This window comes from Streptomyces sp. NPDC030798 (assembly GCF_055572275.1).
Window position 1 is genome coordinate 1 of record NZ_JBVIDR010000012.1, and the last position, 112,833, is coordinate 112,833.

The window sequence follows — 112,833 nt, forward strand, 5'->3', positions numbered from 1 at the left end:
TGTTGAGTTCTCAAGGAACGGACGCTTCCTTCGTACTCACCCTCTCGGGCTTTCCTCCGGGCGCTTCCCTTCGGTGTTTCCGACTCTATCAGATCTTTTCTCGATCCGATTTCCTCGGTGCTTTCCAGGCTTCCGCTCTCGCGGTTTCCTTTCCGGCGGTTCCGACTTTATCAGAAGTTCTTGGCCGGTCTGACCAGCCACTCATTTCTGAGTAATCGGGGGACGCTTCTCCAAATCGCATGTGCGACTTCTTTGGAAGCAACGTAGATTCTAACGATCGACCCGAACCTGTCCAGCTCCGGGCAACTGTTTGAATCTACCTCCCCACCCGGGCCGTGTCAACCGGTCTGGCGGGGCGAAGAGGACAGTAGCAGCTCACGGGCCTCCGATGCACATCAGGCGGCCGTGGGAGCGGCGGAACTGCGCTCGGCCGGCGTGACGTCGCCCGTCTCCCCGGCGCGTACCGCGCGGCCGCCGAGGACGAAGACGTACGCCAGGAACGCGAGCTCGACCGTCACGCCGATGCCGATGCGGGCCCAGGTGGGCAGGCCGGAGGGGGTCACGAAGCCTTCGATGGCACCGGAGACGAACAGGACCAGCGCGAGGCCGATCGCCATGCCGACGGCGGCTCGTCCCTCCTCGGCGAGGGCGGCGCGGCGGGTGTGGGGGCCCGGGTCGATGACCGTCCAGCCGAGGCGGAGGCCGGTACCGGCGGCGACGAAGACCGCGGTCAGTTCCAGCAGTCCGTGCGGGAGGACCAGACCCAGGAAGGTGTCGAGGCGCCCGGCGGAGGACATGAGGCCGAGCCCCACGCCCAGGTTCAGCATGTTCTCGAAGAGGATCCAGAGGACGGGCAGGCCCAGGAACACGCCCAGGACCAGGCACATCGCGGCGGCCTGGGCGTTGTTGGTCCACACCTGGGCTGCGAAGGCGGCCGCCGGGTGGCTCGAGTAGTAGGTCTCGTACTCGCCGCCGGGACGGGTCAGGTCGCGCAGCCGGCCGGGGGCCGCGATGGTCGACTGCACTTCCGGGTGGGTGCCTATCCACCAGCCCAGGAGGATCGCGAGGGCGGTGGAGATGAGCGCGGTGGGGACCCACCAGTGCCGCGCGCGGTAGACGGCGGCGGGGAAGCCCTGTCCGAGGAAGCGCGTGACGTCGCGCCATGAGGCGCGTCGGGTGCCGGTGACGGCACTGCGCGCGCGTGCCACGAGTTGGCTGAGCCGGCCCGTCAGCTGCGGGTCCGGAGCGCTGGACTGGATGAGCGACAGATGGGTCGCGGTGCGCTGGTAGAGCGCGACGAGTTCGTCGGCCTCGGCGCCGTTGAGGCGGCGCCGACGGCGCAGCAGCGCGTCGAGGCGGTCCCACTCGGCTCGGTGGGCGGAGACGAAGACGTCCAGGTCCATCGGGTCTGCCTGCTCCTCGGCTGGTCGTCCACTGCTCGTCGTGGATGCTCGTGATGCTGTCAGCTTGTCCTACTGCGGCGCGGCGCGCCCTCAGCTTGGCAGACTTGCGGTTCTCGGGGCAGACCAGGGGAAGGACGGCGGGCGTGAGTGAGCTGGTGACCGGTGAGGCGGTGGCGCTCGAACTGCGGCCCGCCAAGCTGCCGAGCAGGGCGTTGGCCATCCTGCTCGACTTGATCGTGGCTGTGGTCGTGTACATCGGCGTGAGCGTCGTGCTGGCCGCGTCGACCTCCTCCCTGGACGACGCCGCCCAGGTCGCGCTGTCGATCGCCACCTTCCTGCTGGTGCTCGTCGGCGGGCCGGTGGCGGTGGAGACGCTCAGCCAGGGCCGCTCGCTGGGGAAGCTGGCGTTCGGGCTTCGGGTGGTGCGGGACGACGGCGGGCCCATCCGGTTCCGGCACGCGCTGGTGCGGGGGGCGATCGGTGTGGTCGAGATCCTGATGACGTTCGGGGTGGTCGCCTGCATCGCCTCGCTCGTGTCGGCGCGGGGGCGGCGGCTCGGAGACGTCTTCGCGGGCACGCTGGTCGTGCGCGAGCGGGTTCCGGCCGGACGGACCGGTCTGGTGCCTCCGCCGCCGCCGTGGCTGGCCGGTCAGTTCGCCGCGCTGGACCTGTCGGCCGTGTCGGACGGGCTGTGGCTCGCCGTCCGGCAGTACCTGACGCGGATGCAGCAGCTCGATCCGCAGGTGTCCTGGGACATGGCGCAGCGGCTCGCGGCCGACGTCGCGGGTCGTACGGGGGCTTCGGTGCCGCACGGGATGCACCCGGCCGCCTTCCTGGCGGCGGTGGTTCACGAGCGGCAGTCGCGGGAGGCGCGGCAGGCGTTCGGAGGCGGGGGTCCCGTCGCGGCGGGCCATGCACCTTCCGGCTTCGCGCCCGGGCCGCACAACCCTGTTCCGTCTGCCTGGTCCCCGGCACAGCCCCAGTCGCAGTTCCGGCCTCAGCCCGAGCCGCAGCCGCTGCCGCAGCCGCAGGCTCAGCCGGAGGCGCGACCGCCGTACGGTCCTCCGGCCGTCGGCTCCGGACCGGACTCCGGCTCCGACTCCGGCTCGGGAGCCCGCTCCACGGGGTTCGCGCCGCCGGCCTAGGCCCGGTCGTGCCGGTGTCTCGTCCGGTTCTGCTCGTCTCTGTCGTCCCGTCCGGTCAGTCGAAGGCCGACGGCGGTGACTGAAGGTCCTCCAGCTCGATCCCGGGCGCTGCAAGGACCACGTCTCCGGCGATGTGCACGGTGTGCCGCTCCCCTGTGTCCAGGGCTGTGACCTGGTATTCGTCCACGGTCAGGGGGCCGTTGTCAGTGGCGTGTGCTTCGCTGTTCACCAAGGCCCAGGACTGGTCCACGGTGCGGGGGGCGAGGACCGGGTCCGTGAAGGCGACGAGGCGCACGCGGGTCGCGGCGTGGGAGGGGGTGAGGCGCAGGAGACGAGCGGTGGCGACGAGGAACGCGGGGGACGTGCCGGTGAAGGCGTGGGCGCGCACATTGCCTTCGGTGGCATCGGTGCCGGTGGGGTCGGTGCGGACCCAGGTGACGCCGTCGAGGGCGGCGCCGCGCACCTGCCAGCCTCCCGCGTGCAGTTCGAGCCGGATGGGGCGGCCGAGGTCGTCCAGGGCGAGGTCGACCGAGCCGCGGTGGTCGCCCGCGGGGGTGGTCAGCTGGGACACGTAGCGCCAGCCGGACGGGCCGGGGGCGCACTGGAAGTGTTCTTCTGCGAGGGGGGTGTGATCGTGCGGATCGTGGAGCGAATAGCGGCCGCGGGGCATGGGGGTCCTGGGTTCTGACGGGCTGAGGTCCGGCCAGGGCTGCCGGGTCCGGCCCGTGCTGCTGGTCCGGCCAACGGGGCAGGCCCCCGGCACGGGGGTGCGGGGGCCTGTCTCGGAGAGGCTGCGGACCGGTCGCCGGGCGGGCGCGTCGGTGCACCGGCGTGCTCGCCCGGCGGATGGGGCACGGGCTACGGCCTCAGGGGCTCAGTAGCGGTAGTGGTCCGACTTGTAGGGGCCCTCGACGTCCACGCCGATGTACGCGGCCTGCTCGGGGCGGAGCTTGGTGAGCTTCACGCCGAGCGCGTCCAGGTGGAGGCGGGCGACCTTCTCGTCGAGGTGCTTGGGCAGCACGTAGACGCCGGTCGGGTACTCGTCGGGCTTGGTGAACAGCTCGATCTGGGCCAGGGTCTGGTCCGCGAAGGAGTTGGACATCACGAACGACGGGTGGCCGGTGGCGTTGCCCAGGTTCAGCAGGCGGCCCTCGGACAGCACGATGATCTTCTTGCCGTCCGGGAAGGTCCAGGTGTGGACCTGCGGCTTGACCTCGTCCTTGACGATGCCGGGGACCTTGGCGAGGCCGGCCATGTCGATCTCGTTGTCGAAGTGGCCGATGTTGCCGACGATCGCCTGGTGCTTCATCTTCGCCATGTCCGAGGCAAGGATGATGTCCTTGTTGCCCGTGGTGGTGACGAAGATGTCGGCGGTCTCGACGACCTCGTCCAGGGTGGTGACCTGGTAGCCGTCCATCGCCGCCTGCAGGGCGCAGATCGGGTCGATCTCGGTGATGATCACGCGGGCGCCCTGGCCGCGCAGGGACTCGGCGCAGCCCTTGCCCACGTCGCCGTAGCCGCAGACGACGGCGGTCTTGCCGCCGATCAGGACGTCGGTGGCGCGGTTGATGCCGTCGACCAGGGAGTGGCGGCAGCCGTACTTGTTGTCGAACTTCGACTTGGTGACGGAGTCGTTGACGTTGATCGCCGGGAAGAGGAGGACGCCGTCGCGCTGCATCTCGTACAGGCGGTGGACGCCGGTGGTGGTCTCCTCGGTGACGCCGCGGATCTCGGAGGCCAGCTGGGTCCACTTCTGGGGGTTCTCGCCCAGGGTGCGGTGCAGCAGCTGGAGGATGACGCGGTGCTCGTCGGACTCGGCGGTCTCCAGGCCGGGGACCTTGCCGTCCTTCTCGTACTCGACGCCCTTGTGGACGAGGAGGGTGGCGTCGCCGCCGTCGTCGAGGATCATGTTGGGGCCGCCGGTGGGGCTGTCCGGCCAGGTCAGCGCCTGCTCGGTGCACCACCAGTACTCCTCCAGAGTCTCGCCCTTCCAGGCGAAGACCGGGATGCCCTGCGGGTTGTCGGGCGTGCCGTTCGGGCCGACGGCGATGGCGGCGGCCGCGTGGTCCTGGGTGGAGAAGATGTTGCAGGAGGCCCAGCGGACGCGCGCGCCCAGGGCGACCAGGGTCTCGATGAGGACGGCGGTCTGCACGGTCATGTGCAGGGAGCCGGTGATGCGGGCGCCGGCGAGGGGCTGGGCGTCGGCGTACTCCTTGCGGATCGCCATCAGGCCCGGCATCTCGTGCTCGGCGAGGGTGATCTCCTTGCGGCCGAAGTCGGCCAGGGAGAGGTCGGCGACCTTGAAGTCCTGTCGGTTGTCGACAGTCGTCATGCGGGCTGCTCCTCGGGTTGGGTCGAGGTGGGTACGGCTGGTCTGCGCGGCGGCGGGCACAGGGGTGCCCGAAGAGGACACAGGCATGCCCACGTACGCGCAGCGCAGTCCGTCGGAGGCCCTCTCTCCCTCGGTGGTCCGCTTCGGGACCGCCCGACCGCCATCAGCAGCGACGTCTGGCTCCGTCCCAAGCTACACCGGAGGGCCGGGCGGCCCCCAGTCCGCCCGCGAACAGTTCACGTCGATCAGGTGACCCGGGCCCGTCCTGGCGCGGTGGCGCTCAGTGGCCGGCGGCGTGCGGCGTGGGGCCGCCGGGGGTGGCCTCGGGGTCGGGGCCCTTGGCGGCCTCGGCCTCGCTGTAGATGTCCGGTTCGAGGTAGATGACCCGGGCGATGGGGACGGCGGCGCGGATACGGGCCTCGGCCGCGTCGATGGCGTTCGCCACCTCGGTGGCCGTGTCGTCGTGCCGGACGGCGATCTTGGCGGCGATGAGCAGTTCCTCCGGGCCGAGGTGGAGGGTGCGCATGTGGATGACGCGCGTGACCGTGGCGCCGTCGACGATGGCGGCCTCGATCTTCTGGACGTCCTCCAGGCCCGCGGCCTCGCCCAGCAGCAGCGACTTGGTCTCGGCGGCCAGGACGAGGGCGATCAGGACGAGGAGGACGCCGATGCAGATGGTGCCGATGCCGTCCCACACGGCGTTGCCGGTGAGCAGGGTGAGGCCGACGCCGCCGAGGGCGAGGACCAGACCGATGAGCGCGCCGAAGTCCTCCAGCAGGACGACGGGCAGCTCGGGCGCCTTGGCCCGGCGGATGAACTGCGCCCAGGACAGCTTGCCGCGCAGTTCGTTGGACTCCTTTATGGCCGTGCGGAAGGAGAAGCCCTCGGCGACGATCGCGAAGACGAGGACCGCCACCGGCACGTACCAGTGCTCCAGATCGTGCGGGTGGAGGATCTTCTCGTAGCCCTCGTAGATGGCGAACATGCCGCCGATGGAGAACAGGACGATCGAGACGAGGAAGGCGTAGATGAACCGCTCGCGGCCGTACCCGAAGGGGTGCTGCGGGGTCGCCTCGCGCTGGGCCTTCTTGCCGCCGACCAGCAGCAGGAACTGGTTGCCGGAGTCGGCGAGCGAGTGGACGCCCTCGGCGAGCATCGAGGAGGAGCCGCTGAACGCGAACGCCACGAACTTCGATGCCGCGATCGCGAGGTTGGCGCCGAGTGCCGCCACGATCGCCCTGGTACCGCCTGACGCGCTCATGTCTCCGCGTTGTCCCTTCGCCCTCGTACGCCTACGCCGTCCAGGCGTGTGCCCGTCTTTGCCCGTGCTTTGCCGGTGGGCCATTCTTGCAGCCCGCCGGACGGCGGCGCGTCAGGTGTCCACAGCCCTGGTCATACGATCACAGTGGCCCGGAAGACGGTGCCCGCGCCCGACACCTCGGCCTTCTCGCCCGCCGGGACGAAGACGGACTGCCCGGGGGCGAGTTGGTGTTCGCCGGCCCGGACGGCACCGGCCGTGCAGAGCAGGATCTGCGGGGTGTCCAGGGTGAGGTCGTGGGTGGCGCCGCCCTCGGGGAGGACGTACCGGGACAGCCGGAACTCGTCGATCGGGGTCTCGTAGACCTCCTCGCCGTCCGGCGAGGCCTCGGGGCGCAGGACACCCGGGTCGCGGGCCTCGAAGCGGACGACGCGCAGGAGCTCGGGGACGTCCACGTGCTTGGGCGTCAGACCGCAGCGCAGCACGTTGTCGGAGTTGGCCATGATCTCGACGCCCAGGCCGCTGAGGTAGGCGTGCGGGATGCCGGCTCCGAGGAAGAGGGCCTCCCCGGGCTGCAGGCGGACGTGGTTGAGCAGCATGGCCGCGATGACGCCGGGGTCGCCCGGGTAGTGGTGGGCGAGTCCGGCGTACGGGGCGTAGTCGCCGCCGAGACGGACGCAGGCGGCGGTGGCCTCGGCGACGGTGCGCGCCATGTCCTCGGGGTCGGCGCTGAGCACGGCCGTGAGGACCTCGCGCAGGGCCGCGTCCTCGGGGTGGGCGTGCAGCAGGTCGACGTAGGGCTTGAGGGAGTCGACACCGAGACCGGCGAGCAGGTCGGCCGCCCGGACGGGGTCCCGGAAGCCGCACAGGCCGTCGAACTCGGTGAGCGCGCAGATCAGTTCCGGCTTGTGGTTGGCGTCCTTGTAGTTGCGGTGCGGGGCGTCGACGGGGATGCCGCGGCGCTCCTCGTCGGCGTACCCCTCCCGGGCCTGCTCCAGGTTCGGGTGGACCTGGAGGGAGAGCGGGGCGCCGGCAGCGAGGATCTTGAGCAGGAACGGCAGACGCGGGCCGAACTTCGCCACCGTCTTCGCGCCCAGTTCCCGCTCGGGCCCGGCGTCGATGACCTCGACGAGCGTCCCGCGCGCGGTGCGCGAGGGAGCGCCGGGATGCGCGCCCATCCACATCTCGGCCTGCGGTTCTCCGGTGGGCTCCACGCCGAGCAGGTGCGGGATGGCGGTGGGGGAACCCCAGGCGTAGGGGCGGACGGTGTTGTCGAGGCGGTCCATGTCTCTTCTCTGTCTCCGTACGTACGCTGCTCGGCCGGCGCCGTTGCCGGTTCGGGTGCCGGTGCGGGCGCCGGGCCTCGCCGGGGCGCCCGGGGGCGGGGTCGAGTGCGGCGCCCGGTCACCCCGGGGCGGGGCCCTGTGCGGCGCCCGGAGCAAGATCAGGCGCTGGAAGCGAGCGCCAGGTAAACGGCGGCGAAATCCGTGACGGCGATCAGTTCCGCGAGGGTCTCCAGTTCGCCGCCCTCGTCCGGTTCGAGCTCGCTGACCGGTGTGTCGTGGCTGAGGGCCACGTCACGGGCGGCGGGGGCGGCGCTGAGGCTGCTGATCGGGCGGTCGCGCAGCAGCACCACGCGCGCGTGCAGAGCGGGCGGCTCCTCCACGCGGTCGCGGAAGAAGTCCTCGGGGTCGGCGCTGGCCGCGAGCGGGCCGGCGAGCAGGGCGCTGTGCGCGGCGAGTGCCTCGGGCAGTTCGGCGACCAGGGCGGGGCGGCCGGCGAGCTCGGCGAGGGCGGCGGCGAAGCGGCGCCCCGCGGGACCGGCGGAGACGCCCTCCGTCCACACCACGGGGAGTGCGTCGGCGAGTTCCGCCGCGAGGGTCTTGGCCGGGTTGCTGTACGTCGCGATGGCCGGCCCGCAGCGTTCGGCGATGCCGTCCAGACGGTCGGCGACCTTCTCCAGGGCCTCCGGCGAAGCGTTCACCAGGCCGATGCGGTCCAGCAGCGCCAGCAGCGGGGTGAGCAGCGCCCAGAAGACGCCCGGGGAGGACGCGGCGAGGGGTTCCTCCTGGTCGTACGGCGCCGTCGCCATCGGTACGAACAGTCCGTGCGCGGCGGCGAGCGCGTCCGCGAGCGGGGTGCGGGGCGGGGCCACGGCGACGACCGAGCAGCCGCGGCGGTAGGCCTGTTCGGCGAGCAGGGAGAGGCTGGGCTCGGTGCCGTCCGGGGTGGCGATCAGGAGCAGGTCCACGGAGCCTGCCCAGCCCGGGAGCTCCCAGCGCAGGGCGCCGGCGGCCGGGGCCACGCCGGTGGGTGCCAGCCGGATGACGGGGCTGCCGGGGCCGGCCAGGGTGCCGATGAGGTCGGCGGTGTGGGTGGCGGCGGCGCCGGGGCCCGCGATGAGGACCGAGCGGGGGCGGCCGTCGGGCTTGAGGTCGCCGACGCCGGCCTCGGCGGCGTGCCGGACGGCGGTGCGGACGCGGGCGCCGGCTTCGGCGGCGCCGCGCAGCAGGCCTCGGCGGTCGGCCTCGGCGAGGCCCTCCGGGGTGTCGAGCAGCGATTCGTCGAGCATGGGCGGCAGCCTCCGATCGCCGGGGGTCCTTGGTGGGTGCCTCGTCGGGACGAGGTGCGGCGCGTCGTTACGCCGGGCGGCGGGCCTCGTCGATGAGCAGGACCGGGATGCCGTCGCGGACCGGGTAGGCCAGGCCGCAGTCCTGGGAGGTGCAGATCAGCTCGGCGTCCTGCTCCTTGAGGGGGGCGTGGCAGGCCGGGCAGGCGAGGATCTCCAGGAGGCCGGCTTCGAGCGGCATGGGGTGTCCCTTCGGGCGGGTGCGGGCTTGTGCTGGTCAGCGTACCGCTGGGGTGGGCGGGGAGGCTCGGTCAGCCGTCGCGGGCGCGAGGGCCGGGCCGGGTGGGTGCCGGCCCACCAGGGGGCTCTCTGCCCCCGGGCAGGCCGGGTCCTCGCGTCAGGCCCGGATGATGGCCAGGGCCTCGTCGCGGATCTTGGTCATCGTGGCTTCGTCCTTCGCCTCCGCGTTCAGGCGCAGCAGCGGTTCGGTGTTGGACGGGCGCACGTTGAACCACCAGTCGGCGGCCGCGACCGTGAGGCCGTCGAGTTCGTCCAGGGTGATGCCGGGGCGGCCCTCGTAGGCGGCACGGATGGCGGCGAGGCGGGCGCTCTGGTCGGTGACGGTGGAGTTGATCTCGCCCGAGCCCGCGTAGCGGTCGTACTGGGCCACGAGGGCGGACAGGGGGCCCTCCTGGCCGCCGAGCGCGGCGAGGACGTGCAGGGCGGCCAGCATGCCCGTGTCGGCGTTCCAGAAGTCCTTGAAGTAGTAGTGGGCCGAGTGCTCGCCGCCGAAGATCGCGCCGGAGCTGGCCATCTCGGCCTTGATGAAGGAGTGGCCGACCCGGGTGCGGACCGGGGTGCCGCCGTTCTCCTTCACCACCTCGGGGACGGTGCGGGACGTGATCAGGTTGTGGATGACCGTGCCCTTTCCGCCGTTGCGGGCCAGCTCGCGGGTGGCGACCAGGGCGGTGATCGCGGAGGGGGAGACCGGGTCGCCGTTCTCGTCCACGACGAAGCAGCGGTCGGCGTCGCCGTCGAAGGCGATGCCCAGGTCGGCGCCCTCCGCCGGAACCCGCTTCTGCAGGTCCACGATGTTGGCCGGGTCCAGCGGGTTGGCCTCGTGGTTCGGGAAGGTGCCGTCCAGTTCGAAGTACATCGGGACGAGGGTCAGGGGCAGGCCGGCGAAGACCGTGGGGACCGTGTGGCCGCCCATGCCGTTGCCGGCGTCGACCACGACCTTCAGGGGGCGGATGGAGCTCAGGTCGACGAGGGAGCGGAGGTGCGCCGCGTACTCCTCCAACGTGTCGCGTGTGCTGAGGGTTCCCGGGGTGGCGGCCGGTTCCGGGGCGCCCTCGGCCAGCCGGCGCTCGACCAGTTCGCGGATCTGCGCGAGACCGGTGTCCTGGCCGACGGGGGCGGCGCCCGCGCGGCACATCTTGATGCCGTTGTACTGGGCCGGGTTGTGGGAGGCCGTGAACATCGCGCCGGGCAGGTTCAGGGCGCCCGAGGCGTAGTAGAGCTGGTCCGTGGAGCACAGCCCGATCTCGGTGACGTCCACGCCGCGCTCGGCCGCTCCGCGCGCGAAGGCGCGGGACAGGGCGGGGGACGAGGGGCGCATGTCGTGGCCGACGACGATCGCCGCCGCACCCGTCACCTCGGCGAAGGCGGCACCGAAGAGGCCGGCCAGTGTCTCGTCCCACTGGTCCGGGACCACTCCGCGTACGTCGTACGCCTTCACGATCTGCGACAGATCAGCCACGGCCAACCCTCCTGAAAGTCCTATGGGTGCCCACAAACTACCCGTCAGGGGTAAGGGGCGGGTGTGCGGACACCAGGTGGACGCCCGGGCGTGCCCCGGGGAGGCGGGTGACGGGCTGCTGGGGGGGCGCTCGGTCGTCCCGCGGTCGGCGGTCGGGCGCGCTCAGTTGTCCGGGGAGCGCAGGACGCGCAGGTGGCCGCGGCGGGCGACCTCCATGGGGTCCGCGGTGCGGCTTCCGCCGCCTGCCTCGGCCGCGCGCTCCTGGGGGCGGGCCGCCTCGCGCACGGCGTTGGCAAGCGCTTCAAGATCGTCTCCGCTGGGCCGCGCGGGGGCGGAGCCGTCGAGGAGGCGGACGACCTCCCAGCCGCGCGGGGCGGTGAGGCGCTCGGAGTGCTCGGCGCACAGGTCGTAGCAGTGGGGTTCGGCGTAGGTGGCGAGCGGGCCGAGGACCGCGGTCGAGTCGGCGTAGACGTACGTCAGCGTCGCGACGGCGGGTCGGCCGCAGGCGGTGCGCGAACAGCGACGTACAGGGCTCACGACGTTGGACGGTACCGCACTCTTGAGCGGGCCGCGACGACTCTGCCCCAGGTCACTCCACCGTGTCGTGCTGTGAAACGCCCCACATGGCCTTCTGGACAGGGGCTGTTGACCTGCGTGTACGGGTCTCGGCCCGGGGTGCGGCAGGACTGCGTCCGGTCATGAGTCGGTACAAATAACGTCAATTGCCTTGAGTTCGACGGTCTCGGAGGGTTACGGAAACGAGCCACACCTTGGCTGGAACGGTCACGTTGCGACAGGGGGCGGCGGGGGGTGACTGCCGCGTGGGGCCGGGCGGGCGGGGCGTGCGGGGACTAGGCTTCACCGGTGATGGACAACCGTGTACCGCCCCGTACCGCCGGCCCCGGGCCCCGTCGCCGTGATCGTCACGGGCGGGGCATGCGGGGGCCGATCGCGCCGCCCCAGGTGCCGTTGGCGGCCAGCCGTGCCGAGGTGTTCGCGGACCTGGTGCAGGACTCCGTGGAGCGGCTCGAGCGGCGCTGGCCGCAACTGGCCGAGGTCGACTTCCTGGTGCTCGAGGTGCCTCGGCTGGAGGGGCGGGGGGTGGAGGCCTGGAGCGACGACGCCGTGCCGTTGGGCGGGATCATTCCTGCGCGGGAGGGGCGGCGGGCTCGGGTGGTGGTGTACCGGCGGCCGGTGGAGATCCGGACCAAGGGGCGGGACGAGAGGGCTGCGCTGGTGCACGAGGTCGTGGTGGAGCAGGTGGCGGAGTTGTTGGGGCTGACGCCGGAGACCGTGGACCCTCGGTACGGGGAGGACTGAGGGCGTTTCCGCGGCTTGCGCCGCCGTTCGCTTGCCCGCGCTCTCCGGTTGCCGCTGCGCCCACCCGTGCCACCCCCGGCGGCACGACTGCCCGCGGCTACGTACCGGCGGGTGGCGCGGGCGGCGTGGGTCACTGCTGGAGTACGGACAGGTCCTGGGTTGCCCGGGGGACCGAGATCAGGGATCTGTCGTTCGGGAGGGTCTGAATGGTGAAGCCCGGGACGCCCTGTTCGGTGGCCGACAGGGTGCGGCTGGCGTAGACGGGGCCTCCGGAGAGGGTTTCCACTGTCAGGGCGTACGTGCCCTTCGCGCCCGAGGGGGGCTGGATGCTCTGCGTGGTGCCCGACTTGACGGTGTAGGTCTTCGAGACCGCGGCCCCGCCTTCACTGCCTGCCGAGGCGGTGACCTTGACCCTGGCGGTGGCGGTGGGGGCCGTCAGGGAGAGGGTCGTCGTCCTGCCGCTGTTGTCGGCCGACGTCGCGCGTGGGCCGACGGGCGACGTGGCGGGGATGAAGGCCGTCTCCTGCTTGCTGCCCTTGCCGCGGACCACCCGCAGGGCGGCCACCACCGGCACCGACTGGTCGGTGGGGGTCAGGACCAGGGAGCCCGCCTCGCCGCGGGTGACATTGCCCAGGTCGGCCGAGGTGGTCATGCCGGACTTGACGTGCAGCGTCTCGTTGCCGGCCGGGGTGATCAGACCGTCGGGCGAGGCCAGGCGTACCTTCAGGTCCGCGTCGGCGTCACCGGGCGTGAAGGCGATCAGGCGGACGTCGGTGGCGTCCTTGGGGATGCCGGGCAGGACGAGACCGGGCGCCGGGTCGGTGGCCGCGGCAAGCCAGTCGCCGCCCGCCTTGTCGTCCAGTGCCTGCACGGCCGCTCCGACCCGGCCACTGCGCACGCTGACGTGCACGGTGAGGTCGCTCTGCCGCTCGTCGGTGAGGGTGGAGAGCAGGATCGGCTCGCTCGCGCGCGGCGGGATCGTGAAGCCGTCCGCCACTGATGACTTGATCGCACCGCCCTTGCCGTACAGCTCGAGGTCGACGACCGCCGCGGAGTCGTCGGGGTTGGTCAGGTGCACGTAGTCGGTGCGATTGGCGGCGGTGCTGGCGCCCGGGAACCAGAACTCGGTGTCGGGGGCCGTGCAGTTGACGCCCTGCAGGCCGCGGCCGGTGCCCGCGACGACCTCGGTGGTCTCCTGGACGGTCCAGCCGGGGGCGAACCTCCCGTCGGCGGTGCCGACCAGCGCGGGCGTGTCCGCGCCGGAGGTGTCGCCGGTGGCCGGGGTGCCGGGCTCCTTCGGGGTGAGGACCGGTTTGCCGGCCTTCTTCTTGGCGCCCTTGCCCCCCTTCTTGGCGCCGCCGGTGTCGCCCGACGCCTGTTCGGTGGCCGCACGGAGTTCGGCCTTGCCGCCACTCGCCGCGCCCTTGGTGACCGGCGTGAACGAGGTGAAGGAGGTGTCGGCGATGTCGGAGATGCTGGGCGCGGGGCACAGCAGGCTGGTGCGCTCCACGGGCAGCTCGGCGGCGGCCCCGGCGGGCCCCGCGCCGGAGGCGGAGGGGGTGTCGAGCGCGGCGAACGCGGTGACGGCGGCCAGCGCGGTCGTGCCGGCGATCAGGGACAGGGTGGTGCGGTTCACTGCTGGCTCCCGTCGGGGCGCTCGCTGCCGGGGCCGTAGGGCTGCTGGGCCGGGTCGTAGCCCTGCGGGTAGGCCGTCGGGTCGTAGGGCATCTGCTCGGCCGTGCCGCCGTAGCCGTAGGGGTCGTACGGGGCGCTCTGGTACGGGTCGCCCTGGTACGCCTGCTGGTCGTAGCCGGCCGCCCGGTACTGGTCCTGGTATTGGTCCTGGTACGCGTGCTGCTGCTGGTCGGTGGCGTAGCCGGCGTAGTCGGTGCCCTGGTGGGCGGCGGCGTCCCACTCGCCGTACTGCTGCTGCGGGACGGCGGCCGGGGTCTGCTCGGGCATCGGCGGTACGCCGGGCTCCTCCGGGGCGGCCGGTTCCTCGGCCTGGGCACGCAGGCGGCGGGCGCGGCGGCCCTCGCCTGCGGTGGCCTGGGCGGGCAGTGGCTGCTCCTCGGGAAGGTCGTCGTCGATGTCCCGGCGGCGGCCGGGCAGGGCGAGGACGACGAGGACGACCGCGAGCGCGCCCTGGGCCCACAGCCAGGCGGTGTGGGCGAGCGGCGCCTCGTAGGTGACGTCCAGCCGGCCGCCCTCGGCGGGCAGTCGGAAGCCCTGGGCCCAGCCGTCGACCGTGGTGCGGGTGAGCAGCCTGCCGTTGAGGCTGGCGGTCCAGCCGTCGGAGGCGGTGTCGGCCAGCCGCAGGACGCGGCTGCCGGAGCCGGACGGGACGGTGGTGTGGATCTCCACCGGCCCTGCGGCGACGGGCACGGCGGTGCCGGAGCCGCCCGCGGGCACGAGGGTGGCGCGGGAGACCTGCTGGTCGACGCGCCACAGGGCGCTGCCGTTCTGCTGGCTGAGCCGGCTCAGGCCGGGGGTGGCGTCCAGGACGCGGGTGATCTCGCGGGGCGCGCCCTTGTGGACGAGGACGTAGCGCACCGCGAAGCCGCCGAGCTGGCCGGCCTGGTCGGCGCCGGAGCCGGCGACGAGGTTGGCGACGACCTTGTCGAGCCGTGCGTTCGCGCCGTCGGCGGCGGCGAGTTCGGCGTCTCCCATGCGGGCGCCGGAGCCGCGGACGAGGCTGTAGCGCACGCGCGCGGTGGAGTCGCTGTCGAGGATCAGGGTGCGGGCCCGGTCGGGGGTGGTGGCGTCCTCCGCGACGAACGCGGGCACCTGCGCGGGGTCGCGGCGCTCCAGCGGGCCGTCGGCGCCGCCGATCATCCAGCCCGCGGCGACGAGCAGCGGGCCGGCGGCCGAGGCGAAGGCGAGCAGGGCGGCGACGGGCTGGCGCCAGCCGAAGCTCTGCTCGGCCACGCGGGCGCGTGCGCCGTCGGCGCCGAGCGCGGCGGCGGCCAGCAGGGCGATGCCGTAGACGAGGGTGGCCGGTCCGGCCCAGGTGGAGTGGTTGGACAGGACGGCGAAGACCAGGCCGGTCAGGGCGATCGCCCAGGCGGTCCGGATGGCCCGCTGCCGCTCGGAGCGCAGGAGGGCGGCCAGGGCGGCGAGGACGATGCCGATGAGCATCAGACCGTGCACGGTGCCGGGGCCACCGGGGCTCGCCCCGAGCAGATCGGTCGCGGAGGCGGAGGAGGCGCCGTAGTCCAGGCCGGCCTCCTTGAAGAAGCCGGTCGGGAGCAGGGTCAGCGACCAGGGGGCGAGGATCAGCAGCGGGGTGCCGAGCTGGGCGAGGAAGCGCAGTCCCTGGGCGACGAGGTCCCCGCGCCGCAGGACCAGCACGCCGAGGCCGAGGATCAGCGCGAGGGGCCAGACGATCGGCGTGAACGCGGTGGTGATGGTGAGCAGCAGGGCGTAGGCCCAGGTGGCGCGCCAACTGCCGGGAGCGCCGGAGCGGTTGGCCAGGCCGCCGGCCGCGATGCCCGCGCGCGCGATGAGCGGCAGCAGCACGGCGAGGACGGCGGTGCCGAGGCGGCCGCCGGCCAGGGCGCCGGTGGCGGCGGGCAGGAAGGCGTAGGCGATGGCCGCCCAGGCACGCAGCAGCCGGGAGGTGACGAGCGGCCGGGAGGCGAAGTAGGCGGTGAGGCCGGCCAGCGGGACGGAGCAGACCAGCAGGACGGTGACCGCGAGCCCGGTGGAGCCGAACAGGAGCGAGGCAAGGGTCGCCACGACGGCGAGGTAGGGCGGTGCGGAGGGGGTGCCGCCGGCGCCGACGGGGTGCCAGGCGGCCCCGTAGGCCGACCAGAGGTCGCCGGCGCCGGGCGGGGCCGGGAGCAGTGCGCCGCCGGCGAGGGCGCCGCCGCCGAGCAGGGCGCGGCAGGCGACGAGGGAGATCACGAGCAAAGCCAGGAAGAGCACCGGTCCGGGTTTGCGGGCGATCCGCTTGAGCCGGGCGAACTGCTCGATCTCCAGGTAGTCGGCGTCGTCGCCGCCGGGTCCGGACTCCACGGCGCCGCCGTGCCGGCCGGCCGAGGTGGTGTCGCTGTCGGAGCCGCCGGAGAAGTTGCCCGCGACCTGTTCCACGGTGGCGCGGACGGTCGCGCCGGGCGGCGGGAAGAGCCGGCGCAGTTCGGCCTTGTCGATCTGCGAGGGGCCGCGGCGGCGCCGTCCGGCGAGGATGCGCTCGGGCCGCAGCAGGGTGCCGAGCAGGCCTCGGATCTCGTCGACGGCCTGTCCGGGGACCTTGCCGACGAGGTAGGCGACGGTCCTCAGGAGCGTGCCGAGGACGAGCCGCAGCAGGATCCAGGGGAGCGCGCCGGCCCGGGTGTTGACCAGGAGGGTGTAGACGGCGCCCGCCTTGTCGACCTTGTGCGGGGATGCGGCGGTGCGGCCCACGCAGTCGACGGTGCGGCGCTCGCGGGCGGCCGCCTCGGCGTGCCGTACGACCGCCTCGGGGGCGACGAGGACGCGGTGGCCGGCCCGGTGGGCGCGCCAGCACAGGTCGACGTCGTCGCGCATCAGGGGCAGCCGGCGGTCGAATCCGCCGAGCTGTTCGAAGACGTCGCGGCGGATCAGCATGCCGGCGGAGGAGACGGACAGCACCGTGCGGACGTGGTCGTGCTGGCCCTGGTCCTGCTCGCGGCGGTCCAGGCCGGTCCAGCGGCGGCCGGAGTTGGCGATGGAGACGCCGACCTCGAGCAGCTGCCTGCGGTCGTACCAGCCGCGCAGTTTGGGGCCGACGACGGCCACGTCGTCCCGGCCGAGCTCGAGTTCGTTGTCGACGACCCGCAGCAGCTGGGCGAGGGCGTCGGGTTCGGGGGCGCAGTCGTCGTGCAGCAGCCAGAGCCACTGGATGGGCTCGCCGTACGGCAGTTCGGGCATGTCGTAGGCGTCGTCGCGCCAGCTGCGGGTGACCGGGTCCCAGCCGCTGGGACGCCTGAGGTACGGCAGCTCGTCGGGGGTGAGCACGGGCGCGGTGCGGGCCGCCTCCTCGACGGCCTGGCCGAAGCCGGTGCGCCGGGCCAGGTGCAGCACCCGGTCGTCGCCGAGGGCCTCGGTGATCAGCTCGGCGGAGCTGTCCGCGCTGCCGGTGTCGGCCGCCACCGCGTACTGGACGGGCCGCTCCTGGCCGAGCAGCCCGGCGAGCGCGTCGGGGAGCCAGCGGGCGCCGTCGTGGGAGACGAGGACCGCGGTCACCACATGGCGCGGGAACTCAGGGAGGACAGCTCCGTCTTGGGCTGCCGTATGGCTGTGCACGGACATCGAGGTACGGGCCCCGGTTCGATGGACTGCGGTGGACGCCTGTGCCTCCTCGCGCGGCGAGGGGACAGCGGGGCGTCTCGGACGAGCGACCACACTATCGGCTGACCACCACGACGGCCCGCCGCCTGTGGACAACCCACTGGCGACGGGCCGTTTGCACGGTATGCCCGGAAGTTCCTCAGACGGCGGCCTTCTTCAGCCGGCGGCGCTCACGCTCGGACAGGCCGCCCCAGATGCCGAAGCGCTCGTCGTTGGCGAGGGCGTACTCGAGGCACTCGGAGCGCACCTCGCACGCGAGGCAGACCTTCTTCGCCTCTCTGGTGGAGCCGCCCTTCTCGGGGAAGAAGGACTCGGGGTCGGTCTGGGCGCACAGCGCGCGCTCCTGCCAGCCGAGTTCCTCGTCCGCGTCGTCGACCAGCAGTTGCTGCACCAGCTCGGTCATGTGCGCCCCTCGTCTGTCTTTCACGTCCCCGTGCGTAGCCGTTACCGATTTCGGCTGAACGACACGAGTGAAATTACAAGTGTGCTGCTCCGGGCGAGTCAAGCCGAGATCTGCTATTGAGCCCGTTATTCACTCTGCGGAACCAAGGCCGTGCGGAAAGTGTTCAAATCGCCATAACCCAGACACGCAGACGAGGCCCGGGAAGGGCCGTCGGACCCCGTACAGGTCTCTGTACGAAGAGAGACGCCCCGGCGTTCGATCGCGTTCCGCGCGGTTTGAGCCGCTCGGATGTGCCCCATGTGTCCCGACACCCCCGTGAGCAAACCTTTCACCCGGGAGAGGAACCGGAAGAGGTGAAACATGTCCCACATACCGGGCGTCGAGTTGACACTGCGGGTGTGAACCGGTGTCCTAGGGGGCATGCTCGCGAACTTGGCACCCACCTCGACCCGCACCGCCGGGTCCCACGGTGCTGCCCGGTCTCGCTGTAGCTGTTGTTGCTGTTCCGGCTGTTGAGCCTTCTCCCGCTCCAGCCGGCGCCGAGCCTTCCTCCACGACTCGGCCGTTCCCTCCTTCGCAGAACCGCTCCCCCGACACGGGCCCCACTCTTCCGCTGAGGAACCTCCGCACCCATGAACAGCGACAACGACCTCCAGATCGCCGGCGACATCCTCGAAGTGCCGCACCTGCTGCAGCCGCCGCGCGAGCACCCGGCCACCGTGGCCGAGTTCGTGGGCCTCGCCCGCGCCATCGCCGCCGACCGCTCCCAGTGGGCCCATCTGGTCCGCTACGACGCCACCACCCGCTGGTACCACCGGCTGCGCACCGGACCGGGCTACGAGGTGTGGCTGCTGTCCTGGGTGCCGGGGCAGGGCAGCGGGCTGCACGACCACGGCCGCTCCTCCGGTGTCCTCACCGTCCTGGAGGGCACCCTGACCGAGCGCACCGAGCGCGGCACGCGCGCGATGGCGGCGGGAGCGCAGCGGGTGTTCGCCCCGGGGTACGTCCACGAGGTGGTCAACGACGCGCTGGAGCCGGCGGTCAGCCTGCACGTGTACTACCCGGGTCTGACCGAGATGCCCATGCACACCGCACCGCACTGCGAGGGGCGCACCGAGCTGCGCCGGATCACCGCCTGAGGGGCCCGGCCGGGCCACGTCCGGTGCCGGGCTGACGCGTTGTCGCACCCGCCTGCAAGACTTGGCGCATGCGCATTGTGGTTCTGGCAGGCGGCATCGGTGGTGCCCGGTTCCTGCGCGGTCTGAAGCGGGCCGTGCCGGACGCGGACGTCACAGTGATCGGCAACACCGGCGACGACATCCACCTCTTCGGGCTGAAGGTCTGCCCGGACCTCGACACGGTGATGTACACGCTGGGCGGCGGCATCAACGAGGAGCAGGGCTGGGGGCGGACCGACGAGACCTTCCACCTCAAGGAGGAACTGGCGGCCTACGGGGTCGGCCCGGAGTGGTTCGGGCTGGGCGACCGGGACTTCGCCACGCACATCGTGCGGACGCAGATGCTGGGCGCCGGCTATCCGCTGAGCGCGGTCACCGAGGCGCTGTGCGACCGCTGGAAGCCGGGCGTGAAGCTGATCCCGATGACCGACGACCGCGTGGAGACCCACGTGGCCGTCGAGATCGACGGCGAGCGCAAGGCGGTCCATTTCCAGGAGTACTGGGTGCGGCTGCGCGCCTCCGTGCCCGCCCAGGCCGTGGTCCCGGTCGGGGCCGAGCAGGCCAAGCCCGCGCCCGGTGTCCTGGAGGCCATCGCCGAGGCGGACGTCATCCTCTTCCCGCCGTCCAACCCGGTCGTCTCCATCGGCACGATCCTGGCCGTGCCCGGCGTCCGGGAGGCGATCGCGGAAGCCGGCGTGCCGGTGGTGGGCCTGTCCCCCATCGTCGGGGACGCGCCCGTGCGCGGGATGGCCGACAAGGTGCTCGCCGCCGTCGGTGTGGAGTCCACGGCCGCCGCGGTCGCCGAGCACTACGGCTCGGGGCTGCTGGACGGCTGGCTGGTCGACACCGTCGACGCGGGCGCGGTCGAGCGGGTCGAGGCGGACGGCATCCGCTGCCGGGCCGTACCGCTGATGATGACCGACGTCGACGCCACCGCGCAGATGGCGCGGGAGGCGCTGGCCCTGGCCGAGGAGGTGCGGGGAGCGTGAACGCGGCAGCCTCCCCCGGGGTGCCGGACCCGCGGCCCGAGTACCGGGTCTGGGCCCTGCCCGGCATCCCCGAGGTGCAGCCCGGTGACGACCTGGCGAAGCTGATCGCCGCCGCCGAACCCGGTCTGGCCGACGGGGACGTGCTGCTCGTCACCTCCAAGATCGTGTCCAAGGCCGAGGGCCGGATCGTCGAGGCCGCCGACCGGGAGGCGGCGATCGACGCCGAGACCGTGCGCGTGGTGGCCCGGCGCGGCCCGCTGCGCATCGTCGAGAACCGGCAGGGCCTGGTCATGGCCGCCGCCGGGGTCGACGCCTCCAACACCCCTGCCGGGACCGTGCTGTTGCTGCCCGCGGACCCGGACGCGTCCGCGCGCGCGATCCGCGCGGGGCTGCGGGACGCCCTCGGTGTCGACGTCGGTGTCGTCGTCACCGACACCTTCGGCCGGCCCTGGCGCGCGGGGCTCACCGACGTGGCAATCGGCGCGGCCGGGGTGCGCGTGGCGGACGATCTGCGCGGGGGCACCGACGCGCACGGCAATCCGCTCAGCGCCACCGTGGTCGCCACGGCGGACGAACTGGCCGCCGCCGGTGACCTGGTCAAGGGCAAGGCGGCGGGCCGGCCGGTCGCCGTGGTGCGGGGGCTGCCCCATGTGGTGGCGCGGGAGGACGGCGAGGGGGCGCGGGCGCTGGTGCGCTCCGCGCGGGACGACATGTTCCGCCTCGGCACATCCGAGGCGGTCCGGGAGGCCGTGACCCAGCGCCGTACCGTACGGGCGTTCACCGACGAGCCCGTCGACCCGGGTGCGGTACGCCGCGCGGTGGCCGCCGCGGTGACCGCACCCGCCCCGCACCACACCACGCCGTGGCGGTTCGTGCTGCTGGAGTCGGAGGAGTCGCGGGTGCGGCTGCTCGACGCGATGCGGGCCGCCTGGATCGCGGATCTGCGCCGGGACGGCAAGAGCGAGGAGTCCGTCGCGCGGCGGGTCCGCCGCGGTGACGTGCTGCGCAACGCGCCCTGTCTGGTGGTGCCCTGCCTCGTCATGGACGGCTCGCACACCTACGGCGACGCGCGGCGGGACGGCGCCGAGCGGGAGATGTTCGTGGTCGCCACGGGCGCGGGCGTGCAGAACCTGCTGGTCGCACTGGCCGGGGAGCGGCTGGGGTCGGCCTGGGTGTCGTCGACCATGTTCTGCCGGGACGTGGTGCGCGAGGTGCTCGGACTGCCGGCGGACTGGGACCCCATGGGGGCGGTGGCGGTCGGACACCCGGCGGAGGAGCCGAGACCGCGGCCGGAGCGGGACCCGGGGGCCTTCATCGAGGTGCGGTGACGAGCGGTACGCGCGCGTGGCGAGCACCTGGTCTCGCCTAGAGGTTGTCCCGTAACCCGTGGGGCGGTTGGTGCGTTGGCTGGGCATGGGTGGGGTGATCTCAGCGGATGATCCGAAGTGGATCGAGCCGTTCTCCGGGCTGAGCGAGTCGCAGTTCACCAGGCTGGTGGCATTGGTGCGGCGTCGCGGTGGTGACGTTCAGCGCGGCCGTCCCTGGCGGCTGCCACTGGAGGACCGGGTGTTGCTGGTGGCGACGTACTGGCGCACGAACCTGACGTTGCGGCAGGTGGCGCCGTTGTTCGGGGTCTCGAAGTCCGCGGCCGACCGCATCCTCGATCACCTCGCGCCCTTGCTGGCCATCTCGCCGGCCCGGCGGCCGCGCAAGGACACCGTCTACATCGTCGACGGCACCCTGGTGCCCACCCGTGATCGCAGCGTGGCCGCGTCCAGCAAGAACTACCGGTACTCGACCAACCTGCAGGTCGTGATCGACGCCAACAGCCGCCTGGTGGTGGCGATCGGCCTGCCGCTGCCCGGCAGCCGCAACGACTGCCGGGCGTTCACGGAGTCCGGCGTCGACCGGGCCTGCCGCGGTGCACCGACCATCGCCGACGGTGGATACCAGGGCACCGGCCTGCTCATCCCGCACCGCAAACGACGAGGTCAGATGCACCTCAGCCGACAGCAGGAAGCGGAGAACGCCGTCCACCGCCGGGCGCGAGCCCGGGTGGAACACGCTCTGTCCCGGCTGAAGAACTGGAAGATCCTGCGGGACTGCCGACTCAAAGGCCGCGGCGTTCACCAAGCGATGCTCGGCATCGCCCGACTCCACAACCTGGCCCTCACCCGATAACTCACATGCCATACGGGACAACCTCTAGTCTCGTAGGGCAGCGCAGGACAGCAGCAGCCGGACGGCAGCCGTCGGGCAGCAGCCGCAGGGCAGCAGCAGTGGCATCGACTCCGACATCAGCACCTCGAGGACGTGATCCGTGGCAGGACGTTTCGCTCCCCGGCCCACGCGTACGACCGTGCGCGGTGGGGAGGTCGCGCTGTCCGGCGGGGTGCCGCGGCAGGCGGCCGGGCCCGCGCGGGTACGGCGGTGGGTGCCGGACGGGCCGCTGGACCTCGGGCTGGTGCTGGGGCCGCTGCGGCGCGGCCCCGCCGATCCGACGTTCCGCGCGACGCGCGACGGCTCCGTGTGGCGCGCCACCCTGACGCCCGCCGGGCCCGGCACGCTGCGGGTGTACGGCTACGGCGGCGAGGTGCGCGCGCAGGCGTGGGGGCCGGGGGCCGAGTGGCTGCTGGAGCAGTTGCCCGAGCTGCTCGGTGCCGCCGACGATCCCGGGGCGTTCGTACCCCGGCACCGGGTGGTGGCACTGGCGCACCACCGCAGGCCCGGGCTCCGGCTGACGCGCACGGGACTGGTGCTGGAGTCGCTGATTCCGTCGGTGCTGGAGCAGAAAGTCACGACCGACGAGGCGTATCGGGCGTGGCGGTTGCTGGTGCGGAGGTTCGGGGAGCCGGCGCCGGGGCCCGCGGGAGCGTTCGAGCGGCCGATGTGGGTGATGCCGGCGCCGCGGACGTGGGCGCTGATTCCGTCCTGGGAGTGGCATCGGGCCGGGGTCGACGACAAGCGGGCGTCGACGATTCTGCGTGCGGTGCGGGTCGCTGCGCGGCTGGAGCAGGCGGTGGGGATGCCGGCGGTGGAGGCTCGGGCGCGGTTGGAGGTCGTGCCGGGGATCGGGCCGTGGACGTCGGCGGAGGTGGTGCAGCGCAGTCATGGGGCGGCGGATGCGGTGACCGTGGGGGATCTGCATCTGCCGGGGATCGTGGGGTGGGCGTTGGCGGGGGATCGGTATGCCGATGACTCCGTGATGCTGGAGTTGCTCGAGCCGTATGCGGGGCAGCGGCATCGGGCGGCGCGGTTGATCCTGCTGAGCGGGCAGGTGCCGGCGCGGAGGGCGCCGAAGATGCCTCGGGTGGACATCGGGTTGCTGTGAGGGTGCGGTTACCGTGCCCGGTGGTGGCTGGGCGGGGGAGGGTGTCACTTGCCCGCGCAAGCAGGGTGCCTCCCCCACGCTCGGCTTCCCTCGAGCGGGGCACCCCCCACCGCCCACCCGTGCCGCCCCAGCGGCACGAGTGCCCGCACCTACGTGCGCAGCACGGCCGCCGCTGCCGGGTGGGCGCCGCCCCAACAGCACGGCTGCTCGCCGCTGCGTCGGCAGTACGGCCGCTGCCGGGTGGGCACGGCCCCAGCGGCACGACTGCCCGCAACCCTCCGGCACCACAGCCGCCGCTGCCCGATGGGCGCCGCCCCAGCGGCACGAGTGCCCGCAGCTACGACGGCAGCCCTGCCGCTGCCGGGTGGGCGCCGCCCCAGCAGCACGGCTGGTCGCCACTGCGGTGGGGCGGCGGTCGCAGCTGCGGGGCGGGGCGGTTGCTCGTCGCTGGGTCGGGTGTCGATGGGGCCGGGGCACGGCCCACGGGGTCGGCTGGGGGGCTGGGTTCTACTGGTCGGAGGAGAAGCGCACCGCTCCCGCCGGGATGCGGGCGTCGCACCAGATGCGGGCGCCCTCGCGGAGTTCGTTGTCGGCGCCGATCACCGCGCCGTCGCCGATGACCGTGCCGGTGAGGACGGAGCGTTCGCCGACCCGGGCACGGGCGCCGATGAGGGAGTCGGTGATGACGGCACCGGGCTCGATGACGGCGCCGGCGAGGATGGTCGAGCCGAAGACGTGCGCGCCCTCGGCGACGAAGGCGCCCTCGCCGACCACCGTGCCCCCCGTCAGCTTCGCGTCCGGCGCCACCCGGGCCGTGGGAAGGACCAGACGGTCGCCGCAACGGCCGGGGACGGCCGGAGACGGGGCCCGGCCGAGGACGAGGTCGGCCGACCCGCGGACGAAGGCGGCCGGGGTGCCGAGGTCCAGCCAGTAGGTGGAGTCGACCATGCCCTGCAGATGCGCGCCGGCGGCCAGCAGCTCGGGGAACGTCTCGCGCTCCACCGACACCGGGCGGCCCGCCGGAATCGTGTCGATCACCGAGCGCCGGAAGACGTACGCCCCCGCGTTGATCTGGTCGGTGACGATCTCCTCCGGCGTCTGCGGCTTCTCCAGGAAGGCCAGCACCCTGCCCGTCGCGTCGGTCGGAACCAGACCGTAGGCGCGCGGGTCCGTCACCTTCGTCAGGTGCAGGGAGACGTCCGCGCCCGTCGACTCGTGGGTGTCGACCAGGGCCCGGATGTCCAGCCCCGTGAGGATGTCGCCGTTGAAGATCAGCACCGGGTCGTCCGGCCCCGAGCGCAGCCGCGAGGCCACGTTGCGGATGGCTCCCCCGGTGCCGAGGGGCTCCTCCTCGGTGACGTACTCGATGTGCAGTCCGAGAGCGGCACCGTCGCCGAAGTACGGCTCGAAGACCTCGGCGAGGTAGCTCGTCGCGAGGACGATGTGCTCCACGCCCGCCGCCCTCGCCCTGGCCAGCTGGTGCGTCAGGAACGGCACACCGGCCGCCGGCACCATGGGCTTCGGCGTGTGCACCGTGAGCGGACGCAGCCGGGTGCCTTTACCGCCGACCAGGAGGATCGCTTCTGTCACCTGTCGTCTCTGCTTCCTGCCGGGACCGGCCGATCTGCTCGTTCTACTCGTTTCGGCCGGTCAGTGTATGCAGACCGTGCGACGGTGCCCTCGATGGCCGCGCGTGCCCCGCGAGATCGGCGTGCGGTTTCCCCCAGCCGTACCCCACCCGTCCCCCCGACGGCGGTGAACGTGCCCCCGACCCCCCGGCGGCCCGGGGCGGCCCTCAACGCCCCTGGTATCGCGCCGCGCTGGAGCGGGCCGTGCCGAGCTTGGCGTAGAGCCGCTTGCCGGGGCATGCGGTGGCATACCCGTCCCGATGGCCGGAGATCACGTTCAGTCGTACGTTCTTACCCTTTGGGTAGAGATTGCCACCTCCCGACGTCAGATATGTCTTTCCCTTCGGATTCGCGCCGTAGAGTCCGAGCTTCCAGGCGGCGAGCCGGGCGACTGCAGTCACGGCGGCGCCGGACGGCTTGGTGGAGCCATAGCTGCCGATCACGGCGATGCCCATGGTGTTCGTGTTGAACCCGAGGGTGTGCGCGCCGAGCACCGCCTTCGACACGCCGCCGGCCCGGCCCTCGTAGAGGGTTCCGCACTTGTCGACGAGGAAGTTGTAGCCGATGTCCCGCCAGCCCATGCTCTTGACGTGGTAGCGGTAGATACCGCGGATGACCGAAGGGGCCTGGGCGCAGGTGTACTTGTTGCCCGTGGCGGTGTGGTGGACGAAGGCCGCCTTGACCTTCTTCGTGTAGACGAACCCGCCCTTGCGCAGTGACTCGTCGGCGCCCCAGCCGCGGCGCGTGACGATCCGCGGGCGCGGCCCGATGTACGGCTTGGCCCGCGCCCCCGCGTCCTCGCCTCCCTCGGCAGCACCCTCGACCCCCTCGGCACTCGCTGCTCCCGCCGCTTCCGCGAGACGGCTCGCCTCCTGTTCGGTGGCCTGACGGTCCAGTTCGGGGATCTGCAGGGCGCCGTAGGGCACGAGGTCGGTGTTGGCGCCGTAGGCGGCGGCCGTCGCGGCCGCGGCGTCAGCCGTAGGGCCGCCCGGGCCGGACGGACTGCGGGGCGGCGGCGGGGGTCCGTCCCCGGGGTCGACCAGTTCCAGGCGCAGCCCGGACGGCAGGGGCGAGCCCGCGCGCCCGGCACCGGCACGGCTCCCGGTCCCGGTCGTGTCCGCCCGGACCCGCACCTCCACGCCGTCGGAGTCGCCCACCCACAGCGGGGCCGTGCCTCCGCGCGTACGGCCCTTGGCGCGTTCCGGCGATCCGGGGTCGGCGCCGTGGTCCTCGTTGTGCGTCTCGACGTCCTGCCAGCCGGACCAGTGGCCCGATCCGGCGGCGCGGGTACGGACCTGGACGTGGCCGCGCAGTTCGGTACGGGGGTCGTTCCAGACCACGCCGAGCAGCGCGAAGTGCCGTACGCCGACGCGGTGCAGGCCCTGTTCGGCGGCCCCGCCGTGCACCCGCCCCCGGGAGAGCGGGGCGAGGGGCAGCGACTGGGTGCTGCCCGCGACCCGGGCCGTCGCGGCCGCCCGGCCCATGGCGGCCGTCCGGTTCGCCTGCCCCGGTACGGCGGTCGCGGGCAGGGTCAGGGGCAGTGCGAGGGTGGCCGCGCACGTGACCCCGATCGCGGTGACGCCGAGGACGCCGATCGGGCCGGTCGAGGGGCTGAAATATCCACGCATGACCATGATCTTGGACATGGTCATACGTACCCGCCAACGGAAACTGACGGACCGTCGGAGGGCCGTTCCGCCGAACCGGTGGCCCCGCGGCTCGGTGCGAGCGGTCGCCGCGGCGTACGCTTGCGCGGGTGAAAGCCACCGATCGCACCCCTGCCGACCTGCTGCGTTCCGCGCTCGCCGCGGATCCCGGCCGCCCGCTGGTGACCTTCTACGACGACGCCACGGGCGAACGCGTCGAACTGTCCGTGGCCACCTTCGCCAATTGGGTGGCCAAGACCGCGAACCTCCTCCAGGGCGACCTGTCCGCCGGCCCCGGTGACCGGGTCGCGCTGCTGCTGCCCGCGCACTGGCAGACGGCCGTGTGGCTGCTGGCGTGTTCGTCGGTGGGGGCGGTGGCGGACGTGGCCGGCGACCCGGCCTCCGCCGACGTCGTCGTCAGCGGGCCCGACGCGCTGGAGGCGGCGCGGGCCTGCCGCGGGGAGCGGGTCGCTCTCGCGCTGCGGCCGCTCGGCGGGCGTTTTCCCGAGCCCCCGGCCGGGTTTGTGGACTACGCCGTGGAAGTGCCGGGTCAGGGCGACCGGTTCGCGCCGTTCGCGCCGGTGGACCCTGAGGAGCCGGCGCTGATCGTGGCCGGGGCCGAGTTCAGCGCGGCCGAGGTGGTGGAGCGGGCCCTGGGTGACGCGCCGTCGCTCGACCTGACGGGGCCCGGTTCGCGGCTGCTGTCCGGGCTGCCGTACGACACCTGGGAAGGGCTCAGCGCGGGGCTGTACGCGCCGCTCGCCGTCGGGGGCTCCGTGGTGCTGTGCCGCAACCTGGAAAACCTGGACGAGGAGCGCCTCGCCCAGCGGATCGAGACCGAACGGGTGACCGCGTCCCGCCACTGAGGGGGCCAGGAGCCGCCGTAGCCCGTCCGGAGCAGCACAGGGCACGGCGGCCCACCCCACCGGAGCATCACCACGCCACCCGCAGGCAGGCCGCCGCACCCTCCCGGCCCGGCACGGCGCGGGCCCCGCCGCCCAGCGTCGGGCGAACAAGCCCCGAGCCCGACCAGCAGCACGGAGCACCGCCCTCGCCACCAGAGCACGCAGGCAGGCCGCCGAAGCCCGCACCCGGCGTCACGACGCCCTGCCCGCGAGACCCGGCACCCCGTCCCCCACACGGAGCAGCACAGGGCGCCGTCCCGTCGCCTGCGGGCCATCGTCGTAAGGGCAGGACGTGACGCTCGTACGCCAGGGAGGGGTGGACCGGACGTGGCCGACAGCGCAGGTGTGCCCCTCGGTCCCGGTCTCGGGTCCTCCGCGACCGGGGAGGGGCTCGCGCGGCGGCGTCGGCGGCGGTGGGTCAGGGGGACGGCACTCGGCGGAGCCCTGCTCCTCGCGGCGGCGGCCGGGGCCGGATGGGCCGTGTACGCCAAGCTGAGCGCGAACATCACGCCCGACGAAGCGGCCGCCGCCGAGCTGGCCCGGTACGAGCGGGAACGGCCTACCGCGCTGGTGCGGGGCGCGCAGAACATCCTGCTGATCGGCTCGGACACACGGGCCGGGGACGGCAACGGCGCGTACGGGCGCGACGTCGGCAGCGAGCGGTCGGACACGACGATCCTGCTCCACCTGGCCGCCGACCGGCGCAGCGCCACCGCGGTCTCGCTGCCCCGGGACCTGATGGTGGACATCCCCGGCTGCCGGCAACAGGACGGCACCCGCAGCGGGCCGATGTTCGCGATGTTCAACCACGCCTTCCAGGTGGGCGGTTCGGCGTGCACGATCCGTACCGTCGAGAAGCTGACGGACATCCGGATCGACCATCACATGGTGGTCGACTTCAGTGGATTCAAGGACATGGTGGACGCCGTCGACGGCGTCCAGGTGTGCCTGAAGGAGCCGATCGACGACAGGGCGGCCCGGCTGAAGCTGCCCGCGGGCAGGGTGACGCTCGACGGGGAGCAGGCCCTCGGGTACGTACGGGTGCGCAAGTCGCTCGGCGACGGCAGCGACACCGAACGCATGGAGCGCCAGCAGCGGTTCCTCGGCGCGCTGGTGAACAAGGTGCAGAGCAACGACGTGCTGCTGAACCCGGCGAAGCTGTATCCGGTGCTGGACGCGGCGACGTCCTCACTGACCACCGACCCGGAACTGGCGAGTCTGCGTGGCTTGTACCAGTTGGTCCGCGGACTGCGCACGATCCCCACCGAACATGTGCAGTTCCTGACGGTGCCCAGGGAGTCGTACGTCTACGACTCCGATCGCGACCAACTCGTGGAGCCGGAGGCCGAGAAGCTGTTCGCCCGCCTGCGCACGGACCAGCCGGTGGCCGTGGCGAAGGTCGGTCCGGACAAGACGTCCGACAACGGGCCTTCGCACGCCCCTTCGCCCACTCCCACGTTCAGTGGGAACACCGCCGCCGAACACATCTGTGCGTAAGGCGTTCACCAAGTCGGCGAACTTCTGTTCAGGAATATGAGGGGGATTGCCCACTTGTAGGAAGGTGGAATTTGTCACCGGCGTCGCTTGACGCTGCACTGGGCGGATAGTGTGAGTGATCCGGTGCACCCGGCCGCGAGGTCAGTCCTGGGGTCGTGCACTGATTCACCGAGACCCGAGCGCCTTTGAGGGGGAAGGCGCCGCGTGGCCCCGACGGAGGATACGGACAACCGTGGACGCGCAAGGCCGTGGGCGGGCGGACAACATCGATCCCGCAGACCAGTGGGTGCTCAATCCGAACACCGGCGAATACGAACTGCGACTGGGCCCTTCCACACCGCAACAATCGGTTCCCGGCCCCCGCAGACCCGCTTCCCGAGAAGGCGCCGCGGCGCCACGCCGCCCCAGCGACTCCGCGCCCGGCGGGACGAGCGCCCCGCGCCCCTCGCGCGGCGGCACCGTACCGCCGCCGCGGTCGGCCCGACGCCGGGGCGGCGAGCCGGAGCCGCCGCAGGGTCGGCGCAGCCGACGGCCGGTGAAGAAGAAGTCCAAGGTCAAGAAGGTCCTGGTGTGGACCGCCGGCGGCACGGCGTTTGTGCTGGTCGCCGTCGGCACGGCCGGCTACCTCTACCTCAGGCACCTCGAGGGCAACGTCACCACGACGGACGTCGGCAACGCCGCCAAGAGCGGCTTCAGCAAGGACGACGCCTTCAACATCCTGATCATCGGCACCGACAAGCGGACCGGGAAGGGCAACAAGGGGTACGGCGACGCCAACAGCGTGGGGCACGCCGACACCAACATCCTGCTGCACGTCTCGAAGGACCGGACGAACGCGACGGCGATGAGCATCCCGCGCGACCTGGTCGTGGACATCCCGGACTGCCAGACCATCCAGCCCGACGGCTCCCAGAAGGTCATCCCCGGGTCCAACCAGGTGCGCTTCAACGAGAGCCTGGGCCAGGAGGGCCGCGACCCCGGGTGCACGATGCGCACCGTGAAAGAGGTCACCGGCATCACGCCCGACCACTTCGTGATGGTCGACTTCAATGCCGTGAAGACCCTGACGACCGCGGTCGGCGGCGTCGACGTGTGCCTCGCCCACGCGGTGAACGACGCGGACTCGCATCTCAAACTGCCCGCGGGCAAGTCGAAGGTGGAGGGCGAGCAGGCACTGGCGTTCGTCCGCACCCGTCACAGCTGGGGCAACGCCGGTGACCTGGACCGGATCAAGGTGCAGCAGCAGTTCCTGGCCTCGCTGATGCGCAAGATGACCTCCGGTGACACGCTCAGCAGCCCGTCCAAGCTGCTCAACCTCGCGGACGCGGCCACCAAGGCGCTCACCGTCGACAAGGGCATCGGCAAGGTGAGCACGCTCAAGGATGTCGCGCTCGAGCTGAAGAAGGTGCCGACGAAGAACATCTCCTTCGTGACGGTGCCCGTGCTCGACAACCCGGCCGACGGCATCCACCACAAGACGGTGATCGTCGACCCGAACGCGGCGCCGCAGGTCTTCGACGCCATCAAGAACGACGTCTCCTTCACCGAGGTGAAGAAGAAGGAGAAGGCGGTCAAGGACGCCCAGGCCGCGCGCCTCAAGGGCAGCAGGTCCGCCGCCTCGGAGGTGCGGGTGCGCATCCTCAACGGCGGCGCCGACAGCGGCAGCGCGCAGGAGACCCTGCAGTGGCTGCAGAACGAGAAGGGCGTGCTCAAGTCGGAGAACGCGGGCAACGCTCCGGCGGCGCTGGCCAAGACCACCCTGGAGTACGCGCCCGCCCAGGCGTCCCAGGCCCGTGAGCTGGCCGCCCTCATGGGTCTTCCGGGATCGGCCCTCAAGCCGGGCAAGAGCGTGACCAACTCCCAGGGGCTGCCCGAGATCACGCTGACCCTCGGCAAGGACTTCAAGGGTGCGGGAGTCTCCTTCTCCGCTCCGCGGAAGCCGCCGCGGGTCAACGGCAAGACCACGGCGAACGAGGTCAAGTGCGCCAGCTGAGCCGGCGGCCGCGACGGTGCCTGTGATCGTGCTTCTGCCGGTCGAGGCACCGTCGGCGGCACCGACGCTCACCCGAACCGGGTGCCGGTGACGACGTCTCCCTCCCTGTGCGCAGACGTCCGGTGACCCGGTGCGGCTCCTGCCTTCCTTGCCTCACTCGGCTCTCTTCTGTCTCTGAGGTCTCCGCGGTCTCCGGCCTTCCTGCGTCTCCTTTGTCTCCTGCGTCTCCGGCGTCTCTGGTGTCTCTGGTGTCTCTGGTGTCTCTGCGTCTGTGGCGTCCTGGCGTCTCTCAGAAAGCTCTTACCCGCCGACCGGACAATGACGGGGCGCTCAAGATCGCATGAGTCCGGGCGGCCGGGTCACGGCTGCTCGCGCGGATGACTCTCACCGGGCGTCGCCAAGTTCACTTCGCAAGTAACCCAATGGGTCCGTCGTGCGTCTAACTGGGCGCGGGACGGGCCCGTCACATGACACACAGGGTGGGGAGGGCAGGGAGTTGACGCGGAGCAACGTGCGGGGCAAAGCTCCTTCGGACCAGGAGACGGCGCAACGCGGCCGACGGGGCCCGGACACGTCGGAAGGGCCCGCACAGCACGGCGGCCGACGGCGCAGGGGGAGCCCGAAGACCGCTCGGCGGCAGCGCAGACGGCGAGTGCTGCGATGGTCCGCGATCGTGCTCGCGGTCGTCATACTCGGGACGGCCGGCGCCGGATATCTCTACCTTCAGCACCTCAACGGCAACATCCGCAAGGGCGAGCTCCTCAGCGGCGACTCGAAGGCGAAGAAGCCCAAGCCGAACGCGGCCGGGCAGACGCCGATGAACATCCTGCTGATCGGCTCCGACAGCCGCAACAGCGACGAGGACGTGAAGCTCGGCGGCGCCAGGGAGAACCGCGGCACCCCGCCGCACGCCGACGTGCAGATGCTCATCCACCTCTCCGCGGACCGCAAGAGCGCCGCGTTCGTCAGCATCCCGCGCGACACCCGGGTCGACATCCCCCGGTGCAGGGATCCGAAGACGGGCCAGAAGTACCCGCCGGTCAACGCCCCCATCAACATGTCACTGGGCCGCGGCGGACCCGGCTGCACGGTGGCCGCCTGGGAGAACCTCACCAAGGTCTACATCGACCACTGGATGATGGTCGACTTCGCGGGCGTGGTGGACATGGCGGACGCCATCGGCGGCGTCGACGTCTGTGTGAAGGAGAACGTCTGGGACCGGCCGACGCCGGAGGAGCCCGGCGGCTCCGGCCTGAAGCTGAGGGCCGGCACGTGGAACATCAAACACAAGCAGGCCCTCCAGTGGCTGCGCACGCGGCACGCCTGGGGCAGTGACCCGCTGCGCGCCAGGGCCCAGCACATGTACCTGAACTCGATGTTCCGTACGCTGAAGAAGCAGAACGTCTTCACCGACAGTGGCCGGCTCATGAATCTGGCCGAGGCGGCCACCAAGTCGCTGCGGGTCTCGCAGGAGCTCGGCTCGGTCAAGAAGCTCTACGACCTGGGCATGGAGCTCAAGTCGGTGCCGACGGACCGCATCACCATGACGACGATGCCCTGGGTACCGGACCCCGAGGCCCCGAAGCAGCACGTCGTACCGGACGGCGCCAACGCCGACAGGATGTGGCAGATGCTCCGCGACGACGTGCCCTTCGACAAGCACGGCAAGCCGGCCGCCAAGAAGAAGACGGCGTCGGCCGTGCCGGCCAAGACGCCCTCGACGCCCGCCGGGCGGCTGGGGGTGCTCGTGCAGAACGCCACCGGGGACTCCTCGAAGCCCCCGGTACCCCTCCGGGCCGGAGCGATCGCCGGCGCGCTCCAGCAGCACGGGTACGCCCGGGCGGCGGCCGACACCGCTGCCACGGGACTGTCGGAGAACGAGACCCTGGTGCGGTATCCCAGCGCGGATCTCGAGGGCGACGCGCAGGCCGTCGCCAAGGCGCTCGGCATTCCGATGAGCTCCGTGGCGAAGTCCACCGGCGTGTCCGGTGTCACCGTGGTCGTGGGCACCGACTGGCGCACGGGGACGAGTTACCCGAAGCAGTCCACGCCGAAGGACGGTGACCTGCCCAGCAACTCCGACGCCATCAACGGCGCGGACAAGGGGCAGTGCATGCCGGTGTACAAGCCCTACCAGTGGTAGGGGGCTGACCTCCGGCGCGCCACGGCACGCCGGGGGTCACATGCGAACGCTCGGCCGGGGACTCCCGGCCGAGCGTTCTGCGTGTGCGGTGGTGGCACCGGCCGATGTCGGCAACCGACGCCGGCGTCCGGCCCGGAGTCCGGTCCGCGGACTCAGTAAGCGGCGGTCCGGGTGTCGGCGTAGCCGTAGACGTTGTCGATCCCCGCCTGGGCGAACGAGGTCATGCCCTTGTCGTAGACCATCGGCGTGTAGCACTGCGTCTGGCCCTCGGAGATGGTGCAGCTGTAGGTGCGGCCGTCGTTGTTGCGGGTGACGAAGGCGTGCGCACAGTCGTAGCCGGCGGATGCGTTGCCGCAGGCGCCCTGAGTGTGGTTGAGCGTCAGCCTGGCCCAAGCCGTGTGGCAGGCGGTGCTGTAGCGCAGCTCGATGGTGCCGAGCGTGACGCGGCTGTTCTTGACGGTCGCGGACTCCACGGTCGTGGCGCCGCCGGCGCACCCCGTCGCGGACGGGTCGCTGCCGTCGTAGGTGTAGGCATTCGAGACGCCGGTGGCCGCGACCATCGCAAGGCCGATTCCCCCGACCACGACCCCGGCACGTGCCAGACGACGCGTTGTGGAACGCACTTGGCCCTCTCCCCCATGCAAGTGGAAACGCCCGCAACCGCTTGCCGCGGGCGTACAGGACAAACCCTTGCGCATCCGATCATGCACCTGCCAGGGTGTCAACTGCCTTTCGGGACAAGCCCGTTGCTACGATTCCCTTCCGGGATGTGCAACCTAACGCGCTTTCCTCCCCATCAGATGCCCCCGAGCCCGATCGGCTGCGGACCTGCGGCGTTCTGGACACGGCGGAAACCAACGGTCCCATGAGCAAACGTAGTTGACGTGCATTCAGACGTGTGATCGGATCGCCCGCTGTCAGAGTCGACGCGCTGTCATACGGATCCAGGACACCGGCAGGGAAGGCCCCCCACACATGCGCATCAAGTCGAAGCTGCTCGCCGTCGGCATCGCGGGCATCGCCGTTCTCGGCCGCGCCACACCTTCACAGGCCGGCGGCCACACCTCCGGGGCCGGGATCGGCGCCGGCTGAACCGTGCCTCCGGCTGCCCCCTTCCCCCCACGACCGGCGTGCGGGCATCGGACTTGTTACCCGGCGGCCGCCACCTCCCGGGAGATCACCGTGGCGGTGGCGGACTGGCAGTGCGCCAAGCGGGCGAACGCCTCTAGCCGAAGCAACAGCCACGCAATTCCACCTTTGATGAAGGAGAAATCCATGGGCATCCGCAACAAGATCGCTGCCGGTGCGCTGACCGCAGCAGCACTCGGAGTCGGTCTCATAGCGGCCCCCGCCGCCCAGGCGGACACCTGCAACAGCACCATCGGCGCCTGCATCTACTACAACTCCAACTTCCAGGGCGCCACGTTCTGGGACGGCGCCGGAAACAGCCGGACGCCCGAGAACTACGGCGCGCCCAACTGGTACAAGTTCTCCGGCGGAAACGGTGCCGGCCTGTACGTCAAGAACAACGCCGCATCCGTCTACAACTTCGACACCAACTACAGCGTGACGATCTACTACAACTCCAACAACAGCGGCCCGAGCCAGTACATCAAGCGCGGCACCGGAGCCAACCTGAACTCCACGCTGAAGAACAACAACGCGTCCCAGTGCTTCGACTTCTATGCCGTGTGCCCGTAAGGGCTCCTTGCAGGACCAGCCAAGAAGGTAGCGGCGTCCCCGCCGGTTCGGGCGGGGCGCCGCTACCCGCACGCCGCCGGCACAACAGCAACGAAGGACGCCCCACATGCCCTCGGAACGCCCGACCACACTCGCGGTCCTCGCCGTCATCGCAGCGCTGAGCAGCACGGTGACCGGTTGTACGTCGGCGACACCGAAGTCCCCGGCACAGCGGACGGCGGCCACGGTGCGGGTCGGCGCCGTGCCCATGCTCGACAGCACCCGCGATCAGCGGCTGCCCATCGAGAACTACCTGATCAGCCCGCAGGAGAACGCCCGGATCGAAGGCGCCAGATCGGCCCTCATGACCGCGTGCATGAAGCGGTTCGGGTTGACGTTCAAGCCGGCGGCCACGGACTACGGGCAGAAGCGGAACCAGACCTCCCACCGGTACGACCCGACCGATCCCGTCCTCGCCGCGCGCCACGGTTATCACGGTCCCCAGCGCCTGACACAGAATGCGTCGAAGCCGTCCCGGAAACCCCTGTCCCGGGACATGGAGATCGTCATGGGCCACGGCCTGGACGCACCGACCCCACCGGGAGCGGCCACTCCCCCGGCCGACGGCAAGTACCACGGCATCCGGATCCCCAAGGGCGGATGCATGGGAGAGGCGGAAGCAAGACTGACCGCAGGCGGAGGAATCATCCAGGATGCCCCCGCAGCGGTCGACATCAACTTCAACGACTACGTGCGGTCCATGGCCGACGCCCGGCTCAGGGCCGCCTTCTCCGCGTGGTCGGCCTGCATGAAGGAAAAAGGGTTCACCTACGCGACCCCCGAAGCCGCGGTCAAGGACCCGGCCTGGAACTCCCCGAAGCCGTCGAAACACGAGCTGGCCACCGCTTCGGCCGACGTCGCGTGCAAAAAGAAGAACAACGTCGTGGGAACGTGGTTCGCCGTCGAATCGGCTTATGAGAAGCGCGACATCCAAGCCAGCCTGAAGACGATGCAGCGCATCAGGCACAGCATCGACGTCGCGGTCCGCAACGCCGCCGCCGTCGGGGCCGACAAGTCGTGACGGGAGGGTGACGGGGTCCCGCTCCTGTCAGGGGACGTCCGCCCGCACCGCCGGCCGGCGCGAGGCGATGACCTTCCTCGCCAGCGACCTCGGGCTCGTCAGGAACCCCCACCCCCACGACATGTGCATGGTCGCCAGGGCCACCGGTATCTGCAGCCGGGCCTTGAGCGGCAGTCCCTTGCCCGCCGGGACGGAGCCCGCCACGATCGCCGCCAGGTAGCCGCCGGGGATCACGAAGCCCCACGGGGTCAGCGCCGCGCCGACGACGATCCCGGCCGCGATCGCGCACACCGCCGTCGGCGGGGCGAGGTAGCGCAGGTTGATGGAGCCCTCGTGGTACCGGGCGACCACATGACGCCAGCGGCCGTAGTCCTTGTACTGCTTGGCCAGCGCGCGCACGCTCGGCCGCGGCCGGTACGACACCCTCAGCTCCGGCGAGAACCAGATCAGGCCGCCCGCCTCACGGATGCGGAAGTTCAGCTCCCAGTCCTGGGCGCGGATGAACTCCTCGTTGTAACCGCCCTGCCGCTCCAGCGCCTCGCGACGGAAGACCCCCAGGTACACCGTCTCGGCGGGGCCGGCCTCGCCACCCGTGTGGAAGGCGGCGTTGCCCACCCCGATCTTCGAGGTCATCGCGGCGGCGACCGCGTGCTCCCAGTCGTTCTCGCCCTCGGCGTGCATGATGCCGCCGACGTTCTGCGCGCCGGTCTCCTCCAGGAGCCGTACGGCGGTCGCGATGTAGTTCGGCGAGAGCATGCCGTGGCCGTCGACACGGACCACGACCGGGTGGCGCGACGCCTTGATCGCGGCGTTCAGCGCGGCGGGGGTGCGGCCGGTGGGGTTCGGAACGGTGTGCACGCGCGGGTCTTCGCGTACGAGCTCGGCGGCGATCTCGTCCGTGCGGTCCGTGGACGGACCGAGGGCGATCACGACCTCCATCTCGCCGGCGTACTCCTGCTCGAGGATCGCTTGGACGGCTCCGCGCAGATGCCGCTCCTCGTTGAGGACGGGCATGATCACAGAAACGGCGGGGAGCCGCACGTCGGGCTTGGCGTTCATAGGGGGCTCACGTTACCGCGAACGGGGGACAGCGGTGCGCGCCGCCGGGGCTGCGACGCGGGATGAAGGTCGTATCGGCCTACCGTGCTCACGGATCCCACGTACGGCCGTCGTCCGGAGGTGTCCCCTTTGCCCAGCCCGCCACGGTCCCCTGCCCGGCCGCAGCGCCGACCGCAGCCGCCCCGCCGTGTGCCACCGCCGCCCGAGCGGGCCGCACCGCGCCCGCAGCGCCGGCGTCCGCGCTGGGCCATGCGGGCGGTGACCACGCTCTCCGTCGTGGTGCTCGCCTCGGCCGGCATCGGCCACGCCGTCGTCTCCAGCCTGGACGCCGGGATCGCCCGGGTCGACGCCTTCAAGGACATGAAGAACCGGCCCCGCGCCGGGCACGGCATGAACGTCCTGCTGGTCGGCACCGACGGCCGCGACCGGATCACCGAGGCCGAGCGGCGCGCGTTCCGGCTCGGCGGCCAGCCCTGCCACTGCACCGACACGATGATGATCGTGCACATCTCGGCGGACCGGGAGCGGGCCAGTGTGGTGAGTCTGCCCCGCGACTCCTACGCCGAGGTGCCCGAGCGTGTCGACGCCGGCACCGGGCGACGGCACCCCGCGCACGCCGTCAAGCTGAACGCGGCCTACGCCGAGGGCGGCCCCCGGCTGACCATCGGCACCGTCGAGAACATGACCCACCTGAAGATCGACCACTATCTGGAGGTCGACTTCACCACCTTCATGCGCACCGTCGACGTGCTCGGCGGCGTCCGGGTCTGCACCCCGACACCGCTGAAGGACTCGTACACCGGTCTCGACCTCGCCCCCGGCACCCACACCCTGGGCGGCGGCCAGGCGCTGCAGTACGTGCGCGCCCGGCACGTGGACGGGGCGAGCGATCTGGGCCGGATGAGGCGCCAGCAGCGGTTCCTGGCCGCGCTGATCGAGCGGGCCACCTCCTCCGGGGTGCTGCTGAACCCGATCAAGTTCCGGGACGTGACCCGGGCGGTGCTCGGCTCGGTCCGGGCGGACGAGGGCTTCGGCACCGACGAACTGCTCGACCTCGGCCGGGCGATGCGGAACTTCTCGCTGTCCTCCTCCGAGTTCGCCACCGTGCCCATCGGGCAGATGAACTTCCCGGTCAAGGGCCTCGGCTCGACCCTGAAGTGGGACCAGGCGGCGGCCGCCCGGCTGTTCGCCTCCCTGCGCGACGACAAGCCGCTCACCGTCGACCGCCCGCGGCCGCGGGGCCCGGTGCCGGCGCCGGTCGAGGTCGACCCGCGGCGGATCCGGGTCCAGGTGGAGAACGGCACCGCCACCGAAGGGGTCGCCAAGCGGCTCGACGCGGCGCTCGGCACGGCCGGCTTCGCCGTCACCCACCAGCCGACCACCGCGGCCGTCCACAACGCGCGGCGCACGGTGATCTCCTACGACCCCCGCTGGGACCGCTCGGCCCGCAGCCTGGCCGCGGCCCTGCCCGGCAGCGAGCTGCGCGCCGTACCCGGCATGGGACCGCTGCTGAAGGTGACCGCCGGGGCGGACTTCCTGGACGCGCGCCGGGTGCGCCAGGTGAAGGTCGAGAACCCGGCGCGGCCGGACCAGGCCGCGGTGCGCGGCAACGAGGTCGTGTGCTCGTGACGAGCCGGACCCGCGGTCAGTCCTCGAAGCCCTCCGCCACCCGCTTCTCGCGCAGCTCGCGGATGGCGCGGCGGCGGGCCAGGCGGTGGGTGCGGCGGATCTGGGCCTCCTGGTAGCGGCGGCGGTCGCGGTCGGTCTCGGGGAGGACCGGCGGCACCCGGCGCGGCTTGCCGTCGGCGTCCACGGCCGCGAAGACCAGGTAGGCCGAGCCGACCTGGGTGGGCGGCGCCGACTCGTTCCAGCGTTCGGCCAGGACCCGGACGCCGATCTCCATGGAGGTCCGGCCGGTCCAGTTGACCTGGGCCTTCACATGGACCAGGTCACCGACGCGGACCGGCTCGAGGAAGGCCATCTCGTCCATCGACGCGGTGACCGCGGGCCCGCCCGAGTGCCGTCCGGCCACCGCGCCCGCCGCGTCGTCCACCAGCTTCATGATCACCCCGCCGTGCACCGTGCCCAGCAGGTTGGTGTCGTTGTGGGTCATGATGTGGCTGAGCGTGGTGCGGGAGGCGGACGTCGGCTTTCCGGGAATGTCCGGTTCCGCGTCGGGGGCCAGGTCTGTCATGGCCCCTACCTTATGCCGAAGCGACAATCGCGGAATTTGTGTCGGGTTCGCAACAGCGGCGCCCTGATTTTCCGACAAGCCTTGTAAGACACCAGTCGGCGCCCTGCACACTGGGGCGCATGAATGACTGGCCCCAGGGATGGTCCGACGACAACCGCGACCCGCGCTACGGACGCGGCAGCGCCGGCGCGCAGCCGGAAGGCGCCCGCGTGATGCGCCAGGTGCAGCGCGGCCCGGCGGTACCGCCCGGCCAGCGCTCCTACGGCCGGCCCGGCCCGTCGGCACCGCCGTACGGCGGTGGAGTCCCGCAGCAGCCGTCGTACGTCGACGGCCAGGGCTACGACGACGGCTACGGCGAGTACGACAGCGGCTACAACACGGGCCAGGTCTACGGCGGCTCGGGCGGCGGCCCGGGCGGCCCGGAGGGGTCGCGCACGAGAGGCCCGCGCCCTGCCCCGAACTGGCGGCGCCGGATCAAGTGGACCGCGATCACCCTGGCGACCGTCATGGTCGTCACCTCGGTCGCGACCTACTTCTGGGCCGACTCCAAGCTGCGCCGCGAGGTCGACCTGGCCACGGTCATCGACCGGCCCGCCTCGGGCTCCGGCACCAACTACCTGATCGTCGGCTCGGACAGCCGCGAGGGCATGTCCAAGGCGGACGAGAGGAAGCTGCACACCGGCTCCGCCCAGGGCAAGCGCACGGACTCGATGATGATCCTGCACGTCGGCGACAACGGCGACACGCTGATCTCACTGCCGCGCGACTCCAACGTGACCGTCCCGTCGTTCAAGGGCACCTCCGGGAAGATGTACCCGGCCACCGGCCGGCAGGAGAAGCTCAACGCGACCTACGCCGAGGACGGCCCGACCCTGCTGGTCCGCACGATCGAGGCCAACACCGGCCTGCACATCGACCACTACGTGGAGATCGGCTTCCAGGGCTTCGCCAACATCGTGGACGCGGTCGGCGGGGTCACCATCGACATCGACAAGGGCTTCAAGGACTCCTACTCCGGCGCCGACTTCAAGGCCGGGAAGCAGACGCTGAACGGCGCGCAGGCCCTCGCCTTCGTCCGCACCCGGCACGCCTTCGCCGCCTCCGACCTGCAGCGGACCAAGAACCAGCAGAAGTTCCTGTCGGCGCTGGCCCACCAGGTCGCCACCCCCTCGACCGTCCTGAACCCGTTCAAGTTCTACCCGGTGATGGGCGCGGGCCTGGACTCCCTGATCGTCGACAAGGACATGTCCCTGTGGGACCTGGCCTCGATGTTCTGGGCGATGAAGGGCGTCCAGGGCGGTGACGGCACGTCCCTGAACATGCCGATCTCCGGCTCCGTCGGCGGCAACCTCGTCTGGGACAAGGCCAAGGTGAAGACGCTGGTGAACGAGCTGAACAACGACCAGAAGGTCACCGTCTCCGGGAACTAGTGCCGCATCAGGCAACGTTTGCCCTGTGGTGATGTGACGCGCCGCCTCGGTGCTGTGCCGGGCGGCGCGGGTCCTTCACGCTGTCCGGGCAGCGGAACGAGTACGTGTACGCGAGATCGACGATGACGAGGGCAGACGGCTGCTTCGGATCATCCGCCGGGGCACCGGGTCGGTAGTGACCTGGCGGCGGGCCCAGATGATCCTGCTGTCCGCGCAGGGCATGCCGGTGGCGAAGATCGCCGAAGTGACGTTCACCAGCGATGACCGGGTCCGCGATGTGATCCACAACTTCAACACCGACGGCTTCGACTCCCTGTGTCCGAAGTACAAGGGCGGTCGGCCGAAGACCTTCACCCTGCCTGAGCGGCGCGAGATCAAGAAGATGTGGTCGACGAGATCAGCCACGAGGGCCTGCGCATCCTGCTCCGCGAGGAAGGCGTCTCTTTTCAACGCCTGAAGACCTGGAAGACCTCCCGCGACCCCGACTAAGCGGCCAAGAAGGCCCGTGTCGAACACCTCTACGCGATCGCCGACGGCGAGGTCATACCTGAGGAGGGCGAGCCCGAAGTCGGTGCCGCACTCCGCCGCAGCGGTTGTAGGTCGCCCGCCGCCTGCGGCGCGCTTCGCGGTCAGGATCCTTGTTGCCTGCCGCCGCGTTCGGCCCACTGCCGGCCCGGGTGGGGCATCAGGTTGAGGGGCCCGAACTCGGCCACCGCCCTGGACCTGGCCAAGGACAAGCTCTACGGCCACACCAAGCCGGTCAAGAAGCGCACCCAGTTCCTGGAGTTCTGCCGCTACCTGCGCACGCTCTATCCGCCGACGGTGAGGATCGCGATCGTCAGCCCGGACCGGGGCCGGATTGCAACCGCTCGACGGGCGCCGGACTGCGCGGCGGCGAGCTACCTCCGCCGGGAGGTCACCAAGCGACGTTGCCCCGGTCGTGGACATGTGTCCGTCCAGCAGCACTCCGCGCATCCGGGGATCAGCAGCCGGATCGGCGACCCGCGCGGAGGGCATCGTGGCCGCATAGCCCGGCGGCCCGGCGGCACATGCCGCTGGGCGTGCGTGGCGGGCGCCAACTTTCCGCCAACCATGCGGCATGAAAGTTATCCACGACACGGCGGCCGCCACACCGCCGCGGTCCATCACCCACCCGCCACTCTCGGGCGCGGCCTTCCGCTCGGCCGTCCGGCCCTCGGTCGCCGAGACGAATGACGGGGCAGGGCCGGTGCGTGCCGGCTCACCCCACCTCAGGGTCGCCCGACCCGATCCCGTCCAGGATCCCTCTGCCAAGGAGAACCATGACCACGACCCAGGCCTCGCCAGGTCCGGTGACCGCAGCCGCCACCGGCCATGTCGGGCTCAACGTCACCGACGTGACCCGTTCGATCCATTTCTACCAGCGGGTCTTCGGCTTCGACCTGCTCGGCGAGAGCACCGAGGACGACCGCCGCTACGCCTTCCTCGGCCGTGGCGATCAACTCGTGCTCACGCTGTGGCAGCAGAGTCGTGACGGCTTCGCCGCCGATCGGTCCGGACTGCACCATCTGTCGTTCAACGTGCCCACGCTGGACGACGTCCAAGCTGCTGTAGCCCGTCTTCAGGAACTCGGCACGCCCCTGATCTACGACAGGATTCTGGCCCACATGCCCGGCCTGGCATCTGGCGGCATCTTCTTCACCGATCCAGACGGCATCCGCATCGAGATCTGCACCGCCTCCGGACTCGAGCACCTCCCCACCCTTGAGGGCGGCGCACCCAGCTGTGGTTTCTTCTGATGCCACAGCACTACCACGAGGGTGAACTGGCGGTACAGGCACGGGCGGGCACGGTCGATCAGGCCGCGGCCATGGCCCGTACGTTCCGCACCAGCCTGCCCGCACCGTTGATGAGATTCCTTGCCACGCAGCGCTGGATCATCGTGGGCGCCACAGACACCGCAGGCCGCGTATGGGCGTCGCCCGTAGTCGGCGCACCCGGCTTCGTGCGTGCCGCCGACGAGACGACCGTACGGATCGACGCGCTCCCTGGGACCAGCGATCCCTTGCGGAACCTGGCAGACCGGCCGGCGGGACAGCCGGCCGGCCTGCTGGCCATCGACCTCGGCCGTCGCAACCGGGCTCGCATCAACGGCACCCTCCGCCATGACGCCGGCGGAGTGGTCATGAGCGTCGAGCGGGCTTACCCCAACTGCATGAAGTACATCCAGCGCCGAGAGAATCTGGGCTTCGGCGACCAGCCACCCACCCCGGTCGTCGTCGCCGAGACAGACCGCGTCACCGCCGAGCAGATCGACCTCCTGCGTGCCGCCGACACGGCCTTCATCGCCACCATCGCCGAAGGCCACGGAGCGGATGTGTCCCACCGCGGCGGTCCTCCCGGCTTCCTTCGGTGCCTGGGAGGCGGCAGGGTGGTCCAGTTCGCCGACTATCCCGGAAACGGCATGTTCAACACGCTCGGCAACCTCGAGCTGGACAGCCGAGCAGGCCTCACCATCACCTGCTTCGACACGGGCGACCTGCTCCAGCTGACCGGTCGTGCAACCGTTGTGCGCACGCCTCTCACCTCGGCTGCTCCCGGCACGGTCGACTTCGTCATCGACCGTGCCGTCCACACCCGGCGCGGCGTCCCGTTCCGCTTCGGCCCCGTCGAGTACTCACCGTTCCTGCCACGACCACACTGACTTGATCTTTGACGTCGGTGGTCGAATGCGCTCTCGGACTTGATCACCTGGGTGGTGACTGCCGTAGGTGCAGGCGACCTTCGGGGAATCATGCCCTCCGACCGAGGACACCTTGGCAGCTACACCACGACGGGCCCGGCCCGCCCGCGCAGCCGGTCAGTGGCCCGGGCCGCGCGCCAGGCCGACCGGATGGGCCGGCAACTGACCCACCCGCCGGCTGCGCCGAGCCTGGGCTGACGGCACCGACCACGCCGGCCACAAGGAACAGGGCAGCATGATCCGCCGCTACATCATCTGGCGAAACCATCACGCCGACGACCGGCGCCCACGCGCCCTCGTGGACAGGGCAAACGTTGCCTGATGCGGCACTAGCCCGCCGGTACCGCCGCCGAGGCGAGCAGCGCCGCGTGGGGAAGGGCCAGGCGCCCTTCCCCGTCCGCGAAGGCGGCGGCCAGCCGCTCGTACGCCCGCCGGATGCGTCCGGCGGTCCCGGCGTCCTGCGAGGTCACGACGAGACCGACGGTGGCGACCCCGCCGGACGCCCCGCTCCACCACTCCTCGAGGGTCGCCCGGTGGTCCCACTCCAGCTCCCGGCCCTCGGCGTCGCCGAACCCGGCCGCCACGAGCAGCCCGGCCAGGCCCTCGGGGGTCCGCTCGAAGTCCTCGTCCGGCGCCAGACGCGGAAGGTACGACGGCGGTACGGCACCGCCCTCGGCACACGCCCGGCCGAGCAGCTCCTGACCCGCCCGGCGCCGGGCGCCCCACAGCGTCACCGCGATCCGGCCGCCGGGCCGCAGCACCCGGCGCAGCTCGGCGAGGGCGGCACGCGGCCGGCCCACGTGGTTCAGCACGAAGTTGCCGACGACGGCATCGAACTCCCCGTCAGCAAAAGGCAGTTCGGGCAGTACGGCGACCTCCGCCGCGATCCCCCGCCGGCGCGCCTCGGCGACCATGCCGGCCTCGGCGTCCACGGCCCGCACCCGCGCGCCCCGCTCGCCCGCCGCGAGCGCGGCCGTGCCGGTCCCGGTGCCGACGTCGAGGACCCGTGTCCCCGCGCCGACCCCGGCGGCGTCCAGCAGGTCGGGCACCGGGTGGGCGCACAGGCGTCCGAAGCTCCCTGCGTAGGCCTCCGCCCGCCCCGCCCACATGGCCCGCTCGGCCGCGTCGAAGGCCGTCGTCGCATCCGTCTCGGTCATGCGCCCCAGCATGCCGCACAAACGATCAAGGGCACCCGGCAGGGGGTGCCCTCGACCGCCCTCAGGCGCGCGGGATCACATCCTGGCGCCCGCCATCGTCCGGCACATCTCCGCGCAGCGGCGACACGCCTCCGCGCAGCGCATCATCTGCTGGTCGTCCGGCATGGACATACACGCCTCGGCGCACATGTCGCACGCCTTGGCGCACATCGCGCACATCTCCTGGGCCATGGGTGAGCGGCGCATCATCATGTCCGCGCACATCCGGGTCATCTCGGAGCAGTCCATGAGCGCCCGCATGATCTGCATCTGGGACTGGCCGCCCATCTGCATGCAGGAGCTCATGGTCTCCTCGCACATGGTGTGCGCGGTCATGCAGGCCTCGACGCAGTCCTGCATCTCCTTGCTCATCGGGGTCATGGTTCCGGGCTGGGTCATGGCTCCTCCTCGAAGCTCAAGGGCCCCGGACGGGCCCCTGCGTGCTTCCGTCCTACGCCCACCGGCCCGCCCCCGCATGTGACCGACCGGTCGGGAGGCACCGGACGGACGAAAAGGCGCCCCGCAGGGCGCCTTCCCGAAGAGCGTGAACCCACCGCCGACTACGGCAGGTTGCGCGCCATGACGATGCGCTGGACCTGGTTGGTCCCTTCGTAGATCTGCGTGATCTTCGCGTCCCGCATCATCCGCTCCACCGGGTAGTCCCGGGTGTAGCCGTAGCCGCCGAGGAGCTGGACCGCGTCCGTGGTGACCTCCATGGCGACGTCCGAGGCGAAGCACTTGGCGGCGGCGCCCTGGAAGGTGAGGTCCTTGTCGCCGCGCTCGGACTTGGCGGCGGCCGCGTAGGTGAGCTGGCGGGCGGCCTCGATCTTCATGGCCATGTCGGCGAGCATGAACTGGATGCCCTGGAAGTCGGCGATCGGCTTGCCGAACTGCTTGCGCTCCTGGACGTAGCCCCTGGCGTAGTCGAAGGCGCCCTGGGCGACGCCGAGGGCCTGGGCGGCGATGGTGATGCGGGTGTGGTCCAGGGTCTTCATCGCCGTCGCGAAGCCGGTGCCCTCCTCGCCGATCATGCGGTCGGCGGGGATGCGGACGTTGTCGAAGTAGACCTCGCGGGTCGGGGAGCCCTTGATGCCGAGCTTCTTCTCGGGGGCGCCGAAGGAGACGCCCTCGTCGGACTTCTCCACGACGAAGGCCGAGATGCCCTTCGAGCGCTTCGAGGGGTCCGTGACCGCCATGACCGTGTAGTACTCGGAGACGCCCGCGTTGGTGATCCAGCGCTTGACGCCGTTGAGGATCCAGTGGTCGCCGTCGCGGACGGCCTTGGTCTTCATGCCGGCCGCGTCGGAGCCCGCCTCCGGCTCGGACAGGCAGTACGAGAACATCGCGTCGCCCTTGGCGAGCGGGGTCAGGTACTTCTTCTTCAGGTCCTCGCCGCCGGAAAGGATCACCGGGAGCGAGCCCAGCTTGTTGACGGCCGGGATGAGAGAGGAGGAGACGCAGGCGCGGGCCACCTCCTCGATCACGATGACCGTGGCGAGGGCGGCGGCGCCCGCGCCGCCGAACTCCTCGGGGACGTGCACCGCGTGCAGGTCGTTGGCGACGAGGGCGTCCAGCGCCTCCTGCGGGAAGCGGGCCTCCTCGTCCACCGCAGCGGCGTACGGCGCGATCTTCGCCTCGACCAGGGAACGGACGGCGTCGCGGAGCATGTCGTGCTCCTCGGACGGGCGGTACAGGTCGAAGTCAGCCGATCCGGCCACGGTCTCTCACGCTCCAAAGACGCAGTGATACTGACGCTAATTACCGTTAAGTAACTCAAATTTTAAAGGGCCTCAGAGGACGCGCCTACGTGAGGTTGGCGACAGCGGAAAAGTTGCCCGCTCAAGGCCTCGCGCATGCCTTGGCTATGCTCGCCCTCGCACCTGACGCGTACCCCCTGGAGCACCCATGAGCCTGAAGATCACCGTGATCGGCACCGGCTATCTCGGCGCCACGCACGCCGCGGCCATGGCCGAGCTCGGTTTCGAGGTGCTCGGGCTGGACGTCGTACCCGAGAAGATCGCTCTGCTGGAGCGCGGCGAGACGCCGATGTACGAGCCGGGGCTCGAGGAGCTGCTGCGCCGGCACGTGGCGGGCTTCGAGGGGTCCTCGGGACGGCTGCGGTTCACCATGGACTGGGCGGAGGTCGCCGAGTTCGGCGAGGTCCACTTCGTGTGCGTGAACACGCCGCAGCGGCACGGTGAGTACGCGGCGGACATGTCGTACGTGGACGCGGCCATCGCCTCGCTCGCCCCGCATCTGCGCGGCCCCGCGCTGGTCGTCGGCAAGTCGACCGTGCCGGTGGGTTCGGCGGACCGGCTGGCCGCCTACCTCGCGGAGCACGCGCCCGCCGGCGCGGACGCGGAGCTGGCGTGGAACCCGGAGTTCCTGCGCGAGGGCTTCGCCGTGCAGGACACCCTGCACCCGGACCGGATCGTGGTCGGCGTGCGCAGCGAGCGGGCCGAGAAGCTGCTGCGGGAGGTGTACGCCACTCCGGTCGCCGAGGGTACGCCGTTCGTGGTGACCGACTTCCCGACGGCCGAGCTGGTGAAGACGGCGGCGAACTCCTTCCTGGCCACGAAGATCTCGTTCATCAACGCGATGGCGGAGGTGTGCGAGGCCGGCGGCGGTGACGTGGCGAAGCTGGCGGAGGCCATCGGGCACGACGACCGGATCGGCAGCAAGTTCCTGCGCGCGGGGATCGGGTTCGGAGGCGGCTGTCTGCCGAAGGACATCCGGGCGTTCATGGCGCGCGCCGGTGAGCTGGGTGCGGACCAGGCGCTGACGTTCCTGCGGGAGATCGACTCGATCAACATGCGCCGGCGGGGCCAGATGGTGGAGATGGCGCGCGAGGCGCTCGGCGGCGGCTCGTTCCTGGGCCGCCGGGTCGCGGTGCTCGGTGCCACCTTCAAGCCGGACTCGGACGACGTGCGGGACTCGCCGGCGCTGAACGTGGCCGGGCAGATCCATCTGCAGGGCGGCCAGGTGACGGTGTACGACCCGAAGGGCATGGACAACGCCCGGCGGGTGTTCCCGACCCTGGGCTACGCCGAGTCGGCGCTGGAGGCGGCCCGGGGCGCGGACGTGGTGCTGCACCTGACGGAGTGGCGGGAGTTCAGTGAGCTGGACCCGGCGGCGCTGGGTGAGGTCGTGGCGGGCCGGGTGATGCTGGACGGGCGCAACACGCTGGACCCGGAGCTGTGGCGGCGGGCCGGGTGGACGTACCGGGCGATGGGCCGTCCGAACGCCTAGGAGGCGGCCCCGCGGGGCGCGTCACGGGGACGCCGGTTCGGCCGAGGCTCAGTCGGCCGAACCGGCGTCTTCTCGCATTCTGCACCACCGGACACATACGTGGCCGATGAAGTCCCTGTGGTTCACGGCTCCTTCGCCCGGTACCGGCGCATCTTGGCGCGTGCCCCGCACACCTGCATGGAGCACCAGCGGCCGCGTCCGGCGGGGCTGCGGTCGTAGTAGGCCCAGTGGCAGGTGTCGGCCTCGCAGGCTTTCAGGCGGGTCCAGGTGCCCGCGACCAGGGCCTCGGCGACGGCGGCGGCGACCCGGGAGAGCAGGGGGCCGCTGTCGGCCGGGGTGAGGGCCGCTGAGCCGTCCTGCTCGTCGACGGCGACGTAGAGGGGTGCCTGGGCGAGCAGCTCGCCGAGCGGGGGGACCCGGCGGTGCGGCGGGTGGCCGGCGTGGGCGAGCAGCGCGGTGCGCAGCGACTCGCGCAGGGTGCGGGCGGACGGCAGTTCGTCCTCGGTGAGTCCGAAGCGGGCGCGGCCCTCCGGTGTGTCGAGGGAGTCGCGGCCGGACTCGATGTCGAGCGTGTTCACCAGGTCCTCGACCAGGGCGAGGGCTCCGGGTGCGGCCGATCTCTCACTCATGCTTGCGACGTTACCTCCTATGGGGCAGCATGCAGTAACGGTTACCGGTTACCCGCCTTTATGGGTAACGAGGGAACGCCACAGGTGTGACACAAGGAGGAAGTCATGGCTCTCGCCAAGCTGGGTGTCGTCGTCCTGGACTGTCCGGATCCGCGGGCGCTGGCCGGCTTCTACGCCGGGGTGCTGGGCGGCACGGTGGAGGGCGACGGGGACTGGGTGGACCTGAAGGTGGACGGCGGGCAGGCGCTGGCCTTCCAGCGGGCGCCGGGGTTCACCCCGCCGCAGTGGCCCCGGGCCGACCGGGACTCGCAGCAGTTCCACCTGGACCTGGTGGTGGAGGATCTGGACGCGGCGGAGAAGGGGGTGCTGGAGCTGGGCGCGAAGCCCCTGGCCGGGCAGGAGAGCAGTAGCTTCCGGGTTTACGCGGACCCGGCCGGGCACCCGTTCTGCCTGTGCGCCTGCTGACCCGTCCGGCGCCCGGCGCCGGCTGATCCAGGGAGGGCCCATGCCCGCTGTCGCCCGCATCCGCTCCGTCGTGCTCGACTGCCCCGACCCGCGGGCACTGGCCGCGTTCTACGCGGCCGTGGCCGGCGGTACCCCTGAGGCCGAGGACGACGACTGGGTGGTGCTGAAGGTGCCGGACGGGCCGCGGCTCTCCTTCCAGCGGGTGCGGGGCTTCACCCCGCCGCAGTGGCCCCGCGCCGACCGGGACGCGCAGCAGTTCCACCTGGACCTCGACGCGGGCGCCACCTGGGAGGAGGTGGACGCGGCCCACGAGAGGGTGCTGGCGCTGGGCGCCCGGCCGCTGGACCTGGAGGACCGGGAGAAGAAGGACTTCCAGGTGTACGCAGACCCGGCCGGGCACCCGTTCTGCCTGTGCAGGATCGAGCACCCGGACGGGATCGCCTAGAGGCCGCTGCCGGCCCGGTCAGCCGTCCAGGGACTCGATGGTGGCGTGGGACGGGCCGCGGACGGACTGGATCTCGCGGGCCACGTCCTCCGCCGCGCCGAGCACCCGGACCGCGTTCTTCCAGGTCAGTTTGGCCAGATCGGCCTTGGACCAGCCGCGGTCGAGGAGTTCGGCGAGGAGGTTCGGGTAGCCCGAGACGTCGTTCAGGCCGTCCGGGGTGAACGCGGTGCCGTCGTAGTCGCCGCCGATGCCGAGGTGGTCGATGCCCGCCACCTCGCGCATGTGGTCGAGGTGGTCGGCGACCGTGGCCACCGTGGCGACCGGGCGCGGGGTGCGCTCCTCGAAGGCGCGGTGGACCGCCATCGCCTCGGGGGTGGTGTCGAGGTGGTGGAAGCCGTGCGCCCGCATGTTCTCGTCGGCCTCGGCCGTCCAGTCCACGGCGGCCTGGAGCACGAACTTCGGTACGAACGTCACCATCGCCATGCCACCGTTGGCGGGCAGCCGCTCCAGGACGTCGTCCGGGACGTTGCGCGGGTGGTCGCAGACGGCACGGGCGGAGGAGTGCGAGAAGATCACCGGCGCGGAGGAGGCGTCCAGCGCGTCCCGCATGGTCGTCGCCGCCACGTGGGAGAGGTCGACGAGCATCCCGAGCCGGTTCATCTCGCGGACGACCTCGCGGCCGAACGCGGTCAGGCCGCCCGCCTTGGGCTCGTCGGTCGCCGAGTCCGCCCAGTCCACGTTGTCGTTGTGGGTGAGCGTCAGGTAGCGCACGCCGAGCGTGTACAGGGCGCGCAGGGTGCCGAGGGAGTTCTCGATCGAGTGGCCGCCCTCGGCTCCCATCAGGGAGGCGATACGGCCCTCCGCGCGGGCCGCCTCCAGGTCGGCCGCGGTCAGCGCGGCCCGCAGCTGCCCGGGGTAGCGGTCGATCAGCTGCCGTACGCAGTCGATCTGCTCCAGGGTGGCCGGGACCGCGCCCGGCTGGTCCGAGCGCACGTACACCGACCAGTACTGCGCGCCGACCCCGCCCTCGCGCAGGCGGGGCAGGTCGGTGTGCAGATGGGCGTCCTGGCGTACGGCGATGTCGCGCGCGGCGAGGTCGTAGCGGACCTGCTCGCGCAGCGCGTACGGCAGGTCGTTGTGCCCGTCGACGACGGGGAACTCGCGCAGCAGCGCGCGGGCGTCCTCCAGAGAGGTCACGGGGCTCACTTCCCGAAGCCGAAGCCGCCGCCCGCGCCCTCGACCTTGGAACGCAGCCGCTTGCCCTTCTCCGTGGCCTGGTCGTTCAGGTCCTGCTGGAAGTCGCGCATCTTCTGCAGCAGTTCCTCGTCGTGCGCGGCGAGCATGCGGGCCGCGAGGAGGCCGGCGTTGCGGGCGCCGGCGACGGACACGGTGGCGACCGGGACACCGGCCGGCATCTGCACGATGGACAGCAGCGAGTCCATGCCGTCGAGGTACTTCAGCGGCACCGGCACGCCGATCACCGGCAGCGGGGTGACGGAGGCGAGCATGCCCGGCAGGTGGGCGGCTCCCCCGGCACCGGCGATGATCACCTTCAGCCCTCGGTCGGCGGCCTGCTCGCCGTAGGTGATCATCTCCCGCGGCATGCGGTGCGCGGAGACGACGTCGACCTCGTAGCCGATCTCGAACTCGTCCAGCGCCTTGGCGGCGGCCTCCATGACGGGCCAGTCGGAGTCCGACCCCATGACAATGCCTACGACCGGGCTCATTCGGTGATCGTCCCTCTCAGGTAGCCGGCAGCGTGACGGGCGCGCTCCAGCACGTCGTCCAGGTCGTCGCCGTAGGTGTTGACGTGGCCGACCTTGCGTCCGGGCTTCACGTCCTTGCCGTACATGTGGATCTTGAGCTTGGGGTCGCGGGCCATGCAGTGCAAGTAGGCGGAGTACATGTCCGGGAAGTCGCCGCCGAGGACGTTGACCATGACCGTCCACGGGGCGCGCGGGCGGGGGTCGCCGAGCGGCAGGTCGAGGACGGCGCGGACGTGGTTGGCGAACTGCGAGGTGATCGCGCCGTCCTGGGTCCAGTGGCCGGAGTTGTGCGGGCGCATCGCCAGTTCGTTGACGAGGATGCGGCCGTCGCGGGTCTGGAACAGCTCGACCGCGAGGTGCCCGACGACGCCCAGTTCCTTGGCGATGGTCAAGGCCATCTGCTCGGCCTCGAGGGCGAGCGAGCGCTCCAGGTCGGGGGCGGGGGCGATCACGGTGTCGCAGACGCCGTTGACCTGCTGGGACTCGACGACCGGGTAGGCGACGGCCTGGCCGTGCGGGGAGCGGACGACGTTGGCGGCCAGCTCGCGGACGTAGTCGACCTTCTCCTCGGCGAGGACCGGGACGCCGGCGCGGAAGGGGTCGGCCGCCTCCTCGGCGGAGTCGACCACCCACACGCCCTTGCCGTCGTAGCCGCCGCGGACGGTCTTCAGCACCACGGGGAAGCCGGTGCCCTCGGCGGCGAACGCGGCCACGTCGGCCGGGTCGGTCACGATGCGGTGGCGCGGGCAGGGGATGCCGATGGCGTCGAGCCTGGCGCGCATCACCCCCTTGTCCTGGGCGTGCACCAGCGCGTCGGGACCGGGGCGCACGGGGATGCCGTCCGCCTCCAGGGCCCTGAGGTGCTCGGTGGGCACGTGTTCGTGATCGAAGGTGATCACATCGCACCCCCGCGCGAAGTCACGCAGCGTGTCCAGGTCGCGATAGTCGCCGACGACGACATCGTTCACGACCTGCGCCGCGGAGTCCTGAGGGGTGTCACTGAGAAGCTTGAACCTGATGCCCAACGGGATGCCCGCCTCGTGCGTCATACGCGCGAGCTGCCCCCCGCCGACCATGCCGACTACCGGGAACGTCACCCCTCTAGCGTATCGGCCGCGCCGGCCGGGCCGGATCGCGTCCCTCTCACCGGCTCTTACCCGGGACTTTCCCGGCTCTTTCCGACCCGTTCCCAAGCTGTGCCCTGGTCCGCGGGCGGCGGCCGGGGCGCCTGGCTAGCATGGCTGGGTGACGAAACCTACGGACGGGGGCTGTACAGCCATGGAACGTCGTTCCTCGGGGCTGCGACGACTCGTACGCGAGGTGGCCAAGTTCGGCGCCGTCGGCGGCGCCGGCGTCCTTGTCAATCTCGGCGTGTTCAACCTGGTCCGGCACGTCTCCGACCTGCCGGTGGTGCGCGCCAGCATCATCGCGACCGTCGTCGCGATCGCCTTCAACTACGTGGGCTTCCGCTACTGGACGTACCGGGACCGCGACAAGAGCGGCCGCACCAAGGAACTCACGCTGTTCCTGCTGTTCAGCGCGATCGGCCTGGTGATCGAGAACGGCGTGCTGTACCTGGCGACGTACGGCTTCGGCTGGGACAGCCCGCTGCAGAGCAACGTCTTCAAGTTCGTCGGCATCGGCGTCGCGACCCTGTTCCGCTTCTGGTCGTACCGCAGCTGGGTGTTCCGGGCGCTGCCCGCCCGGGAGGCCGTGGCGGGCGCGGAGTCGATCCTGGAGCAGGAGTCGCGGCAGCCGGCGCCCGAGCAGCGCGTGCCGTAACGAGCCGCCGGCCGGCACGGGCGGCCGTCAGCGGACCGTCGGCAGCTCCTCCTCCGGCTTGCGGGCCGGGGGCGTGCGGGACAGGAACAGGCCGAACACCGGCGGCTGGGCCTGGAGCAGCTCCAGGCGGCCCCCGTCGGCCTCCGCGAGGTCACGGGCCACGGCCAGGCCGATCCCGGTGGAGTTGCGCCCGCTGATGGTGCGCTCGAAGATCCGGGCGCCCAGGTCGGCCGGGACACCGGGTCCCTCGTCGGTGACCTCCACGACGGCCTGGTTGCCGGTGACCCGGGTGCGCAGGGCGACGGTGCCGCCGCCGTGCATGAGGGAGTTCTCGATCAACGCGGCCAGCACCTGGGCGACCGCGCCGGGCGTGCCGACGGCCTGCAGATGCCGTTTGCCGGAGCTGACGATGGCCCGGCCTGCGCTGCGGTAGGCGGGGCGCCACTCGGCGAGCTGCTGCTGGATGACCTCGTCGAGGTCGAAGGTGACGGCGGAGCCGGTGCGCGGGTCGCGGGCGTTGGTGAGCAGCCGCTCCACGACGTCGGTGAGCCGCTCGACCTGGGTGAGCGCGACGTTCGCCTCCTCCTTCACCGTGTCCGGGTCGTCGGTGAGGGTGATCTCCTCCAGCCGCATGGACAGTGCGGTCAGCGGCGTGCGGAGCTGGTGGGAGGCGTCGGCGGCCAGGCGCCGCTCGGCGGTGAGCATGCGCCCGATGCGCTCGGCGGAGGAGTCGAGCACGTCGGCGACCCGGTCCAGCTCGGGGACTCCGTAGCGCTTGTGGCGGGGGCGCGGGTCGCCGGAGCCGAGCCGCTCGGCGGTCTCGGCGAGGTCGGTCAGCGGGGAGGCGAGCCGGTTGGCCTGCCGTACGGCGAGCAGCACGGCGGCGACCACGGCGAGCAGCGCCACCAGACCGATGATCAGCAGGGTCCGGCCGACCTCGCGGGTCACCGCGGAGCGGGGCTCCTGCACGGTGACCGTCTCGCCCTCCTCGCCGGTCTGCGTGGAGTGGATGACGTCGCCCTCCGGCCGGGTGCCGATCTCGATCGGCGCCTGCCCGGGCATGCGGATCACCGCGTACTGGTCCTTGCTGACCGGGTTGCGCAGGACGTCGGCGTCGACCTTCTCCGAGGCGAGGATCCGGCTGTCCACGATGCTGGCCAGCCGGACCGCCTCGGACTCCACCCGCTCCTGGGCGCTGTTGCTGATGGTCCGTGTCTCGACGATCACGAGGGAGACGCCGAAGACGGCGATCACGACCAGCACGACGGCAAGGGTGGACTGGATGAGACGTCGGCGCATGTCGTCCTGTTACCTGAGGTGGTGCCGGACCCCGGGCGGGGGTTCAGCTCTTTTCGAACCGGAATCCGACCCCGCGCACGGTGGCGATGTACCGCGGGTTCGCGGCGTCGTCGCCGAGCTTCTTGCGCAGCCAGGAGATGTGCATGTCGAGCGTCTTGGTGGAGGACCACCAGGTGGTGTCCCAGACCTCGCGCATCAGCTGGTCGCGCGTGACGACCCGCCCGGCGTCCCGGACCAGCACCCGCAGCAGGTCGAACTCCTTGGCGGTGAGCTGGAGTTCCTCGTCGCCCATCCACGCCCGGTGCGACTCGACGTCGATCCGTACCCCGTGCGTGGCCGGCGGCTGCTGCGGCTCGGCGGCGCCGCGGCGCAGCAGGGCCCGGACCCTGGCGAGCAGTTCGGCGAGCCGGAAGGGCTTGGTGACGTAGTCGTCGGCACCCGCGTCCAGGCCGACGACGGTGTCCACCTCGTCGGCCCGCGCGGTCAGGATGAGGATCGGCACGGTGTGGCCGTCGGCGCGCAGCCGGCGGGCGACCTCCAGGCCGTCCATGCCGGGCAGGCCCAAGTCCAGCACGACCAGATCGACGCCGCCCTGCATTCCGGCGTCGAGCGCGGCGGGACCGTCCTCGCGCACCTCGACGTCGTAACCTTCCCGGCGCAGGGCGCGGGCCAGCGGCTCCGAGATGGACGCGTCGTCCTCGGCGAGCAGTACACGGGTCATGAAGTGATGGTAGACCGCCCGCGCACCGTGCTGGGGTGTGATCGCTTCGAGGGATTCTTACCTTCCCCGACCTCTGGTACGAACCATTGTCCTGGGGATGGGACCCTAGAAGAGACCTTCGAATCAGGGGCTGTGGTTCCCGCGACACCTGTGATCCGCGTCTCAAGTCCTTCCATATCCGGCAGTGTCCTGACGTACAGTGACGTGAACGCCTCTAGCACACCGGGGACCTTTGGCGGGCAGTTGTCGCTGAGGGTCTCTTTTGTGTGCGGGCTGATGAAGATCAGCCCTTGAAGGAATGACCTCTGGCCGGGCTCCGGACGCGCACCGCTGCGTCGTGGGGCGTGGATCCCGGTGGTCGCCGTCCACCGCTCCGCGATCCGGGGCGGACCCCCTCGGGCGTGGGGGCGGACTGCCGATCCGCCGGTGCCGGCCGACACCCCCACCGGGCGCAGTGCTCTACGCGCGTCCCGACCCAGCAAGGAACGACCATGGCGTCCAGCCTGACGAAGGACTCGGTCCGCCCGGGCACCCCCGGTTCCGAGAAGACCTTCTTCGGCCACCCCCGCGGACTGGCCACTCTCTTCATGACCGAGATGTGGGAGCGTTTCTCCTACTACGGCATGAGGGCCCTGCTCCCGCTGTACCTGGTGGCCCCGGGTGGCCTGCACCTGAGCGCGGGCACGGCGACCGCGATCTACTCGGTGTACGTGTCGCTCGTGTACCTGCTCGCCCTGCCCGGCGGCTGGTTCGCGGACCGCGTCCTCGGCCCCCGCAAGACGGTGGCCGTCTCCGGTCTGATCATCATGATCGGCCACCTCTGCCTGGCGCTGCCGGCGGCCGTCAGCTTCTTCGTCGGCCTCGGCCTCGTCGCCATCGGCTCGGGCCTGCTGAAGGCCAACATCTCCACGATGGTCGGCCACCTGTACAAGGGCCCGGACGACCCGCGCCGCGACGGTGGCTTCACCCTCTTCTACATCGGCATCAACCTGGGTGCCTTCGCCGCGCCGCTGATCATCGGCACCGTCGGTGAGAACTACAACTGGCACTTCGGCTTCGCGCTGGCCGCGCTCGGCATGGCGCTGGGCCTGGCCCAGTACCTGCTCGGCAGCCGCCACCTGAGCGAGCAGAGCAGCGTCGTCCCCACGCCGCTGTCCCCCGCGGAGAAGGCCGTCACGCTGCGCAAGGGCCTGGTCTGGCTGGCCATCGCCGTCGTCTTCTACGGCCTCGTCGGCTTCACCGGCCACTTCACGCTGAACTGGGCGCTGATCCCGCTCACCCTCATCGGCCTGCTGGTCCCGATCCTGGTCATCGGCCGGATCCTGCGGGACAAGGACCTGGACTCGGCCGAGAAGTCGAAGGTGTCGGCGTACATCTGGTTCTTCGTCGCCGCCGCCGTGTTCTGGATGATCTACGACCAGGGCGGTTCGACCCTGTCGCTGTTCGCCGAGGGCAAGGCCGAGAACTCGATCCTCGGCTGGCACTTCCCGGTCTCCTGGTACCAGTCGGTCAACCCGGTCATGATCATGGCCCTGGCGCCGGTCTTCGCCTGGCTGTGGCTGTGGCTGAACCGGCGCGGCAAGGAGCCGAGCACGATCGTGAAGTTCTCCGCCGGCCTGGTGCTGATCGGTGCGTCCTTCGTCCTCTTCCTCGCCCCGCTGTCGATCGCCGAGGGCGGTCACAAGGCCGCGGCGATGTGGCTGGTCGGCATCTACTTCGTCCAGACGATCGGTGAGCTGACGCTGTCGCCGGTGGGTCTGTCCGTGACGACGAAGATGGCGCCGGCGAAGTACGCCTCGCAGATGATGGGCGTCTGGTTCCTCGCGGTCACCGCGGGCGACTCGATCACCGCGCTGCTGTCCAACCCGGCCGTCGGCGGGGTCAACCTGGACAGGACCGGCTTCGTGGCCCTGGAGGCCGTGCTCGCCGTGGTCGCCGGTGCGGCGGTGTGGATGTACCGGAACAAGGTGAAGAAGCTGATGGGCAGCGTGCACTGACCCCGCCCGGAGCTTTTGGAGGGCCACCGCGTCATGGCGATGCGGTGGCCCTCCGTCCGTGCGGGCGGCTCAGCGGGTGCGCCTGCGCGGCATGAAGGTGAACACCGCCGCGCCCAGCAGGATCACCGTGCCGGACACCAGGCCCAGGGCCTTGAGCGCCCCGTGGTCACCGGCGCCGGTCTCGGCGAGGCCGCCCGAGCCCCCGCTGCCGCCCGACGCCGAACCGGACGCCGAGCCTCCCGACGTCGAGGTGCCGCCCGAGGCGCCGCCCGGCTGCTGGGTGGTGTCCAGGGTGAGGGACACCTCGGTCCTGGTCGGCGTGCAGGTCGTGGTCGTACCGAGGGCCTTGATGACGAGGACGCCCGGCGCCAGGGTCGAGGTGCCGCTCGCGCCCGGCTTGTAGGTGCCGGTCAGATCCGGGATCTCGATCGGGTCGCCGGCCTTGATGGCATTGGCGTTCGTCGGCCCCTCCACGTGCACGGTGCCCTTGTCCGCGCCGCCGAGCACCACCTCCATCGACGGCTTCACCGAGTCCTTCGGGATCTCGGCGGGGCTGTTCATCACCGACTTCTTGAACTGCACCGTGAGGTCGTAACTCCCGCCGTTCCTCCTGGCGTTGATCTGCACCGGCGAGATGGCGTTCTTGTCGCCGATCGGCGTCTTGCAGGCGTAGGGGACCTGGACCTCCTTGCCGGTGAAGTCGGTCCGACCGGTGCCGCCGCCGCTCGCCGACGGGGAAGCGGAGGCGGAGGAGCTGGGCGAACCGGACCGGGTGGGTGACGCCGAGGCCGTGGGGGACGGCGACGTGCTCGAGGAGCTGCCGCCGCCCGCGGTCACCTCGATGGTCGCCGCCTTCTGCACGGTCTCCTTCGGCGTGCACTTGGTGTCCGTGGACATCGCGTTGACCGTGTACGCGTCCGGCGTCAACGTCACCTCACCGGGCGCCGTCAGCTTCAGGCTGCCCTTCATGTCGGACAGCACCATGGGGGCGCCCTTGGGGATCGCCGGGTTCTGCCGGGGCCCCTGCATGGCGATGTCGGCGGTCTGCGCGCCGGCCGCCTTCAGGACGCCGGAGGGCTGCACCGAGTTGGCGGGCAGGTCGATGATGTCCGGGTTCTTCGAGGCCGCCTGCACGAACTTCCACACGACGTCCACCGTGTCGCCCACCTTGGCCGTGGCCGGCGCGGTGATCTCGACCTTGGTGGTGCCGTCGACCGGGTCGATGCCGGCGGGCGGCACGCAGTGGGTGGCGAACGACACCTGGGCGGCCTGCGCGGGCGTGGCGGCCACGCCCAGCAGCAGGGCCGCCGAACAGAGCACCAGTGCGGCGCCGGCGGCGCCCGCCCTGCGGGCCGGTGTGCCTCTCCTTCGCATGCTCACGGGGGTCCCTTCGTGGTGGGAGTCGTAGGACTCGTCGGGCTGTGGTCGTGCGGTGCGGAGAGCCGGACGGCCGGGCCGCCGGGAGCGGAGTCCGGGGCGAACCACGGCAGGGTCGGAGTCGGGGGAGTCGGCTCGGGCGAGCGGCGGTGGGGTCTCAGGGCGGGAACGGGCCGGGTGAGCCGCCGGTGGCGGACGCCGCCGGCGCGGCGCGGCCGTACCTGGTCGACCACGGCCATCCCGGCGCGGAACAGCCCGGCCGGGACGACCACGCAGAGCAGGATCCAGAACAGCGTCACACCCCAGGGGCGGCCCACGCCCCACGGCTGCTCCGCGAGGACTCTGCCGCCGTACTCCAGCGACACGGTGTAGTCACCGTGCGCCCCGGCCGACAGTTCGACGGGCAGCTTGATCTGCGCCTTCTTGCCCGGTGCGAGGGTGCCGCGCCACTGCTGCTCGTCCCACTGGGGCGCGAAGACGCCGTGGGCGGTGCCGACCCGGAAGACCGGGTCCTTGATCGCGGTCGAGCCGACGTTGCCCGCGGTGAAGACCAGCGTGCGGCTCGGCGGGGCCCCGAACCAGGTCAGCAGACCGCTGGAGCCGGCCAGCCGGGTGTCGGAGAGGATCGAGAGCCGGCCGCCCGGCGACGCGGTGGGCAGCGGGGCCACCGGATGCCCGGCGACCTGGAGCACGACGTCCGCCTCGGCCTTCGCGCCGGTCACCGTGGCCACGTGCACCACGCAGGGGCACGGCACCGGCGGCTCGGCGACCGGCAGCTTGGTGGCGAAGGCACCGTGGGCGTCGGTGGTCACGGCCCTGCCGTCGCCGTTGGCGCAGGAGTTGGTGCCGCCGATCACTCCGCGGGAGGGGGTGGCGCGTCCGCAGATCAGCATCATCAGCAGCGTGTGCGCCCGCCAGCCGCTGCCGCTGACGGTCACGGAACCGCCCGTACCGGCCTGGGACGCGGACAGCTTGACGACGGGCCCGTCCGCGGCGGCCGCCGACGCGGGCGTGAGCGGGAGCAGGAGCAGCGCGAGCACCGCCGCCCACGTGGGCAGCCGCAGCGCCCGTACCGCGCCGCTCACCCGGCCGCTCCCCTCGTCGGCTCGGCCGCCGGGGTCCCGGCGCGCCGGCTCCCCCGCCGCCGCACGGCGATCACGGCGCCCACCGTGCCCGCGGCCAGCGCGCCGGTCGCCCCCGCCGCCGCTTCCCAGGGCACGAAGCGTGCCGCCGCCGTCGCCGAGGCGTGCGCTCCGCCCGGCGCGGTGACGGTGAGGGTCACGTCGACCGCGTCCAGCGCCGGGTGGTCCGGCCACGGCTCGGCGAGCGTCACGCGCGTGCCGGGGCGCAGGCGGACCGGGAGGGTGCGCGGTGCGCGGTCCAGGACCCGGCCGAGGACTCCGTCCGCGTGCACCGCCAGCCTCGGCGCGAGGACGGTCGTACCGCGGTTGACCAGCTCGTACGTGATCCGGTCGGTGTGCACGGCCACGTGCTCCACGGTCAGCGCGGCGAGCGCCGGGCCGCCGATGCGCAGACGCAGCCGTACGGTCCGCGTCCGGCCGTCGGTGTCGCGGACGACGACCGCCCCCGCGCGGTCACCGGGCGCGGCGCCGGCCGGGACGGTGACCGTGAAGGGCACGTCGGCGCGGGTGCGGGCGGGAACGCGGACGCTGCTGTCGGCGAACGCGATCCGGACGCCGGTCCCGGACAGCCGTACGACGACGGGGGCGTGCCCGGGGTTGGTCACGGACAGCGTGTCCCGCAGGACCGCCCCGGGCGGCCCCTCCGCGTAGAACGACGGCCGCCCGGCGCCGGAGGGCGCCACGGACCATCCTCCCGCGGCGAAGGCCGGGGTTGCGGCGGCGGGGAGGGCGAACAGGCAGAGGGTGAGGGCCGGGAGAAGGTGCCGGTGGGGGGCCGGGGGGCGGATGGCGGGGCGCATGGGCGGCTCCAGCGGTCGTTGGCCGGGACGTTCAGCGGCGTACGGCCTGGTTCCGTCGGGTCAGCCAGAGGGCGCCCGCCGCGCCCGTGAGGAGGACGGTGCCGCCGAGGGTGCCCAGGGCGACGGCTGAGTCCTCGGGGCCGGTCCTGGGCAGCCCGCCGCCGGAGCCGGTGCTGCTCTGCGAGGTGGTGCCGGTGGAGGAGCCGGTGCCTGCGCCGCCGGCCGCCGTGACGTCCAGGGCCAGGGACGGCTTGGGGCTGTTGGTGGGGGTGCAGGTGGTCGTCGTACCGAGCGCCTTGATGGTGAGCGTGCCCGCCGTGAAGGTGACCTTGCCGGACTTCTTCGGCGTGTAGGTGCCGCTCAGGTCGGAGATCTTGATGGGGGTGTTGGCCGGAATCGCCGCCTGGTTGGCCGGGCCGGACACGGCGAGGGTGCCGCTGTCGGCGCCGCCGAGGTTGATGGTGGCGCTCGGGTTCATGGCGCCCTTGCCCAGCTCGACGGGGCTGGAGGAGACGCCCTTCTGCCAGGACATGGTGATCCTGTAGCCGGTGCCGCTCTTGGCGCCCCTGATGTCGATGGGCGAGACGGCGCTCTTGTCGCCGATCGGTGTCTTGCAGTGGTAGTTCACGTCGACGACGTCGGCGTGGGCCGCCGGCGCGGCCAGCAGCAGCGCCGAGCCGGCCAGGGCCGCGGCGGACACGAGCGCGGCGGTTCGCTTCGGGTACGACACGGTCGGTCCACCCCATTCATTCCTGACGGCACATCAGATTCGGCCGTCAAGGTACGCCGGGCACCGAAAGGAAGGAAGACACGTCACACGCCGGAGTTGTGGTGATCCGGGGGGGCGGGGGAGGGAGTTGGGTGGAGGAGGGGTGTGGCAGGGGTGGCCGGAGGGGGGATCCGAGCGGCCGGAAGTGGGCGCTCCTCGCAGACCTCGGGCGACGACGTAGGCCGAGGGAGGCGGCCGAGCCGCGCCAGGGACGGCGCCGGAAGCGCGCGGCGGCAGCGCGGCTCACGGGAGGCACGCCGTCGGGTCCGGCGGCACGGCCGCGACCGCCGGGTCAGACGGCCCGTGGACCGGGCCGAGCGATCGGAAACGGCGAGCGGGGCGGCCCGGGACCCGAGTCCTGCCGGGCGGCCGAGGCGCGAGCGGGACGGCCCGGAGCGGACGGGAACGCCGGGCCGGCGCACCTGGGACGGCGAGCGAGGCGCCGTGCGCGTCACTCCGGGCAGCCGGCCTAAGCGGGGGCGCCCAGTTCTGCCCAGACCGTCTTGCCCGAGCGGCCCGGGGTGCGCAGGACGCCCCAGTCCAGGCAGAGGCGCTGGACGATGAACATGCCGTGGCCGCCGGGGCGGCCGGCGCGGTGGGGGGTGCGCGGGGCCGGCTGACCGGTGCCGCGGTCGGTGACCTCCACCCGGATCACCTTGTTGTCGCAGGTGAGCAGCAGATCGTCCGGCCCCTCCGCATGCAGGCACGCGTTGGTGACGAGTTCGGACACGACGAGCAGCACGTCCTCCGCGGCGGCCCGCTGGTCGGCGCCGGCGGCCGGCAGCCACCCCCACGCGTACAGCGCCTGGCGGGTGAAGTCACGGGCGAGCGGCACGACCCCGCTCGCGCCGTCCAGCCGTAGCGTGCGAACCTGCCGCCCCCGTGGCTCGTCCCCGCCCTCGGAGGGCCCGGACGGCACGGACGTCGGCACGGACGGCGCGGCAGCCCCCGCGGACACGCCGGTCGGCGCACCCTCCTCGGACGCCCCGGAAGCGCCGCTCGGCTCCGGGCCGCGGTCGCCCGGCGAGCAAGGCCGGGTGGTGCTCATCAGCGCTTCACCTCACCGATTCACCGATTCACGAGTTCACGAATTTCACGAGTTCACGGAATTTCCAGTTCAAAGGCACGACACCGGCCGGTCCGCCCGCATCCGCCCTTCGCACATACGTCGCACCCGGGCCGCTCGCCGGTTCCCAGGACCGGGTCCGCGGCCGACGGGTTTCAGCATGTCTCCTGCCCGGCCGATCGGCCGGGACACCCCTGCTTCGGGCATGACCGGTGCACCGTACAGGCACCGGCCCGTACAGACGGGACCGGACACGGGTTCATTCGGCGTCGCCGGCCAGAGCGGCCTCGACGGAGTCATGGACGGTGAAGACCGCCTCGGCGCCAGTGATCTCGAACACGCGCGCGACCACTGGCAGCATCCCCGCCAGATGCACGCCTCCACCGGCGGCCTCTGCCCTCAGTCGCGCGCCGAGCAGGACGTTCAGGCCCGTGGAGTCGCAGAACTCCAGCCGTGAGCAGTCCACGACAAGGCGTGCGAATCCCTTGTCCAGGAGGTCGTCGAGGGGTTCGCGCAGAAGATCGGCGGTGTGGTGATCGAGCTCACCCGCCGGTGTCACTACGGCGCTGGAGCCCTCTTCCCGCACCTCCACCAGAAGCCGGCCCGACTGTGCGCTGCCGACCGTCCCGTGGTCCATGCCGTCTCTCTCCCGAGGTCGTGGCTGCTGATGCCCTCGAACATTACGCCTTCCATCCGCACTCCGACACCCGAACAACCTCACAGAAACGGACATATGGTTACAGAACGCACTTGCGACCGGGTCCGGGAAGCAGGTAGGGCTAGTAAAGACACACATCCCTACACGCCGGCTTCGGAGGCGCCGCACACCGCAGTGCACGTACTGGCTTCGGCAGCCTTATGCCGAGAACGATGGAGGACACCCATGTCACCCCGGCTCGACGCATCGCATACCCACCGGGCGACGTCGACACCCCCACCGGAACAACTGGATCCCGTCGATCCCATCGATCCGATCGATACCCTCGACCCCCTCGAGGGACTTCCGGAGATCCCCCCCTTCGACGAGGTCGGTCCCGTCGACGCACGGGCCCTGTCCAAGACCCTCTTCGAGCGACTGGAGTCGCTGGAGGAAGGGACGCACGAATTCGCGTACGTCCGCAACACGCTGGTCGAGCTCAACCTCGCGCTCGTCAAGTTCGCCGCCTCCCGCTTCCGCTCGCGCAGCGAGCCGATGGAGGACATCATCCAGGTCGGCACCATCGGCCTGATCAAGGCGATCGACCGCTTCGAACTCTCGCGCGGCGTGGAGTTCCCGACGTTCGCGATGCCGACGATCATCGGCGAGATCAAGCGCTTCTTCCGTGACACCTCGTGGTCGGTGCGTGTACCGCGCCGGCTGCAGGAACTGCGGCTGGACCTGGCCAAGGCCGGGGACGAGCTGGCCCAGAAGCTCGACCGCGCCCCCACCGTCGCGGAACTCGCCGAGCGGCTCGGCCTCACCAACGACGAGGTCGTCGAGGGCATGGCCGCCTCGAACGCGTACACCGCCTCCTCGCTGGACGCCCAGCCCGAGGAGGACGACACCGAAGGCGCGCTCGCGGACCGCATCGGGTACGAGGACCACGGGCTCGAAGGCATCGAGTACGTCGAGTCGTTGAAGCCGTTGATCGCCGAACTGCCGTCCCGGGACCGGAAGATCCTGTCCCTGCGCTTCGTCGCCGGCATGACCCAGTCGGAGATCGGCGAGGAACTCGGCATCTCCCAGATGCATGTCTCGCGGCTGCTGTCCCGGACGTTGGCGCGGCTGCGCAAGGGGCTGACCGTGGAGGAGTGAGCCTCCCTCACGCGCGCGTGGAGCGGCCCGGCCTACGATGCCGGGCCGCTTCGCCGTGCCCGGGCGGACTGCACCGGCTGGCCGGTACCCGCCGTGATCGCTCCCATGCCGGCCCGAGCGCGAACCGTTATGCGGTTACCCGCGGAAACGTCTTTCCCGAACCGCGGCCCTCCTCCACCATGGGCCCCCGAACCGGCTGGTACGTCAGACGGTTCGGCGACAGGCACGGGGACGGAGGGCGCGTCATGGCGCTGGGCGGCGACGGAGCCGGGGCGGACACGGGCGGCTCGGCCGAGGCGGACACGGGCCTCGCGGACGCGCCGGACGATCGGCTGACCGAACTGCTCCGCTCCCCCACCGCGACGGCCTACCCCGCGCTGCAGGAACTGCGTCGCCGGCACCACCCGGCCGTCCTCGCCTACGCCCGGCTGTGCGCCGCGAGCGAGGCCGCGGCCCGCCGGCTGGCGGCGGAGACCTTCACCACGGCGGCCCGCGAGACAGCCCGCGGCCGGGAACCGAACGCGCCGCTGCGCCACTGGCTGCTGCTGCTGACCGCGCGGCTGGCAGCCGCCTGGGCCATGGGCGACCGCTCCGCCGGCGTCGACCCGGCCCTGCTGCTGGTCCTGAACTCCAGCGGCCTGCCCGAGGGCCCGACCCCGCCCCTGCTCCCTGCGTACCGGACGCTCCCGTCCCGCACGCAGGGTCTGATCTGGTACGGCGCCCTCGACGCGGAACCGCTCGAACGCACCGCCGCCTTCCTCGGCCTGACCCGCGCCGACGTGGCCCACGGCACCGCGCCGGCCCTCAAGGCGCTGGCCCAGGCCTGCCTCAGACAGCGCCTGGCCGCCTCCGACGACCCGCGCTGCGCCGACTTCCGCCGGCTGATCGAGGAGGCGGTACGGCAGGACGGCGCCCGCTACAGCGCCGACCTGGACGCCCACCGGGTGCACTGCCCGTCCTGCACGGCCGCGTTCGAGGACCTGACCGCGCTGCGGGACTCCCCGCGCCAGACCCTGGCGGAGGGCCTGCTGCCCTGGAACGGCACGTCGTACCTGCGCGCCGAGGACCCGCTCCCCGTACCCGCACCGCGAGCCGCCGACCGCCCGGGACGGCTCCCCCGGCGCCCCTACCTGCTCGCCTCGACGGCCCTGGCCGTGGCGCTCACCCCCCTCCTGGTCTTCGCCCTCACCACCTCGCGCAGCCCCGGCCGGCAGCAGACGGCGGCCGCGACCCCGGCGCCCCCGCCGGTGACGGTGACGGCGACGGTCTCCCTCTCCCCGTCACCCACCCCGAGCCCGAGCCCGTCGCGCACCTCCGCGTCCCCGTCCCCGTCCCCCACCAGGACGTCCCACCGCCCGACGACGTCCCCGACGCCGCGCCGCACCCCGCGCCCGTCCCCCACGCCCTCGCCGCCGGGCAGCGCCTTCGCACAGGTCGTGAACGCGGCGACGGGCCGCTGCCTGGACATCCGCGACGGCTACCTGTCCAACGGCACCGACGTCGTCACGGCACCCTGCACCTCCTCCCCCACCCAGCGCTGGCGCGTCGAAGCGGACCTCGGCGTCCTGCGCTCGGCCGCCGACCCCGACTTCTGCCTCGACAGCCGCGGCTCGACCTACCGGGGGGTCGGTATCTGGAGCTGCGGCTCGGTCTACGGCCGCAACGGCCAGAACCTCCGCTTCACCGTCGACCCCGACGGCACCATCCGCCCGGCCGTCGCCCCCGACACGGCGGTGACCCCGGACGGCGGCGACGGGGTCGTCTTCCAGCCCGTGAACGGCGGCAGCACCCAGCACTGGCGGGCCGGCGCCGCCTGACCGGGCGGGCCGGGGCACACCGGCGGGCCGGGGCACACCGGCCGGGTCCGCCCCGCGCGCCCGCTCAGACGGCCCGGACGCCCTTGCGCCACACCCCGCCGACCAGGGGCACGCCCGGGCGGTAGGCCAGGTGGACGTGGCTGGGGGCGTCGAGGACGAGCAGGTCCGCGCGGGCCCCCGGGCTCAGGCGGCCGATGTCGGTGCGGCGCAGAGCTGCCGCGCCGCCCGCCGTGGCGGACCAGACCGCCTCGTCCGGGGTCATCCGCATGTCCCGCACCGCGAGCGCGATGCAGAACGGTACGGACGAGGTGAAGGACGAGCCCGGGTTGCAGTCCGTGGAGAGGGCGACCGTCGCGCCCGCGTCCAGCAGACGCCGGGCGTCCGGCCACGCGGCGCGGGTGGAGAACTCGGCGCCGGGCAGCAGGGTGGCGACCGTACGGCTGTTCGCCAGGGCGTCCACGTCGGCGTCGGTGAGGTGGGTGCAGTGGTCGGCGCTGGCCGCGTCCAGCTCGACCGCCAGCTGGACGCCGGGGCCGTGGGAGAGCTGGTTGGCGTGGATGCGCGGGTGCAGGCCCTTCGCGCGGCCGGCGGTGAGGATCGCGCGGGCCTGGTCCCCGTCGAAGGCGCCCTTCTCGCAGAACACGTCGATCCAGCGGGCGTGCGGCGCGCAGGCGTCCAGCATCTCGCCGGTGACCAGGGCGACATAGGCGGCCGGGTCGTCGGCGTAGTCCGGGGAGACGATGTGCGCGCCGAGATACGTCACCTCGTCGGTGTGCCGCGCCGCGAGGCGCAGCGCGCGGGACTCGTCCTCGACCGTGAGGCCGTAGCCCGACTTGGTCTCGAACGTCGTGGTGCCCTGGCGGAGCGCCTCGTCGAGGTAACGGGTGAGGTTCGCCTCCAGTTCCGCGTCGCTCGCGGCCCGGGTGGCCGCCACGGTCGTGCGGATGCCGCCCGCCGTGTAGGAGCGGCCGGACATGCGGGCGTTGAACTCCTGGGTGCGGTCACCGGCGAAGACCAGGTGGGAGTGGGAGTCCACGAAGCCGGGCAGCACCGCCCGGCCGCCCGCGTCGACCCGGTTGTCGGTGGCGGGTGCTTTGCTGGACTCACCGGCCCACGCGATCCGGTCGCCGTCGATGACGACGGCCGCGTCCTGGACCAGGCCGAGGGGGGACCCGTCACCGAGGGAGGGGTCGTTGGTGACCAGCGTGGCGATGTTGGTGATGACGGTGCTGCTGCTCATGGTGTCCTCGTGGGGGGCGATGGGGGTCAGCCGCGCAGGGCTTCGACAGCGGAGGCCAGCGCCCGCGGCACGTCGGGGACGAGCGCGTGCTCCCCGTCGCGCACGACGTGCCGGCCGCCCACGACCGTGTGCCGTACGTCGGCCGCGCCCGCCGCGAATACGGCCGTCTCGGCGCCCAGCCGGGGCAGCGGCCCTGCCGTCCTGACCGAGTCGAGCGCGATCGTCGTCAGGTCGGCGAGCGCGCCGGTCTCGATGGTGCCGGCGTCCTGCCAGCCGAGCGCGGCGTGTCCGTCGGCGGTGGCGGCGCGCAGCAGCGCGGCGGCCGTCCAGTGGCCCCGGGAGCGGGTGCGCAGCCGCTCGTTCAGCTCCATCGCGCGCGCCTCTTCGAGCAGGTCGATCACAGCGTGGCTGTCGGAGCCGAGGGACAGCGGGGAGCCCGACCGCTGGAGGGCGAGGGCCGGTCCGATGCCGTCCGCCAGGTCGCGTTCGGTGGTCGGGCACATGCAGGTGCCGGTGCGGGAGTTGCCGAGCAGCGCGACGTCCTCGTCGGTGAGGTGGGTGTTGTGCACGCCGGTGGTGCGCGGGCCGAGGACGCCGTGGTCGGCGAGCAACCGGGTGGGCGTGCGGCCGTGGGCGGCGAGGCAGGCCTCGTTCTCGGCGGTCTGCTCCGACAGGTGCACGTGCAGCGGCGCCCGCCGCTCCTGCGCCCATTCCGCCACGGTCGCCAACTGCCCGGCCGGCACGGCGCGTACGGAGTGGATCGCCGCCCCGATCCGCGCGTGATCCCGTTCCTTGAGAACTGAACAGCGTTCGGCCCAGGCCTCGGCGCTGCCGTCGGAGAAGCGCAGCTGGTGGGCGTTGGGGGGCTCGCCGAATCCGGAGGAGAGGTAGCAGGTGTCGAGGAGGGTGATGCGGATCCCGGCTTCGGCGGCGGCCGCGACGAGCGCCTCGCCCATGGCGTTCGGCTCGGCGTAGGGGGTGCCGCCGGGGGCGTGGTGGACGTAGTGGAACTCGCCGACGCAGGTGATGCCGGCCAGGGCCATCTCGGCGTACACCGCGCGGGCGAGGGCGTGGTAGGTCTCCGGGGTCAGCCGGTCGGCGACGGAGTACATCACCTCGCGCCAGGTCCAGAAGGTGCCGCTGCCCACCTGGACGGTGCCGCGCAGCGCCCGGTGGAAGGCGTGCGAGTGGGCGTTCGCCAGGCCGGGCAGGGTCAGGCCGCGCAGCACCTCGGCGCCGGTCGGCGGGGCGGCCACGCCGGTGCGGACGGCGGTGATGCGGCCGTCCGCGGTCTCCACCACCACTCCCGGCTCGACGTGGGCGCCGAGCCAGGCGTGCTCCAACCAGTAGGTCCCCTTGGTCACCTGCAGGCCAGTCCTTCCAGTACGTCGGCGAGCGCGTGCACCCCGGCCAGGCAGTCGTCCTCGGCCGCGAACTCGGCCGGGGAGTGCGAGACGCCGGTGGGGTTGCGCACGAACAGCATGGCGGTCGGAATGCGCGCGGAGAGGATCCCGGCGTCGTGTCCTGCTCCGGTGCCGAGCACGGGCACCGTGAGGCCGGTGTCCCGGCCGAGGATGCGGCCGAGCTCGTCGCGCAGGGCGTGGTCGAACTCGACCACCGGGGTGAAGGACTCCCGGACGACGTCCAGGTCGATGCCGTGGGCGTCGGCGTACTCCCGGGCGGCCTTCTCGATGCCGCCGACGACGGCGTCGAGACTCTCCTGGTCGGCAGCGCGGGAGTCGAGCCAGCCGCGCACCAGGGAGGGGATGGCGTTGACGCCGTTCGGCTCGACGGAGATCTTGCCGAAGGTGGCGACGGCACCGGCGAGCTCGGCCTCGCGGCGGGCCGCGAGCACGGTCTCGGCGTACGACAGCATCGGGTCGCGCCGGTCCACCAGCCGGGTGGTGCCGGCGTGGTTGGCCTCACCGCGGAAGTCGAACCGCCACCGTCCGTGCGGCCAGATGGCACTGGCGATGCCGACCCGGTCGCCGGACAGGTCCAGCGCACGGCCTTGCTCGACGTGCAGCTCGACGAAGGCCTCGATCCGGGCCAGCCGCTCGGGGTCGGCCCCGATGGCCTCGGGGTCGTACCCGGCGGCCTCCATGGCCTGCGGGAGGGTGACCCCGTCCCCATCGGTGAGCCGGTGCGCCTGCTCGACGCTCAGCTGCCCGGCGGTGAGCCGGGACCCGACACAGGCGAGCCCGAACCGCGCGCCCTCCTCGTCACCGAAGTTGACAATGGCCAGGGGCTTCGTGAACTCCGCTCCCCTGCCGCGCAGTTCATCGAGGGCGGCGAAGGAGGAGACGACCCCGAGGGGCCCGTCGAAGGCCCCCCCGTCGGGCACGGAGTCCAGGTGCGACCCGGTGACCACGGCGTCCCCGGCGGCCGGGTCCCCCAGCCAGGCCCACTGGTTCCCGTTCCGGTCCACCTCGCAGGCCAGCCCACGGGCTTGTGCCTGCTGCTCGAACCAGGCCCGGCACTCGGCATCGGCCCCACTCCAGGCGTATCGCCGATACCCACCGGACTCGGGGTGCCGCCCGATGGGCAGCAACTCGCGCCACATCTCTTGGAAGGAAGGGGCACTGCGAGCGGTGGACCCGCCGGGCTGCGAGCCGCCGTCCCGCACGGGCTGTACCGCGTCGCCGCTCGAACCCGCAGGCCGTACGGGCTGTGGGCGGTCGTTCCGCAGGGCGGAACGGGTGGGCACAGCCGCAGCGGCAGACGGCGACGAGACACCGGCCCGCGCCGAACCGTCGCCGCTCGGCTCACCAGAACCCTGGCTCACGCCTCGCCACCCTCGCGCATCGGCACCCGAACCCCCCGCTCCTCGGCGACGGACTCCGCGATGTCGTACCCGGCGTCCACGTGCCGGATCACGCCCATCCCCGGGTCGTTGGTGAGCACGCGCCGGATCTTCTCGCCCCCCAGCTTCGTACCGTCGGCCACGGTCACCTGCCCGGCGTGGATGGACCGCCCCATGCCCACGCCACCGCCATGGTGGAGGGACACCCACGACGCACCCGACGCCACGTTCACCATGGCGTTCAGCAGCGGCCAGTCGGCGATCGCGTCGGACCCGTCGAGCATGGCCTCGGTCTCGCGGTACGGGGAGGCGACGGATCCGCAGTCGAGGTGGTCGCGCCCGATCGCCAGCGGAGCCGCCAGCTCACCGGAGGCCACCATGTCGTTGAAGCGCTCACCGGCCTTGTCCCGCTCGCCGTAGCCCAGCCAGCAGATGCGCGCGGGCAGCCCCTGGAAGTGGACCCGCTCCCCGGCCATCTTGATCCACCGGGCCAGCGACTCGTTCTCCGGGAACAGCTCCAGAATCGCCTTGTCGGTCTTGGCGATGTCGGCCGGGTCGCCGGACAGCGCCGCCCACCGGAAGGGGCCCTTGCCCTCGCAGAACAGCGGGCGGATGTAGGCCGGCACGAAGCCGGGGAAGGCGAAGGCCCGGTCGTAGCCGGCCAGCTGGGCCTCGCCGCGGATGGAGTTGCCGTAGTCGAAGACCTCGGCGCCGGCGTCCATGAACCCGACCATCGCCTCGACGTGCTTCGCCATGGACTCGCGCGAACGGGTGGTGAAGCCGGCCGGGTCCTTGGCGGCGGCCTCGGCCATGTCCTCGAAGGCGATGCCCACCGGCAGATAGGACAGCGGGTCGTGGGCGGAGGTCTGGTCGGTGACGATGTCGACGGGGGCGTTCATCGCGAGCAGTTGCGGGAGCAGCTCGGCCGCGTTGCCGAGGACGCCGATGGACAGCGGGCGGCGGGCGTCCCGGGCCTCGACGGCGAGCTGGAGGGCGTGGTCGAGGGAGTCGGCCCTCACGTCCAGGTAGCGGTGCTCGATGCGGCGTTCGATGGCACGCGGGTCGCAGTCGATGCAGATCGCGACGCCGTCGTTCATGGTCACGGCGAGCGGCTGGGCGCCGCCCATGCCGCCGAGGCCGGCGGTCAGCGTGATGGTGCCGGCGAGGGTGCCGCCGAACTTCTTCGCGGCGACGGCGGCGAAGGTCTCGTAGGTGCCCTGGAGGATGCCCTGGGTGCCGATGTAGATCCAGGAACCGGCGGTCATCTGGCCGTACATGGTGAGGCCGAGGGCCTCGAGGCGGCGGAACTCCTCCCAGTTGGCCCAGTCGCCGACGAGGTTGGAGTTGGCGATGAGGACGCGCGGGGCCCACTCGTGGGTCTGCATGACGCCGACCGGGCGGCCGGACTGGACCAGCATGGTCTCGTCCTGCTTGAGGGTCCTCAGGGTGCGGACCATGGCGTCGAAGGAGCGCCAGTCGCGGGCGGCCTTGCCGGTGCCGCCGTAGACGACGAGCTTGTCGGGATGCTCGGCGACCTCGGGGTCGAGGTTGTTCTGCAGCATCCGCAGGGCGGCTTCCTGCTGCCATCCCAGGGCGCTCAGTTCCGTGCCGCGCGGTGCTCGTACGGGGCGGGGTCCCGACATCGTCTGCCTCCTCCTGTTACTGCGTCTATTCACATCCTGGCTCTCTGAATAGAACTAGTCAATACGGCGGGCCGGCTCCGTCCGCGCGCCGCCGGTGCTTGGCTGGACGTACCCGAAGGCGGACACAAGGGAGAAACCGTGGAGCGGGAGATCGAGCGCGCGGCCCGGGAGCGGGCCGCCCGGCGGGACGAGGCGGTGCGGGCCGCGGTGGAGCAGGGCCTGCTGGGGCCGGACGCGGCCGTGGTGGGGTTGCTGGACGTCACCGGCATCCGGGAATCGGCGGCGGCCCTGCGGGCGGCTTTCGAGGCGGTCACCGCCCCGGGGACCCCGGTGCTGCACGCCTTCGCGGTGAAGGCGGCCCCGCTGGTGCCGGTGCTGCGCCTGCTGCACGAAGAGGGCATCGGCGCGGAGGTGGCGAGCCCCGGCGAGCTGGCGCTGGCGCGGGCGGCGGGGCTGCCGGCGGAGCGGATCGTGCTGGACTCGCCCGCCAAGACCACGGCCGAGCTGCGCGAGGCACTGGCGCTGGGCATCGCCGTGAACGCCGACAACCCGCAGGAGCTGGAGCGGCTCGATGCGCTCGTCGGCTCCGCGCCCGTCCGCCCGCCCCTCGGCATCCGGGTCAATCCACAGGTGGGCGGCGGCAGCATCGGGGCGACCTCGACGGCGACGGAGACCTCCAAGTTCGGCGTGGCGCTGCGCGACGAGGGGGCCCGCGCATGGGTGGTCCGGGCGTACGCGGACCGGCCGTGGCTGACCCGGCTGCACGCGCACACCGGGTCGCAGGGCATCCCGTTGCCGCTGATGGCGCGGGGCGTGGCGGAGACGTACGCGCTGGCGGAGGAGATCAACGCGCGCGTGGGGCGGCGGCAGGTCGACACGCTCGACATCGGCGGCGGGCTGCCGGTCGACTTCACCGCCGAGGCGGCCGGGCCGACGCACGCGCAGTACGCGCGGCTGCTGGCCGAGCAGGTGCCGGGGCTGTTCGACGGGCGGTACGGGCTGGTGACCGAGTTCGGGCGGTCGCTGCTGGCCCGGCACGGCACGCTGGTGGCCCGGGTGGAGTACGCCAAGAGCTCCGGCGGGCGGCGCATCGCGGTGACGCACGCGGGCGTGCAGGTGGCGACGCGGACGGTGTACGCGCCGGGGGCGTGGCCGCTGCGGATCGCCGCGTACGACGCCAAGGGGCGACCCAAGCCCGGCCCGGAGGTGGTGCAGGACGTGGCGGGCCCGGCCTGCTTCTCGGGCGACCTGCTCGCCGAGGGGCGCGCCCTGCCCCTGCTGGAGCAGGGCGACTACGCGGCGGCGCTGGACACGGGCGCGTACGGCTTCGCGCACCACTACGCCTACAACTCCCTGGCCCGCCCGGCCGTCCACGGCTTCGCGCCGGACGGGTCGGGGGGCGTGGCGTTCGCGACCGTGCGGGAGGCGCAGACGGTGGCCGAGGTGGTGGCGGAGTCGGGAGCGGCGCACGCCTCGGCGCTCACCACCCTGGCCGCTTCCGGGAGCCGTTGACGCACCCCTGCCCGCTCTCGAACAAATGGATCAACTGCCGGGAAACAGTCGTCAGTTGACCCACACTAGTACGCCGGACGCACGTTCCACCGGAAAATGCCAAAGGCCTCACTCCTCGCGCACACGTTGCGTAGTGTCGTCGTCACTCAGCCGGAGTCCCAGGCGGGAGGGGAGCCACGGTGCCCGGAATCGACGAGTGCTTACTGGAAGCGATGCGCCTGCCCGGTGCCCGGGGAGCCGCGCTGGTGGACTGGACGAGCGGACTGGCCCTCGGCACGGTCGGGGAGGCCCCCGGCGGTGACCACGAGACCACCGCGGCCGAGGCCGCCGAGCTGGCCCGGCTGGCCGCCGAGCACGGCGCCTTCACGGCCGGGGGCGGCGCGGACGGGCAGCCGCCGGTCGAGGACGTGATCGTCAGCAACCGCGACAGCTACCACCTGCTGCGGTTCGTGGACACGTCCTTCGACAGCAGCGTCTTCCTGCACCTGTGGCTGGGCCGCGAGGAGGGCAACCTCGCCCTCGCGCGGATCCGGCTCGGCGAGATGGCCGCCCGGCTGGTGCTCGGATGACCAGAGTCGAAACACCCCCGCCGCTTCCCGTGCGGGACCGGGAGGCCGGGCGCGACCGGACCGCGGGCGCGCTGTCACCCATGCTCGGGCGGCTCGCCGAGGAGCGGGCCACCGGCGTCCTGGTCCGTGAGCACGGCACCCTGTACCTGGCCGAGGGCCGGGTGGTGCACGCCGAGAGCCCCCACGCCCCGGGTCTCGACGTGCTCCTCACGGCCCACGGCACGCTCGCGGCGGCCGCCTGGCAGCAGGCGGCCGGGCAGGCCGACGGCCCGGCGGAGGCGGCCCGCCTGCTGCTGGAGGCCGGGCTGCTGCCGGCGGGCGCCCTGGAGCTGTGCCACCTGGACACGCTGTACGACGCCGGATATTTCGCGCTGGCGCCGAGCAGCGCCCCGGGCCGGTTCCGCTACGGCCCGCCGCCGCGCACCGGCTCGCTGCCCTCGGTCCCCGTCGTGGCACTGGAACGCGAGACGCTGCGCCGCCGGCTCCTGCTGCACCGCACCTGGCCGGACCCGGCCGCCGACAGCGCCCCGCTGATCAGGGCCGACCCGGTCGCACCGGTGCCGGTCACCGCACGCAGACGGGCGGTCCTGGACCGGGTGGACGGCGTCCGTACGGCCGCCCAGATCGCTCGCAACCTGGGCCGGCAGGCCTTCCACACGCTGGTGGACGTCCGCCGGCTCGCCGCGGCCGGGCTGGTGCGGCCGGTGCCCGTCGCCCCCGCCCCGCCCCCGCGCCCGGCACCCCCGACACTCCCGCTCACGGTCACCGACCCCGACATCGCGCTGCTGAAGAGGCTCAGGGATGCGCTGGAGGCGCTTTGAACGGCACCGCCCCACCGAGAGGACAGACCTGATGGTGGCCGAACAGGACCTGGAGACCGTCCTGGACGAGCTGCGCCGGCTGCGCACCCGGGTGCCGCAGCTCACCGGCGCCCTGGCGGCCGGCGTCGACGGCCTCGTCGTCGCCCACGACACCCCCAGTGTCGACCCCGAGGGCCTGGCGGCGCTCACCGCGGCCGCGCTCGGCGTGGCCGTCCGGGTCGCCGACGCCACCGGCAACGGCGGCTTCCGCGAACTGCTGGTGCGCGGCGAGCACGGCTATGTCGCCACCTACGCGGCCGGCCGCACCGCCGTACTGACACTGCTCGCCCAGGACCGGGTCAACGTCGGCCGGCTGCACCTGGAGGGCCGCCGCGCCGGGGCCCGCATCGGCGAACTGCTGGACGCCGCCGAGGCCGCCGCCCGGGCCGCGCGCCCGGCCACCCGGACCACCCCCGTACGAACCCGCACCACGCGCGCGGCCCGCACCACGGCCACCGAAGCGCACACCGCAACCGACAGTTGAGCATTGCGAAAGGACCCACCATGGCCAACACCGAGACGGCACTGAAAGAGGCGCTGACCTCCATCGAGGGCGCCACCGGCGTCGCGCTCGTCGACTACACCAGCGGGATGGCGCTGGGCACGATGGGCGGCAGCAAGACGTTCGACCTGAACGTGGCCGCGGCCGGCAACACCGACGTGATCCGCGCCAAGATGCGCACGATGGAGATGCTGGGCCTCAAGGGCGACATCGAGGACATCCTGATCACGCTGTCGGACCAGTACCACCTGATCCGCCTGCTCAAGAGCCGCGGCGGCAACGGTCTGTTCCTCTACCTGGTGCTGGACGCCTCCCGGGCCAACCTGGCGATGGCCCGGCACCAGCTGAAGAAGATCGAGGAGGAACTCGAGGTCTGACCCCCGGGCCGCCCCTCAGGCCCGGACGAGAGCGGCGGTACGGCGGCGGGCCCCGCCCGGGGCCGCGTCGCCGGCCGCGATGCCCGTACCCCGCAGGGCCTGCACGGCCTTGCCGGCCGGGCTGCCGCCGCGCCGGTCGAGCCAGTCGACCCGTACCCACAGCAGCGTCTGCGCCGCCCGCTCCCGGCGCCCGATCCAGGCGGCCTTCAGCCACAACCCGGCGCCGGCCCCGGCGAGCAGCATGCCCCCGGCCGCCGGCACCGCGAAGGAGCTGCCGAAGGCCGCAGCGAAGGCCAGCAGCAGCCACCAGTGGTGCCCGCGCCGCCAGTTGCGAACCGTCACGGCCCGGTCCTGCAGTACGTCGTACTTGCCCGCACGGGCGGCACCGCGCACCAGACCGGCGTACCGCCCGCGGCGCACCAGCGCCACCACGGCCGCGGTGACGAGGAACAGCGCGGCACCCGCCAGCACCCCGATCCGCCGCCCGGTCACCCCGGGCACGAAGACCCCGATCCCCGTAGCGATCACCCCGAGCCACCCGAGCGGTGCGGCCCCCGCCCGTACGACCACGGCCACCCGGGCCAGCCCCTGTCCTCCGCGCGCCACGTCAGCCTCCCGTGTCACGTCACCAGATGCCTGTTCTCACCGGCACGCTAGCGGCAGAAAGTGAGACGAGTCTGAGAGACAGGCGGGTCACTCCACGAACAGACCCCGGGCCGCCGCCTGGGCGTCGAACTCCTCCAACCGGGCCTGGGCCTCGGGCAGATCGTCGCAGATCGCCTCCAGCAGCACGCGCCCGAGCAGCATGGGCGCGCACGCGGTGTCGAAGGCCAGCCCGGTGCCCACGGCGGCGGGCAGCAGCAGGTCGGAATGTTTGGCGACGGGCGCGAAGGCGGAGTCGGCCACCGTGACGACGGTCAGTCCGGCCTCCTGCGCGTAGCCGAGGGTGTCGACGACCTCGCGCGGATGCCGGGGCAGCGCGAAGCACAGCAGCGCGGTGGCGCCTGCCCGGACGGCCGCGTCGATGCGGTCGTGGATCATCGTGCCGCCCTCGTTGAGCAGCCGGACGTCCGGGTGGACCTTGGCGGCGAAGTACGCGAAGCCGTACGCCTGGGAGGCGGCGGCGCGCAGCCCGAGCACCGGCAGCGGGCGGGACGCGGCGAGGAGCCGCCCCGCCCTCTGCACCGGCCGGGGATCGGCCAGCAGCTCCGCCAGGTGCCTCAGGTTCTCGATCTCGGCCTCGACGGCCTGCTGGTACTCGTTGTACGAGCCCGCCTCGACGGCAGCGGCCGGCTCGGCGGGAACGACCTCGCGCAGATGGCGGCGCAGGGCGGGGTAGCCGTCGAAGCCCAGGGCGACCGCGAACCGGGTCACGGACGGCTGGCTGACCCCGGCCAGCTCGGCCAGCTCCACGCTGGACAGGAAGGGCACGTCGGCGGCCCGCCGCACCATGCTGTGCGCGATGCGGCGCTGGGTCGGCGTGAGCCGGTGCCCCTCGAAGAGCGCCTGCAACCGGGTCGCAGGGCTGTCGGTCGCGCTCATGACGTACTCCCCCTCCAGATGTCCTCGCCGCCCCGGGAGAGTACAGCGCCGAGGCCTTCACCCACACCGCCCGTCCATTCAGGCAATGCATCTCTGCATACCTTTATACAGCCGGGGAGGGGGCGACCGCATGGCCAAGAGGGGGGTTGTCCCCAGTGCGGAGCACCCCGCCGCATCCCTACGGTGGACCGCATGAGCGCACTGGACTCGCGGGACGCCGACTTCGGCAAGGATCTGAACGCCACCGTGCGGGCACGCCGGGAACTGGGCGAGGAATACGAGTCCGCGCTCGTCGACTCCTTCCTGGAGAAGGTCGAGCAGCGGATCGACGACGCCGTGGACCGCCGGGTGCGGCGGCACCTGGCCGAGCAGCGGATGACCGACGTGCGCGGCACCCGGCGCCCCAAGAGCGGCGACAGCTGGGCGGAGCGCTTCGGCTTCGCCGTCATCACCCTGGTGCTGGCGATCCCGCTGTCCGCGATCAGCGGCGCCCTGGCCGGGATGTCGGGCCTCGCGGTCGTCTGGGCGGGCATCGTCGGCGTCAACTTCGCCCAGGCCGTGCGCGTCAATCCGGAACTGCTCGCCGGGCGGCGCCGGTCCGGGCGATCCCCCCAGGACGACTGACCGGGGGGACCGGCCCGGCTCACGCCTGCCGGGTCGGCAGCACCACGATCTGGCGCAGATTGACGTGCCGGGCGCGGCTGGTGGCGTAGACGACGACATCGGCCACCTCCTGCGCCGACAGCGCACCGATCGCGCCGATCATGTCGTCCAGCTGCCCGGACAGCTGCGCGCTGCCGACGTGCGTCTTCAGCTCGGTCTCCGTCAGCCCCGGCTCGATGTTGGTGACCCGCACGTCACGCGGCCCGAACTCGGTGCGCAGCGACTGGGAGAGATGGGTGACGGCGGCCTTGGTGGCGCCGTACACCGCGTAGTTCGGGAACGCGATGTGCGCGCCGATGGACGACACGTTCACCAGGTCCGCGGTGCCGCCCTCGGCCGCGGCGGCCACCAGGTCGGCGGAGAAGGCCCGGATCACCCGCAGCACCCCGGTCACATTGGTGTCGAGCATCCGCTGCCACTCGTCGAGCCGGCCCTCCTCCACCGGGTTCGGCAGCATGACACCGGCGTTGTCGACCACCAGGTCGACGCGCCCGTACGCCGCGTGGACCAGGTCGCGGGCGGCCTCGACGGACGCGTCGTCGGTGACGTCGGCGACCACGGCGAGCGCCTCGCCCCCGTCCGCCCGGATCTTCTCGGCCAGGGCCTCCAGCCGGTCCGCGCGCCGGGCGAACAGCGCCACCCGGGCGCCCCGCGCGGCGAGCTGCACCGCCACGGCCTCGCCGATGCCGCTGGCGGCCCCGGTGACGACGGCGGTACGGCCGGACAGGTTCTCGTACGACATGGGTGTCCCCCTCGGACTGCCGGCCGGGGCTGTTCCCCGGCGCTGACACCACCCTCGCCTCGAGCGGCGGCGCTACCCAGGGATGCGCTTTTCCTGGGTCTGCCAGTACCAGGACGGCGGCCCCTGCCGGGCCTACGATCGACTCCATGGACGGGGACCGGATCGAAGGAGAAGTGGGCGGCTTCCCGCGCTCACGCCGCGCCCGCATCAGGCCCGAGGAGGTGGGGCTGCCCGTCCACGGGCGGCGCCGCGTACCGGGCCTGCGCCGCGAGGAGGTCGCCCAGCTCGCGGGCGTCAGCGTCGACTACTACATCCGGCTGGAACAGGGCCGGGGCACGAGCGTGTCGGACGCCGTGCTGGACGCGATCGCCCGGGTGCTGCGGCTGGACGAGACCGAACAGGCGTACCTGCGCACGGTGGCCCGCCCCCGGCGCGCCCGGGGCACGAAGCAGCAGCCGGCCGCGCCCCGCGTCCGGCCCGGCGTCCAGGCCCTGCTGGACGGCATGGAACGCAGCCCGGCGTTCGTGCTCGGCCGCGGCATGGACGTTCTGGCGTGGAACGCGCTCGGCGACGCCGTCAACGGCTTCAGCCGCACGACAGGGACACCGAACGTGCCCCGGCAGGTCTTCCTCGACCGCGCGGGCCGGGAGCTGTACCCCGATTGGGCCGCGGTGGCCGCCCAGACGGTCGCGCACCTGCGGCTCAACTCGGGCCTCTACGCCGACGACCCCGGCCTGTGCGCCCTGGTCGGCGAACTCTCCCTCAAGAGCGAGGACTTCCGCCGCCTGTGGGCCGACCACCAGGTCAAGGAGTGCGCGTACGGCGTGAAGAAGGTGCGCCACCCGGTGGCGGGCCTGCTGACCCTCCCGTACGAGACCCTGACCGCCCCGGCGGACCCGGACCAGACGATCGTCGTCTACACCCCGGAACCGGGCTCGGAGACGGCGGAACGCCTCGCGCTGCTGGGCAGTTGGGAATCGAGCAGCACTCGCTGAGCCGGCAGACATGCGCGGGGACCGCCGCACCCCCGTTGCCGGGGGGCGGGACGACGGCGGTCCCCGCGAGGGACGCGGGCCGGCCGGAGCCGGACTTGCGCGTCCATGGCGTCCTTGGAGGTCCGGGAGCCGCTCCGGAGGTCCTTGGCGCCGTACGTCGCCGACCCGGGCGGGGAGCCGCTCCCGCCCTTGCCGACACCCCTAATCTGCCGGACCCGTGTTAAGCGAGTGCTGCGCGCACGTGACACCCTCGTACCACTTCCGCGAACCCCGCATCGTCCCAAGTCAGCCGGGGGCACCGGCAGTTCACCGGGCGTTCGCTACCGGTTCCCGCCCTTGGCCAGGAAGGCCAGCAGGTCCTGCCGGCTGACCACTCCGGTCGGCTTGCCCTCGACCAGGACGATCGCCGCGTCCGCCGCCCCCAGCACCGACATCAGGTCGGCGACCGCCTCACCGGAACCCACCTGGGGCAGCGGAGCGGACATGTGCTTCTCCAGCGGGTCCTCCAGCGAGGCCCGCTTGCTGAACAGGGCGTCCAGCAGCTCGCGTTCGACGACCGAGCCGACGACCTCGGCCGCCATCACGTCCGGGTGGCCGGCGCCCGGCTTGACGACCGGCATCTGCGAGACGCCGTACTCGCGCAAGACCTCGATGGCCTGACCGACGGTCTCCTCCGGGTGCATGTGCACCAGGGAGGGGATGGAGCCGCCCGCCTTGTCGCTGAGGACGTCGGCGACGCGGGCGCTGGGGCCCTCGTCCTCGAGGAAGCCGTAGTCGGCCATCCACTCGTCGTTGAAGATCTTCGAGAGGTACCCGCGCCCGCTGTCCGGGAGCAGGACGACCACGACGTCGTCCGGGCCGAGGCGTTCGGCGACGCGCAGGGCGGCCACCACGGCCATGCCGCAGGAACCGCCGACCAGCAGACCCTCCTCCTTGGCCAGACGGCGGGTCATCTGGAAGGAGTCCTTGTCGGAGACGGCGACGATCTCGTCGGCGACGGTGCGGTCGTAGGCGGTGGGCCAGAAGTCCTCACCGACGCCCTCGACGAGGTACGGCCGCCCGGAGCCGCCGGAGTACACCGAGCCCTCGGGGTCGGCGCCGACGACCTTGACCTTGCCGTCGCTGGCGTCCTTCAGATAGCGGCCGGTGCCGGAGATGGTGCCGCCGGTGCCGACGCCCGCCACGAAGTGGGTGATCCTGCCCTCGGTCTGCTTCCACAGCTCGGGGCCGGTCGAGTGATAGTGCGAGAGCGGGTTGTTGGGGTTGGAGTACTGGTCGGGCTTCCAGGCGCCCGGCGTCTCGCGGACGAGGCGGTCGGAGACGTTGTAGTACGAGTCCGGGTGCTCGGGCGCGACCGCCGTCGGGCAGACGACGACCTCCGCCCCGTACGCCCGCAGCACGTTGATCTTGTCGGTGCTGACCTTGTCGGGGCAGACGAAGATGCACTTGTAGCCCTTCTGCTGGGCCACGATGGCGAGTCCCACCCCGGTGTTGCCGCTGGTCGGCTCGACGATCGTGCCGCCCGGCTTCAGCTCCCCGCTCTGCTCGGCCGCCTCGATCATGCGCAGGGCGATGCGGTCCTTCACGGAACCGCCCGGGTTGAAGTACTCGACCTTGGCCAGGACGGTCGCCCGGATGCCCTGGGTCACGCTGTTGAGCCGCACCAGCGGGGTGTTGCCGACGAGGCTGATCATCGAGTCGTGAAATTGCACCGTTGTCTCCGGTTGCTGCAAAAAAACAGTGGTCGTAGTGGTGCCGCCAGCCTAAGGCCCCGGGGTGAACCCGGGCGGGCGTTCACTCCCTGTGGAGATTGGCGAACGGGCTGTACGGGGCAAGGAGTGGATACGGCTACGAGGAGGTGGCGGCGACGCATGACGAGCATGTCGAGGGCGCGAGTGGCCCGGCGCATCGCGGCCGGAGCGGCGTACGGCGGTGGCGGGGTCGGACTGGTCGGTGCGGCCGCGGTCGGCTTGCTGCTGGCCGAGCTGCAACTGGCCCGGCGCCATGTGGGCAACGGCAGCGGCGGCCGGGTACCGGTCGCCGACGGCGTGTACGGCCATGCCTACGACGTTCCCGGGGAACCTCCTCTGCGGCTGACCATGCTCGGCGACTCCACGGCGGCGGGGCAGGGGGTGCACCGGGCGGGCCAGACGCCGGGCGCGCTGCTGGCGTCGGGCCTGGCGGCGGTGGCCGAACGGCCGGTCGAGCTGCGCAACGTGGCCCAGCCGGGGGCCCAGTCGGACGACCTGGACCGGCAGGTGGCGCTGGTGCTGTCGTCCGCGCACCCGGTGCCCGACATCTGCGTGATCATGATCGGCGCCAACGACGTCACGCACCGGATGCCGCCGACGCAGTCGGTACGGCACCTGTCGGCGGCGGTACGGCGGCTGCGCACGGCCGGTGCCGAGGTGGTCGTCGGCACATGTCCGGACCTCGGCACCATCGAGCCGGTGCAGCAGCCGCTGCGCTGGCTGGCCCGGCGGGCCTCGCGGCAGTTGGCGGCCGCGCAGACGATCGGGGTGGTGGAGCAGGGCGGGCGGACGGTGTCGCTGGGGGATCTGCTCGGTCCCGAGTTCGAGGCGAATCCACGGGAGCTGTTCGGGCCGGACAACTACCACCCCTCGGCGGAGGGGTACGCGACCGCCGCGATGGCGGTGCTGCCGACGGTGTGTGCGGCGCTGGGGCTGTGGCCGGCGGAGGAGGAGCGGCCGGACGTGTTCCGGCGCGAGGGGTTCCTGCCGGTCGCCCGTGCTGCGGCGGAGGCCGCGTCCGAAGCGGGTACGGAGGTGACCGCGGCGATGCCCACGGGGCCGCGAGGGCCCTGGGCACTGCTGAAGCGGAGGCGGCGGCGCCGGGTACCGGAGGCGGAGCCGGCGCGTCCGTCGGCGTGACCGTCCCGGGGCTCCGCGTGGAAAGCTGGAGGTGCGGACCGCCTCGGAAGCGGAGCCCCAAGCAAGCGCTTAGTAAATTGCGGCCAGTGTCACACCGCGACACCGGTGACCCGATCCATACGTACCGGTAACTTCCCAACCGGCCCTACAACCCCTCGCACTGGAGCCGTGATGCCCGAAGCCGTCATCGTCTCGACCGCCCGCTCCCCCATCGGCCGCGCTTTCAAGGGCTCCCTGAAGGACCTGCGACCGGACGACCTCGCCGCCACGATCATCCAGGCGGCCCTCGCGAAGGTTCCCGAGCTGGACCCGAGGGACATCGACGACCTGATGCTCGGCTGCGGCCTCCCCGGCGGCGAGCAGGGCAACAACCTCGGCCGGGTCGTCGCGGTGCAGATGGGCATGGACCACCTGCCGGGCTGCACGATCACCCGTTACTGTTCCTCCTCGCTGCAGACCTCCCGCATGGCGCTGCACGCCATCAAGGCCGGCGAGGGCGACGTGTTCATCTCGGCCGGTGTCGAGATGGTCTCCCGGTTCGTCAAGGGCAACTCCGACAGCCTGCCCGACACGCACAACCCGCTGTTCGCCGAGGCGGAGGCCCGTACCGCCGCCGTCGCCGAGCAGGAGGGCACCTCCTGGCACGACCCGCGCGAGGACGGCCTGCTGCCCGACCCGTACATCGCGATGGGCCAGACCGCCGAGAACCTCGCCCGCCTCAAGGGCGTCACCCGCCAGGACATGGACGAGTTCGGCGTCCGCTCGCAGAACCTGGCCGAGCAGGCCATCAAGAACGGCTTCTGGGAGCGGGAGATCACCCCGGTGTCGCTGCCGGACGGCACGGTCGTCAGCAAGGACGACGGTCCGCGTCCCGGCGTCACCCTGGAGGGCGTCCAGGGCCTGAAGCCGGTCTTCCGCCCCGACGGACTCGTCACCGCCGGCAACTGCTGCCCGCTCAACGACGGTGCCGCCGCGCTCGTCATCATGAGCGACACCAAGGCCCGTGAGCTGGGCCTGACCCCGCTCGCCCGCATCGTCTCCACCGGTGTCTCCGGCCTCTCCCCGGAGATCATGGGCCTCGGTCCGGTCGAGGCCAGCAAGCAGGCGCTGCAGCGCGCCGGCCTGACCATCGGCGACATCGACCTGGTCGAGATCAACGAGGCGTTCGCCGCCCAGGTGATCCCCTCCTACCGCGACCTCGGCATCGACCTGGACAAGCTGAACGTCAACGGCGGCGCCATCGCCGTCGGCCACCCCTTCGGCATGACCGGCGCCCGGATCACCGGCACGCTGATCAACTCGCTGCAGTGGCACGACAAGCAGTTCGGCCTGGAGACGATGTGCGTCGGCGGCGGCCAGGGCATGGCCATGGTCATCGAGCGCCTCAGCTGACGTCGGCACACCCTCGGTAGCCGGTACGGCACAGCACGTCAGGAAACGGCCCAGAACCCGGGAAACGCCTGGATTCTGGGCCGTTTTGTGATCCAATCTCCCTCAGGATGTGACCTACCTCCCTCGCCGACGGCATCAATGCTGGTCAGTGCAGGTCAGTGCCGTCGCCCGGGAAACGCGGAGACCAAAGTCCTGTCCGTTTCGTGACGTTACGCACTGACAGCTGGTTAGTCCGCCCTTCAAGCTGATGTAGGAAGTCGGGGGTCGACTTTGAACCTGGGAGTACGTCAGTGAGCGCCATGCCGATCGCCCTGCTGCTCACCACGGCCGCCACCGGCGCCGTGGGCGTCGCCGTCCTGCGCACGGTCCTGAAGCTGCGCCGCCAGCTCGGGGAGCTGCAGGCCCAGCTCGCCGGGGACCAGGCCGCCGTCGGCGCGCTGCTGCCCGCCGCCCGTACGACCGCGGACGCGGAGGAGATACGCGCGGCCGTGGCCGAGGCGCTCGCCGAGGAGCGGGAGCGGGAGCTGGCCGAGGCCCGCGCCTTCTGGGCCGCGCAGGAGGCGCGGGACGCCTCCGACGCCCCTTCGCTGCTGGGCCTCGCCGACAGCGATGTGTTCCTGCCCCGGCAGGCGGACTTCGCGGGGATGGAGCCGCTGGAGCCGGTCGCCGAGGCGGCCACCGAGGCCGACGAGTTCGCCGGGGAGTCCCCCGAACTGGCCGCGGCGCGCCGCCGCCATCCCTCGCATCCGGACTTCGTCCCGGTGCAGTCCCGGGCCGTGGGCGACCACGAGCGCACCGTCACCACGCTCGAAGAGCTCGCCGCGGGCCGTACCGAGCTCGCCGACGTCCGGCCCGGCCCGCTGGGCACGCTGGACGTCTACGTCTTCGCCGACGGCACCACCCTGTGCATGACCCCGGGCCATCGGGAGACGGCCGAGCGGCTGGCGGCGGCCCTGCGCGAGGGCGAGTCGCCGTACCTGCTCGGCGGCTCGGGCATCTCCGGTGCGTACACGCTGACGTTCGCGTGCGGCGAGGACACGGTCTACATCCTGGCCGACAGGGTCATCGCCTCGCTCTGACGGCCACCCGCCCGGGGGCGTTCAGACCCCCGCCCTCTTGCGGGACTCCTCCACCAGCTCCACCGCCTCGGTGACCTGGTCCTCGCTCTCGAGTACGAGGGCCAGGTCGTGCGCGGCCACCAGGATCTGGTCGGCGGCCGCGAACATCCCCGCATCCGGCATCTCGTGCGGCTCGGCGGCCGGTTCCTCCGCGAGCTGGGCCCGCCGGGACATCTCCCGCGCCAGGGCCAGGGCCTCGGCGGCGGCGCCCCGCTGGAGCCGGCTCTGCGGAGCGGCCCTCAGGCGGTCCGCGAAGTGATCAACTGCTCGGATCAAGGGCGTCGTATCAAGCACGCGCCGAGCGTAACGTGCCGCACTGTTGCCAATACGCGAACGCTCAGGCACGGTGACGTGAAGGACCGGCTTACATCCCCTTTGCGTTCGGAGGCGCCGATGTCCCAACTCTTCTCCGAGGAGACCCACCGCAACCTGCTCGCCCGCATCCCGCACTGCACCGGTCGTGAAGTCTCCGACTGGTTGCGCACCGTTGAAGAAGGCCCCGCCCTGTTCCGCTTCGAGGAGAAGGTCAGCTGGCTCCGGCACGAGTACGACCTCGCGTACGGCCACGCGAAGGCGATCGTCCATGAGTACGACCTGCGCCGGGCAGCACGCAAGCTGCTCTAGATGAGGGAAGGGCCCCGGGCTGCGTCAGCCCGGGGCCCTTTCACACGACTGGGTCCGTCCAGCCGTCACCGGCTAGTCGTTGCTGCTGAAGATCGCCACCAGGCGCAGCATCTCCACGTAGATCCACACCAGCGTGAGGGTGAGACCGAACGCGGCGAGCCAGGACTCGTTGCGCGGGGCGCCGTAGGCGATGCCGTCCTCGATCTGCTTGAAGTCGAGGGTCAGGAAGAACGCGCCGAGCAGGATGGCGATGATGCCGACGATCGCGCCCAGCGGGCCGAAGCTGCGCAGTCCGCCGTCCTCGGCGACGCCGAACGCCACCAGCAGCAGGTTGACCGCCATGACGAGCACGAAGGCGATGGCGATGGCCATGCCGATGCGGGCGTAGCGGGCGGTGACGCGGACCCAGCCGGCCTTGTAGACCAGCAGGGTCGCGGCGGAGACCGCCATGGTGCCGAGCACCGCCTGGAACGGGGCGCCGTGCCACTGGCTGTTGTACATCTCGCTGATGACGCCCAGGAAGACGCCCTCGAAGGCGGCGTACCCGAGGATCAGCGCGGGTGACGGGGTGCGCTTGAAGCTCTGCACCAGCGCCAGGACCATCGCGATGATCGCGGCGCCGAACGCCAGGCCGTAGCTGGTCGCGGAGACCGGCAGCAGGGCCCAGGCCAGGACGGCGCCGAGGGCGACCGTGCCGAGCGTGAGGGCCGAACGGACGACGACGTCGTCCATCGTCATCCGGTCGGTGGTGGCCGGGGCCTGCGGCGGGGCGCCGTACTGCACGCCCTGCTGGGCGTAGGGATTCTGCGCGTAGGGGTTGCCCTGTGCGTACCCGGCCTGCGGTGCGGTGTTGAAGCCGGCGTAGCCGCTGTCGCGGCTGAACCCCCGTCGCGAGAAGACCGGGTTGCTGCTCCTCATTTCACTCCTCCATGGCTGCCGTGCGCAGCCTTGGCTCAAGAGTAATGGATTGGCAAAGGATCGACCGTAATACTTGAGGAGGATCTTTCCCTCGCCGTGCTGCGCAACACGCTACGTGGCCCTCTGATTCCCCGCCACGGACGATCGCATTCCATGACGAACCTGGGACCTACCCGAAAGGAAACCCGGTGTACGCCTCGGCCAGGTCGGTCTCGGCCGCGCGGGACGTGGCGATGCGGTCCAGGCGGGCGAGCTGGAGGCGGAGGTCGAAGGGCGTGGCGTCCGGGGCGCGGTGCAGCAGGGTCGTCATGTCGTAGGAGAAGCGCTCGGCCTGCCAGACGCGGGTGAGGCAGGTCGCGGAGTAGGCGTCCAGGAGGTCCGCGGAGCCGGTCTCCTTCTGGTGGACGAGAGCGCGGGCGAAGGTCACGACGTCGCCGACGGCCAGGTTCAGGCCCTTCGCGCCGGTGGGCGGCACGATGTGCGCGGCGTCGCCGGCGAGGAAGAGACGGCCGTGGCGCATCGGCTCGTGCACGAAGGAGCGCATGGGCGTGACCGACTTCCGGGTGATCGGCCCGCGCCGCAGCGTCCAGGCGTCGTCGGTCTCCAAGCGGCGTTCCAGTTCCGTCCAGATCTCGTCGTCCGCCCACTCCTCGGCCTTGGTGTCGGCGGGGACCTGGAGGTAGAGGCGGGAGACGGACGGTGACCGCATGGAGAGGAGGGCGAAGCCGCGGTCGTGGTGGGTGTAGACGAGTTCGTCGTGCGAGGGCGCGACGTCGGCGAGGATGCCGAGCCAGGCGTAGGGGTACGACCGCTCGAACACCCGGGAGAGCGGGGCGGGGAAGGCCCGGCGGGCCACGCCCCAGAAGCCGTCGCAGCCGACGACGTAGTCGCACTCCAGCACGTCCTCGCGGCCCTGGTGCCGGAACGGGATCCGCGGCCGGTCGCCGTCGGCGCCCTCGACCGCCAGGGCCTCCGCCTCGAACAGCAGCGGGCCGCCGTCGGCGAGCCGGAGGGCGATGAGGTCCGTGCAGACCTCGGTCTGGGCGTAGACCGTCACGGACCGCCCGCCGGTGAGCGCGGGGAAGTCGACGCGGTGGCGGCGCCGGTCGAAGCGCAGCTCGATCCCGTCGTGCCGCAGGCCCTCGCGGTCCATGCGCTCGGCGGCCCCGGCCGCGCGCAGCACGTCGACGGTGCCCTGTTCCAGGATCCCGGCGCGCTGGCGGTGCTCGACGTAGGCGCGGTCGCGGCTCTCCAGGACGACCGAGTCGATGCCGGCGCGGTGCAGCAGCCGCGCGAGCAGCAGCCCCGCGGGACCGGCTCCGATGATTCCGACGGTGGTGCGCATCGGCCTGTCCCTTCGACGCTCACTCATATTGTTCGCGTGGTGAAGTTCTGTTCACCAACTTACGGGCGTTGAGTCTGCGTCGGGGGGCACACGGTGTCAATGGGTGAGGTGGCATGAGGCCGGCCGCCGGGTCCGCGGGAGGCGCTCGCGGACCCGGCGGCCGGCCGGGGTGGGACGGTCAGGGCGCGGTCAGTGGCCCGGCCAGCCGTCCAGGTGGCGGTGCAGGGTGACGTCGGGCTGTGCCTCGCCCTTCGGGGCGTGGGCCACGGCGTCGCGCAGCACTCCGGAGACCTCGCCGGCGAGGGCGTCGACCCGTGTCCTCAGCTCGGCGGCGGGCAGCGAGGAGCGGGTCAGCGCGTCCAGCCGGCGGTGGATGTCGGTCAGTTGGCGCCGGGCGTTCGCGTCGAGGTCGAGCGGGGTGGGCGTGGAGACGACGAACTGGTAGGCGCCGGCGAGGGTCTGGCAGCCGGTGCACTTCTTGTTGGCGGCGTCGCTGAGGTTCACGGCGTTCAGGTGTGTGTGCTCACCGGCGACCGTGACGATCTGGAAGGACAGCGCCACCGAGCGGCAGTGGTCGTCGGCGGAGCAGCCGGCCGACACCGCGTTGGCCTGATTGCGGACACCGGCGGCGTTCACCGTGCCGAACTGGCGGATGGTGAAGGAGTCGCGGGCCTGGGTGTGGTGGGCCCGGTCGGCGTGCGAGAACACGTGGTCCGAGACGACCGCGGCGTGCGCGGGACCGGTCGCCGCCTGCGCCGGGACGGCGGTCGCCACGCCGGCGACCGACGCGGCGAAGAGCCCTATGCGGACGGCACGCTGGGTCAAGGGACGGTTGCTGGAGCGTGCCTTGCGATGGCTGCTCATGGGGTCTCCTGAAGGATGAATGACATGGGGTGAGATGCGCGGCCACGCCGCGCGGTCCGACCGGACCGGGCAGGACGGTGTCAGGGCGACCGGGACGACACCGAGCCGGTGCCGCCGGACGGAGGCCGGTCGGCCGGGTCGGCCGGGTGGAACGGTCAGCCGGGCCGAGCCGGTCGGTGGGCCGAGCCGGTCTGCCCGGGCGGCTCCTCAGGGGGAGGCTGCGGACGGCGAGTCGGTCGGGGGTGGGTCCGAAGGGCTGGGCGGGGGTGAGGCCGGGACGCTCTCCGACGGGGTGGGCGAGGACTCGGGCGCCGGTTCGGAAGACGCCGGTGCCGGGCCGCCCGCCGAACCTCCGCCGGAGGAGGCCGGTGTCCGCGTGGCGCTCCTCGTCGGCTTCTTCGCCGGTGCGGACGACGTGGCGGTCGTCTGCGCGGCCGAGGCGGAGGCGCTGCCCGACGCGTCGGCCGACGGCCCGCCGGACGCCCCGGGCGACGGTGCCCCCGGCAGGGCCGAGGGCGAGGCGGAGGCCGTGCCGGTGCCGTCGTCCGCACCGTCCGGGTCGCCGCCGGGCGTCGAGGCGTCCGGCGAGGGAGGCGCCGTGGTGGGCACCCCCGGCTGCAGGATCGGAGCGATCGGCGGCTTCTTCGGCAGGGGCTGCGGGGTCACTCCGGACACCCACGCGTAGCTCAGGCCCCCCAGCCCGACGACGGCGAGCGCGCACACGACGAGGCGCAGCCGGGGCCGGCCGGCCGTGGCGCGTTTCGCCGCCCGGAAGAGCCGTCCGCCGATCTTCACCGACAGGTAGACGACGCCGGCCATCGGGCACAGCAGCATCACCGTGCCGATCACCCCGACGAGCCCGGCGACGACCTCGCCGTGGACGAACGCCGAGCCGGTGCCGAGGACTTGCTCGGTGAGCGAGCGGATCATGGTGGTGAGGATCCGCGGCAGGTTCCACAGGGCGTAGCCCATCTCGCCGACGATCAGCGGCACCATGGTCAGCACCCAGGTGGCGACGATGGTGCGCGCCGACTTCTTCAGCCCCGCGACCTCGGTGCGGGCCGCCCGCCCCCGCGCTCCCGGCGCCAGGGAGAGCAGGATCGGGCGGATCTTGCCGTAGAGGTCCGGCACTCCGGCGAGGTCGCCCAGGATGTAGTAGCCGTCCAGGCGGACGGCCGGCATCAGCTGTTCGAGGATCTCGAAGTGCCCGAGGTAGACCGCGGCGAGGAAGAACTGCGCCTTGGTGGCGAAGTAGGCCCCGGCCATGGCCAGCATGAAGACGACGTTGAAGTACACCCCGCCCAGGTCGGTGCGGAGCCGTCCGGCGCGGCTGATCCGGTAGACGTCGGTGACGTCGGTGTACATCGACGGCCAGATGAGGAAGAGCCCGCAGCCGATGCACCCGGGCCGGCCGCCGCCGTAGCGGCAGGCGGAGGCGTGGCCGAACTCGTGGAAGACGAGCGAGGCCACGGTGAGGACGAAGACGATGAGGATCAGCAGCGGCTGGTCCAGGACCTCCAGGACCGGTTCGATCGCCCCGAAGAAGCCGAACAGCCAGACGTCCATCGCGACCGCCGACAGCAGTACGGCGGCGACGACGGCCGGCCGGTGCAGCCAGGCGAACGTCCGCGCGATCTTCGCCGTCCGACGCTCGTTGAAGATCACCCGGTGGCCCTTCAGGGCCAGCAGCAGGTCGGAGCGCGGGGCGTCGACCTCGTCGTCCTCCTGGCCCTCGGGCACCGTCACCCCGAGCGGCTCCAGCTTGTTCTCGACCAGGTAGCGGACGTTCTCGCCGCTGACCTCACGGCCGAAGCGCGCGCTGACCCGGTGGGCGATCGTGTCGACGTCCCGGACCCCGTCGACGGACGACGCCACCAGGTACAGCAGCCGTGACAGCTGCACGACCTGCCCGTCCCCCCGACGGGCGATGTACTTGGGGTCGGTGAAGCCCGAACCCTGGTACTCGCCGTGCAGCCGCAGTCCCGCGCTGAGCCGGGGCACCGGGCGGGCCGGCGCCCCGACGACGGGCAGGGTGCCCGTCGCCACCTGCTCGTACGTCACCGGCCTGCCACCGGGCCCGGGTACCGGGCCGGTGTCGTACAGCGCGGTGGTGCCGTCTCCCAGCACCGTCATGTGTGGTCTCCCCCCACGTCCTCACCGCTGTCCCCCCGGCATGCCCCAAGGGGCGGACCGCGCCGCATGTGTGGGTGCGGTCCGCCCCCGGGGCCGTCGTCGCGGCGGTGCCGCCGCTACTGCTGGACCGTGATCGACTGCACGGCCTGCGACTCGGCGTCGGACCACGAGGAGTGGTCGTTGAGCGCGGCCGACTCGTTGTGGGCGGAGATGTTCGCGACGTGCTTGGTGACGTTGACCGTCTTGCCGAAGCTGAACTTCAGCCGGCCGAGGGCCTCACGGCCCGGCAGCAGCTCCGCCGACTCGCCGTCCAGCTCGCGCATGTCCATGCTCATGATGGGGGTCCTTTCCCTTTGTTCTCGGTGTTCTTCGGTGGGTGGGGTGGTGCGCGAGCGTTACTGGACGACGCTGATGCTCTGGGCGGCACCGGAGTCGGCCACGGACCACGAGGAGTGGTCGTTCAGGGCGGCGGACTCGTTGTGCGCGGAGATGTTCGCGACGTGCTTGGTGACGTTCACGGTCTTGCCGAAGCTGAACTTCAGCCGGCCGAGGGCCTCGCGACCCGGCAGCAGTTCGGCGGACTCGGCCTCGAGCTCGTGGGCGTCCATCATGATCAATTCCCCCTCGGGAAATGGGCATTTCCGGTCGGACCGAGTCAGGTTCCCCCCGGACTCTGTCCAACTTGGTCGGACGGGCTGTCCAACGAGATTGGACACTAGGGCCTAGGGGCGCCGCCGCGCAACCCTCTTCGTGAATCACCCTTTCGGCCCAGCACCTACCCGCCCGTAGAATCCCCCCGACAGGGAGGTTCCCGGCCGAGCGGCGAGCAGGAAGTGACCAACGGTGGCCAACGCACTGCAGCAGTTGATCCGCGAGCGCCTCGATCGCAACGGCTGGTCCTACGGCGACGTGGCGCGCCGCGGCGGCGTCCCCCGCTCCACCGTCCACCATCTGGCCACCACCGACCGGGTCGTCCGCATGCCCCAGGCGGCCACGCTGGAGGGCCTGGCCAAGGGCCTGGAGCTGCCGCTGGACACCGTCCGGCGGGCGGCGGCGGAGGCTTGCGGCATCCACGTGTACGGCACCCCGGCCGGCCCGGAGAGCGACGCCGTGGCCTCCCGGAGCGCCGACCCCGAGGTGGACCTGCTCATCGCCAGCGTCCAGAAACTGTCCGCCGACGACCGCCGGCATGTCGCCGCCCTGGTGGAGTCCCTGCTGGGCCGCTCGACGGACAAGCAGTGACCTGAGACGTCCTCAGCGACCGGACCGAACACCGGTCCGACCACCGGTCGGCCCAGGATGCGTGCCGCTTCCGTCAACTCGGAAAAAGATTTCACACCCACCCGAAACCGCAGAGATCCCCCGCTAGTCTCTCGTCCTGCCCGAGGAGCGAGAGCCGCACGACCCCGGGCTCTTGGGGGGAACGTGTTGTTCGTGCATGGCGGGCCGGCCACCGCGGTGGTCAGGGGGCCCGCCGGTGAATCGGTCGTCCTGCTCTCCGGGGAACTGCCCGAGGTGCTCACCGAGGGGGCGGTCGTCGAGCTGCTGGACCTGGCGGCCGCGATCCTGGACGCGGACGAGCTGGCCCTGTTCCACACCTGCCTGCGCACCCTTCGCCGCAACGGCATGAGCGCGGGCCGCCGCATCGAGGTGGGGGGAGCGGTGCTGACGGTGTACGAGGGCTGAAAGAGGCTCAGGGGCGGGACTGCCCTTGCGTGCCGCGCCGGTGAGGCAGCGGTTGGTGCCCGGAGCCGGACTTGAACCGGCACGCCCGCGAAGGGGCAGCGAGGTTTAAGCTCGCCGTGTCTGCATTCCACCATCCGGGCAGGCCATGGGCTCCGCTAAGAGGCTCCGAGCCTATCGGGACGCCTCCCTCGAACAGCGGAAGTGATGGCCCGATGTTGTCTTATTTTATTGACGTCTGAGGGTGCATCAGCCCACGGAACGGGCCATCAGCACTTGCCAATAGCGTGACGGGGCGTGGGTGCGCGCGTACGCGGAATGACGGAATTTCACCTACCGAACGAGGGTGGCCCACCTGTTCTCGGCCACCTCGGTCTCAGGGTCGGCCGTCCTCCCCAGGTATGACACGGCCGGCTTCCGTCCGACCGCAGTCGCCCCCAGGAACCGGAACAGCGACTGACTACACGGGCGCCGGCGGGCGGAACGATGGGACGCGTCCCCCGAACGAAGACGCACACGTCGTCGCCGTACACGTCGTCCCGACAGGAGCACCTTCCCGTGACCACCACACCCACCGCCGGCCGGACCACCTCCGTGGCCGCACGCGCCACGGAACTGTCCAAGATCTACGGCCAGGGCGAGACCCGGGTGGTCGCCCTGGACCGCGTCTCGGTCGACTTCCGGCAGGCCGAGTTCACCGCGATCATGGGCCCGTCCGGTTCCGGCAAGTCCACGCTGATGCACTGCGTGGCCGGTCTGGACAGCTTCTCCTCCGGTTCCGTGCGGATCGGCGACACGGAGCTGGGCTCCCTGAAGGACAGGCAGCTCACCAAGTTGCGCCGGGACAAGATCGGCTTCATCTTCCAGGCGTTCAACCTGCTGCCGACGCTGACCGCGCTGGAGAACATCACCCTTCCGATGGACATCGCGGGCCGCAGGGCCGACAAGGCGTGGCTGGACCAGGTCATCCAGATGGTCGGCCTGTCCGGGCGGCTCAGCCACCGCCCCGCGCAGCTCTCCGGCGGCCAGCAGCAGCGCGTCGCCGTCGCCCGGGCGCTCGCCGCCAGGCCGGAGATCATCTTCGGTGACGAGCCGACCGGCAACCTCGACTCGCGCTCCGGCGCCGAGGTGCTGGGCTTCCTGCGCAACTCCGTGCGGGAGCTGGGCCAGACCGTGGTCATGGTGACCCACGACCCGGTGGCGGCGGCGTACGCGGACCGTGTGATCTTCCTGGCCGACGGCCGGATCGTGGACGAGATGTACGGCCCGACGGCCGACTCCGTGCTCGACCTGATGCGCAGTTTTCCTGGGGGAAACCCCCAGACCCCCGAGTTCGACGCGAAGGGCCGTACCTCCTGATGTTCCGCACTGCCCTGCGCAACGTGGCCGCGCACAAGGCGCGGCTCCTGATGACCGTGCTCGCCGTCATGCTCGGCGTGGCGTTCGTCTCCGGGACGCTGGTGTTCACCAACAGCATCTCCGACGCCTACCAGAAGAGCTCCGCCAAGGGCTTCGACCACGTCGACGTGGCCGTCGGGGCCAAGTACCAGGACTCCAAGGGCGACCGGGTCGGCAAGAGCGCCGAGCTGACCCAGGCGCTGCTGGACAAGGCCGGCAAGGTGCCCGGCGCCGCCTCCGCCACCGGTGTCGTCACCGGCTTCACCGCCATCGCCGGCAAGGACGGCAAGCTGCTCGGCGACGGCTGGCAGTCCGAGGGCGGCAACTACTGGGGCACCAAGGACGCCCGCTACCCGCTGACCGACGGTCACGCGCCGCACGGCCGGGGCGAGGTGCTCATCGACTCCAGGACCGCCGAGCGCGCCGGGTACAAGGTGGGCGACACCGTGCGCCTCTCGGTCGACGGCCCCGTCCTGAAGCCGACGATCGCCGGCATCTTCACCACCGACGACGGCAACGTCGCCGCGGGCGGCAGCCTCGCCCTGTTCGACACGCCGACCGCGCAGTCCCTGTTCGGCAAGAAGGGCACGTACGACGAGATCGACGTGGAGGCGGCGCCGGGTACCAGCCAGGCCGCTCTGAAGTCCGCTCTCGACAAGGCCCTGCCGTCGCACCTGGTGGAGACCACCACCGGCAAGCGGCTCGCCGACGACCAGGCGCAGATGATCTCCTCGTCGATGAGCGGGCTGAAGAACAGCCTGCTGGTGTTCGCCGGCATCGCGCTGTTCGTCGGCACGTTCATCATCGCCAACACCTTCACCATGCTGGTCGCCCAGCGCACCAAGGAGCTGGCGCTGCTGCGCGCGGTCGGCGCCTCCCGCCGCCAGGTCACCCGGTCGGTGCTCATCGAGGCGCTCGTGGTCGGCACCGTCGCCGGCGTGACCGGCCTCGCCGCCGGCATCGGCATCGGCGCGGGGCTGCGCAGCCTGCTGGGCTCGTTCGGCGCGAGCGTGCCCGACGGGCCGCTGGTGATCACCCCGGGCACCGTCGTCGCCGCCCTCGCGGTCGGTGTCCTCATCACCGTGCTCGCCGCCTGGCTGCCCGGCCGCCGGGCCGCGAAGATCCCGCCGGTGGCCGCGATGAGCAGCGTCCACGCCAAGGCCACCACCAAGTCGCTGGTGCTGCGCAACACGCTGGGAGCGCTGCTCTCGGCGGCCGGTGTCACCGTGGTGCTCGCGGCCACCTCGATGGACGCCGACTCCGCCCAGGGGCCGATGGGCCTGGGTGCGGTGCTGCTGATCATCGGCGTGTTCGTGCTGACCCCGCTGCTGTCCCGCCCGCTGATCGCGGCCGCGGCCCCGGTGCTGCGCGTGTTCGGTGTCTCGGGCAAGCTGGCCCGCCAGAACTCGGTGCGCAACCCGCGCCGCACGGCGGCCACGGCGTCCGCGCTGATGATCGGCCTGACCCTGATCACGGGCATGACGGTGATGGCGGGCAGCCTGCAGACGTCCATCGACAAGATGGCCAGCGCCTCGATCCGCGCGGACTACGTGGTGTCGATGGCCAACCGCTCCCCGCTCTCCCCGGACGTGGCGACCAAGCTCGCCGCCGCCGACGGCGTCACCGCCCTCAGCCCGCTGCGGGGCGGCGAGTCCCGCATCGGCGGCGAGACGGAGTTCCTCACCGGCGTCACCGGCTCCGCCATCGGCGACCTCACGGACCTCAAGGTGGACGACGGCACCTTCCGGGTGGACGGCACGCACGTGGTCGTGGACAAGGACCGGGCCACCTCGCACCACTGGAAGCCCGGTTCCCGGTTCACCGCGCACTTCGAGGACGGCAAGGCGCGCACGCTCACCGTCGCCGGTGTCTACGAGGGCAACGACCTGATCAGCGGCATCCTGCTAGACGACAAGGTCCTCACCCCGCACCTGAGCGACCCGGCCGACATGCAGGTCATGGTCAAGACCTCGGGCGGCGCGAGCAGTGCCACCAAGGACCGGCTGGAGAAGGCCCTCGGGAACAACCCGGCGATCCAGGTCCAGGACAAGCAGGACATCTCCAACGACATCGCGAAGATGTTCACGCTGATGCTGAACATGGTCTACGGCCTGCTCGGCATGGCGGTGATCGTCGCGGTCCTCGGGGTCATCAACACCCTGGCCATGTCGGTCTTCGAGCGCTCCCAGGAGATCGGGATGCTGCGCGCGATCGGCCTGGACCGCCGGTCGGTCAAGCGGATGGTCCGCCTCGAGTCCCTGGTGATCTCCCTGTTCGGCGGGGTGCTGGGCATCGGCCTGGGCGTGTTCTTCGGCTGGGCGGCCGGTGAGCTGCTGGGCACGAAGATGGCGACGTACGAACTGGTCCTGCCCTGGGGCCGGATGGCCCTCTTCCTGCTGCTCGCGGCGGTGGTCGGTGTCCTGGCCGCGCTGTGGCCGGCCCGGCGCGCCGCCCGGCTGAACATGCTGGCCGCGATCAAGGCCGAGTAGCCGTACGACCCTGCGGAGGGGCCCCGTTCCGTCGGCGGAACGGGGCCCCTTCGTACGGTCAGACGGTCCAGGTGCGGGACCGCAGCGGGAGGCCGGAGGCCCCGGACTCGGGGGTGCGGACGGCCAGGACCTGGTTGACGCCGATGCGGTTGCGCTCGAAGGCGAGCGCGCAGGCGGCCATGTACAGCTGCCAGACCCGGGCGCGGCCGGGGCTGGTCAGACGCACCGCGCGGTCCCAGCCGGACTCCAGGTTGGCCACCCATTGGCGCAGCGTGCGGGCGTAGTGCTCGCGCAGCGACTCCACGTCCCGCACCTCGAACCCGGCCCGCTCCAGCTGGGTGACGGTGGTGCCGATGGGGGCGAGTTCGCCGTCGGGGAAGACGTAGGCGTCGATGAAGGCGTCGACCTCGTACGTCGTCTCGTCGCGCTGCGGGCGTCGGGCGATCTGGTGGTTGAGCAGCCGTCCGCCGGGGGCGAGGAGGTCGTGCAGGGTGCGCGCGTACTCCAGGTAGCGTTCGGCGCCGACGTGTTCGGCCATGCCGATGGAGGACATGGCGTCGTAGGGGCCGTCCGCGACGTCCCGGTAGTCCTGGACGCGGATCTCCACCCGGTCGGTCAGGCCCTCGTCGGCGACGCGCTTGCGGGCGTAGACGGCCTGCTCCTGGGACAGCGTGATCCCGACGGCGTTCACGCCGTGCTCCCGGGCCGCGTGGATGACCATCGAGCCCCAGCCGCAGCCGACGTCCAGCAGCCGCTGACCGGGCTTCAGGGCGAGCTTGCGGCAGACCAGTTCGAGCTTGTCGCGCTGGGCGGTCTCCAGGGTGCCGTCCTGCTCCCAGTAGGCGCACGAGTAGACCATCGACGGGCCGAGGACGAGCTCGTAGAAGTCGTTGCCGACGTCGTAGTGGTGGCTGATGGCCCGCTTGTCGCTGCGCCGGGTGTGCAGATGGCCCGGGCGGCGGACCTCCTCGGGGGGCGGGGCGGGCGGCAGCGGCGGGCCGGCCATCCGCAGCAGGCCGCGCGCGGCGGAGCGGACCTCCGGGTCGCGCAGTGCCCGCACGAGGCCGCGGGCGTCCTCGTCACGTTCCCAGACCAGGCCGGCCAGCAGGTCCAGGGCGGCGTAGAGGTCGCCCTCGACGGTCAGGTCCCCGGCCACCCAGGCCCGGGCCAGGCCCAGCTCACCCGGCTTGAAGAGCAACCGGCGCAGCGCGCGGCGGTTGCGTACGACCAGCAACGGTGCTCCGGGCGGCCCCGCCTGCGAACCGTCCCAGGCGCGGATACGCACCGGCAGCGGGATTCCCAGCAACTGTTCCAGCAGTCTGACGAGCCGCGGCGCGGCGTCGGCCATGGTGCACACCTCCGTGACGATTGATCCCGGATGTCTGTCACCACGTAAACACCTGCGCGGCCCGGTGACAGTCCCCCACGCGCGTTACATCTCGGCAAACACCCCGACCGCCGCCCCCGCACGCCCTGTTCGGCGCGCCGGGGGACGGGGCGGGCCGGGTGTCGCGGGGGGCGGGTCGGTGTCGCGGGGGAGGACATCGGGGCGCCGCTGATGGCCGTCGCGGGTGACCGGGACGGGATGCGGCCGGCCGCGCGGATGGCCCGCCGCCTCCTCGAGCGGCGCGGCCGCGCACCCCGAGGGCGATGTCCTGCGGGTATGCCGAAGGGGCCGCCCGCACCACGGATGGCGGGCGGCCCCTTCGGGGTGGAACGGTGACCTACGGGTCAGGAGGCCTTGGCCTTCTCCTCGGTCTTGGCGGCGGCGACCGGCGCCGGCTTGGCGGCCTCGTAGAACTCCTCGCGGGGGTTCTCCATGGCGCCGAGCGAGACGACCTCGCGCTTGAGGAACATGCCGAGGGTCCAGTCGGCGAAGACGCGGATCTTGCGGTTCCAGGTCGGCATCGCCAGGCCGTGGTAGCCACGGTGCATGTACCAGGCGAGGCGGCCCTTGAGCTTGATCTTGACCTTGCCCATGACGATCATCGCCACGCCCTTGTGCAGGCCGAGACCGGCGACCGCACCCTTGTTGCCGTGCTCGTACTCCTTCTGCGGGAAGCCCCGCATGCCGGAGATCACGTTGTCGCCGAGGACCCGGGCCTGGCGCAGCGCGTGCTGGGCGTTCGGCGGGCACCAGGCGTTCTCGTTGCCCGCCTTGCGGCCGACGAGGTCCGGCACCTGGGCGTTGTCACCGGCGGCCCAGATGTAGTCGGTGCCCTTGACCTGGAGCGTGGGCTCGCAGTCGACGTGGCCGCGCGGGCCGAGGGGCAGACCGAAGCGGGCGAGCGCCGGGTTCGGCTTGACGCCGGCGGTCCACACGATGGTGTTGGAGTCGACCTCGAGGCCGTTCTTCAGCACGACGTGGCCGTCGACGCAGGAGTCCATGGAGGTGGAGAGGTAGATCTCCACGCCCCGGCTCTCCAGGTGCTCCTTGCCGTACTGGCCGAGCTTGGGGCCGACCTCGGGCAGGATCTTGTCGGCGGCGTCGACGAGGACGAACCGCATGTCGTCGCGGGAGACGTTCTTGTAGTACTTGGCCGCGTCCCGGGCCATGTCCTCGACCTCGCCGATGGTCTCGGCGCCGGCGAAGCCACCACCGATGAAGACGAAGGTGAGCGCCTTGCGGCGGATCTCCTCGTCGTTCGTGGAGTCGGCCTTGTCGAGCTGCTCCAGGACGTGGTTGCGCAGGCCGATGGACTCCTCGATGCCCTTCATGCCGATGCCCTGCTCGGCGAGGCCGGGGATCGGGAAGGTGCGGGAGACCGCGCCCATCGCGATGACCAGGTAGTCGAACGGCAGCTCGTACGCCTCGCCCACCAGCGGGGCGATCGTGGCGACCTTGCGGTCCTGGTCGATGGTGGTGACCCGGCCGGTGAGGACCTCCGCCTTCGGGAGCACGCGTCGCAGCGGGACGACGACGTGGCGAGGGGAGATGCTGCCGGCGGCGGCTTCGGGGAGGAAGGGCTGGTAGGTCATGTACGACCGGGGGTCGACGACCGTGACGGTCGCCTCGCCGTAGCGCATCTTCTTGAGGATGCGCCGAGCTGCGTACAGGCCTACGTACCCACCGCCTACTACGAGGATCCTGGGACGCTCCGTGGTGCTCATGCCATCGAGTATCCACCCCTGTCTGGAGGGGTGCTCGTGCGCCCCTTCACAAGCTCGGGCAGCCCCTGTGCTAAACTCCGCGGCCCGCGTGACGCAGGGCATGGCCGTGGAGGGGCGCCCCGGGGCGGTTCGACCCGTTGTCAAGGGCGCGTGAGCTGCCTCTCTGGCCGGCCGGGGCGGTCGTGAGGGTCCCGCAACACGGCCGGAGCATCACCTTCGACGGGTGTCGTGAACCTTCCGTCTGAACATGTTCAAACGGCTGATGGGGCCCCGGAAGGGTGGACGGACACCGTTTCGGGGACGCCGGGGCGCCGATTCCTTGTGAAGAACTTCACGAACTTTCCCGACGCGCTGTCATCAGGCACGCTCCGGGGTGGCCGGGTGCGCCGCTCACACGTTATCCAACCTGCTCAACAGAGGCTACCGATGAGTAGCGAACAGGCCGGAATGAGACCGCGGTCACCGCGGCGACGCACCCGGATCCGGCTCTCAGCGCGCCCCGGCGGCCACCGACCACGCGATGCCGTCGAGGATGTCGTGCTCGCTGACGACGACCTCCTCCGCGCCGATGCGTTCCATGATCGCCAGCAGCACCAGCGCGCCCGCGCCGATGACGTCGACACGGCCGGGGTGCATGGAGGGGATGGCCGCGCGCTCGGCGTGCGTGGAGTGGAGCAGCGCCCCGGTGATCTCCCGGACCCGGTCGTGGGAGATGCGGGAGTGGTGGATGCGCGCGGAGTCGTACTCCGGCAGGTTCTGAGCGATCGCGGAGACCGTGGTGACCGAGCCGGCCAGGCCGACCAGGGTGCGGGCCTCGCGCAGCGGGACCGTCTGCTCGGCGAGGTCCAGGGCGGCCTCGATGTCGGCCCTTATGGCGGCGATCTGCTCCTCGGTCGGCGGGTCGCTCACCTTCCCCTCGTGCACCAGGTGCCGTTCGGTCATCCGCACGCAGCCGACGTCCACGGACCGCGCGGCCCGGACGTGGTCGTCCCCGACGACGAACTCGGTGGAGCCGCCGCCGATGTCCACCACCAGGTAAGGCCTGGCGAGGTGGTCCCGGCCGGTCAGTTCCTTCGTGGCGCCCGTGAAGGAGAACTCGGCCTCCTGGTCGCCGGTGATGACCTCGGGCTCGACGCCGAGGATGTCGAGCACGCCGTGCACGAACTCGTCCCGGTTCTCCGCGTCCCGGGAGGCGGAGGTGGCGACGAAGCGGAGCTTCTCGGCGCCGTGCTCCTTGATGATCCGCGCGTACGCGCGGCAGGCGGCGAAGGTGCGCTCCAGTGCCTCGGGGGCGAGCCGGCCGGTGCGGTCGACGCCCTGGCCGAGCCGCACGATGGTCATCCGCCGGTCCAGGTCGACGAGGTCACCCGTCGCCGGGTCGGCGTCCGCGACCAGCAGGCGGATGGAGTTGGTGCCGCAGTCGATCGCGGCGACGCGGGTCATCGGGCGTCCCCCTCGACCGGCCTGGAGGCGAAGTGGCCCTTGCCGTCCTCCGTCGTCTCGACCTGCCAGTCCTCGCCGGACGGCGGGCCGGCGGGCGTCACGCACGGGCCCTTGCGCCACCACTCCGGCAGCATCGCGAGCGCCTCGTCGCCGAGCGGGTTCACGCCGGGGCCGGCGGCCAGCGAGTGCGCCACCAGCACGTGCAGGCACTTCACCCGGTCCGGCATGCCGCCCGCGCTCGGGAAGCCCGCCAGCACCTCGATCTCGTCCCGGCGCCGGATGTAGTCCTCGTGCGCCGCGCGGTAGGCGGCGGCCAGTTCGGGGTCGCGCTGCAGCCGCTCGGTCATCTCCTTCATGACGCCGTCCGCTTCCAGCGTGCCGATCGCCGAGGCGGCGCGCGGGCACGTCAGGTAGTACGTCGTCGGGAAGGGCGTGCCGTCGGGCAGCCGGGGCGCCGTCTCCACGACGTCCGGCTGACCGCAGGGGCAGCGGTGCGCGATGGCCCTGAGGCCCCGCGGCGGGCGGCCGAGCTGCTGCTTGAAGGCCTCGACGTCCGCGTCGGTGGGCTCGGTGCGCGGGGTGGGCGGCGGAGGGGTTTCCATGACTGCTTCTCGCGTGGCTTTCTGTCGGTTCACTGGTCGGAGGCGTCGGACTTGTCGACCCCGTCCCAGACGTTCGTGTACCAGGGCCGGCGGGCGGCCCGGAGGTCGGCGCGGGACTGCTTGGCCGCGCCGGGGTCGATGACGACGTAACCGGTCTCGCCGGGCATCACATAGTGCAGCCGGCGCCGGATCTGCTGCTCGGCGTAGGCGTCGTCCTGCCAGCGGGCCTTGAGGTCGCGCAACTCCTCGACCCGGGCGCGCGCCTGCTGCCGCTGGCGCTGCAGGTCGGCGATCTCGGCGCGCTGCGAGACGTACTGCCGCATCGGGTAGGCGAGCGCGACGATCAGCGAGCACAGCACGAGCGCGAGCAGCGCGGCGCGCCCGGTGAGCCGGGAGCGGCGGGCCTGCCGTTTGGTCTGGGAGCGATAGACCCGGGCCGCCGTCTGCTCGCCGAGCAGCCGCAGCCGGGTCGCGGTGGAGAACCGGTCACGGTCCTTCACGGCCATCTTCCCCGCCTCCCGTTCACACGCGCGTACGTCCCCGCACACGGTACGGGACCGGGTGCGGGGACGTACGGACGACTGGCCATGACGTGGCCCGGGCCGGCTCAGCCCTTGGGGATCTGGACGTTCCCCCTGCTGTGCCTACTGGTTCGCAGGGCGAAACCGCGGGAAGGCGCTGCGGCCGGCGTAGACCGCCGCGTCGTCGAGGATCTCCTCGATGCGCAGCAGCTGGTTGTACTTGGCGACGCGCTCGGAGCGGGCCGGGGCGCCGGTCTTGATCTGGCCGCAGTTGGTGGCGACGGCCAGGTCGGCGATGGTGACGTCCTCGGTCTCGCCGGAGCGGTGGGACATCATGCACTTGAAGCCGTTGCGCTGGGCGAGCTCGACGGCGTCCAGGGTCTCGGTGAGCGAGCCGATCTGGTTCACCTTCACCAGCAGGGCGTTGGCGGTGCCCTCCTCGATGCCGCGGGCGAGGCGCTCGGGGTTGGTGACGAACAGGTCGTCGCCGACGAGCTGGACCTTGTCGCCGAGCTTGTCGGTGATGACCTTCCAGCCGGCCCAGTCGTCCTCGAACAGCGGGTCCTCGATGGAGACGAGCGGGTAGGCCGCGACGAGCTCCTCGTAGTACTCCGTCATCTCGGCGGCGGAGCGCTCCTTGCCCTCGAAGAGGTACTTGCCGTCCTTGTAGAACTCGGAGGCGGCGACGTCGAGCGCGAGGGCGACCTGCTCGCCGGGGACGTAACCGGCTTCCTTGATGGCCTCGAGGATGAGGTCGAGGGCGGCGCGGTTGGAGTCGAGGTTCGGGGCGAAACCGCCCTCGTCGCCGAGGCCGGTGGACAGGCCGCGGCCCTTCAGCACCTTCTTGAGGGTGTGGTAGACCTCGGTGCCCCAGCGCAGCGCCTCGGAGAAGGACTCCGCGCCGATCGGGGCGATCATGAACTCCTGGATGTCCACGTTGGAGTCGGCGTGCGAGCCGCCGTTCAGGATGTTCATCATCGGCACCGGCAGCAGGTGCGCGTTCGGGCCGCCCAGGTAGCGGAAGAGGGGGAGGTCGCTGGCCTCGGAGGCGGCGTGGGCGACGGCCAGGGAGACGCCGAGGATGGCGTTGGCGCCGAGGGAGCCCTTGTTGTCGGTGGCGTCCAGGTCGAACATGGCCTGGTCGATCAGGCGCTGCTCGGTGGCGTCGTAGCCGACCAGCTCCGGGCCGATCTGCTCGATGACGGCGAGGACGGCCTTCTCGACACCCTTGCCCTGGTAGCGGTTCGGGTCACCGTCGCGGAGCTCGATGGCCTCGAAGGCGCCCGTGGAGGCGCCGGACGGGACGGCGGCACGCCCGGTGCTGCCGTCGTCGAGGCCGACCTCGACCTCGACCGTGGGGTTGCCTCGGGAGTCCAGGATTTCCCGGGCTACGACGACGTCGATGGACGGCACGAGCATCTCCTTCTTGGATGTGACGCTGAGAGTGCGCGGCTGGTGTGCCGTGCGACTAGAGCCTAACCGTCCCGGGGGCGTCGGCCACCGACCGACCGTCCCGTGGACAGAGAGACCGTACCTATTGTTCCCGGTCGGAACAAAGGGGGGATGCGGGGGTCGCACGGAGGGGCCGCGGGAGGGCCCATGAAGGAACCCGGAAAAAAAGACCCCACCCCGGCGCGTACGGGGGAACACGCGCCGGGGCGGGGAGCCCGTGGGGGACGGGCGGGGCGGCCGCCGCTTACTTCAGGTGCAGCTGCTGGCCGGGGTAGATGAGGTCGGCGTCCTGGACGATGTCCTTGTTCAGCTCGAACAGCTTCTTCCAGCCGCCCTGGACGTGGTGCGCGGCGGCGATGGTGCTGAGCGTGTCACCCTTGACGACCTTGTACTCGCCGTCGCCCTTCTTGACCTTCTTGCCGGTCGGGGTGGTGACGGTCTTGCTGCTGCTCGCGGCCGGGCGCTCGGCGGAGCGGGAGGCGGCCTGCTGGTCGGTGGAGCGGCTGGTGGTGTTCGTCGAGGGAGTGGCGGCCGAGCCGTTGTAGGCGGCGCTCGACAGGCCCTTGCCGCAGACCGGCCAGGCGCCCTTGCCCTGGGCGGCGAGCACCTTCTCGGCGACGGATATCTGCTGGGCCTTGGTGGCCTGGTTGGCCTGGGGGGCGTACTGGGTGCCGCCGTACGCGGCCCAGGTGGAGGCGGAGAACTGCAGACCGCCGTAGTAGCCGTTGCCGGTGTTGATGGACCAGTTGCCGCCGGACTCGCACTGGGCGACCGCGTCCCACTCGGAGGCGGTGGCGGCGGAGGCGTTGCCGGCCGCCATCAGCGGGGCGGCGACGGCGGCGCCGGTGACGCCGGCGAGCGCGATGGCCCGGGTGGCCTTGGACGGACGACGGTGCTTGCCCTTGCCGGTGAACAGCATGGATCGATCCCCTCACCGACGCCTGCGAGGTGAGCTGTCGGGTTCGGGCCGGTTGAGTTGCCCGGCCGTGCCCCTCGTGTGAGGCACGGCTCCACCCCTAGCCGGTCCAGCGTCAACCGCTGGGCCCGGCACCTACCTTGGGTCCCCCGCTCCTGCCTACGGCGCATGATGCGACGACTGTTCCCGGGCGGCCGCTGGCAGGATTCGGCGTTGCGGCTGCCGGGGCTCGTGGTGACGAGCGGTCCTGACCGTAGACACGTGATCGAGGGAATTTCAAAGACGATCAGGGCTTCTGAGACTCATCCCACACTTTCGCCAAATCGGACATCAGGCGCGAATCAGGGCGTCAACTACCTCTGCTTATCGCCCGTTTCGGCACCGACTCGCAGGGTCTGACCGGCACTGATGTGGTTCGGGTCGGTCCCGATGACGCTCTTGTTGGCGTCGTAGAGCGCGCGCCATCCGCCGTCGACGTCAAGGGAGTCCGCGATGGAGGCGAGGGTGTCGCCCTCGCGGACCGTGTAGGCGCTCGCGTCGGTGGCGGCGTGACGGCCGGAGGAGGTGGCATTCTGACCGTTTGTCACGCTTTCGTCCGCACGATCACCCCGGTGACGTCCGCCACTGCTGAGCGCGCCGGTGTCGACGAGACTCCAAGAACCTCCGCTCTGCCATGAATTGTCCGAGTCGTCCGTCGTGGGATCCGTGGCGGCGGACCCGTCGCCCTGCGCGCCCCCGGAGTCGGGCGAGGTGGACTTGTCGGACTTGTGGGCGTCTGCCCCCTTGCCGGAACTCGAGTCCTTGGTGGAGCCGGAGTCCTTGCTCGCACCCGGGGACGGCGTGGTGGCCGTGTCCGAGGAGGAGTCGGACGAGGAGGACGAATCCGGCAGGCCGGACGAGTCGGAACTGTCGGTCGAACCGCCCGCGGTGCCGGAGTCGGAGTCCTGTCCGCCCGCATGCGAGGAGTCGGAACCGGAGTCCGAGCCGCCGAGGCCGGTGTCGACGTCCACGGAACCGGAGTTGGAGGTGAGGCCGGCGGTCAGGGCGCAGGTGGCCCAGGGGGTGGTGCCCCGGTCGGCCAGGATCTTCTCGGCGATGGAGATCTGCTGCGAACGGCTGGCCAGGTCGGCGGTGTCGGCGTACTGGGTGCCGCCGTACTTGTCCCAGTCGTCCTGCGATATCTGCAGGCCGCCGTAGTAGCCGTTGCCGGTGTCGGCGCTCCAGGAGCCGCCGCTCTCGCACTCGGCCACCTTGTCCCACGTGGTGCCGTCGGCCGCGTTGGCGCTCGCGGCGCCGAGCAGCGGGATGGCGATGGCGGAGCCGGTCACTCCCGCCGCGACGAGGAGGGCCGGGGCCTGACGGGGGCGACGGTGACGACCGTTCCCGGAGAGCATGCGGAAGCCTTTCGTGCGACAGCAGGAGCGGCGCGGCGGGAGACGCTCGCCGCCACGCTGATGGGTGAACGTATCCGCAGACGATCACTTGTCACAAGTTAATGCCGCGCAGATCACGTGAAGATCACAGAGTTGAACGTCTTTCATGTTTACGGTTGTACGGTCTTCCCGGCGGCCGGGGTGAACTCCACCGGGAGCGTGCGCAGGCCGCGCATGATGAGCCCGCCGCGCCACCGCAGCTCCGCCGGATCGGCCGCGAGCCGCAGGTCCGGGAGCCGGGTCAGGAGGGTGGCGAGCGCGGTCTGGCCCTCCAGGCGGGCGAGCGGGGCGCCGAGACAGTAGTGGATGCCGTGGCCGTAGCCGAGGTGCTGGTTGTCCCGGCGGGCGAGGTCCAGGAGGTCCGGGTCGGCGAACCGCTCCGGGTCCCGGTCGGCGGCGGCCAGGACGACGAGGACGGGGTCGCCGGGCGCGATGTCCTGTCCGCCGATGCTGAGCGGCCGGGTGGCGAACCGCCAGGTGGCCAGCTCCACCGGGCCGTCGTAGCGCAGGAGTTCCTCGACGCCGGTCTCCAGCAGGCCCGTCTCCCCGGCGGCCAGGGACTGCTGCAGCCGGCGCCGCTGCCCGGGATGGGTGAGCAGGGCGTAGGTGCCGTTGCCGATGAGGTTGACCGTCGTCTCGAACCCGGCGAACAGCAGGATGAACGCCATCGCCGCGGCCTCGTTCTCGGTGAGGTGCTCACCGTGGTCGGAGGCGCGGATGAGACCCGAGATGAGGTCCTCGCCGGGGGCGGGCTCGGCGGGCAGGGCCCGGCGCTTCCTGTGGATCAGCTCGGCCAGGTAGCCGCGCATCTTCTTCACCGAGCGGGCGACCCCGCCCCGGGGGCCACCGCCGTGCCGGATCATCATGCCCGCCCAGTCCCGGAAGTCGTCCTGGTCCTCGCGCGGGACGCCGAGCATGTCGCAGATGGCGTAGATGGGCAGCGGGAAGGCGAATTCGTGGATGAGGTCGGCGCGACCCCTCGCCGCGAACCCGTCGATGAGGCCGTCGGCCAGCTCCTGCACGCGCGGCGCGAACTCGGCGACCCGGCGGGGCGTGAACGCCTTGCTCACCAGCCGCCTGAGCCGGGTGTGGTCCGGCGGGTCGATGTTGAGCAGATGGGTCATCAGCTCGGCCTTGCGCTCGCCCGGAATGCCCGTCTTGCCCTTGGCGTGCGCGGGCTCGTCGTGATGCTCCGGGTTCTTGCTCAGCCGCTGGTCGGCGAGCGCCTGCCGGGCATCGGCGTACCGCGTGACCAGCCAGGCCTCGACCCCGCTCGGCAACCTCGTCCTGCGCACCGGCGCGTGCTCGCGCAGCCAGGCGTAGGCGGGGTAGGGGTCGGCGGCGAACTCCCAGGTGAAGAGCTCGGGAGCGGTGCTGTCGGGCAGGGGCTGGTCGGTCACTCCTCGACGGTATCCGGCGCGGGGTGGGCCTCCGCGTCCCGGTGGCGGTCGCCGTCGGCCGCGCGTATCGCGCCGGGCGCTGCGCCCTCGGCCTCTCGGATGGCGTCCCGGTACGCCCGGGCCGCCGCTCTCAGGGCCGCTTCCGGATCCACGCCCTCGGCCTCGGCGCGGGCCGCCAGCGCCAGCAACCGGTAGCCGATGCCGTCGCCCTGCGGGAGTGGCACCTCCAGGCCGGCCGTCCGGGCGCGGGAGGCCAGCTTGGCGGTGAGGGCGAGGCCGGGCTGGCCGAGGGGGACGCCCTCGGTGACCGAGGTGCGCCGCTTCTCCTCGGCCTTGGTGCGCAGCCAGTGCTCCTTGACGTCCTCCGGGGTCTCGGCCTGCTCCTCACCGAAGACGTGCGGGTGGCGGTGGATCAGCTTGGCGACGATGCCCCCGGCCACGTCGTCGATGGAGAAGGGGGTGTCGGGGTGCTCCTCGGCGATACGGGAGTGGAAGACGACCTGGAGGAGGACGTCGCCCAGCTCCTCGCGCAACTCCTCGCGGTCGCCGGCCTCGATCGCCTCGACCAGCTCGTACGCCTCCTCGATGCCGTACTTCGCCAGGCCCTGGTGGGTCTGGCGGGAGGACCAGGGGCATTCGGCGCGGATGCGGTCCATGACCTGGACGAGGTCGAGCAGGCGGGCGCCGGGCAGGTCGTAGGAGGCGGGCAGCAGCTCCAGCTCGGGCATCCGGACCCGGCCGGTGCCCGCCAGGCGGGCCAGGCCGTCGGTGAGGGCGGGCTCTCCCTCCCCCGTGGCCACGACCACCACCGTCCGCCCGCCGGCGCAGGCGTCCACCAGCTCCTGCGCGGTGGGGGACGCCTCGGCCACGGCTATCGCGGCCTCGCGCAGATACGGCAGCTGCGGATGCGCGCCGTCCGCGCACAGCACCGCGTCGGCGCCGCGCAGGGCCTGCCAGGCGGGCCAGGACAGCAGGCCGGGCGCGACCCGGTGGCTGGTGGTGAGCAGGACGATCCGGCCGGGGGCGGCACCGGAGGCGTCCTGACCGACGGCGTCGCGGCCGGTGGGTTCGGGGCTGCTGGGTTCGGGGCTGGTGGCGTTCACGATCCGAACGTAACCCACGGCGCCGACGGACGAGACCGGTTGTCCACAGGGGTGGGGGCAACGTGTGATCGTATGACCGGTCGTCCTTCGGACCCCGCTGCCGTACCGTTACGGCACCTCCGAAACCCCGGCCCCTACGCCGTCTGCTGCTGCGATCCCGTTGCCGTGACCTCCCGGACCCACGGCGTCTTGGCGTCCACGCGGCTGCTCTTCTGCACGTCCCAGGCGCCGTAGCGCGGGTTCAGGTCGACGTCGAGCTTCTTGGAGGCCTGGGACAGCGCCTTCCAGAAGGCCGGCCGGCTCGGGTCGGTGCCGAGCCGGGCGGCGAGCTTCTGCGCCTCCAGCTGCAGGCGGAGGTTCTCGTCCAGGCGCTCCGGGGCGACGCCGTACTTCTGCAGCCAGGCGGTCTGCAGGGCCTTGGCGCTGCCGGCCTGCTGCTCCAGGCCGGTGCGCAGCTGCACGACCTCCCGGCGGCTGACCGTGACGCCCGCGTCCTGCGCGGCGCGGTGCAGCACCCGGTCCAGGACCATGTTGTGCAGGGTGTCCCGGGTGAGGCTGCTGGTGGAGGCGAGGACCTGCCGGTACTGGGTCTCCTCCGGCACCGCGGCCCGCTGCGCCCGGCGCACCTCGTCGACCCGGTTCTCCAACTGCGCCACGGTGATCCGCTGCCCGCCGACGACGGCGGCCGCGCCCGGGTGCGCGCCGCTTCCGCAGGCGGTCAGGAGAGGGGCCGCGGCGGCGATCGCGGCGGAGAGGACGAGCGCGGTGCGACGGCGGCGGTGCAAGGAAACCTCCAGGGGAGATTGTGCGACGGTGCACAAGGTCTTGCGGTGATCGATGGTAGGCAGTGGGCAGGCTGTGGCCAACCCATTCGACCAACGATTCGCGCCCGCTTCGGGCACCGTCGCGCCGGTCCCGGCAGGAGTGCTTCGGATCAGCCGGTGATGGCCACCGGGGCGTCCCAGGCGTCACGGTCGACGGTGAGGGTGACGCCGCCGTGCGACTCCTTGCTGTTGACCATGTACTGGTGGGCCCGGCTGTGCGGCGTGAACTGGCTCGCGCCCCACGGCCAGTCCGTGGTCGTGGTGTTCTTCTTGTCCCACAGCGCGTACCAGAGGTTGCCCGGCAGGTCCGTCTTGTCGCTCGCGGTGGCGATGGCCTTGGCGCTCGAGCTGGTGAAGCCGTAGTAGCCGGCGCGGTACGTCTTGGCGCGCAGCTCCTTGTCGAAGGCGCGGACGTAGCCGAGCACCGCGTCGTTGCACGACTTGTTCGTGATGTCGTAGGGCTCCATGTCGAGGTAGATCGCGCTGCCGGCCTTCATGCCGAGCGCCGAGGCCTTGGCCACCGCGTCCTTGGCGTCGCTGGTGCCGAGGGAGGTGGCGGTGGAGGCGGTCAGCTTCTCCGGGTTGGAGCCGGACTGACAGGGCGGCTGGGCGCCGACGTAGATCGGAACGAGCTTCCAGCCGAGGCCGCTGACGTACGACACCCAGGAGGAGGTGAGGTTGGGCTGGCTGCAGCCGCGGTTCTTGCCGCCCACATAGACGGCGGCGGCGCCGTAGAAGCCGGTGTGCCAGGCCTTCATGGTCGCCTTGGAGGGCGCGGCGCAGGTGTCGAAGGCGCGGCCGGTGTACGTCTTCTGCGCCGGCCAGGTGGTGGCGGCCATGGAGGTCTGCGCGGCGATCCCGGCACCGGCGACGACGGCCGCCCCGGTCACCGCCCACGTGACGTATCTGCGCTTCCTGGACTGCCGATGGCCGGCCACTTGCCCCACCCCTGATCGTTCGTCACCTGGCAGAAGGAAGCGCAACGTATCGGCGCCGGTCCTGCCTTCGGGAAACTCCAGCCCCTTGAGTGCACAACAGTCACTCAGGGAACGGCAAAGTCTAGCCGCGCACCTGTCCGAGCCACTGCAGGGTCCGGCGGATGTCATTGGCCAGCGGGTGACCGGGGCCGTTCAGCCGCTCGACGTCCATCAGCAGCCGCGCGAGGGTGTCGTGGGCTGCCGGACGGTCGCCGAGGGCGAGCAGCAGATGGCCGATGCGCCGGCGCACGTCGTGGGCGAGCTGCGGGTCGCCGGAGACGTACTGGTTCTCGTAGTACGGCAGCAGCGCGCGGTATTCGGCGAGCGCCGCCGCCGGTTCGCCGAGCTGCTCCAGGCACTGGGCGGCCTCGTAGCGGAAGCGCAGGGACTGCGGGTCGGCCTGGCCGGCCTCGGCGGCGCGTTCGTCGGCGAGGCGGCGCAGTTCGGGCAGCGCGCGCCGGTACTGGCCGTCGTCCATGAGGGTCGCCGCGTACTGCTTGCGCAGGGTGCGCACGACCGGGGAGTGCTCGCCGTGCTGTTCGGCCGCGGCGGGCAGGATCGCGCCGAGGATGTCCACGGCCTGGGTGATGCGGCCCTCCCCCAGCAGCCGCTTGACCTCGTCGACGGCGGCGGCCACGTCCGGCTTCTCGGCCACGGCGGGCGCGGGCGCCACCGGCGCGGGCTGCGGCGCGGGGGTCCGCGCGCGGTCCGGCCACGGGGCGTGCGGCCGCAGGAAGGGGCGCGTGGGGTCCAGCGGCGCCCCGGTGGGCGTCCCGCGCGCGGGCAGCAGCAGCGCCAGGTGCTCGTACACCTCCTGCGCGGAGGCCGGGCGGTGCTGCGGATCCTTGGCCAGCAGGCGCAGCACCAGCGTCTCGAGGGCCTCGGGGACCTCGGGGCGGATCCGGCGCACCGGCAGCGGCGGCTCGTACAGGTGCCGGTGCAGGACGCCGAGCGCCGTGGAGCCCGCGAACGGCACGTCGCCGCTGAGCAGTTCGTGCAGCAGCACGCCGAGCGCGTACAGATCGGTGTACGGGCCGACCGCGCCGCCCATCGCCTGCTCCGGCGCCATGTAGGCGGGCGAGCCGATGGGTGAGCCGGTGTGGGTCAGGCGCGTGGTGTCGGTGTCCATGACCGAGGCCACGCCCAGGTCGAGCACGGTGACCGTGCCGTCCTGCTTCACCATCACGTTGCGCGGCTTGAGGTCGCGGTGCACGATCGGCACCGCGTGCACGGCGCTCAGCACGGCGCACAGCTGCGCGGCCACCGCGACCGCCCACTGCCACGGGTACGGGTCGTGCTCGGCGAGGTGGTCGGAGAGGTCGGCGCCGTCGACGTACTGCATGACGAGGAACAGCTCCTCGCCCTCACTGCCCGCGTCGTGCACCGTGACCAGGCCCGGATGGTCGACCTGAGCGGTCACCCGGCACTCGCGCACGAAGCGGCGGCGCAGCTCGTCCGCCTCCTGGCCGGCCACCTTGTCGGGGCGCAGCAGCTTCACCGCCACGCGCCGGTCGAGCCGCTGGTCGTACGCCGTCCAGACCTGGCCCATGCCGCCTTGTCCGATGAGCGTGGACAGCTCGTACCGGCCGGCGACGACGCGTCCTGTCGCCACGGTCACCGTCCGCCCTCGTGGCCGGCGTCCTGCCTGCCGTCGTGGGTGCCGCCGTGACCGGTGCCGCCGCCGGTGTCCCGGCCGGTGTCGTGGTGGCCGTCGTGCTGGCGCAGGTAGTCGCTCAGCTCGTCCAGCTCCGCGCGCACCTGGTCGATCCGCGCGGGCGCGGGGCGCTGCGGCGGCGGGGTGGTGAGCGACGGGTGGGACAGCGGGGCGTGGGATATCAGCGGGCCGACCGGCGGCGCCTGCCCCGGCACGGGCGTGTGCCCCCCGGTCGTCGCGGCGAACGGCGCCGGAGGCTGCGGATAGCCGTACCCCGGCGCGCCCGCGTACCGCTGCCGCAGCGACTGGAAGTGCCGGACGTCCGCCGCCAGGTAGTACACGACCGCGACGGCCAGCGCGCCCAGCAGCAGCATCATGCCCAGGTAGCCGCCGGGGGTGTGGACGTCGTCGCCGGGCTCGGAGCCCAGCAGCACGATGCTCAGCAGGTCGGCGGCCAGCACGGCCACGAACAGACCCCAGTCCAGCGACTTGCGCGTGACGACGGCCAGCCGCAGCAGCAGGACCCAGGCCAGGAAGCCGATGCTGAGGACCGCGACCGCCACGAACAGCACGCGCAGGAAGACCAGCCACGCGGGGTGCGGCGGCTGCTTCACCGGCTGTGCGTAGCCGTGGCCTTGCATGGCTGCTCCTGTGTGCCTGGAAGGGACGTACGGGCCCGCCCGGGAGTGCCCGGCCGGGCGGCCGGCACCGTTCGTGCGAGGTCGCTCCGAGCATATGGCCCGGCACGGACAAGCGGTTCAGGATGTACCGAACCGTTGTCCTGCCGCCTGCGTCAATCCGGCGCGACGCTCCCGTCGGTGAGCCCGTCGTACATCCCGCGGACGAGTTGCTCCCCGAGCCGGCTCGCACGGCGCAGCGCCCGCTCGAACTCGTCCAGGGCGCCGAAGCGCGCGCCGTAGCGCCGCTGTTCGTCCAGCGGAAGCCGGGGCAGCTGCAGGCGGCGCACGTCCAGGCGGGTGGCCGTGGAGGCGTAGCTGCTGGCCTGGCGGTGGTTGGCCGTGCCGCGCAGGAAGCCCGCGAGGAACCAGGGGTCGAGCGCCGCGGGGTCGGGGCGCAGCAGCACGAGGTTGCGCCCCAGGGCCGCGCCCGCCGTCGCGTCGTCGATCACGCGCGCCACCGAGCCGCCGCCGAGCACCGGTACGACCACGTCGCCCGGCTCGGTCAGTACCGCCTCCTCCTCGCTCTCCGGAAGCGTCCCGGAGGGTGCCGTGCCGGCGAGCACGTCGTGGTCGGTGAGCACGGGCACGCGCGCGTGGCCGCCGTTTCCGCCGGTCCGCAGCAGCAGCGCGCCCCCGCGCGCGAGTTCGCCGACGGTGGTGAGCGGCCACCGCGCGGGCGGCACCGGGTCGGCGGGCGGCGGGGTGAGGTCGGCGGTCAGCCGCAGGGTCGCGCCGAGCCGCTCGCGCACCACCGTGAGCGCCTCCGCGCCGTCGGCGACCGCCGGGGGCGGCAGATGGCGGGCGGGCGCCAGGTCCACGTCGTCGTCGAGCAGTTCGATGACCGGCACGCAGCGCGCCAGTCCCGGCCGTTCCTCCAGCCGCCCGGCACGGGCGAAGGAGCGCCAGGCGTCGAGGACGGCGTCCCGGACCGCCTGCCAGTCCGGCCCGCCGCGACCCTCGGCCGCGAACCGCCCGGTGTCCACGAGCAGCACCTCGGGCGCCGCCGGCGTCCGGTCGGGCCGGCGCAGCACCCACACGTGCAGCGGGATGTTGTACGGCGGCGCCGCCCCGACCGGCAGCGCCACCACGGCCCGCAGCGCGCCGCGGCGCAGCAGGTCGGCGCG

At 72.0% G+C, this 112,833-nt stretch carries 102 protein-coding genes, 1 tRNA gene, 2 pseudogenes and 1 riboswitch (1 of these 106 only partly in view); of the genes and pseudogenes, 42 read left to right on the forward strand and 63 right to left on the reverse strand.

The window, feature by feature from the left end:
- Positions 1-395: 395 nt before the first annotated feature.
- Positions 396-1,403 (reverse strand): stage II sporulation protein M, encoded by a 1,008-nt coding sequence (locus ACZ404_RS25855; protein WP_468443784.1) that lies wholly within the window; start codon positions 1,401-1,403, stop codon positions 396-398.
- A gap of 143 nt (positions 1,404-1,546) precedes the next feature.
- On the opposite strand from ACZ404_RS25855, the gene ACZ404_RS25860 reads away from it, so the two are divergent.
- Complete coding sequence (locus ACZ404_RS25860) at positions 1,547-2,548, forward strand: RDD family protein (protein ID WP_468443786.1); 1,002 nt, start codon at positions 1,547-1,549, stop codon at positions 2,546-2,548.
- Between the two features lie 55 nt (positions 2,549-2,603).
- On the opposite strand, the gene ACZ404_RS25865 is transcribed toward ACZ404_RS25860, so the two are convergent.
- The 8 genes from ACZ404_RS25865 to ACZ404_RS25900 form a co-directional block, all read right to left on the reverse strand.
- Positions 2,604-3,218, reverse strand: coding sequence for a hypothetical protein (locus ACZ404_RS25865; protein ID WP_468443788.1), 615 nt, complete (start codon positions 3,216-3,218; stop codon positions 2,604-2,606).
- Between the two features lie 204 nt (positions 3,219-3,422).
- Positions 3,423-4,880 (reverse strand): adenosylhomocysteinase, encoded by a 1,458-nt coding sequence (gene ahcY / locus ACZ404_RS25870; protein ID WP_468443790.1) that lies wholly within the window; start codon positions 4,878-4,880, stop codon positions 3,423-3,425.
- Positions 4,881-5,160: 280 nt separating this feature from the next.
- A complete protein-coding gene (locus ACZ404_RS25875; RefSeq protein WP_468443792.1) occupies positions 5,161-6,141 on the reverse strand; it encodes a cation diffusion facilitator family transporter in 981 nt (326 codons plus the stop codon).
- A gap of 131 nt (positions 6,142-6,272) precedes the next feature.
- Positions 6,273-7,424, reverse strand: a complete 1,152-nt coding sequence (manA, locus tag ACZ404_RS25880; RefSeq protein WP_468443794.1) for a mannose-6-phosphate isomerase, class I — start codon at positions 7,422-7,424, stop codon at positions 6,273-6,275.
- A gap of 158 nt (positions 7,425-7,582) precedes the next feature.
- Entirely contained in the window at positions 7,583-8,710 is a 1,128-nt protein-coding gene (locus ACZ404_RS25885) for an SIS domain-containing protein (RefSeq protein ID WP_468443796.1), read from the reverse strand.
- A 67-nt stretch (positions 8,711-8,777) separates the two neighbouring features.
- Positions 8,778-8,948 carry a Trm112 family protein gene (locus tag ACZ404_RS25890; RefSeq protein ID WP_468443798.1) on the reverse strand — a complete coding sequence of 57 codons (171 nt, stop codon included), beginning with the start codon at positions 8,946-8,948 and terminating at the stop codon, positions 8,778-8,780.
- Positions 8,949-9,104: 156 nt separating this feature from the next.
- Positions 9,105-10,472 carry a phosphomannomutase/phosphoglucomutase gene (locus ACZ404_RS25895; RefSeq protein WP_468443800.1) on the reverse strand — a complete coding sequence of 456 codons (1,368 nt, stop codon included), beginning with the start codon at positions 10,470-10,472 and terminating at the stop codon, positions 9,105-9,107.
- Positions 10,473-10,628: 156 nt separating this feature from the next.
- Positions 10,629-11,003 carry a DUF3499 domain-containing protein gene (locus ACZ404_RS25900; RefSeq protein ID WP_468443802.1) on the reverse strand — a complete coding sequence of 125 codons (375 nt, stop codon included), beginning with the start codon at positions 11,001-11,003 and terminating at the stop codon, positions 10,629-10,631.
- Positions 11,004-11,402: 399 nt separating this feature from the next.
- Here ACZ404_RS25900 and ACZ404_RS25905 point away from each other — a divergent pair, with 399 nt between their 5' ends.
- Positions 11,403-11,786 (forward strand): metallopeptidase family protein, encoded by a 384-nt coding sequence (locus tag ACZ404_RS25905; RefSeq protein ID WP_468443804.1) that lies wholly within the window; start codon positions 11,403-11,405, stop codon positions 11,784-11,786.
- Between the two features lie 130 nt (positions 11,787-11,916).
- On the opposite strand, the gene ACZ404_RS25910 is transcribed toward ACZ404_RS25905, so the two are convergent.
- From ACZ404_RS25910 to ACZ404_RS25920, 3 genes are all read right to left on the reverse strand, one after another.
- Complete coding sequence (locus ACZ404_RS25910) at positions 11,917-13,422, reverse strand: DUF5719 family protein (protein ID WP_468443806.1); 1,506 nt, start codon at positions 13,420-13,422, stop codon at positions 11,917-11,919.
- Entirely contained in the window at positions 13,419-17,057 is a 3,639-nt protein-coding gene (locus tag ACZ404_RS25915; RefSeq protein WP_468443807.1) for a glycosyltransferase, read from the reverse strand. The genes ACZ404_RS25910 and ACZ404_RS25915 overlap by 4 nt, the downstream gene beginning before the upstream one ends.
- Before the next feature lie 178 nt (positions 17,058-17,235).
- Entirely contained in the window at positions 17,236-17,499 is a 264-nt protein-coding gene (locus tag ACZ404_RS25920) for a WhiB family transcriptional regulator (RefSeq protein WP_003975777.1), read from the reverse strand.
- Positions 17,500-18,131: 632 nt separating this feature from the next.
- On the opposite strand from ACZ404_RS25920, the gene ACZ404_RS25925 reads away from it, so the two are divergent.
- The 5 genes from ACZ404_RS25925 (at position 18,132) to ACZ404_RS25945 (ending at position 22,997) form a co-directional block, all read left to right on the forward strand.
- Positions 18,132-18,638: a cysteine dioxygenase gene (locus ACZ404_RS25925; RefSeq protein WP_468443809.1), complete on the forward strand. Its 507-nt coding sequence runs from the start codon at positions 18,132-18,134 to the stop codon at positions 18,636-18,638.
- 68 nt (positions 18,639-18,706) lie between these two features.
- A complete protein-coding gene (gene cofD / locus ACZ404_RS25930; protein WP_468443811.1) occupies positions 18,707-19,666 on the forward strand; it encodes a 2-phospho-L-lactate transferase in 960 nt (319 codons plus the stop codon).
- Positions 19,663-20,994 (forward strand): coenzyme F420-0:L-glutamate ligase, encoded by a 1,332-nt coding sequence (locus ACZ404_RS25935; RefSeq protein ID WP_468443813.1) that lies wholly within the window; start codon positions 19,663-19,665, stop codon positions 20,992-20,994. Before cofD ends, ACZ404_RS25935 begins: the two co-directional genes overlap by 4 nt.
- A gap of 85 nt (positions 20,995-21,079) precedes the next feature.
- Positions 21,080-21,847, forward strand: coding sequence for a transposase (locus ACZ404_RS25940; RefSeq protein WP_468444235.1), 768 nt, complete (start codon positions 21,080-21,082; stop codon positions 21,845-21,847).
- A 139-nt stretch (positions 21,848-21,986) separates the two neighbouring features.
- Entirely contained in the window at positions 21,987-22,997 is a 1,011-nt protein-coding gene (locus ACZ404_RS25945) for a DNA-3-methyladenine glycosylase family protein (protein ID WP_468443815.1), read from the forward strand.
- A 507-nt stretch (positions 22,998-23,504) separates the two neighbouring features.
- Here the strand turns inward: ACZ404_RS25945 and manB are convergent.
- Positions 23,505-24,587 carry a mannose-1-phosphate guanylyltransferase gene (manB, locus tag ACZ404_RS25950; protein WP_468443817.1) on the reverse strand — a complete coding sequence of 361 codons (1,083 nt, stop codon included), beginning with the start codon at positions 24,585-24,587 and terminating at the stop codon, positions 23,505-23,507.
- A 205-nt stretch (positions 24,588-24,792) separates the two neighbouring features.
- The gene (locus tag ACZ404_RS25955; RefSeq protein WP_468443819.1) at positions 24,793-26,271 is read right to left on the reverse strand and encodes a peptidoglycan recognition protein family protein; all 1,479 of its coding nucleotides are present in this window, start codon (positions 26,269-26,271) and stop codon (positions 24,793-24,795) included.
- A gap of 110 nt (positions 26,272-26,381) precedes the next feature.
- Between ACZ404_RS25955 and ACZ404_RS25960 the strand changes: the two genes are divergently transcribed.
- From ACZ404_RS25960 to ACZ404_RS25975, 4 genes are all read left to right on the forward strand, one after another.
- Positions 26,382-27,137 carry a TIGR03089 family protein gene (locus tag ACZ404_RS25960; protein ID WP_468443821.1) on the forward strand — a complete coding sequence of 252 codons (756 nt, stop codon included), beginning with the start codon at positions 26,382-26,384 and terminating at the stop codon, positions 27,135-27,137.
- A 366-nt stretch (positions 27,138-27,503) separates the two neighbouring features.
- The gene (locus tag ACZ404_RS25965; RefSeq protein WP_468443823.1) at positions 27,504-28,673 is read left to right on the forward strand and encodes an LCP family protein; all 1,170 of its coding nucleotides are present in this window, start codon (positions 27,504-27,506) and stop codon (positions 28,671-28,673) included.
- 232 nt (positions 28,674-28,905) lie between these two features.
- Positions 28,906-30,666, forward strand: a complete 1,761-nt coding sequence (locus ACZ404_RS25970) for an LCP family protein (protein WP_468443825.1) — start codon at positions 28,906-28,908, stop codon at positions 30,664-30,666.
- A 511-nt stretch (positions 30,667-31,177) separates the two neighbouring features.
- Positions 31,178-32,809, forward strand: coding sequence for an LCP family protein (locus ACZ404_RS25975; protein ID WP_468444237.1), 1,632 nt, complete (start codon positions 31,178-31,180; stop codon positions 32,807-32,809).
- Positions 32,810-32,961: 152 nt separating this feature from the next.
- Here ACZ404_RS25975 and ACZ404_RS25980 read toward each other — a convergent pair whose 3' ends face one another.
- On the reverse strand, positions 32,962-33,432 hold the full coding sequence (locus tag ACZ404_RS25980; protein ID WP_468443827.1) for a DUF2690 domain-containing protein: 471 nt from the start codon (positions 33,430-33,432) through the stop codon (positions 32,962-32,964).
- A gap of 652 nt (positions 33,433-34,084) precedes the next feature.
- Between ACZ404_RS25980 and ACZ404_RS25985 the strand changes: the two genes are divergently transcribed.
- Positions 34,085-34,510 (forward strand): peptidase inhibitor family I36 protein, encoded by a 426-nt coding sequence (locus ACZ404_RS25985; RefSeq protein WP_468443829.1) that lies wholly within the window; start codon positions 34,085-34,087, stop codon positions 34,508-34,510.
- Positions 34,511-34,616: 106 nt separating this feature from the next.
- The gene (locus tag ACZ404_RS25990) at positions 34,617-35,570 is read left to right on the forward strand and encodes a hypothetical protein (RefSeq protein ID WP_468443830.1); all 954 of its coding nucleotides are present in this window, start codon (positions 34,617-34,619) and stop codon (positions 35,568-35,570) included.
- A 27-nt stretch (positions 35,571-35,597) separates the two neighbouring features.
- Here ACZ404_RS25990 and ACZ404_RS25995 read toward each other — a convergent pair whose 3' ends face one another.
- Complete coding sequence (locus ACZ404_RS25995) at positions 35,598-36,629, reverse strand: glycosyltransferase family 2 protein (protein WP_468443832.1); 1,032 nt, start codon at positions 36,627-36,629, stop codon at positions 35,598-35,600.
- Positions 36,630-36,758: 129 nt separating this feature from the next.
- Between ACZ404_RS25995 and ACZ404_RS26000 the strand changes: the two genes are divergently transcribed.
- Positions 36,759-38,258: an LCP family protein gene (locus tag ACZ404_RS26000; RefSeq protein ID WP_468443834.1), complete on the forward strand. Its 1,500-nt coding sequence runs from the start codon at positions 36,759-36,761 to the stop codon at positions 38,256-38,258.
- Between the two features lie 16 nt (positions 38,259-38,274).
- Here ACZ404_RS26000 and ACZ404_RS26005 read toward each other — a convergent pair whose 3' ends face one another.
- Positions 38,275-38,823, reverse strand: coding sequence for an acyl-CoA thioesterase (locus ACZ404_RS26005; RefSeq protein WP_468443836.1), 549 nt, complete (start codon positions 38,821-38,823; stop codon positions 38,275-38,277).
- Between the two features lie 119 nt (positions 38,824-38,942).
- On the opposite strand from ACZ404_RS26005, the gene ACZ404_RS26010 reads away from it, so the two are divergent.
- The 6 genes and pseudogenes from ACZ404_RS26010 to ACZ404_RS26035 form a co-directional block, all read left to right on the forward strand.
- Positions 38,943-40,253 carry an LCP family protein gene (locus ACZ404_RS26010; RefSeq protein WP_468443838.1) on the forward strand — a complete coding sequence of 437 codons (1,311 nt, stop codon included), beginning with the start codon at positions 38,943-38,945 and terminating at the stop codon, positions 40,251-40,253.
- A 52-nt stretch (positions 40,254-40,305) separates the two neighbouring features.
- A pseudogene (locus tag ACZ404_RS26015) lies at positions 40,306-40,823 on the forward strand (helix-turn-helix domain-containing protein); the annotation flags it as partial.
- 120 nt (positions 40,824-40,943) lie between these two features.
- A complete protein-coding gene (locus ACZ404_RS26020) occupies positions 40,944-41,468 on the forward strand; it encodes a hypothetical protein (protein WP_468444239.1) in 525 nt (174 codons plus the stop codon).
- An 86-nt stretch (positions 41,469-41,554) separates the two neighbouring features.
- Positions 41,555-42,031, forward strand: a complete 477-nt coding sequence (locus ACZ404_RS26025) for a VOC family protein (RefSeq protein ID WP_468443840.1) — start codon at positions 41,555-41,557, stop codon at positions 42,029-42,031.
- Positions 42,031-42,936, forward strand: coding sequence for a pyridoxamine 5'-phosphate oxidase family protein (locus ACZ404_RS26030; protein ID WP_468443842.1), 906 nt, complete (start codon positions 42,031-42,033; stop codon positions 42,934-42,936). The genes ACZ404_RS26025 and ACZ404_RS26030 overlap by 1 nt, the downstream gene beginning before the upstream one ends.
- Positions 42,937-43,153: 217 nt before the next feature.
- Positions 43,154-43,297, forward strand: a pseudogene (locus ACZ404_RS26035) (IS630 family transposase); the annotation flags it as partial.
- Between the two features lie 7 nt (positions 43,298-43,304).
- Here ACZ404_RS26035 and ACZ404_RS26040 read toward each other — a convergent pair.
- From ACZ404_RS26040 to ACZ404_RS26050, 3 genes are all read right to left on the reverse strand, one after another.
- A complete protein-coding gene (locus tag ACZ404_RS26040; protein WP_468443844.1) occupies positions 43,305-44,132 on the reverse strand; it encodes a class I SAM-dependent methyltransferase in 828 nt (275 codons plus the stop codon).
- Between the two features lie 75 nt (positions 44,133-44,207).
- Positions 44,208-44,570 (reverse strand): four-helix bundle copper-binding protein, encoded by a 363-nt coding sequence (locus ACZ404_RS26045; protein WP_468443845.1) that lies wholly within the window; start codon positions 44,568-44,570, stop codon positions 44,208-44,210.
- Between the two features lie 161 nt (positions 44,571-44,731).
- Entirely contained in the window at positions 44,732-45,889 is a 1,158-nt protein-coding gene (locus ACZ404_RS26050; RefSeq protein ID WP_468443846.1) for an acyl-CoA dehydrogenase family protein, read from the reverse strand.
- 187 nt (positions 45,890-46,076) lie between these two features.
- Here ACZ404_RS26050 and ACZ404_RS26055 point away from each other — a divergent pair, with 187 nt between their 5' ends.
- Entirely contained in the window at positions 46,077-47,420 is a 1,344-nt protein-coding gene (locus ACZ404_RS26055; RefSeq protein WP_468443848.1) for a UDP-glucose dehydrogenase family protein, read from the forward strand.
- A 122-nt stretch (positions 47,421-47,542) separates the two neighbouring features.
- Here the strand turns inward: ACZ404_RS26055 and ACZ404_RS26060 are convergent, their stop codons facing one another.
- Positions 47,543-48,049 (reverse strand): CGNR zinc finger domain-containing protein, encoded by a 507-nt coding sequence (locus tag ACZ404_RS26060; protein WP_468443850.1) that lies wholly within the window; start codon positions 48,047-48,049, stop codon positions 47,543-47,545.
- 105 nt (positions 48,050-48,154) lie between these two features.
- Between ACZ404_RS26060 and ACZ404_RS26065 the strand changes: the two genes are divergently transcribed.
- Together ACZ404_RS26065 and ACZ404_RS26070 are read left to right on the forward strand one after the other, a co-directional pair.
- Positions 48,155-48,514, forward strand: coding sequence for a VOC family protein (locus ACZ404_RS26065; RefSeq protein ID WP_468443852.1), 360 nt, complete (start codon positions 48,155-48,157; stop codon positions 48,512-48,514).
- A 40-nt stretch (positions 48,515-48,554) separates the two neighbouring features.
- Complete coding sequence (locus ACZ404_RS26070) at positions 48,555-48,959, forward strand: VOC family protein (protein WP_468443854.1); 405 nt, start codon at positions 48,555-48,557, stop codon at positions 48,957-48,959.
- 18 nt (positions 48,960-48,977) lie between these two features.
- Here ACZ404_RS26070 and ACZ404_RS26075 read toward each other — a convergent pair whose 3' ends face one another.
- From ACZ404_RS26075 to ACZ404_RS26085, 3 genes are read right to left on the reverse strand one after another with little or no spacing between them, the layout of a single operon-like run.
- Entirely contained in the window at positions 48,978-50,156 is a 1,179-nt protein-coding gene (locus ACZ404_RS26075; RefSeq protein WP_468443856.1) for a dipeptidase, read from the reverse strand.
- A gap of 5 nt (positions 50,157-50,161) precedes the next feature.
- A complete protein-coding gene (gene purE, locus ACZ404_RS26080) occupies positions 50,162-50,686 on the reverse strand; it encodes a 5-(carboxyamino)imidazole ribonucleotide mutase (protein ID WP_468443858.1) in 525 nt (174 codons plus the stop codon).
- Entirely contained in the window at positions 50,683-51,822 is a 1,140-nt protein-coding gene (locus tag ACZ404_RS26085) for a 5-(carboxyamino)imidazole ribonucleotide synthase (RefSeq protein WP_468443860.1), read from the reverse strand. The genes purE and ACZ404_RS26085 overlap by 4 nt, the downstream gene beginning before the upstream one ends.
- Positions 51,823-52,003: 181 nt before the next feature.
- On the opposite strand from ACZ404_RS26085, the gene ACZ404_RS26090 reads away from it, so the two are divergent.
- Entirely contained in the window at positions 52,004-52,507 is a 504-nt protein-coding gene (locus ACZ404_RS26090; protein WP_468443862.1) for a GtrA family protein, read from the forward strand.
- 27 nt (positions 52,508-52,534) lie between these two features.
- Here the strand turns inward: ACZ404_RS26090 and ACZ404_RS26095 are convergent, their stop codons facing one another.
- Both ACZ404_RS26095 and ACZ404_RS26100 read right to left on the reverse strand, forming a co-directional pair.
- Complete coding sequence (locus ACZ404_RS26095; protein WP_468443864.1) at positions 52,535-53,806, reverse strand: ATP-binding protein; 1,272 nt, start codon at positions 53,804-53,806, stop codon at positions 52,535-52,537.
- Positions 53,807-53,849: 43 nt separating this feature from the next.
- Positions 53,850-54,527, reverse strand: a complete 678-nt coding sequence (locus ACZ404_RS26100; protein ID WP_468443866.1) for a response regulator transcription factor — start codon at positions 54,525-54,527, stop codon at positions 53,850-53,852.
- Between the two features lie 491 nt (positions 54,528-55,018).
- On the opposite strand from ACZ404_RS26100, the gene ACZ404_RS26105 reads away from it, so the two are divergent.
- Positions 55,019-56,524, forward strand: a complete 1,506-nt coding sequence (locus ACZ404_RS26105) for a peptide MFS transporter (RefSeq protein WP_468443868.1) — start codon at positions 55,019-55,021, stop codon at positions 56,522-56,524.
- Between the two features lie 69 nt (positions 56,525-56,593).
- Here ACZ404_RS26105 and ACZ404_RS26110 read toward each other — a convergent pair whose 3' ends face one another.
- From ACZ404_RS26110 to ACZ404_RS26135, 6 genes are all read right to left on the reverse strand, one after another.
- Positions 56,594-57,898: a hypothetical protein gene (locus ACZ404_RS26110; RefSeq protein WP_468443870.1), complete on the reverse strand. Its 1,305-nt coding sequence runs from the start codon at positions 57,896-57,898 to the stop codon at positions 56,594-56,596.
- A 2-nt stretch (positions 57,899-57,900) separates the two neighbouring features.
- Complete coding sequence (locus tag ACZ404_RS26115) at positions 57,901-58,986, reverse strand: hypothetical protein (protein WP_468443872.1); 1,086 nt, start codon at positions 58,984-58,986, stop codon at positions 57,901-57,903.
- Positions 58,983-59,843: a COG1470 family protein gene (locus ACZ404_RS26120; protein ID WP_468443874.1), complete on the reverse strand. Its 861-nt coding sequence runs from the start codon at positions 59,841-59,843 to the stop codon at positions 58,983-58,985. The genes ACZ404_RS26115 and ACZ404_RS26120 overlap by 4 nt, the downstream gene beginning before the upstream one ends.
- 31 nt (positions 59,844-59,874) lie before the next feature.
- Complete coding sequence (locus ACZ404_RS26125) at positions 59,875-60,573, reverse strand: LPXTG cell wall anchor domain-containing protein (RefSeq protein WP_468443876.1); 699 nt, start codon at positions 60,571-60,573, stop codon at positions 59,875-59,877.
- Between the two features lie 508 nt (positions 60,574-61,081).
- Positions 61,082-61,660, reverse strand: coding sequence for an ATP-binding protein (locus ACZ404_RS26130; RefSeq protein WP_468443878.1), 579 nt, complete (start codon positions 61,658-61,660; stop codon positions 61,082-61,084).
- A 277-nt stretch (positions 61,661-61,937) separates the two neighbouring features.
- Positions 61,938-62,315, reverse strand: a complete 378-nt coding sequence (locus ACZ404_RS26135; RefSeq protein ID WP_468443880.1) for an STAS domain-containing protein — start codon at positions 62,313-62,315, stop codon at positions 61,938-61,940.
- A 246-nt stretch (positions 62,316-62,561) separates the two neighbouring features.
- On the opposite strand from ACZ404_RS26135, the gene ACZ404_RS26140 reads away from it, so the two are divergent.
- Together ACZ404_RS26140 and ACZ404_RS26145 are read left to right on the forward strand one after the other, a co-directional pair.
- A complete protein-coding gene (locus tag ACZ404_RS26140; protein ID WP_468443882.1) occupies positions 62,562-63,473 on the forward strand; it encodes an RNA polymerase sigma factor SigF in 912 nt (303 codons plus the stop codon).
- 245 nt (positions 63,474-63,718) lie between these two features.
- A complete protein-coding gene (locus ACZ404_RS26145) occupies positions 63,719-65,290 on the forward strand; it encodes a ricin-type beta-trefoil lectin domain protein (RefSeq protein WP_468443884.1) in 1,572 nt (523 codons plus the stop codon).
- 64 nt (positions 65,291-65,354) lie between these two features.
- Here ACZ404_RS26145 and hutI read toward each other — a convergent pair whose 3' ends face one another.
- The 4 genes from hutI to hutU form a co-directional block, all read right to left on the reverse strand.
- Complete coding sequence (hutI, locus tag ACZ404_RS26150) at positions 65,355-66,530, reverse strand: imidazolonepropionase (protein WP_468443886.1); 1,176 nt, start codon at positions 66,528-66,530, stop codon at positions 65,355-65,357.
- A 26-nt stretch (positions 66,531-66,556) separates the two neighbouring features.
- Positions 66,557-67,894, reverse strand: coding sequence for a formimidoylglutamate deiminase (locus tag ACZ404_RS26155; protein WP_468443888.1), 1,338 nt, complete (start codon positions 67,892-67,894; stop codon positions 66,557-66,559).
- Positions 67,891-69,219: an allantoate amidohydrolase gene (locus ACZ404_RS26160; RefSeq protein ID WP_468444241.1), complete on the reverse strand. Its 1,329-nt coding sequence runs from the start codon at positions 69,217-69,219 to the stop codon at positions 67,891-67,893. The genes ACZ404_RS26155 and ACZ404_RS26160 overlap by 4 nt, the downstream gene beginning before the upstream one ends.
- 92 nt (positions 69,220-69,311) lie before the next feature.
- Positions 69,312-70,976 carry a urocanate hydratase gene (hutU, locus tag ACZ404_RS26165; RefSeq protein WP_468443890.1) on the reverse strand — a complete coding sequence of 555 codons (1,665 nt, stop codon included), beginning with the start codon at positions 70,974-70,976 and terminating at the stop codon, positions 69,312-69,314.
- A gap of 138 nt (positions 70,977-71,114) precedes the next feature.
- Here hutU and ACZ404_RS26170 point away from each other — a divergent pair, with 138 nt between their 5' ends.
- From ACZ404_RS26170 to ACZ404_RS26190, 5 genes are all read left to right on the forward strand, one after another.
- Positions 71,115-72,488 (forward strand): type III PLP-dependent enzyme domain-containing protein, encoded by a 1,374-nt coding sequence (locus tag ACZ404_RS26170; RefSeq protein ID WP_468443892.1) that lies wholly within the window; start codon positions 71,115-71,117, stop codon positions 72,486-72,488.
- 179 nt (positions 72,489-72,667) lie between these two features.
- Positions 72,668-73,057 (forward strand): hypothetical protein, encoded by a 390-nt coding sequence (locus tag ACZ404_RS26175; protein WP_468443894.1) that lies wholly within the window; start codon positions 72,668-72,670, stop codon positions 73,055-73,057.
- Complete coding sequence (locus ACZ404_RS26180) at positions 73,054-73,878, forward strand: transcriptional regulator (protein WP_468443896.1); 825 nt, start codon at positions 73,054-73,056, stop codon at positions 73,876-73,878. The genes ACZ404_RS26175 and ACZ404_RS26180 overlap by 4 nt, the downstream gene beginning before the upstream one ends.
- A gap of 31 nt (positions 73,879-73,909) precedes the next feature.
- Positions 73,910-74,401, forward strand: a complete 492-nt coding sequence (locus ACZ404_RS26185) for a roadblock/LC7 domain-containing protein (RefSeq protein WP_468443898.1) — start codon at positions 73,910-73,912, stop codon at positions 74,399-74,401.
- Positions 74,402-74,421: 20 nt separating this feature from the next.
- Positions 74,422-74,796 (forward strand): roadblock/LC7 domain-containing protein, encoded by a 375-nt coding sequence (locus ACZ404_RS26190; protein ID WP_468443900.1) that lies wholly within the window; start codon positions 74,422-74,424, stop codon positions 74,794-74,796.
- Positions 74,797-74,811: 15 nt separating this feature from the next.
- Here ACZ404_RS26190 and ACZ404_RS26195 read toward each other — a convergent pair whose 3' ends face one another.
- Both ACZ404_RS26195 and ACZ404_RS26200 read right to left on the reverse strand, forming a co-directional pair.
- The gene (locus ACZ404_RS26195; protein ID WP_468443902.1) at positions 74,812-75,402 is read right to left on the reverse strand and encodes a hypothetical protein; all 591 of its coding nucleotides are present in this window, start codon (positions 75,400-75,402) and stop codon (positions 74,812-74,814) included.
- Positions 75,403-75,489: 87 nt separating this feature from the next.
- A complete protein-coding gene (locus ACZ404_RS26200; protein WP_468443904.1) occupies positions 75,490-76,338 on the reverse strand; it encodes a MurR/RpiR family transcriptional regulator in 849 nt (282 codons plus the stop codon).
- 192 nt (positions 76,339-76,530) lie between these two features.
- On the opposite strand from ACZ404_RS26200, the gene ACZ404_RS26205 reads away from it, so the two are divergent.
- Positions 76,531-76,962, forward strand: coding sequence for a hypothetical protein (locus ACZ404_RS26205; RefSeq protein WP_468443906.1), 432 nt, complete (start codon positions 76,531-76,533; stop codon positions 76,960-76,962).
- A gap of 19 nt (positions 76,963-76,981) precedes the next feature.
- Here the strand turns inward: ACZ404_RS26205 and ACZ404_RS26210 are convergent, their stop codons facing one another.
- Positions 76,982-77,743 carry an SDR family oxidoreductase gene (locus ACZ404_RS26210; protein ID WP_468443908.1) on the reverse strand — a complete coding sequence of 254 codons (762 nt, stop codon included), beginning with the start codon at positions 77,741-77,743 and terminating at the stop codon, positions 76,982-76,984.
- Positions 77,744-77,889: 146 nt separating this feature from the next.
- Between ACZ404_RS26210 and ACZ404_RS26215 the strand changes: the two genes are divergently transcribed.
- Positions 77,890-78,738 (forward strand): helix-turn-helix transcriptional regulator, encoded by an 849-nt coding sequence (locus ACZ404_RS26215; protein ID WP_468443910.1) that lies wholly within the window; start codon positions 77,890-77,892, stop codon positions 78,736-78,738.
- Positions 78,739-79,058: 320 nt separating this feature from the next.
- Here the strand turns inward: ACZ404_RS26215 and ACZ404_RS26220 are convergent, their stop codons facing one another.
- Complete coding sequence (locus tag ACZ404_RS26220) at positions 79,059-80,450, reverse strand: cystathionine beta-synthase (protein ID WP_468443912.1); 1,392 nt, start codon at positions 80,448-80,450, stop codon at positions 79,059-79,061.
- 159 nt (positions 80,451-80,609) lie between these two features.
- Here ACZ404_RS26220 and ACZ404_RS26225 point away from each other — a divergent pair, with 159 nt between their 5' ends.
- The 3 genes from ACZ404_RS26225 to ACZ404_RS26235 all read left to right on the forward strand — a co-directional run bounded on the left by ACZ404_RS26225 (position 80,610) and on the right by ACZ404_RS26235 (position 84,100).
- Positions 80,610-81,629: an SGNH/GDSL hydrolase family protein gene (locus ACZ404_RS26225; protein WP_468443914.1), complete on the forward strand. Its 1,020-nt coding sequence runs from the start codon at positions 80,610-80,612 to the stop codon at positions 81,627-81,629.
- A gap of 171 nt (positions 81,630-81,800) precedes the next feature.
- A complete protein-coding gene (locus ACZ404_RS26230) occupies positions 81,801-83,021 on the forward strand; it encodes an acetyl-CoA C-acetyltransferase (protein ID WP_468443916.1) in 1,221 nt (406 codons plus the stop codon).
- Positions 83,022-83,320: 299 nt separating this feature from the next.
- Positions 83,321-84,100 carry a hypothetical protein gene (locus tag ACZ404_RS26235; protein WP_468444243.1) on the forward strand — a complete coding sequence of 260 codons (780 nt, stop codon included), beginning with the start codon at positions 83,321-83,323 and terminating at the stop codon, positions 84,098-84,100.
- 21 nt (positions 84,101-84,121) lie between these two features.
- Here the strand turns inward: ACZ404_RS26235 and ACZ404_RS26240 are convergent, their stop codons facing one another.
- Complete coding sequence (locus ACZ404_RS26240) at positions 84,122-84,433, reverse strand: hypothetical protein (protein WP_468443918.1); 312 nt, start codon at positions 84,431-84,433, stop codon at positions 84,122-84,124.
- Positions 84,434-84,532: 99 nt separating this feature from the next.
- On the opposite strand from ACZ404_RS26240, the gene ACZ404_RS26245 reads away from it, so the two are divergent.
- Positions 84,533-84,763, forward strand: a complete 231-nt coding sequence (locus tag ACZ404_RS26245) for a DUF4287 domain-containing protein (protein ID WP_020940491.1) — start codon at positions 84,533-84,535, stop codon at positions 84,761-84,763.
- A gap of 72 nt (positions 84,764-84,835) precedes the next feature.
- On the opposite strand, the gene ACZ404_RS26250 is transcribed toward ACZ404_RS26245, so the two are convergent.
- The 6 genes from ACZ404_RS26250 to ACZ404_RS26275 all read right to left on the reverse strand — a co-directional run bounded on the left by ACZ404_RS26250 (position 84,836) and on the right by ACZ404_RS26275 (position 90,634).
- Entirely contained in the window at positions 84,836-85,681 is an 846-nt protein-coding gene (locus ACZ404_RS26250; RefSeq protein ID WP_468443920.1) for a Bax inhibitor-1/YccA family protein, read from the reverse strand.
- A 169-nt stretch (positions 85,682-85,850) separates the two neighbouring features.
- Positions 85,851-87,026 (reverse strand): 4-hydroxybenzoate 3-monooxygenase, encoded by a 1,176-nt coding sequence (locus ACZ404_RS26255; RefSeq protein ID WP_468443922.1) that lies wholly within the window; start codon positions 87,024-87,026, stop codon positions 85,851-85,853.
- A 189-nt stretch (positions 87,027-87,215) separates the two neighbouring features.
- The gene (locus ACZ404_RS26260) at positions 87,216-87,890 is read right to left on the reverse strand and encodes a hypothetical protein (RefSeq protein ID WP_468443924.1); all 675 of its coding nucleotides are present in this window, start codon (positions 87,888-87,890) and stop codon (positions 87,216-87,218) included.
- Between the two features lie 207 nt (positions 87,891-88,097).
- On the reverse strand, positions 88,098-90,023 hold the full coding sequence (locus ACZ404_RS26265) for a hypothetical protein (RefSeq protein WP_468443926.1): 1,926 nt from the start codon (positions 90,021-90,023) through the stop codon (positions 88,098-88,100).
- 116 nt (positions 90,024-90,139) lie between these two features.
- Positions 90,140-90,358, reverse strand: coding sequence for a hypothetical protein (locus tag ACZ404_RS26270; RefSeq protein WP_468443928.1), 219 nt, complete (start codon positions 90,356-90,358; stop codon positions 90,140-90,142).
- A 60-nt stretch (positions 90,359-90,418) separates the two neighbouring features.
- The gene (locus ACZ404_RS26275; protein WP_468443930.1) at positions 90,419-90,634 is read right to left on the reverse strand and encodes a hypothetical protein; all 216 of its coding nucleotides are present in this window, start codon (positions 90,632-90,634) and stop codon (positions 90,419-90,421) included.
- A 232-nt stretch (positions 90,635-90,866) separates the two neighbouring features.
- On the opposite strand from ACZ404_RS26275, the gene ACZ404_RS26280 reads away from it, so the two are divergent.
- A complete protein-coding gene (locus ACZ404_RS26280) occupies positions 90,867-91,265 on the forward strand; it encodes a helix-turn-helix domain-containing protein (protein ID WP_468443932.1) in 399 nt (132 codons plus the stop codon).
- A gap of 192 nt (positions 91,266-91,457) precedes the next feature.
- Positions 91,458-91,709: a hypothetical protein gene (locus ACZ404_RS26285; RefSeq protein WP_468443934.1), complete on the forward strand. Its 252-nt coding sequence runs from the start codon at positions 91,458-91,460 to the stop codon at positions 91,707-91,709.
- A 53-nt stretch (positions 91,710-91,762) separates the two neighbouring features.
- On the opposite strand, the gene ACZ404_RS26290 is transcribed toward ACZ404_RS26285, so the two are convergent.
- Positions 91,763-91,849: transfer RNA gene (locus ACZ404_RS26290), tRNA-Leu, on the reverse strand.
- Between the two features lie 415 nt (positions 91,850-92,264).
- Here ACZ404_RS26290 and ACZ404_RS26295 point away from each other — a divergent pair.
- Together ACZ404_RS26295 and ACZ404_RS26300 are read left to right on the forward strand one after the other, a co-directional pair.
- Positions 92,265-93,065, forward strand: a complete 801-nt coding sequence (locus tag ACZ404_RS26295; RefSeq protein ID WP_468443936.1) for an ABC transporter ATP-binding protein — start codon at positions 92,265-92,267, stop codon at positions 93,063-93,065.
- Positions 93,065-95,593: an ABC transporter permease gene (locus ACZ404_RS26300; RefSeq protein WP_468443938.1), complete on the forward strand. Its 2,529-nt coding sequence runs from the start codon at positions 93,065-93,067 to the stop codon at positions 95,591-95,593. Before ACZ404_RS26295 ends, ACZ404_RS26300 begins: the two co-directional genes overlap by 1 nt.
- 58 nt (positions 95,594-95,651) lie before the next feature.
- On the opposite strand, the gene ACZ404_RS26305 is transcribed toward ACZ404_RS26300, so the two are convergent.
- The 15 genes from ACZ404_RS26305 to ACZ404_RS26375 form a co-directional block, all read right to left on the reverse strand.
- Entirely contained in the window at positions 95,652-96,941 is a 1,290-nt protein-coding gene (locus tag ACZ404_RS26305; protein ID WP_468443940.1) for a class I SAM-dependent methyltransferase, read from the reverse strand.
- A gap of 383 nt (positions 96,942-97,324) precedes the next feature.
- Entirely contained in the window at positions 97,325-98,704 is a 1,380-nt protein-coding gene (locus ACZ404_RS26310; RefSeq protein WP_468443942.1) for an NAD(P)/FAD-dependent oxidoreductase, read from the reverse strand.
- A gap of 489 nt (positions 98,705-99,193) precedes the next feature.
- Complete coding sequence (locus tag ACZ404_RS26315; protein WP_468443944.1) at positions 99,194-100,147, reverse strand: Ppx/GppA phosphatase family protein; 954 nt, start codon at positions 100,145-100,147, stop codon at positions 99,194-99,196.
- Entirely contained in the window at positions 100,144-100,749 is a 606-nt protein-coding gene (locus ACZ404_RS26320; RefSeq protein ID WP_468443946.1) for a DUF501 domain-containing protein, read from the reverse strand. The genes ACZ404_RS26315 and ACZ404_RS26320 overlap by 4 nt, the downstream gene beginning before the upstream one ends.
- Positions 100,750-100,778: 29 nt before the next feature.
- Positions 100,779-101,255 carry an FtsB family cell division protein gene (locus ACZ404_RS26325; protein WP_468443948.1) on the reverse strand — a complete coding sequence of 159 codons (477 nt, stop codon included), beginning with the start codon at positions 101,253-101,255 and terminating at the stop codon, positions 100,779-100,781.
- Positions 101,256-101,393: 138 nt separating this feature from the next.
- Positions 101,394-102,689 carry a phosphopyruvate hydratase gene (gene eno, locus ACZ404_RS26330; RefSeq protein ID WP_468443950.1) on the reverse strand — a complete coding sequence of 432 codons (1,296 nt, stop codon included), beginning with the start codon at positions 102,687-102,689 and terminating at the stop codon, positions 101,394-101,396.
- Positions 102,690-102,966: 277 nt separating this feature from the next.
- A complete protein-coding gene (locus tag ACZ404_RS26335; protein ID WP_468443952.1) occupies positions 102,967-103,641 on the reverse strand; it encodes a transglycosylase family protein in 675 nt (224 codons plus the stop codon).
- 4 nt (positions 103,642-103,645) lie between these two features.
- Positions 103,646-103,815, reverse strand: a riboswitch (cyclic di-AMP (ydaO/yuaA leader).
- A gap of 176 nt (positions 103,816-103,991) precedes the next feature.
- Entirely contained in the window at positions 103,992-105,032 is a 1,041-nt protein-coding gene (locus ACZ404_RS26340; protein WP_468443954.1) for a transglycosylase family protein, read from the reverse strand.
- 149 nt (positions 105,033-105,181) lie between these two features.
- Positions 105,182-106,471 (reverse strand): cytochrome P450 family protein, encoded by a 1,290-nt coding sequence (locus ACZ404_RS26345; protein WP_468443956.1) that lies wholly within the window; start codon positions 106,469-106,471, stop codon positions 105,182-105,184.
- Positions 106,468-107,574, reverse strand: a complete 1,107-nt coding sequence (locus ACZ404_RS26350) for a nucleoside triphosphate pyrophosphohydrolase (RefSeq protein WP_468443958.1) — start codon at positions 107,572-107,574, stop codon at positions 106,468-106,470. Before ACZ404_RS26350 ends, ACZ404_RS26345 begins: the two co-directional genes overlap by 4 nt.
- A gap of 134 nt (positions 107,575-107,708) precedes the next feature.
- The gene (locus ACZ404_RS26355) at positions 107,709-108,359 is read right to left on the reverse strand and encodes a SurA N-terminal domain-containing protein (RefSeq protein WP_468443960.1); all 651 of its coding nucleotides are present in this window, start codon (positions 108,357-108,359) and stop codon (positions 107,709-107,711) included.
- Positions 108,360-108,508: 149 nt separating this feature from the next.
- A complete protein-coding gene (locus ACZ404_RS26360; RefSeq protein WP_468443962.1) occupies positions 108,509-109,336 on the reverse strand; it encodes a glycoside hydrolase domain-containing protein in 828 nt (275 codons plus the stop codon).
- A 121-nt stretch (positions 109,337-109,457) separates the two neighbouring features.
- Positions 109,458-110,951 (reverse strand): protein kinase domain-containing protein, encoded by a 1,494-nt coding sequence (locus ACZ404_RS26365; RefSeq protein WP_468444245.1) that lies wholly within the window; start codon positions 110,949-110,951, stop codon positions 109,458-109,460.
- A gap of 38 nt (positions 110,952-110,989) precedes the next feature.
- On the reverse strand, positions 110,990-111,670 hold the full coding sequence (locus ACZ404_RS26370; protein ID WP_468443964.1) for a hypothetical protein: 681 nt from the start codon (positions 111,668-111,670) through the stop codon (positions 110,990-110,992).
- A gap of 152 nt (positions 111,671-111,822) precedes the next feature.
- A protein-coding gene (locus ACZ404_RS26375; RefSeq protein ID WP_468443966.1) for an N-6 DNA methylase crosses the window boundary here: on the reverse strand, positions 111,823-112,833 show its 3' portion. Its footprint extends 1,263 nt past the window's final position; 1,011 of the gene's 2,274 nt are visible here — the last part of the coding sequence; the start codon falls outside the window, past its right edge; its stop codon occupies positions 111,823-111,825.

Excerpts from the sequence above, each read along its gene's own strand:
- ACZ404_RS25855 (WP_468443784.1), bottom strand. The coding sequence starts at position 1,403 with ATGGACCTGGACGTCTTCGTCTCCGCCCACCGAGCCGAGTGGGACCGC.
- ACZ404_RS25865 (WP_468443788.1), bottom strand. The coding sequence starts at position 3,218 with ATGCCCCGCGGCCGCTATTCGCTCCACGATCCGCACGATCACACCCCC.
- ahcY (WP_468443790.1), bottom strand. The coding sequence starts at position 4,880 with ATGACGACTGTCGACAACCGACAGGACTTCAAGGTCGCCGACCTCTCC.
- ACZ404_RS25875 (WP_468443792.1), bottom strand. The coding sequence starts at position 6,141 with ATGAGCGCGTCAGGCGGTACCAGGGCGATCGTGGCGGCACTCGGCGCC.
- manA (WP_468443794.1), bottom strand. The coding sequence starts at position 7,424 with ATGGACCGCCTCGACAACACCGTCCGCCCCTACGCCTGGGGTTCCCCC.
- ACZ404_RS25885 (WP_468443796.1), bottom strand. The coding sequence starts at position 8,710 with ATGCTCGACGAATCGCTGCTCGACACCCCGGAGGGCCTCGCCGAGGCC.
- ACZ404_RS25890 (WP_468443798.1), bottom strand. The coding sequence starts at position 8,948 with ATGCCGCTCGAAGCCGGCCTCCTGGAGATCCTCGCCTGCCCGGCCTGC.
- ACZ404_RS25905 (WP_468443804.1), top strand. The coding sequence starts at position 11,403 with ATGCGGGGGCCGATCGCGCCGCCCCAGGTGCCGTTGGCGGCCAGCCGT.
- ACZ404_RS25915 (WP_468443807.1), bottom strand. The coding sequence starts at position 17,057 with ATGTCCGTGCACAGCCATACGGCAGCCCAAGACGGAGCTGTCCTCCCT.
- ACZ404_RS25920 (WP_003975777.1), bottom strand. The coding sequence starts at position 17,499 with ATGACCGAGCTGGTGCAGCAACTGCTGGTCGACGACGCGGACGAGGAA.
- ACZ404_RS25925 (WP_468443809.1), top strand. The coding sequence starts at position 18,132 with ATGAACAGCGACAACGACCTCCAGATCGCCGGCGACATCCTCGAAGTG.
- cofD (WP_468443811.1), top strand. The coding sequence starts at position 18,707 with ATGCGCATTGTGGTTCTGGCAGGCGGCATCGGTGGTGCCCGGTTCCTG.
- ACZ404_RS25940 (WP_468444235.1), top strand. The coding sequence starts at position 21,080 with ATGGGTGGGGTGATCTCAGCGGATGATCCGAAGTGGATCGAGCCGTTC.
- ACZ404_RS25955 (WP_468443819.1), bottom strand. The coding sequence starts at position 26,271 with ATGTCCAAGATCATGGTCATGCGTGGATATTTCAGCCCCTCGACCGGC.
- ACZ404_RS25985 (WP_468443829.1), top strand. The coding sequence starts at position 34,085 with ATGGGCATCCGCAACAAGATCGCTGCCGGTGCGCTGACCGCAGCAGCA.
- ACZ404_RS25990 (WP_468443830.1), top strand. The coding sequence starts at position 34,617 with ATGCCCTCGGAACGCCCGACCACACTCGCGGTCCTCGCCGTCATCGCA.
- ACZ404_RS25995 (WP_468443832.1), bottom strand. The coding sequence starts at position 36,629 with ATGAACGCCAAGCCCGACGTGCGGCTCCCCGCCGTTTCTGTGATCATG.
- ACZ404_RS26005 (WP_468443836.1), bottom strand. The coding sequence starts at position 38,823 with ATGACAGACCTGGCCCCCGACGCGGAACCGGACATTCCCGGAAAGCCG.
- ACZ404_RS26010 (WP_468443838.1), top strand. The coding sequence starts at position 38,943 with ATGAATGACTGGCCCCAGGGATGGTCCGACGACAACCGCGACCCGCGC.
- ACZ404_RS26025 (WP_468443840.1), top strand. The coding sequence starts at position 41,555 with ATGACCACGACCCAGGCCTCGCCAGGTCCGGTGACCGCAGCCGCCACC.
- ACZ404_RS26030 (WP_468443842.1), top strand. The coding sequence starts at position 42,031 with ATGCCACAGCACTACCACGAGGGTGAACTGGCGGTACAGGCACGGGCG.
- ACZ404_RS26040 (WP_468443844.1), bottom strand. The coding sequence starts at position 44,132 with ATGACCGAGACGGATGCGACGACGGCCTTCGACGCGGCCGAGCGGGCC.
- ACZ404_RS26045 (WP_468443845.1), bottom strand. The coding sequence starts at position 44,570 with ATGACCCAGCCCGGAACCATGACCCCGATGAGCAAGGAGATGCAGGAC.
- ACZ404_RS26055 (WP_468443848.1), top strand. The coding sequence starts at position 46,077 with ATGAGCCTGAAGATCACCGTGATCGGCACCGGCTATCTCGGCGCCACG.
- ACZ404_RS26060 (WP_468443850.1), bottom strand. The coding sequence starts at position 48,049 with ATGAGTGAGAGATCGGCCGCACCCGGAGCCCTCGCCCTGGTCGAGGAC.
- ACZ404_RS26065 (WP_468443852.1), top strand. The coding sequence starts at position 48,155 with ATGGCTCTCGCCAAGCTGGGTGTCGTCGTCCTGGACTGTCCGGATCCG.
- ACZ404_RS26070 (WP_468443854.1), top strand. The coding sequence starts at position 48,555 with ATGCCCGCTGTCGCCCGCATCCGCTCCGTCGTGCTCGACTGCCCCGAC.
- purE (WP_468443858.1), bottom strand. The coding sequence starts at position 50,686 with ATGAGCCCGGTCGTAGGCATTGTCATGGGGTCGGACTCCGACTGGCCC.
- ACZ404_RS26090 (WP_468443862.1), top strand. The coding sequence starts at position 52,004 with ATGGAACGTCGTTCCTCGGGGCTGCGACGACTCGTACGCGAGGTGGCC.
- ACZ404_RS26095 (WP_468443864.1), bottom strand. The coding sequence starts at position 53,806 with ATGCGCCGACGTCTCATCCAGTCCACCCTTGCCGTCGTGCTGGTCGTG.
- ACZ404_RS26100 (WP_468443866.1), bottom strand. The coding sequence starts at position 54,527 with ATGACCCGTGTACTGCTCGCCGAGGACGACGCGTCCATCTCGGAGCCG.
- ACZ404_RS26105 (WP_468443868.1), top strand. The coding sequence starts at position 55,019 with ATGGCGTCCAGCCTGACGAAGGACTCGGTCCGCCCGGGCACCCCCGGT.
- ACZ404_RS26110 (WP_468443870.1), bottom strand. The coding sequence starts at position 57,898 with ATGCGAAGGAGAGGCACACCGGCCCGCAGGGCGGGCGCCGCCGGCGCC.
- ACZ404_RS26120 (WP_468443874.1), bottom strand. The coding sequence starts at position 59,843 with ATGCGCCCCGCCATCCGCCCCCCGGCCCCCCACCGGCACCTTCTCCCG.
- ACZ404_RS26130 (WP_468443878.1), bottom strand. The coding sequence starts at position 61,660 with ATGAGCACCACCCGGCCTTGCTCGCCGGGCGACCGCGGCCCGGAGCCG.
- ACZ404_RS26135 (WP_468443880.1), bottom strand. The coding sequence starts at position 62,315 with ATGGACCACGGGACGGTCGGCAGCGCACAGTCGGGCCGGCTTCTGGTG.
- ACZ404_RS26140 (WP_468443882.1), top strand. The coding sequence starts at position 62,562 with ATGTCACCCCGGCTCGACGCATCGCATACCCACCGGGCGACGTCGACA.
- ACZ404_RS26145 (WP_468443884.1), top strand. The coding sequence starts at position 63,719 with ATGGCGCTGGGCGGCGACGGAGCCGGGGCGGACACGGGCGGCTCGGCC.
- hutI (WP_468443886.1), bottom strand. The coding sequence starts at position 66,530 with ATGAGCAGCAGCACCGTCATCACCAACATCGCCACGCTGGTCACCAAC.
- hutU (WP_468443890.1), bottom strand. The coding sequence starts at position 70,976 with ATGTCGGGACCCCGCCCCGTACGAGCACCGCGCGGCACGGAACTGAGC.
- ACZ404_RS26180 (WP_468443896.1), top strand. The coding sequence starts at position 73,054 with ATGACCAGAGTCGAAACACCCCCGCCGCTTCCCGTGCGGGACCGGGAG.
- ACZ404_RS26185 (WP_468443898.1), top strand. The coding sequence starts at position 73,910 with ATGGTGGCCGAACAGGACCTGGAGACCGTCCTGGACGAGCTGCGCCGG.
- ACZ404_RS26190 (WP_468443900.1), top strand. The coding sequence starts at position 74,422 with ATGGCCAACACCGAGACGGCACTGAAAGAGGCGCTGACCTCCATCGAG.
- ACZ404_RS26200 (WP_468443904.1), bottom strand. The coding sequence starts at position 76,338 with ATGAGCGCGACCGACAGCCCTGCGACCCGGTTGCAGGCGCTCTTCGAG.
- ACZ404_RS26205 (WP_468443906.1), top strand. The coding sequence starts at position 76,531 with ATGAGCGCACTGGACTCGCGGGACGCCGACTTCGGCAAGGATCTGAAC.
- ACZ404_RS26210 (WP_468443908.1), bottom strand. The coding sequence starts at position 77,743 with ATGTCGTACGAGAACCTGTCCGGCCGTACCGCCGTCGTCACCGGGGCC.
- ACZ404_RS26215 (WP_468443910.1), top strand. The coding sequence starts at position 77,890 with ATGGACGGGGACCGGATCGAAGGAGAAGTGGGCGGCTTCCCGCGCTCA.
- ACZ404_RS26225 (WP_468443914.1), top strand. The coding sequence starts at position 80,610 with ATGACGAGCATGTCGAGGGCGCGAGTGGCCCGGCGCATCGCGGCCGGA.
- ACZ404_RS26230 (WP_468443916.1), top strand. The coding sequence starts at position 81,801 with ATGCCCGAAGCCGTCATCGTCTCGACCGCCCGCTCCCCCATCGGCCGC.
- ACZ404_RS26235 (WP_468444243.1), top strand. The coding sequence starts at position 83,321 with ATGCCGATCGCCCTGCTGCTCACCACGGCCGCCACCGGCGCCGTGGGC.
- ACZ404_RS26245 (WP_020940491.1), top strand. The coding sequence starts at position 84,533 with ATGTCCCAACTCTTCTCCGAGGAGACCCACCGCAACCTGCTCGCCCGC.
- ACZ404_RS26250 (WP_468443920.1), bottom strand. The coding sequence starts at position 85,681 with ATGAGGAGCAGCAACCCGGTCTTCTCGCGACGGGGGTTCAGCCGCGAC.
- ACZ404_RS26255 (WP_468443922.1), bottom strand. The coding sequence starts at position 87,026 with ATGCGCACCACCGTCGGAATCATCGGAGCCGGTCCCGCGGGGCTGCTG.
- ACZ404_RS26260 (WP_468443924.1), bottom strand. The coding sequence starts at position 87,890 with ATGAGCAGCCATCGCAAGGCACGCTCCAGCAACCGTCCCTTGACCCAG.
- ACZ404_RS26265 (WP_468443926.1), bottom strand. The coding sequence starts at position 90,023 with ATGACGGTGCTGGGAGACGGCACCACCGCGCTGTACGACACCGGCCCG.
- ACZ404_RS26270 (WP_468443928.1), bottom strand. The coding sequence starts at position 90,358 with ATGAGCATGGACATGCGCGAGCTGGACGGCGAGTCGGCGGAGCTGCTG.
- ACZ404_RS26275 (WP_468443930.1), bottom strand. The coding sequence starts at position 90,634 with ATGATGGACGCCCACGAGCTCGAGGCCGAGTCCGCCGAACTGCTGCCG.
- ACZ404_RS26300 (WP_468443938.1), top strand. The coding sequence starts at position 93,065 with ATGTTCCGCACTGCCCTGCGCAACGTGGCCGCGCACAAGGCGCGGCTC.
- ACZ404_RS26305 (WP_468443940.1), bottom strand. The coding sequence starts at position 96,941 with ATGGCCGACGCCGCGCCGCGGCTCGTCAGACTGCTGGAACAGTTGCTG.
- ACZ404_RS26310 (WP_468443942.1), bottom strand. The coding sequence starts at position 98,704 with ATGAGCACCACGGAGCGTCCCAGGATCCTCGTAGTAGGCGGTGGGTAC.
- ACZ404_RS26315 (WP_468443944.1), bottom strand. The coding sequence starts at position 100,147 with ATGACCCGCGTCGCCGCGATCGACTGCGGCACCAACTCCATCCGCCTG.
- ACZ404_RS26320 (WP_468443946.1), bottom strand. The coding sequence starts at position 100,749 with ATGGAAACCCCTCCGCCGCCCACCCCGCGCACCGAGCCCACCGACGCG.
- ACZ404_RS26325 (WP_468443948.1), bottom strand. The coding sequence starts at position 101,255 with ATGGCCGTGAAGGACCGTGACCGGTTCTCCACCGCGACCCGGCTGCGG.
- eno (WP_468443950.1), bottom strand. The coding sequence starts at position 102,689 with ATGCTCGTGCCGTCCATCGACGTCGTCGTAGCCCGGGAAATCCTGGAC.
- ACZ404_RS26335 (WP_468443952.1), bottom strand. The coding sequence starts at position 103,641 with ATGCTGTTCACCGGCAAGGGCAAGCACCGTCGTCCGTCCAAGGCCACC.
- ACZ404_RS26340 (WP_468443954.1), bottom strand. The coding sequence starts at position 105,032 with ATGCTCTCCGGGAACGGTCGTCACCGTCGCCCCCGTCAGGCCCCGGCC.
- ACZ404_RS26370 (WP_468443964.1), bottom strand. The coding sequence starts at position 111,670 with ATGCAAGGCCACGGCTACGCACAGCCGGTGAAGCAGCCGCCGCACCCC.